Source organism: Streptosporangium pseudovulgare, assembly GCF_014648055.1.
Taxonomy (GTDB): Bacteria; Actinomycetota; Actinomycetes; order Streptosporangiales; family Streptosporangiaceae; genus Streptosporangium; species Streptosporangium pseudovulgare.
On sequence record NZ_BMQJ01000001.1, the window covers coordinates 457,553 to 571,019 of the forward strand.

The window sequence follows — 113,467 nt, forward strand, 5'->3', positions numbered from 1 at the left end:
CGGCGCGGAGGTCGCGCTCCACGACGCCGAGCTCCCGCTCCAGCTCCGTCCACAGGCCCGGGTCGAGGACGAAGCTCGGCCCGAAGCCGAGGTCGCCGAGCAGCCGCCGCCCCAGCCGGGCCACGTCGTCCGGCGTGAGGTGGGCGATCGGGCGTTCGACGACCTCGCGGGTGGCCTGACCGGTCCGGCCGCGCTCCTCCATCAGGAAGGCCAGCTCGACGACGAGTTCCACGTCGAGGTCGCCGTCGCGCAGTCCCGCGTGGATCAGCCCGCCCAGCTCCTCGATCCGCCCGCTCTGCTCGCCGGCCCACCCGCCGCCGTGAGAGATCATGCGCGCAGTCTGGCCGTCCGGCGCCGGCCCCGCAAGGGCGGCCTTCGGGGGGACGCGATCGGCCGCGTCCGCCGGCGCGCGTCGTCGACCGTGACGGCGTGACCGCCGCACCCGCGGTGAGCCGGCCGTATCGTCATGATCGATGTAACCCCCCGGGCGGGCCGGCGGGCGGGGGACGGCCGGGTCAGCGTTTCATCGCGCCGTCGGCGATGGCGTCGGCGGCGTTGCCGATGGCGACGCCGACGATCTCCAGGCGGCGGACCAGCTCGCGTTCCTTCATCGCCTCGGCGGTCAGCTTCCCGGAGAAGATGCGCGAGATCTCGTACTGGTACATCCTGCGGATCGCGCCGCCGGCCTTCTTGGCTTCCAGGGCGTCGTCGATCACCGCCGCGGGCCTGGCGGACAGGCCGGTCACCGCGTTCTCCAGCGCCTCGATGCCGACGATCACCTGGTCGAGCAGCGGCGAGAAGCGGATCTGGTCGGGCACGCGGTACAGGTGCGACTCCCGGACGAAGTCGCGCAGCGAGTCGAGCACGTCGTCGATGGCGCGCGACAGCCGGTACAGGTCCTCCCGGTCGATGGGCGTGACGACGGCGTCGGTCAGCTCCGCCACGAGCCGCCGGCGCTCCTCGTCGCCCAGGTGCTCGATGGCGCGCATCCGCTCGTGCGCGCCGGCCCTGCCGACCTCTCCCCCGATCATGGACAGGGCCAGCCAGGCGCCCTTCTTGGTGGCCTCCAGCTGGCCGATCAGCGCGTCGGCGAGCGTGCTGTCCATCCGGCCGGTCAGCAGGTCGCGGATCCGCCGCAGCCGCCGCCTCACAGCCCGGCCCCTCTCTCCGCCAGCCGTACGGCGAGCGCCGCCACCCCGGCCAGCAGCCCGCCGGCGGGCAGGGTCAGCGCCCAGGCGACGACGATCCTGAGCGCGGCGGGCCAGCGGACCCGGCCGCCGCCCCGGGAGACGCCCGCTCCGATCAGGGCGCCGGCGATGGCCTGTGTCATGCTCACCGGCATCCCCGCCGCGGCGCAGCCGACCACCGCGGCGCCGGAGGCCAGCTCGGCGGCGACGCCGTGCAGCGGCCGGGAGACGATGATCTCCCGGCTGAGCGTACGGCCGGCCCGGGGCAGGCCGTACAGCGTCCCGGCGGCGAACAGGACGGCCGCGGCGGACGTGACGGACAGCGGGGCCCGGGAGACGCCCAGCGCGATCATGAAGACGGAGAGCATCTTCTGTCCGTCGTTGGCCGCGTAGGCGACGCACTGCAGGGCGAACCCGGCCAGGTGCCAGCGGCGCAGACCGCGCCGGGTGGCGAGGCCCAGCAGCCGCGCCACGACCCAGGCGGCCAGCGCCCCGACGAACGGCGCGGCCAGGGCGACGGCCAGGACCAGCGCGACCGCCCCGCCGGAGACGGGCAGCCCCCAGCCGATGCCGGCGCCGGCCAGGCCGCCGACGACGGCGAGCGTGAGGCTGGTCGGGCGGCCCGAGCCGCTGAGCACCGCGACGACGACCAGCGCGGCGAGCACGGCGATCGTCATGGCCTGCCGGCCGCCCGGACCGCCGAACCCGCCCAGCCGGGTCACGAACGTCAGCGCCACCCGCTGGGAGGCCAGCGGCACGAGCACGAGCGCCGCCGTCAGGGCGAGGATGCCTGCCGCCGGGCGCACGCTGGGCAGTTTGAGGCCGGTCGCCAGCAGTGCGCCGCCGTCGTTCGCCCCGGACACGACCGCGAACACGCACGCGACCGCGCCCAGCACGACGGCGTCGAGCTGCACACGTCCCCCCATCCGGCCGGCGGCGGCGCCGCGTCGGGTGGCGCGCCGTCTCTTCAAGCTTGCCCGACGGGGCGTTCCCCGACTCCGTTTCCGGACGATTCCCCACCCGCACCCGTGATTGACAGGGGCCGCTTCGCGTCCCATTATGAACGAGCGTTCATGAACATGCGTTCATGACAACGGAGAAGCACGTACGGCCGCCCCGGGGCGGCCCCGAGAGGAGATCCGATGGGATCCGTCGTCAACACCCACCAGGCCGAGGCGTGGAACGGCTACGAGGGCGAGCACTGGGCCGGCAACCAGGACCGCTACGACGCCGTCAACAGCGGGTTCAACGACCACCTGCTCGGCGCGGCGGCCGTCGGCGAGGGCGACCGGGTGCTCGACATCGGGTGCGGCAACGGCCAGGTGACGCGCCTGGCCGCGCGGCGGGCCCCGCTCGGCCACGCCACCGGGGTGGACCTGTCGGCGCCGATGCTGGCGCGGGCACGGGCGAGTGCCGCCGCCGAGGGCCTGGCCAACGTGACCTTCGAGCAGGGGGACGCCCAGGTCCACCCCTTCCCCGGCGCCGGGTCCGACGTGGCCGTCAGCCGGTTCGGGATCATGTTCTTCGCCGACCCCGTGGCCGCGTTCGCCAACATCGGCCGCGCGCTGCGCCCCGGCGGGCGGCTCGCGTTCCTCTCCCTGCGCAGGATGGAGGACAACGAGCTGGGCGAGGTCTTCGCGGCGATGGCCCGGCACCTGCCGCGGCGGCCCGCCGCCGCCGAGCACGACGGGCCGGGGCCGGAGTCGCTGGCCGACCCCGGCCGTGTCCGGGAGGTGCTGTCCGGCGCCGGGTTCGGGAAGGTGGACGTGACGGCCGTGGACGCGCCCCAGCACTGGGGGCGTGACGCCGAGGACGCCGGGGCGTTCCTCGGCGCCTGGGGCCCGGTCCGCTTCCTGCTCGACCAGGTCGATCCGGCCGCCGCCGCCCACGCCCGCGAGGCGCTCGTCGAGGCGCTGCGCCCCTTCGAGCAGGCCGGCGCCGTACGGCTGCGCGGTGCCGCCTGGCTGGTCACCGCCGTCCGTCCCTGATCTCGCGGCCCGCCCGCCCGATCGGCCGGTCCGCCCGATCCGTCTCCGGACGCCGCGCGGCCCGCTCACCCGGCCGGGCCGCCCCCGGTTCCCGCCCCGGTCCCGCGGGGGCGGCCGGGGCGGGGACGCCTGACTACGATGAGACGCGATGTCACCGAGAAAAGCGGCCGTCCTGCGGGACGGCGAGGGCGAGCAGAGCCTGCGCGAGCACCTCGTCGCCGCCGCCGAGCGCCTGATCTCCCGGCGCGGCACGGCCGGGCTCACCGTACGGGAGATCGCCCGCGAGGCGCAGGTCGCCGACGGCGTCCTCTACAACCACTTCGCGGGTAAGGAGGAGCTGATCGCGCTCGCCCTGCACGCCCACGTCCGCAACGTCGAGCGGGCACTGGGCGGGCTGCCGGTCAGGGCGGGTGAGGGCGACGTCGAGGCCAACCTCCGCGCCTGCGTCGGGTACGGCCTGGCCCTGCACGCGGCGTTCCTGCCCGCGTTCGCGGGCCTGTTCTCCCAGCCCGAGGTCATGCGGCTGTTCGACAGCATGCCGAACCCGCTGGGAGACGGCCACGGGCTGAAGGCGGTCCTGGCCGGCTACCTGCGCGCCGAGCAGGACCTCGGCCGCCTGTCCCCGGACGCCTCCGCCGAAGCCACCGCGATGCTGATCGTCGGCGCCTGCCACGAGCAGGTCCTGCCGCGCCTGCTGTTCGGCTCCGGCCCGGCTCCGGCCGAGGCGGAGCCGGACTTCGCCGAGGGCGTCGTCACCACCCTCATGCGCGGCATCGCCCCGCGCCCCGCCTCCCGAGGGACCGGTTCCCCGGGTTCGCGAAGCCGGTGACGGCCGCTCCCGGCCGCCGCGTGCGGGCGGCGCCGGGAGAGCGGGGGCGTTAGCCCGCGCGGGGGACGGCGGATCAGTCGGGAGGCGGACGACCCGGGGCGGGGCCGCGGCCTACCTTCCTGTCGGACGGTCCGGAAAAGAGGGACCGTCGCGGGCGGCCCGGAAGAGGGACCGCCGTGGGCGGCCCGGAAGAGGGACCGTGACCGCGGCGGCTCCGGAAGAAGGGCCGTCGCAGGCGGCCCGGGAAGGGCCGCGAGCCCCGCACAGGCATCAGGGGCGCGGAAACGCCCCGCGGACGCGGGGCGGGAGACGCCCCGCGGACCCGCAAGGAAACCCCATGTTCAAGGACTCCGCCACGTTCCGGCGCGTCGCCTCCGGCACGCTGCTGATCGTCGCCCCCCTCCTGCAGGCGATCGCCGTCGTCATCGACCCCGGCACCTGGGGCGACAGCCGGGAGGCCGTCAGCTACGGCGACGACCCCGCGCTGGCCCAGGTCCAGTCGGTGCTGTACCACTGGGCCTACCTGCTGCTCGGCCTGGCCGCCCTCGCCCTGATGCACGTGATGCGCCGCCGCGCCGCGGTCTTCGGGCACATCATGGGCCCGCTGGTCGCCCTCGGCTTCGTCAACCTCTCGGGCCTGCTGCTCAGCGACCCGGTGGAGTGGTGGCTGGGCCGCCACTACAGCCCCGAGGAGGCCCAGCGCATCATGAACGAGATGATGGACCTCCCCGGCTTCGTCTTCGGCTTCCAGATGCCCTGGATCTTCCTCGCCGTCTTCGGCCTGCCGGTCCTGCTGGCCGGCGTCTGGCGGGCCGGGTTCGCGCACTGGTGGGTCCCGCTCGTCGCGGGGATCGGATACGTCACTTCCATGCTCGTCGAGTACGGTCCCGTCACCGTGGTGCTGTGGGCGGCCCCGGTGGTCGCGCTCGGCTCGCTCGGCGTGAAGATGCTCCGGATGAGCCGCGAGGAGTGGGTCTCGTACTACCCGACCGCGGCGCCGGGCCGTACGACCCCCGACTCGTACGCGAACACCACCGCCTGAGCCCGGTCACGCAGGTGGAGCTTCATCAGCACCCGGGCCACGTGGGTCTTGACCGTGGCCTCTCCGACGAAGAGCTCGCGGGCGATCTCGGCGTTGGTCAGGCCACGGGCCAGCAGGCGCAGGACCTCCAGCTCCCGGGGGGTGAGCTCGGCGAGGTGCGGCGGCGGCGCGGGCTCGTGGCGGCCGGCGAAGGAGGCGATGACGCGGGTGGTGACGGCCGGGTCGAGCAGCGCGTCACCGCCCACGACGACGCGGACGGCCTCCACGAGCTGCTCGGGCGGCGACACCTTGAGCAGGAAGCCGCTGGTGCCCGCGCGCAGTGCCGCGTAGAGGTTCTCGTCGGTATCGAAGGTGGTGAGCATGACGACCTTCGGCGGGTCGGGCCAGCCGAGGATCTGCCCGGCCGCGGCGAGGCCGTCCATGCGCGGCATGGAGATGTCCATCAGCACGACGTCCGGCCGGGTACGGCGGGCCACCGCGACGGCCTCCACGCCGTCGGACGCCTCGCCCACCACCTCCATGCCCGGCTCGCTCTCCACGACGAGCCGCAGCCCCGCGCGCACCATCGCCTGGTCGTCGGCGATCACGATGCGGACGACGCCGGTGTCCGTTCCCTGTCCGCTGTTCATCTCCGCTCCTCATCCGGCCGCGCCGCGGCCCGCAGGGATCGTCTGGTCTTCCCGCCCGGCCCGCGGGCCGGCTCACGCACCAGCCCACCCGGTCCGCCCAGCCCGCCCGGTCCGCCCGGTCCGCCCGGTCTATCGGGCCCGTCCACCGGCGAGCACCTCCTGCCTGGTCGGCAGGGACGCGTGGACCCGGAACCCGCCCCCGGGGCGCGGGCCCGCCTCGAAGCCGCCGCCGAACAGCTCGGCGCGCTCCCGCATGCCGATCAGGCCGTTGCCGGTCGACAGGCCGGCCGACAGCTCCGGCGCGGCGGTGCCGCCGCCGTCCACCACCTCGATCTCCAGGCGGTCGGGGAGGTAGGAGAGCGTGATCCGGATGTCGGACTCGCCGGCGTGCTTGACGGCGTTGGTGAGGGCCTCCTGCGCGATGCGGTAGGCCGACAGGTCCAGGCCCGGAGCGAGCCGTACCGGCTCGCCCGTCACGTCGAGGGCGACGCGCAGGCCCGAGGAGGCGAGCGTGCCGACCATGCCGGCGAGCATGTCCAGGCCCGGCTGCGGGATGGCCTCGTCCAGCGGCATGCGCAGCGCGCCGAGCATGACGCGCAGCTCCTCGACCGCCTCGCGGCCCATCCGCTCGATGCCGAGCAGCGCCTCGCCGTCCCCGGAGCCGGTACGGCGCAGCACCCCGGCCTGCATGACCATCATGCTGACGCTGTGCGCGACCACGTCGTGCAGTTCGCGGGCGATGCGGGTCCGCTCCTCGGCGACCGCCTCGGCGGCCCTGCGTTCCCTGTCACGTTCCACACGCTCGGCGTGCTCGGCCAGGCGGCGGGCCCGCGCGGCGTAGGCGTGCACGGCCAGGCCGGTGAGGTAGGCGGCGCCGAAGACGACCGTCAGGAAGATGACCTCGTCGAAGGGGAGCCAGCGGTGGTCGACCGCGCCGGAGTCGAAGACCAGGATCCCGGCCGCGGCCCAGGCGAGGCTCCGCTTGAGGTTCAGCTCGGCGCCGACCGTGTGGAAGACGATCAGCAGGGAGGCGAGCTGCCAGGTCTGGCACGCCTCGTAGCCCTGCCGGTGCCAGACGTACTGGGCGAGGATCATCAGGATGAAGACGGCGACGGGCACCCTGCGCCGGAACCAGATCAGCAGGCCCGTGACGAGGGCCTGGCCGATCCACCACAGCTCGGGGGTCTCGGCGGCGCCGTAGTCGGCCGCCACGGTGAACGCCTCCAGCGTGCCCAGGGCGATGACCGCGCAGCCGATCAACAGGTCGGGGGTGGGCACCGTGCGGAGGCGCCGGACGAGCGGAGCCGTACGGAGGAGCCGGGGAAGGGGGAGGGGAACCGCCATGCGGGGAGACTAGACCGCCGCGCCCCTTCTTCATATAGGGCGGATCGCCCGGCCAACCCGTTTGCAAGCCGCCTGCAAGTCAGAACGTCTGAAATGAGACACTTCGTACAAATCGGTCGGCGAGTGCGTCGTCGCACGCGGTCGGCGCGCAGAAGTAGATCACGAGGGCCGGTTCGTCCGGTCGCTCCACGGCCCAGCCGGTGAAGTCCAGCCGGCCGCCGCGCTGCGGGTCGGCGATCGACCCCTCCAGCCGCACGCCGGGCTGCCCGCCCACCCGCACCTGGACCACCTCGGAGAACACGTTGACCGTGCCCGGCAGCGACGACTGCAGGGTCTCCTGGAGCTGCTGGGCGTTCCCCCGCGGGTCGAGCGTGTCCAGCGTCTGCGCGTAGACGCCGACGGCGTCCTCCGGCGCGTCCCGGATGATCCGGTTGACGGTCGCCCAGTCGGCGGTGACCGGCGTGCCGAACAACGCCCGGAAGTCCTCCGCCCGGGGCGAGGCCACCACGAACACGTCGGCGTGCGGGCGCGGCTCCCAGCCGCCGGGATGCTCGAAGGCGATCGGCACGGCGGGCGAGCCCGGGTAGGAGGCCCACTCGTCGCCGCCGCGCAGGACCGTCGCCAGCGTCGCCACCAGTGCGATGATCAGCGCTATCGCCGCCGCCGCGCCGACGACGATCCGCCGGCCGCCGGGCCGCGCCGCCCCGCGCCCCGCCGGGCCGCCCTCCGGTGCCCCGCTCCCCCGCCCGGTCCGCTCCCCCGTCCGGTCCGCCCGCGCCTCGGGCCGCCCCGCCGTCCCCGCCGTCCCCGCCGTCCCCGCCGCCGGCACGGTGCCCGCGACGGACCCGTACGGCCGGCCGCTGATCGCGTCGCGCAACTCGGCGACGAACCGGGCGCAGGTGTCATAGCGCTGCTCGGGTGACTTGGCCAGCGCCCGCGCCATGACCCCGTCCACCTCCAGGGGCAGCTCGGGCCGGAGCGCGGTGAGCGGGGTGGGCGTCTCGGCGAGGTGCGCCCACAGCAGCGCGATCTCGTTGTCGCGCTCGAACGGCAGCCGTCCGGACAGCGCCTCGTAGACCACGCAGGCCAGGGCGTACTGGTCGCAGCGGCCGTCGATGCGCTCCTTGTTGATCTGTTCGGGGGCCATGTAGCGGGGCGTGCCGATGAACTGGTCGGTCTCGGTCAGCCCGGACAGCGAGGTGCGGTGCTTGGTGATGCCGAAGTCGGTGAGGTAGGCGTGGTCGCCCTCGGCGTGGCCGGCGATCAAGATGTTGGCGGGCTTGACGTCGCGGTGGATCAGGTCGTGCGCGTGCGCGGTGTCCAGTGCGGCGGCGACCTGGGCGAAGATCCGGTTGACCTGGCTGACCGGCATCGGCCCCCGGTCGTAGAACAGGCGCCGCAGGTCGGGCCCGTCGACGTAGCGCATCGCGATGTAGAGGGTGCCGTCGGCGGCGGCGTCGGCCTCGTAGATCGGGATGATGTTGGGGTGGTCCATGCTCGCGACCGTCCGCGACTCCAGCACGAAGCGCCGCCGGAACCGGTCGTCCTCGCTGAGCAGCGGGTTGAGGATCTTCAGCGCCACCCGGCGGTTGAGCCGGGGGTCCACCGCGAGGTAGACCACGGCCATGCCGCCCTTGCCGATGACGTCCTCGATGCGGTATCCGGCCATCTCCTGGCCGATCAGGCTTCTCTCGTTCACGGCCGTCACGTCTCACAGGGGTGGCCGCAGTAACCGCAGAACCGGTGCGCGGGCCCCAGTCGCATGCCGCAGGCGGTGCAGTACCGCTGCGAGCCCGTCCCGGTGGGCCGGGTCTCCTGCTCGGAGAGGGTGCCGGGGCCTCGGCCCTCCGCCGGTCCGCCGCCGGTCTCCGCGCTCCGGGTGCCCGTCCCGCCGGTCTCCGCGGCCCGGGTGCCCGTCCCGCCCGTGTCCGCGCTCCGGGTGCCCGTCCCGCCCGTGTCCGCTCCAGGGCCGCGGGCGACCAGCACCGAACGGCCGGGAGAGGAGGGCGTCCTGGGCAGCGCGGGGAAGGACCGGTTGACCGCCACCGTGGGGTCGGCCGCCTCCCCGGACGGCCGGAACGGCGGCGGGACGGGCGTCGGCGGCCCCGCCACCTCGGTCTCCTCCCCGGATGTCCCGGACGCCCCGGACGCCCCGGACGTCCCGGACGTCTCCGCCGCGGCGCCGCGGCGCCAGAGCAGCAGCGCGGCGGCCAGCACCGCGGCCACCAGCACGCCGCCTGCCGCGAGGAACATCCACAGGGGCGGCCCGCGACGGTCGTCGGCCGGGGACGACCGCGCCTGGGCGGCGCCCTTGTCCTCGGCGGTGCCGCGCTTGGCCTGGGCCTCCTTCAGGCGGGTCGCGGCCACGGTGTGCCCCGGGTACAGCTCCAGGACCCGCTGGAAGGCCGGTACGGCGTCGCCGTAGTAGCCGGTGTGGAAGCGGGTCAGCGCCTGCTCGAAGGCGGCGTCGATCGGGCCGCGCCGGGGCGTGACCCGGGCCTCGGCCAGCGCCCTGGCCACCTCGCGGACGCCGAGCATCCGGGCGTCGTCACCGCCACCGGTCAGCAGCCCGACGACCTCGCCCTTGTGGTCCTCGATCACCGGCCCGCCGAGCAGGCCCCGGTCGATGAGGGCGCCCAGCTTCTTCGGCTCGTCGGCCTTGCCCTCCGGGTCCTTGAAGCGCCGGCCGCCCTCGCCCGCACCGCCGGCGCGCAGGTGCGCGATGTCCACGGTCTCCGGCAGGTTCGCGGCGGGCCGCCCGGTGAAACCGGCGACCGACACCGGCGAGCCCTCCTTGTCGGGCACCGTGGCCGCCAGCGGGGCCGTGGGCATGCCCGCGCCGCCGTCGGCGCGGCCGGCCGGGGCCAGCACGGCGGGGCCGTCGGGGCTGTCGGCTGTGGTGACGATCTCCGCCTTGAACCCCTCCCGGTCGGGGGGAGAGATGTTCGGGAAGACGCGGATCTCGGTGCTCACGTCGAAGATGCAGGTCGCCGTGGGCCGCTTGGGCGGGTAGCACTCCTGCAGGTGGTGGTCGAGCCGGTCGTCCTTGACGTGGTGCCGCTCGAAGTCGGCGGGGATCTTGGCCTTGTGGTGGTCGGCGAAGATCCTGTTCGCGGCGTAGACCTCGATGTCCTTGGCGCTCTTGACCACCCGGGTGAGGGTGACGACGGCGCCCTCGGGGGTGACGACCGTCCCGGTGCCGGAGCCGATCGGCACCTCGTAGCTCCGCTCGACGTGGACGAGCTCGCCGATGTGGTCGAGCAGGGTGACGTCGACGTGCGCCGTCGCCTCGACCCGCACGACCGCGGGGGTCACCAGATCGGTGATCCCGCTGGGATGCTCGTGCGCCAGCGCGGGCGCCGTCGCGGCGACGGCCACACCGAGGCCGCCGAGGAACACCAGAGCCGAGCCCAACCGCCGCATGGCCACTCCACAGGGGGGATAAGGACAGCCTGGCAACCGTAGAGCAGAAGTCAAGGGCACGGAAGGGGTACGGAGAGAATCCGTCCGCTCACACCCGGGGAACCCGGCCCCACCTGGCCGGGAGGGCCCGGTTCAGCCGCGGGAGCGCAGGAGCACCGCCGGGTCGAAGCTCACCTCGAAGGGGGCCACCGGTCTCGCGGTCTCGCCGGCCTCGTACTTCACCGCGGGCTTGTACTCGTCGTCGGCCAGCTCGTGGACGTGCAGGCACGGCCCCTCGGCGAGTTCGATCCGCCAGTAGATGGGGATCCCGGCGGCGGCGTAGGCCGAACGCTTCATGTGCCGGTCGCGCTTGCGGGTGGTCGGGCTGACCAGCTCCACGGCCAGGAGGATGTCGTCGGGGGCGAACATGAGCTCCGTCTCCTCGACGGCCCCGGTCGGCACCACGACGAGGTCGGGGATGAAGAAGTCGCGGGGACCGATCCCGAGGTTGACCTCCGGCAGCGGCTCGAACTCCGGCGGCGCGGCATCCTCAAGAAGCCTCAGCAGGCGGGCGAGGGCGCGTTGGTGCATGGGGGTGGGAGAGGGGCTCACCAGAAGGCTCCCGTCGAAGAGCTCGTAGCGGTTCCCGTCGTCGGGGAACGTCAGCAGGTCGTCGACGCTGAACGGCGGTTTTCCGCGGAGAACCGTCCGTTCGGGGGCGTGCCCTGTCGTAGGTTCTGTCGTCGCCATAGCGGTCACCTGCCCAAGTATCGGGAGTCCGGCCCTCGCTCACATGGTAGTTCCGGAAATCTCCTCACCCTGAGTAATGTCCTGATCACTTCTCGTCCGGCCGCGGGGGCCTCGCCGTACGGCGGAGTGCCGATCACGTCCCGCCCAGTCGCGGGCGCCTCGCCGTACGGCGGAGTGGACGGCGCGGGCGACGCGGGCGCCCCAGAGCGAGCGCGGGCCGCCGAACGGTTCCTCGGGCCCGTCGTCGCGTACGGCCACGCAGACCGCGTCGGAGGCGGTGCCCGTGCAGGGGAATCCCTCCTCGACGAGCGCCTGGGTCTTGGCCTCGGTCACCGTCATGACCGTGTTGACCAGGGCGGCGTCGCTCATCGCGACCGGCACGGCCACGATGATGTTGATCGTGCCGGGCATGTGCATCGGGGCCAGTTCCGGGTCGGCGGCGCCCTCGGGGGCGGCGGCCCAGGTCGGGACGCGCAGCCCGGTGGTGGCGGCCACCTTCACTCCCCCGTCGGCGGCCCGGGTGAACCTCTCGACGGACGCGGCGGTCAGCATGCCGACGCCGCGGCCCGGCGGGGCCATCTCCAGCAGGTGCGCGACCGGGTCCATCCGCGCGTAGCCGCCCGGGACCTGGGCGTTGAGCACCCACTCCACCGGGCCGATGCCGCCGCCGACCATGGCCGAGGAGATCGCCCGCCAGCCGGGGCCGAACTCCCACAGCAGCGAGGCGAGCCGCACCCCGTCCTCGACACGGTGACTCAGCAGCACGGGCCCTCCTGGAGAACGCGGTGGATCAGCGGCACGGGTCCTCCGTGCGGGCGCCGGACCCGGACGGCGTGTCCGGGCGGCCCTCCCTGGCCGGGCGGCCCTCCCTGGCCGGGCGATCTTCCCGGTCCGGGCGATCTTCCCGGTCCGGGCGGTCCTCCCGGTCCGGGCGGCCTCGCCGTCCGGGGCGGCCGGGCCGTTCCAGGTGGACCTGCGGCCGGCCCGAGGGGTCCGTCTCGACGCGGACGTGGGCGTCGAAGTGCTCGGCGATCAGCTCACCGGTCAGCACCTCCGCCGGGGAGCCCGACGCGGCGACCCGGCCCCCGGCGACCAGCGTCATCATGTCGGCGTACTGGCCGGCGACGCCCAGGTCGTGCAGGGTCGTGACCACGGTCAGCCCGTCGGCGAGCCGGAGCCGGTCGACCAGCTCCAAGACCTGCTGCTGGTGCCCCAGGTCGAGGGCGGTGGTGGGTTCGTCGAGCAGGAGCACCGGGGCCTGCTGGACCAGCGCCCTGGCGAGCACGACGCGCTGGCGCTCGCCGCCGGACAGCCGGCCGAGCGGGCGGCGGGCCAGGGCCGACAGGTCGAGGCGCTCCAGCACCGACGCGGTCACCTCGCGGTCGCGGCGGCCCTCGCGCCCCAGGTAGGGGATGTACGGCGTGCGGCCCAGCAGGGCGTAGTCGAAGACGGTCATGTCGCCCGGCAGGGCGGGCGCCTGGGGGGCGTAGGCCAGCAGCCTCGCCCGCTCCCGGGGTTTGAGCGTGCGGACCGGCGTGCCGTCGATGAGCACCTCCCCCGAGTGGGGCAGCACCCCGGCGACCGCCTTGAGCAGCGTGGACTTGCCCGCGCCGTTGGCGCCGATGACGGCCAGCCAGCCGCCGCGGCGCACCCGCAGGCCGACGCCGGACAGCACGGTCCGCGTCTCCAGCACGACCTCGAGATCGCGCACCTCGACACCGCCCGCCGTGTCCCGGCCGTCCCTGTCGTCCGCGCCGTCCGCGCCGCTCCCATCCGCGGTTCGGCGGATCACCGCTCCCCCGTCCGTGTCCCGGCCGCTCACGCGTCCGCCCTCCTGGTCACGCGGAGCACGGCGACGAAGAACGGCGCGCCGACGAAGGCGGTGACCACGCCGATGGGCAGCTCGGCCGGGGCGAGGACGGTCCTGGCCAGGAGGTCGGCGAGGACCAGGAAGGCGCCGCCGCCGAGCAGCGAGAGCGGGAGGACGACCCGGTAGGACCCGCCGGCGAGGCGGCGGACCGCGTGCGGGACCACGATCCCCACGAAGCCGATCAGGCCGCTGACGGCCACCGCCGAGGCGGTGGCCAGCGAGGCGGCGAGCAGTACGGCGAAGCGGACCCTGGCCACGTTGAGTCCCAGGCTCGCGGCCTCGTCGTCGCCGACGGACAGGACGTCCAGCAGCCTGCCGTGCAGCAGCATGATCACCACCGAGACCGCCGCGTAGGGGGCGACCAGCCCGATCTGGCTCCAGCCTCCGCCGACGTTGCCGAGGATCCAGGAGTAGATGCGCTGCAGCTCCTCGACCCGGAGCTGCTGCAGGAAGGTCTGGATGGCGGTGAGGAAGGAGGACACGGCCACGCCCGCCAGGACGAGCGTGGCGGTGCCCCCGCCGCGGCCGGCGATGTTGCCCAGCGCGTAGGCGAGCAGGACGCCGCCGATCGCCCCGGCGAACGCGGCGGCCGGGATCAGCAGCGACTGGTCGTCGCCCCTGGCGAACACGACCGTCGCCGTGGTCGCCAGGCCCGCGCCCGCCGCGGCGCCCAGCAGGTACGGGTCGGCCAGCGGGTTGCGGAAGACGCCCTGGTAGGCGGCTCCGGCGCAGGCGAGCAGGCCGCCGACGACCGCGGCGAGCAGGACCCTGGGCAGCCGCAGCTCCCACAGCAGGCCCTGCTCGACCGGTGCCAGCCCCGGGTCGGCCGAGACGAACGGCAGCCAGTCGAGCAGCTGGAGCGCCACCTTCCCCGGCGGGATGTCGGCGGCGCCGACCAGCAGCGCGGCGAGGGCGCTCGCCAGGAGCGCCCCGACCGCGGTCAGCGCCGTCACCGGCCGGAGCCGGGCCGCGCGTCCCGGGTTTCCGGCGTGGTCACCGGTTTCCGCGCGGCGGGAGGACCCGGCCGGGCCGGCCGTTCCCCGGTCCGGGTCGTGCGGCGGCGGCCCCTCGGGAACGGCGTCCCCGTCGCGGGCGTCTTCCTCGGTGCGGACGGTGTCCCCGGCGCGGGCGCCGGGGACACCGGAGGAGCGGGCGGAGCGGGTCAACTAGTCGGCCGCGGCCTTCTGCACGGCCTCGCCGACCTTCTCGGCGAGGTCCACGACGCGCGGCCCCCAGCGGGAGGCGATGTCGTCGTCGAGTTCGACGACCCGGTCCTTCTCGACGGCCGAGAGCTTGGACCAGCCGGGGCGCTTGGCCAGGGTGGCCGCGGTCTGGGCGCAGCACTTGGTGTCGGCCAGGAAGACCAGGTCCGGGTCGGCCTGGGCGACGAACTCGGCGGAGAGCTTGGGGTAGCCGCCGGCCGGGTCGGGCGCCTTGTCCGCGATGTTGGTCAGGCCGAACAGCCCGTAGACCTGGCCGAGGAACGTGCTGGACGTCACCGAGTAGGGCGTGGTGTCCAGCTCGTGGTAGTAGGTGAGGTTCTTGTCCTTGGGCGCGGCGGCGGCCAGCTCGTCGATCCGCTTGCGCATCCCGGCCACGACCTCGTCGGCCTTGGGCTTGTTGCCGGTGGCGGCGCCGAGGTCGCCGATCTGGTCGTAGGTCTCGTCGAGCTTGGTGGCCGCGGGCTCCAGCAGGACGGGGACGTTGACCTTGGTCAGCTTGGCGACGATGCCGTCGATGTCGTTGGCGAGCACGACCAGGTCGGGCTTCTGGGCGATGATCGCCTCGGCGTTCGGCTTGAACCCCGACAGGTCGGTCTTGGGGGCCTCGGCCGGGTAGGTGGACTGGTCGTCCACCGCGACGACCTGGGCCCCGGCGCCGACGGCGAACAGGCTCTCGGTGGCGGTGGGCGACAGGGAGACGACGCGCTCGGGTCTCCTGGCGATGGTGACCGAGCCGTTGCCGGCCTGGACCGTGACGGGGAACCCGGCCGCCTGGGCGGCGGGCGCGGAGCTCCCACCCGATGAGGCGGCGGGGGACGAGGGGGACGAAGAGGAGTTCTGGCCGCATCCGGACAGGGCCAGCACGCCGAGGAGGGCGCCGGCGAGAACGGGGCGTACGGGCCTCAACCGAGGTCCTTTCAGTTGCCGGAACCGAGAGACCCGTAGAAGTGACGGATCACCCTTTTCCACGAGGGTTGACGACGTCGGCACAACGGAGGCGACCTGGCTCGGCCCCTTGGGGACCATGACAGTTGCGGGACAGCGCCGGACTCACACCGGACTTCGCTACACGCTGCGCGTCGGGCAAACGTTACCAATTCCCCGGGGAGCCGTGACATGGGGTCCTCGGATCGGCTCCACGCCGCCCGGTCACGGCCCCACGCCCCCGGGCCGCGCCCCGCGCCATCCGGGGACACCTTGCGCCGCCCGGGGACGTCCGGTCTCCGCCCGTGGTGCGGCGCGCGCCGCCGTACGGAGTCCCATGGCGCGGGGCGGCACGGCGCCCGGCGGTCAGGCCCGGGTGAGCTGCTCCTCGGCGGCCGAGATGATCTCCTGCAGGCGCAGGCCGTGGGCGGCGTCGAGGGGGTGGCCGCCCCCGCCGTGCACGGTCTCGGCGAACTCCGCGAGCATCACGGAGAAGACGTCGGGGCCGAGCCGGTCGCCGTCCATGGCCTCCGTGCCCAGCTTGCCGTAGACCTCGACGGCGGCGGGCGGCTTGTCGCCCGGCACGCTCATGCACAGCGACGCCTCGCTGACCGCGCCGCCCTCGTGCTCCAGCAGCAGGCCGACCCAGCCCCGCGTGTTGCCGTGGGCGCGGACCGCGGTGACCCGGCCGAGCGCGGCGTCCAGCATGTCGATCATGTGCGGGCCGACGTCGAGGATCGCGCCGCGCTCCAGCCGCCAGGGGCTGGTGAAGCCGCTGCCGAGCAGTGCGCCGGAGATGTGGGCCGCCCGGCCGCCGAAGGGCTCGATCGCCGAGACCCGGGCCAGGAACGCCCGGGTGGCCGGCGAGTAGCGCCAGGTGAGGACCATCTGGGAGGGCACCCCGGCCTCGGCGATGGCGTCCGCCAACCGCCGGGCGCCCTCCAGGTCGGCCGCGAGCGGCTTCTCCAGCAGCAGCGCCTTGCCCTCCTTGGCGGCGCGCACGCCCAGTTCGGCCTGTACGGCGGGCGGCACCGCGAACGCGACCGCCTCGCAACTGTCGAACAGCTCCTCGATCCGCTCGAAGACCGGGACGCCGAACCCGGCCGCCGCCCCGGGCCGCCGCGCCCACACGCCGGTCAGGCGGGTGTGCGGTCCGGCCGACAGCATCGGCGCGTGCACCTTCTCGGCCCACGGCCCGGCACCCACCAGGCCCACAGATATCGTCACGCCCCCAAGTTTCTCACGGGGCGGGCCGCCGGACGGGGGCGCTCCGCCGGAGCGGAGGGACCGGCCGGCGGCGGGGCCGGACGGCCGCGCGGGGCTCCCGCCGGGGCGGCGAGGACGCCGGACCGGCCATGCGAGGGGCGTTTCGGCCGGGGTGGCGGGAGCGCCGGGCCGGCCGTACCGGCATGATGGGTGGCATATGAGAGAGATGTTCCTGCTACGGCATGGCGAGACGGAGTGGAGCCGCAACGGCCGCCACACCGGGCGCACGGATCTGCCGCTGACCGAGAAGGGGGAGGCCCAGGCGCGGGCGCTCGCCCGGCTGGTCGCGGAGCGATCCTTCGACCTGGTGCTGGTCAGCCCGGCGGCGCGGGCCCGCCGTACGGCCGAGCTCGCCGGCCTCACCGACTACGAGATCGACCCCGACCTGTGGGAGTGGGACTACGGCGGGTACGAGGGGATCACCACCCCGGCGATCCGCGAGGACCGGCCCGGCTGGTATCTGTGGCGTGACGGGGTGGTCCCCGGCGACGCCGACCACCCCGGCGAGGGCGCGGCGGAGGTCGGGGCCCGCGCCGACCGGGTGATCGGCCGGGCCCGCGCCGCCGGCGGCGAGGTGGCGCTGGTGGCCCACGGGCACTTCCTGCGGGTGCTGTGCGCCCGCTGGCTGGACCTCCCTCCCACCGACGGCAGGCTCTTCCGGCTGGACACCGGCACCTACTCCCGGCTGGGGTACGAGCACGCCGAACCGGTCGTGCTCAGCTGGAACGCTCCGCTTTAGACCCCGTTTCCGGCGGCGGCACACCGCACGGGACCGACCGGTTCGTTCGGGTCATGCCGCTCGCCGGCCGGAGGTGGGGAACTCCCCGGCCTCGGGCGGCAGGCTCGTTCCGTGAGAGGGCGGGTGGGCGGGCGGGGCGGAACCGGAGTCTCCGGAAACGTCTCGATCCGCGACGCCGTCGTCGTGACCGTTTCCATCCCCTGAGAGTCCCGCGGCGCCCGTGCCGCCGCGGAGTTCGGAGTTCCGGCAGTGCTTTTCGACGTCACCCGCAGCGAGCTCGCCGGCGTCTTCGGCGAGGACCGGATCGCGACCCTGCCCGCCACCGCCTTCCCGCCCTCCGCCGCGGACACCGAGGGCGCCCGCCTCCTGCGGACCGTCGGCGTCCCCACCGGGACGCTCTGGCTGCGTGAGCCCGACGAGGACACCGGCCGGTTGCCCCTCGTCCAGGACGTCGTCGACGCCGAGGACTTCGAGGACGCCCCGGAGGACGCGGGCGAATGGCCCGTCATCGGCTGGCTGCTCAACGCCCACCTCGCCCTCGACCCCGGTTCCGGCAGGGTGCACGCCTTCGACGCCGACGAGGAGACCGTGCAGGCACTCCACACGGACGTCTCCTCCCTCGTCCAGGTCACCCTCCGGTTCCAGCGCCTGCTCGAGGAGTTCACCTTCAGCGGCGACGACGCCGACGAGGAGGCCGACTTCGAGCGCCTGGATCGCGAGGTGGAGCGTGTCCGTCAGGAGACGAGCGGCGTCGACCCGCTCCCCTTCCAGGACGACGAGACCGTCTGGTCGGTGGTCGGCGACGAGATCGCCGCGGGCCAGCGCTTCAAGGGCGACAGCCCGGGAGCCCGCTCGCTCTACGGGTGATGGACCTTCGATCCGGACGTGCCGCGGTCGACCGGATTCGGCCCCGTCGACGGCCCCCCTTTTCGCGGCCCGGTGGCGGGTGCCGGTTCGCCGGGGCCGGCCGCCGCGCCGGGTTGCGGCCCGCGGCCCGTCAGCCATTCGATGACCCCGAGGTGGCCGCGGCGGGCTTCCTCGAAGTGCCGCCACCGCCAGTAGCGGGGCTGGTCGCGCACCCCGGTGACCCACGTGCAGTAGGACACCGGGGCGGACGTCCCGTCCTCCGCGGCCGGCGAGGCCACACCGTAGGTGCGGATCACGACGCGCCCACCCGGTGCGAACAGCACGTCGTCGGACACGGGATACAAGGTCATCTGGTCGAGCACGGTGGAAACCCCCGATCAACTGTGGGACCCACTCTCGCCCCTCCTGCCGCTCCCCCGGTTACGCCTCCGGCGCGACCGGGTTAACCAGATGAGCCGGGTGTAAAAACACTGTTACACGGTGAGGCTGTCGAACTCCCCGTCCTTCACCCCGAGCACCAGGGCGCGGATCTCGTCGCGTGTGTAGATCAGGGCCGGGCCGTCGGGAAAACGCGAGTTGCGGACGGCGATGCTGCCGTCCGACAGCTCGGCCAGCTCGACGCAGTTGCCCTGCGAGTTGCTGTAGCGGCTCTTGCGCCACCTGGCTCCCGCCAGATCGGTGGCGGGCATGCCGTTGTAGGTCTTCTCCATTTAGATCTCTCCGAGAAGGTCGCCGAGGATCTCGGCGGTGCCCCCGGGCGTGGTGCTTTCCACGCACAGCTGCTCCATGGCCGTGAGGTAGGGGTCGACGTCCTCACGTTTGTCCAGGTAGAGGGCACCCCAGAGCTGCTCGACGTAAACGACGTCCGACAGGTCGGACTCGGGAAACCGTAAGATGCTGAACGCGCCCCCCTCGGCCGCGTGCATACCGAACCTGAAGGGCATCACCTGGAGGGTGATGTTGGGCAGCGCGGCGACCTCCAGCAGGTGCTGGATCTGCTCGCGCATGGTCTCCTTGCCCCCGATGGGCCGGCGCAGGGCCGCCTCGTCGATGACCGCCCACAGGCGCGGGCCGTCCTTGCGGGTGAAGCGCTCCTGCCGTTGCATCCGCATGTGCACACGGCGCTCGATCTCCGCCACCGGCGCGTCCGGGTAGCCGAGCCGGATCACGGTGCGCGCGTAGTCGGACGTCTGGAGCAGGCCGGGCACGAACTGCACCTCGTAGGTGCGGATCACGCTCGCCGCCTCCTCCAGCCCCACGTAGGTGGTGAACCAGTTCGGGAGCAGGTCGCCGTACTTGTGCCACCATCCGGGGGTGTTCGCCTCGCGGACCATCTCCAGCAGGCCGCGCCGTTCCGCGTCGTCGAGCACGCCGTACAGGGTGAGCAGGTCCTCCACGTCGCGGGTCTTGAAACCGACACGGCCGAGTTCCATCCGGCTGATCTTGGACTCCGAGGCGCGGATGTGGAATCCGGCGGCCCCGCGGCTGAGTCCCTTCTCCTCACGCAGGCGGCGCAGGCTTGCGCCGAGCATGATGCGCCGAACGGTGGAACCGGTACCGGGCGGGTCTATGGACACGTGGTGCTCCTCGCTCGCTTTCCTGATCGACAGTTTGTCACTTCGCGGCCCGTGACTTGCTTGGCCGCGGAAAATCCCCTTTCCGCGTTGATCGACCGACTTACCGGTAACCGTAGCGCTTGCACACGCCCAATGCACGTGCATTCGCTCTTGCACCTGCACAGGAGTTTGCACCATGATGATCCATGTGCAGTCCGCTCAAACCGCTCCCCCCAGAACGTCGTGGACGGCGCTCGACTGGTGGCCGCCCGTGGGCTGGTGGCCCGACGCCGCGCGTGACCTCCTGTCCGGGTCCCCGGCTCCGGCCAGCGCCACCTTCGTGCTCCCCCCGAGCGCGGAGTCGGTCCACTCGGCGCGCAGCTTCGCCACCGGCACCCTGACCGGCTGGAACCTCGCCGACCTGAGCGAGAGCATGGAACTGATCGTCTCGGAGCTGGCCACCAACGCGTTCCGGCACGGCCTGCGGCTGGCCGAGAGGCGCGCCAAGGAGCCCATCAGACTCTCCCTGCTGCGCCGGGACGGCCTCGTGGTCTGCGCGCTCAACGACCCCGGCGCCGGCTTCCCCGCGCTCCGCGATCACTCCCCGCTGGACGTCGGCGGCCTCGGACTGCACATCGTCGACTCGCTCAGCCTCCGCTGGGGCTGGGCTCCGCTGGCCCCGTACGGCAAAATCGTCTGGGCCGTCCTCGGTTAGGCTCCGTGCCGTGGATCGTCCCGCCCGCCGCGGAGATCCACGGAACGGAGTCCGACCGGCCGCCGCGGGACGCCCCCGCCGGAGAACGGCCGGCCCCGTCCCGCGAGGCGGACCCGCCCCCTCGACCCGCCGCCGTCCCCCGGTGCCCCCTCCCCGGCCCTCCCGAAGTCCAGCCCCTCCCCGAAGCCCGCACACCCCACAGTCCTTCCCGGAAGGCGCCGCCTCTTCCCCTCATCTGGCGCCGGCCCGGTTCCGGGGCCGCCATCCGACTCCCCCTCGGGCGGCCCCGGGACCCGGCCAGAGAACAGATGGTCACCGGCGGGGAACTCATTGCATTCTGCGCGGTGCATGCCTCCCGGGATGCCCTCTGCATTACCGTGGATGCCTATGGCTCACGGAGAGTCCCCGCGCGAGATTCCTGAGAGAGCTGCGAGATGGACGATGACCTGCTCGGCTGGCTGAAGACCCTCGACGAAGACCGCCTCACCCGGCTGCTGGCCAACCGGCCGGACGCCATCGCCCCGCCGTGGCCCCGCCGCCTTGACACCCTCGCCCAGCGGCTGGGCAGCGGCTTCGCGGTGATCGGGGTCATGCGGGGCCTTCCGCTGCCCGCCATCGAGGTGGCGCAGGCGTCGCTCGCCCTCGGTGGCCGGGTCGGGCTGGAGGAGCTGGCCCGGTTCATGGGCGTCCCCGAGGCCGAGGTGGCCCCCTGGATCGACCGGCTGTTCGACCACGCCCTGGCCTGGCCCGACGCCGAGGGGCGCATCCGCGTCGCCGAGGGGGTCGCGCGGTGGTGGACCGCCCCCTGCGGGCTCGGCGAGCCGCTCACCCACTACCTGGACTCCTGGACGGTCAGCGCCGACGCGCTGCGGACCCTGGCCAGGACGCTCGGCCTGCCGCAGGGCCCCAAGCGCCGCACCGTCACCCGGATCATCGAGGTGCTGTCCGACCCCGGCCGGGTCACGGCCATGATCGGGCGAGCGCCGGAGGGCACCCGGCGGCTGCTGGAGGGGTTCGCCTGGGACGGCCCGGTCCGCGACGTCGACGGCGGGCGCTTCGTCACGCCGGGCACCCCGGAGAAATGGGCCGGCGACCACGGGCTGCTCTTCCGGCCGAGCTGGAACGTCGCCGAGATGCCCCGGGAGGTGGCGCTCGCCGTACGCGGCCCCGGCTACCACCCGCCCTTCACCCCCGTCCCGCCCGACCTCGCGGGCGTCCCGGTCGATCCCGAGACGGTCGACCACCTGATGATGCTCGCCGCCCCGCACGTGGTGGAACGCTGCTCGGCGATGCTGGAGAACACCGCCAAGGTCCCGCTGCCGCTGCTGAAGGCGGGCGGGATCGGCGTGCGCGAGGTCCGGCGGTTGGCCAGGGACACCGGCTGCGACGAGGACGAGACCCGGCTGCTGCTGGAGGTCTGCGCGGTGGCCCGGCTGCTGGCCTGGGACGAGCCGGCCGGCGGCCTGATGCCGACCGAGAAGTTCGACCGCTGGCGCCTGGACGACTCCGCCGCCCGGCTGCGGGTGCTGCTGTCGGCGTGGTGGCGGATGGAGCGCTCGTCGCTGCGCCGGGTGGACGGCAGGTACGGCACCGTGCTCGGCGACGACCTCGCCGGGGCCTCGGTCGCCCGCGCCCGGCGCGCCGTCCTCGGCGTGCTGGCCCGGCTGCCGGCGAGCACCGCGTGCACCGGCATGGACGGGCTCGTCAGGGCGGCCCACTGGCACGCCCCGCTGCTCGACATGCCGCTGCTCGCCGAGTGCGCCCCGGCCGTGCTGGAGGAGGCGCGGATGCTCGGGCTGGTCGCCTGCGACGCCGTCACCGACCTCGGCCGCGCGCTGGCCTCCCTGGACACCGTCGCCGGAGACGAGAACGACGACTGCGCGCCGGCGGTGGAGAACGACCCGGTGCTGGTGGAGTGCTCCGTCCGGGCGCTGGCCAGCGTGCGCCGCAGCGCGCTGTTCGGCGCCGACCTCACCGCCGTGGTGACCGGCCCGCCCTCCGCCGAGCTGGCCGAGCTGCTGGACCGCGCCGCCGACCGCGAGTCGCGCGGCACCGCGTCGGTGTGGCGGTTCACCCCGGCGAGCGTGCGCCGGGCGATGGACGCCGGGCACACCGCCGACGCGCTGCTGGCCGACCTGGCCGAGGTGGGCGCGGTGCCGCAGCCCCTCGACTACTTGGTGCGCGACGTGGCCAGGCGGCACGGCGAGGTCACCGTCACCACGGTCGCCTGCATCGTGCAGGCGTCCGACCCCGCCCTGCTGGCCGAGATCGCCGGGCACCGGCGGCTGTCCCGGCTGGGCCTGCGGCTGCTCGCGCCCACCGTGCTGGCCAGCGCGCAGCCCGCCGACCGGACCCTCGCCGCGCTCCGGGAGAACGGCTACGCGCCGGTCCCGGTCGAGGACACCGGGGAGATCACCGTCCGCCGCGCCCGCGTCGACGAGCCGCAGAACGGGCGGCTGATCCTGCTGCCCGGCGGCCGGGTCGCCGAGCTGGAGCAGCCGCCGCACCCGCTGGTCGAGCCGCCGCCGGACCCCGGCGAGCACGCCCGGCGGCTGCTGTCGGCCGAGAGCCACGTCGCCCAGGCCGGCGGCCGGACCTGGGCGGTCATCGGCCGGATGGCCTCCCGGCTGCCGACGGCCCAGCAGTCGCTGCTCGGCTTCGTGGTGGACCGCGGCGTCCGGGCCGCGATCACGCTCGCCGACGGCCTGACCGCCACGGTCAGCCACGGGGAGCTGCGCAGCGGCGTGCTCGACGCGTGGTGCGAGGAGGCGGGCGACTACCTGGAGTTCCCGCTGGCCGACATCATCGAGGTCCGCGGCGCCTACGCCTGATCCCGCCGGGATCCGCGGCGTCCGCACCCGGCCCCGCCGAAGCGGCCGCGGCCACCGCTGCCACTGTGGCCATCACGGTCATCACGACCATCACGGCCATCACGGCCGGAGGCGGAGAAAGGTGAGGCGGCGGTCGGCGTGCGCGGTTCCGGCCTCACCCCAGGACGATCGCCCGGACCGCCTCCCTGGCCCGTTCCTCGCCGTACTCGGCGACCAGGGCCGTCATGTGCTCGGCGGCCAGCGGGGCGAGCAGGGCGTGCGCCAGGGGGCCGGCGTCGCACCCGGGGCGGGCCTCGGCGAGCAGGATCGCCGCGTGGTGGCACCAGAACCGGTAGGCGCCGATCCGGTAGCGCGCGCCGGGGCTCGCGGTCTCCGACACGCGGACCAGGTCGAGGTGGCCGAGCAGGTGCTCGAGGTAGGCGTCCACGAACGCCGCGAGCCGTTCGGCGGCCGGGGCGCCGGGCCCGAGGGGCGCGGGCCCGGACAGGATCGCCGCCTGCAGTTCGCGCTCGCGCTCGTCGAGGAGCGCCACGGCCAGTCCCGACTTGTCGCCGAACCGCCGGAAGAGCGTGCCCTTGCCCACGCCCGCCTCCGCCGCGATCGCGTCCATCGAGACGCCGTCCACCCCCCTGTCCCGGAACAGCTTCGCCGCCGCCGCCAGCACCTTCGCCCGGTTGCGCGCGGCGTCGGCCCGCTCCCTGGGCCGCGTGGCGGGCGGCGCCGACGGCTCGCTTGACGAAGCGGACCGCGGTCCGTTAAATTCCATGTCGCTCACACAAGCGGACTATAGTCCACTTAAGGCCGGGGAGGCCAGCCATGACCGCACTGATCAGCCGTGACGAGCTCAGGACCGCGATCGAGACGGGCACCGTCGTCGTCGTGGACGCGCTCGGCGGCGACTACTACGCCCGGCAGCACCTGCCCGGCGCACTCGCCCTGGTCGAGAGCGAGGTGGCCGACCGCGCCGCCGAACTGCTCCCCGACAAGGACGCCGCCATCGTCACCTACTGCTCCAACCCCGCCTGCGGCAACAGCGAGGCGGTGGCCCGGCGGCTGACCGGCCTCGGCTACACCAACGTCCGCAAGTACCGCGAGGGCATCCAGGACTGGACCGAGGCGGGGCTGCCCGTCGAGTCGGGCGCCGCCGCCCGCTGACGGCGGTCAGCCGCGCACCCCGCAGCGGCGCACCGCCAGCAGGGCCAGCACCCGGGTGACGTCGCGCAGCTCGCGCAGGCCGACCCGCTCGCGGGGAGCGTGGGCGAGGCGGACGTCACCCGGGCCGTAGTGCAGAGTCGGCACCCCGCCCGCGGCGTAGAGACGCAGGTCGCTGCCGTACGGCGCCGCCGTCTCGGCCGGCCGGGCCCCGGTGACGTCGGCCACCGCCGCCGCGACCTGGGCCGGCAGCTCGTGCCCGGCGGGCACCCGGCCGCTCGCGAACCGCCCGCCGGGCCAGGTCACGACGGGCGGGTGCGCGCGCAGCCACGGGTCGTCGATCCCGGCGACCGCCTCCTCCAGGGCAAGACGGGCCTCGGCCGGGTCCTCGTCCAGCCGCACGCCCAGCCTGCCCTCGGCGACCAGCAGGTCGGGCACGCTGCTGGCCCAGTCACCCGCGCGGACCGTGCCGACCTCGATCGGGTAGGGGAGCGGATTGCCCGCGAAGATCGGATCGGGGTCGCGGTTGCGGTCGGCCTCCAGCCGCCGCAGCGCCGTGAGGACCGGCCAGAACGCCTCCAGCGCGTTGACGCCCTCGTAGCGGGTCGCGCCGTGGGCGGCTCGGCCGGCGACCTCGACGCGGAACGTCAGCGCGCCGGCCGTGGCGGTGATGACCGTCCCGCCGGTCGGCTCGGTGATCACCGCCGCCTCGCCGCGGTGGCCGCGCGCCAGGGTGGCGAACGCGCCCAGGCCGCCGTCCTCCTCGCTCACGACGCAGTGCACGGCCAGCGGCCGGGCCAGCCGTACGCCCGAGCGGTGGACGGCGGCGGCGACCGCGAGGTTGGCCGCCAGCCCGGCCTTCATGTCGCAGGCGCCCCGGCCGTGCAGGACGTCACCGGTGATCCGGGCGCCGAAGGGGTCGCCGCCCTCCCATTTGGCCAGGTCACCGGTGGGCACCACGTCCACGTGCCCCTGCAGGACCAGGGCGGGCTCGCCCTCGCCCCCGGTGACGGCGGCCACACCGTAGCCCTCGGTGCGCGGGGCCTCGGTGCCGGGGAACCCGGGGTCGGCGCGCAGGGCGTCCAGGTCGAGCTTCCAGACGTCGACGTCCATGCCCGCCTCGGCGAGCAGCCGCCCGCAGCGGTGCTGCAGCTCCGACTCGGCGTCGGTGCCGGTCACGCTGGGCGTCCGCACCAGCTCGGCCAGCAGCCGGACCGTCTCCGCCTCGTCGATCGCCGCCAGCACCCTCGCCTCGCCGGGGGACACCCCGCCCGCCACGCCCTCGCGCACGCCGTCAGCCTTCCATGGCGATCCGGCGGGCCAGCCCGAGGGGCAGACCGCCGGAGCCGGCCAGCGCGTCGTGGAAGGAACGCAGGTCGCCACGGCCCGCGGCGAGGTAGTCGGCGCGGATGCGGTCGATCTCCAGGGCGCCGGTGAGATACGACGGGGCCTGGGTGGGCCAGGCGCAGTAGCGGTTGACCTCACCCTTGGCCGTGCCCGGGGTCAGCGAGGTCCTCTCCGTCATGAAGGTCTCGGCCTCCTCGACGGTCATCTCGCCGCAGTGCAGGGAGACGTCCACGACGATGCGGGCCGCCCGGAAGAGGCGGAACTCCAGGTGGGCGAGCTCCTGGGCGGGGGTGGTGAAGTATCCCTCCTCCCGCATGACCTTCTCCACGTACAGGGCCCAGCCCTCGGTGAAGTACGGCGTGCGGAACAGCCTGCGGGCCCGGCGCGGGTTGCCCGCCATCCAGGACAGGTGCCAGTGGTGGCCGGGGTATGCCTCGTGGACGGCGATGGAGGGCATCTGCGCCCTGGCGTTGGTGCGCAGCCGCTGGCGCACCTGCTCGTCGGTGAACGAGTCGGGGGTGAACGGCACGAAGAAGTGCCCGAGCCGGGAGGTGGACAGCGGCGGGGGCATCATGTAGGAGGCGACGGCGAGGATGGGCCGCTGGAACTCCGGTGACGGCACCACCCGGCACTCCTCGCCGTCGGCGAAGGTCACCAGGCCGCGCTCGCGCACGAACCTCCTGGCCCGCTCGGTCTCGGCCTCGTACTCCGCCCGCATGTCCTCAAGGGTCGGCGGGTGGTCGTCCTGGAGAGCCGTGATGGCCGCGTGCCAGTCTCCGGAGCCGCCGGGCAGCAGCCGGGCGATCTCCCGCATCTCGGCGTCCAGCTCCTCGTACGCCTTCTGCCCCCGGCGCAGCAGCTCGTCGGCGCCGTAGCCGAGCATCTCCCGGTCGCGCAGCAGCGTGGAGTACAGTTCCTCGCCCATCCGCCAGGTCCCGGTGGCCCGGAAACCCTCCAGGAAGACGGCCAGCTCGTCGAAGGCCGCCGCCGCGGGCTCGGCCGCCGCCGCCAGCCTGGCCCGCAGGGCCTCGTCGGCGACCTGGCCGGGGATCGTCTCGGTGAGCAGGCGCCGGGCGGTCCGCGCCTGGCCCAGGCCCCGCTCGACCAGCAGGGGACTCGCCAGTTCGGGGTCGAGGTTGGCCCGGCAGGCCGAGAGGACGCCCGGCACCTCGGCGAGCCGGGCGACGGCGGCCTCGACCAGCTCGGCCTCGGGGGCCAGCCGGTGCATGAACGGGGTGAACATCGAGTTGAAGATCGGCCCCGTGTAGACCGACGGATCGCGCCGCCAGGCGGGCCAGGACCCCTGGGCCAGCTCGCCGCGCAGCCCGGACATCACCAGCTCGCGGTCGATCCGCTCCTCGAAGTCCCCGCCGGGGACCGCCTGGAGGCGCTCCAGCCAGCGGCGGGACTCGCGCTCGCGGGCGAGGATGCCCCCCTCCGTGAAGTCGCCGAGGGTCCTGTCACGGCCCTCGGCGCCCATGAGGGCGGCGAAGATGGGGTTGGCGTCGAGATACCAGTCGATGTAGTCGCCGACCGGGTCCGGGGAGAGCTCCGTCATGCTCCGTGAGCCTACTGCCGCGGGCCGGCTCCGGGCTTCGACGGGTGCCGCCCCGCCCGTCCCATAAGCTTCGTGGTGTGGGTGACCCGAAGTTCGAGATCCAGATGCTCCACGACCGCGTCATGGTGAAGGTGGAGCCGGAGTCAGAGGAACGGCGCAGCACGGCGGGGATCGTCATCCCGGCGACGGTGAAGATGGCCAACCGGCTCGTCTGGGGCCAGGTCTGCGGCGCGGGCGCGAACGTCCGCGCGGTCAAGGTCGGGGACAAGGTCCTGTTCAACCCCGAGGACCAGTACGAGGTCGAGGTGCACGGCCAGATCTACCTCGTCCTGCGCGAGCGCGACCTGCACGCCATCGCCACCCAGCAGACCGACAACGGCACCGGCCTGTACCTCTGACGCGCCCCGCCGGCGCCGGCCCGATCCCGCCGGCGCCGCTGAGCGCCCTCGCCCCTTTCCTCCCGGCGCGTGCGCGAATCGGCAAGGAACCGTGCGCGGGACGTCAATGACGGCCGCCGTCCGCCTCATTGCCGTGATTTCCGGCCGCCGGAAATCCGACCGGGGCCGGACCGGTCCGCCTCAGCCCTCACCGGCCCCGCGGTCCGCCCGCCGAACCGGAGAAGGGGAGGACACCCGTGCGCATCCGCCGCGACATCATCTGGCAGTGACCCGCCCGTGGCCGCCTCCCGCCGCGAGAGGCATGAGAACCCCGCACCCGCTCCGAGAAGGGAGGGGGCCATGCGCGTCCGCCACGACCTCATCTGGACCTGACCCGCGCGTGCCTTCCGAGGCCCGGCGCGTCCCCCCGATCCGGAAGGAGAGGTGCTCCGTGCGCATCCGCCGCGACATCGTCTGGACCTGACCCACGGCCCCGCCCCTTCCGCCCGGCACGAGAGAAAGGCCGACGCCCATGCGCATTCGCCGTGACGTCATCTGGAACTGATCCGCGCGTGATCGTCCACGCGTCGTGATCACGGGCGGACCACGCCGCCGTCGGTGACGTGGTCCGCCGTACGAGGGGCCGGCGACACACCCTCCTGTCACCGGCCCCTTCACGAACCGACGAGGAGAACGATGAGCGAGGCCGCCCGCCCGGCGACGTACCGGGCGGTCTTCGGCGTGGCGGAGTTCCGCGCGTTGTGGCTGACCGCGGTGCTGTCACGCGCCGGAACCCAGATCGCCCGGGTCGCCCTGGCGGTGCTCGCCTACCAGCGGACCGGATCGCCGGCCGTCACCGCGCTGGTCTACGCGCTGACCCTGCTGCCGGCCGTCATCGGCGGGTCCGTCCTGGGCGGGCTGGCCGACCGCTACCCGCGCCGCACGCTGCTGGCCGTCTGCGCCCTCTCCCGGGCGGCGCTCGTCGCGCTGATCGCCGTCCCCGGGATACCGCTGACGGTCCTGTGCGCCCTGGTGTTCCTCGTCCAGCTGATCGACTCGCCCGCGCGGACCGCGCAGATGGCGATGACCCCCGACATCCTGACCGGTGAGGCCTACTCCCTCGGCGTGGCGGCCCTCACCCTCACCAACCAGCTCATCGCCCTCGTCGCGTTCGCCGCCGGGGGCGTCCTGGTGGCGGCCCTCGGGCCGGGCGGCTCCCTGCTCGTCAACGCCGCCGCCTTCGCGCTGATGGCGCCGGTCGCCCGGTGGGGGCTGCGCCACCGGCCGGCGGCCCGGCCCGCCCGGCCCGGTGGGAGGCGGCGGTCTCGTGACCCGGAGGGCGGGGCCCGGGCGATCCTCGCCAGTCCCCCGCTGCGGAGCCTGCTCGCGCTGGCGCTGCTCGCCGGCTTCCACGTCGTGCCCGAGTCCCTGGCCGCGCCGTACGCCGCCGAGCTGGGGCTGGGCAGCCGGGAGGTGGGGCTGCTGATGGCCTCGATCCCGCTGGGCACCGTCGCGGGGGTCTTCCTGTTCACCCGGTTCGTCCCCCTGCCCGCGCGGCTCGCGTCGCTGGGGCCGCTCGCCGTGGCCGCCGGCCTCCCGCTGGTCCTGTCCGCGCTGCTCCCCGGCCTGGTGCCGGCGCTGGCGCTGTGGGCGCTCAGCGGGCTGCTCAGCGCCTACCAGGTGACGGCCAACACCGAGTTCACCAGGCTCGCCCCGCCCGAGCGGCGCGGCCGGCTGCTCGGGCTGGCCGGCTCGGCCCTCATCGGCGCGCAGGGGGTGGGCATGATCCTCGGCGGGGTCCTCGCCGGCCACCTCGGCGTCTCCCGGACGCTCGCGGTCGCGGGCGCGGGGGGCTGCCTCGCCGGTCTGCTCGCCGCGGCGGGCTGGCGGCGGGCCCGCCGTGCCCCGGAGGTTCACGCCGCGGCTCCGAGCGGGGCCGCGGCCTCCGGATGAGACCGCCGTACGGCCGGCGGCGCGGGGACGGCCCGCGACGCGGAGACGGCCCGCCGGGCGGCGAGGCGCGCTCGGCGGTCCGGAGGGGGCCGGGACGGTGGGTCAGGGGCGGGTGTAGCTGAGGTAGACCTTGGCCTTCCAGTCGGCGGCGGGGATGTCGGCCAGCACCCGTGTGCTCTTCCCGGTGAGGTCGGCGACGACGGCCCGGTAGGCGGCGCCGGACGGGACGACGGCGATGATGTGCTTGTCGTCCCACCAGCCCAGCAGGGCCTGGGCGCGGATGCTCACCTTGGCCGACAGTGCGCCCGTGGTGCGGTTCCAGACGCAGACGGGCTCGGTGTGGGTCAGCGGGCACCAGGTCAGGAAGGCGCTCCCGGAGGGCGAGAAGGCGTCCTCGCCCCCGGCGGGCGCGCCCGTCTTGGCGAAGGTGCGCCGGACGCGGCCGTCGAGGCCGTAGAAGCGGGTGCCGCCCTGGTACTCGGTCACCACCTCCGTGCCGCCGGGTCCCCAGCGGAACCTGGCGGCCCTGTCCGCCCCCGGCACGGTCACCGCCCGCGTGGTCCTCGTGGCGGCGTCGACGACCGCGAACCCGATGGTGTCCCAGCTCGTGCCGTTCTTCCGCTGGACGGTCAGCACCGCCTTGGCGCCGTCGCGCGACCAGTGGGCGAACTTGGCGATGAGCGGCCTGGCGACGGTCTGGACCTTCGAGCCGGTGTTCGCGGTCAGGTCGGCGAGGAGCACCGAGTCGTGGTCGTTGACGTAGGTGGTGGGCACCGCGACGGCTCTGCGTCCCTTCGGCGCGACCGTGATCTCCTGGTAGCCGGTCTGCTTGGCGAACCGGCCGTCGCGGCGGAGGTAGGCGACGTTGCCGAGGGTGTAGGAGGTCACCTTGACCGGGTCGGCCGTCTTCTCGTGGACGGTCACGCCCGTCCCGGTCAGCTTGACGTCGACCACCACCGCCGCGGCCGGCGCCGCGTGCGCGGCGGGCGCGAGGGCGGCGACCGGCGCCGCGGCGGCGGCCACGGCGGCGGCGCGGCGGACCGTCCGGCGGGCCGTTCGGCGGATCGTTCGGCGGAGACCAGCGATCATGGGCACGGCCGCAGCCTAAGCCGGATACACCTCATACTTCGTGATCTATAACGGATCGGTTGGCGTGACAAGGGTCCCGGGCGCGGCCCGCCCTCAGGGCAGGATCGCGTCGACGTAGCCGCCGTCCACCCTGAGGGCGCCGCCGGTGGTCGCGGACGCCTGGGGGGAGCTGAGGTAGACGACCATGTTGGCGATCTCCTCGGGCTCGATGAGCCGCCGCAGGAGCGACTGCGGGCGGTGCAGGCGCATGAACTCGCGCTGCGCCTCCTCCCAGGGCAGGCTCCGGTCCACCAGTTCGTAGACGAAGTCCTCCACTCCCCCGGTGTGGGTCGGCCCGACGATCACGGAGTTCACGGTGACGCCGGTTCCGGCGGCGGCCTTGGCGAACCCGCGGGACACGGCCAGCAGGGAGGTCTTCGACATGCCGTACTGGATCATCTCCGCCGGGATGACGACGGCGGAGTCGCTGGCGATGTTCTGCACCCTCCCCCAGCCCCGCTCCATCATCCCGGGCAGGTAGTGGCGGGTCAGCCGTACGGCGCTGAGGACGTTCACGTCGAAGTAGGCGCGCCACTCGGCGTCGGTGATCTCCAGGGGCGGGCGGGAGCCGTAGATGCCGAGGTTGTTGACGAGGATGTCGGCGTGGGGGACCTCGTCGGCCAGCGTGGCCGCGCCGTCCTCGGTGGCGAGGTCCCCGACGACCGTGACGATCTCGGCGTCCGGCGCCGTACCGCGCAGCCGCCCGGCCGCGTCCTCCAGGGAGGAGGCGCCGCGTCCGGTGAGGACGACCCGCGCGCCGGCCTGGGCCAGGCCGGTGGCGATGGCGTGACCGATGCCCTGGGAGGAGCCGGTGACGACCGCGGTCCTGTCGGTGAGGTCGATGCGCAACTGTGCCGCCTTCCCTTCACTCTCGTACGGCGAGGCGGGGACGGCCGTGCCGGCCCGTCCCCGCCTCGTTCGGGTGTCGTTCCCACGCCGTCCGGAAGACCGGTGCCCGGCGGCCGGGCGGACCGGTCGCCGGGCACCGCCCCGGACGGCAGAGGCCGCCCGGTCAGAAGTAACCGATGCCCTTGATGACCGCCGGGGTCTCGCCGAGGTTCTTGACCTTGAAGCGCAGGCAGGACTGGGCGAGGTGGGCCCGGGGGGTCGCCTGGGCGTCCCGGGCGGCCGTCCGGGAGGCGCCCTGGGTGTCCGTCTGGGTGGCGCCGCGGGTGTCCGTCTGGGCGGGGCCGCTCTGGGCGGCGTCGTCCTGGTCCGTACGGCCCAGGTTCCGGACGGCGCGCCGGGAGAGGGTCGCGGCGACCCGGGGCGCGTGGTCGTTGGGGGCGATCTCCACCTTTCCGATGGAACGGCCCCGGCAGTTGGCGACCCGCACCTCGGTGGGCACGTTGTTGTTCTCCAGCTTGACCAGCACGTTGCCGCGGTAGGCGGCCGTGGGCACGAGCTCGGGTGTGAGCATCACCTCCTGGCCGGGCATGACCCTGGCGCGCAGGTTGACCGAGTCGGCGTGGGCCGCGGTACCGGTCACCGCGACGATTCCGGCCGCCGCCAGGGCGATCATCGAAGACAGGGCACGCATCGAGTGTCACTCTCCTTTGTGTCCTTGGGGATCAGACTCAGAGAGACTACGGAGTGTGACGTATCGGAATCTCTATGTGACCGTCGGCTCGGGGTAAAGGCTGCTCGGGGATTCACCGGCGGGCCGTGCCCCGCGCCGGGTCCCGTCCGCCGCGGGCCGTACCCGGGCGGCGGGTTCAGCGGTCGAGGAGACGGCGGGCCTCCTCGACCAGGTCGATGTCCAGGGTCAGCTTGAGGCCGTAGTAGACGATGGCGGCGGCGGCGACGGCTGCGGCCAGGACGACGAGGATCCTGACCGTCCAGCCCCGGCGGCCGAGCCAGGCGGTCCACGCGGCGAGGGTCCGCCTGCCGAACTCCAGCAGCCGGCGGGCCCAGTGGAACTCGGTGGCCAGGACGGCGAGGCCGGCGAAGACCACCAGCCAGCCGGGGCCGGGGAACGGGACCATGATGAGGCCGCCGATGACCAGCACGGCGCCGATGACGCCGATGACGAACTTCAGGGTGAGGTGACCGGTGCGGGTGGACCGGATGCCGTCGAGCCACCCCTGGAGGCCGCGGCGGCGGACCGTCGCGTCCCCGCCGGGGCCGGGGTCCTCGCCCCCGGCCCCGGACGGGCCGCCGGTCTCGTCGCGGAGGTCCGCGGCCCTCGTCTGGCGGGCGGTCTCGCCCCGGGCGTCGGGCGTTCCACCGGAGATCGTCACGTACTCCCCCGTACGGTCGGTTTCGCTCCAGGATAGAGGGAGCGCCTCCGGCCGGTTCCCGCCGTTTTCCGGCCGGAGGCGCGCGGGATCAGTCCGCCGTGCAGGCGACGGTGGCCGGGACGCCGTTGGCTCCGGTCAAGGAGGCGCCGAACCCGAAGGTGGTGGACGCGCCGCCCGTCAGGTTCGCGTTCCAGCCGGCGTCCTTGACGGTCACGTCCGCGCCGGTCTGGGTGTGGGCGCCGTTCCAGAGCTGGGTGATCCTCTGGCCGTCGGGGAAGGTCCACCTGACCGTCCAGCCGTTGGTCGCCGAGGTGCCGGTGTTCTTCACCGTGACCTCGCCCTGGAACCCGCCGGGCCAGGAGTTGACGACCTTGTAGGCGGCGGTGCAGCCGCCCGGCTGGCCGCCGCCGGGCGCAGTGGTGAACGTGACCGGGTCGGAGGCGGCGGAGACGTTGCCCGCCGCGTCCCGGGCGACCACGTAGTAGGTGTGAGAGGTCGCCGGGGACAGGCCGGTGAGGGTGAACGTCGGCGAGGCGGGCGAGCCGGCCTTCACGTCGGTCGTCCCGGCCTCCCGGTAGACGTCGTAGCCGGTGACGCCGGTGTCGTCGGTGGAGGCCGTCCAGGTGAGCGTGGCGCCGGAGGAGGTGATCGACGAGGCGGACGGCCTGCCGGGCTTGGAAGGCGGGGCGGTGTCGTCGGGCGGCGGGACGGTCCCGGACGGGTCGGCGTACAGGACGCCCCGGCCGTTGGTGCCGAGGTAGACGCGCCCGTGGATCCGCGGGTCGCCGGTGATGGCGTCGCCCATGTTGCCGTACTGGTGCCGGTCGTCGTTGATCCGCACCCAGGTCGCGCCGGTGTCGTCGGAGCGGAAGACTCCGGCGGTGCCGTCCACCGTGGCGGCGATGTAGAGCGCCGGGTACGTCCTGCCCGGCGCGGCCTTGCCGAAGCCGACGCTGACGGCGTTCGTGACGGCCGGGAGCCTGGTGAAGGACGCGCCGCCGTTGACGGAGTGCCACAGGCCGCCCTCGCCGCCCGCGAGCCAGATGTCGCCCTTGACGCCGGGCAGGGCCTTGAACCTGACGTCGCCGGTGGCCGGCAGGCCGGTGGCGGCGGTGGCGGCGAAGGACGCGCCGCCGTTGACGCTGACGTGGAACCTCCCGGCGGCGAACCCGTAGAAGGTGTTCGGGTCCACCCGGTCGGACTCCACCACCGCGCCGGCGGGGATGCCGGTGGAGGCGGTCCAGGAGTTGCCGAAGCCCACCGAGTGGTGGACGGCCACGCCCTTGGGGGCCCAGACGAAGCGGGAGCCGTCGGCGGACGCCGCGACCGTGCCGCCCTGGTTGATCCCGCCCGGCTCGGTGCCCTGGAACCAGTTGGCTCCGCCGTCGGTGGAGAACGCGACGTGGCTGTCGTTCGGCCGGTCGGCGTCGGTGAAGTCGCCCGCCCGGACCATGATCGCCGGCTTGGTCTCGGCGTAGTCGAGGCTGGTCGTGGAGGTGAAGACGGGCGAGGTGAACATCATCGGCGGCACGGCGTCCAGGTCGGTGTGGCGGAAGCCGCCGATGTCGCCGAGGCCGCTGACCAGCGGCGCGCCGGTGGGTGGGCTGACCAGGTCGAGCACGGCGGTCTCCTCCAGGCCCCTGACCATGGGCTTGATGGTGAACTGGCCGCCGGTGTCCCACTTGAGGAGGTCCTCGGTGCCGTAGATCGTGGCGCCGGTGCCGTACATCATGCGGTTGGAGTCGAACGGGTCGATCTCCATGGACTCCGTCATCCAGCCGAGCTTGGGCGCGGTCTCCGGCGGCGACGGGTTGCCGCCGAAGGTGAGCCAGGGGGATGAGGAGACGTCCATCTTGTAGCGGAGGGTGCGCTCGGGGTAGCTCGCCCAGTCCCAGATCCGGGTCCAGGTCGCGCCGCCGTCGACGGAGCGGAAGAAGATCACGTCGGGCCACCAGGAGACCTGGGTGGCGACCATCAGGGTGCCGGGGTGCCGGCGGTCGACGGTGAGCCCGCTGTAGCCGAAGTAGTCGTCGGCCGAGGTGGAGGGGATCGGGCTGATCCGGGTCCACGCGCCGGTCGCGGTGTCCAGTTTCCAGACGTCGCCCTTGGCGCCGTCGTACGGCCCGCCGGTGTCGCTGGTGGCGATGTAGAGCGTGTGGCTCCCGGCGTCCAGGACGCCCTTGTGCGCGATGTATCCGGTGGGCTGCCCGGCGACCCGGGTCCAGGTGGCGCCGGCGTCGGCGGAGCTGTAGACCGTGTTGGCCTTGTCGGCGACACCGGCGTAGATCTTCTTGGTCGGGCTGCCCTTGGTCCCCGAGGAGGGGTCGAAGGTCACCCAGACCACGCCGGGCCGGTGGCTGAGGTAGCCGTTCGGGTCGCTCGGGTCCTGGGCGTAGTCGCCGGGGTTGGTGAAGGAGGCGACCTTGGCCCAGGTCGCGCCCTTGTCGGTGCTGCGCCACAGGCCGTTGCCGTCGGGCGCCCCGAGGTAGAGGACCCGGTTGTCGTTGGGGTCGACGGCCAGGCGCTCGCCCATGCCCCGGCCGGGCATGTTGCCGCCGAGCTTGAACGGCAGCGGGCTGGTCTGCCAGGTTCTGCCCCGGTCGGCCGAGCGCAGGATCGCGCCGTTGTTGGGGTCCCAGCCGTTGGTGTACATCCCGGCGGCGACGTAGACGCGGTCGGGTTCGACGGGGTCGGTGGCGAGGCTGACCACGCCGTTGTGACCCCACCGGTCGCGGCCCACCCAGTCGAGGAGCGGGGTCCAGCTCTTGGTCGCCTGCTCCCAGCGGTAGGCGCCGCCGATGTCGGTGCGGGCGTAGATCAGGTTCTTCTCGGCCTGGTTGAAGATGATCCCCGGCACGAACCCGCCGCCGTCGATCCGGACGTTCTTCCAGTCGTACGGCTGGGCCGCGGCCGCCGCCGTCCTCGCCGGGGCCCCGGCGGACGCGGGGAGCGTGCGGGCGGACGCCGTGGCGGCTCCCGCGGTTCCCCCGGTCCCTCCGGTTCCCCCGGCGACGGCCGCGCACGCCACCGAGGCGGCGGCGAGCACGCTGAACAGACTTCTTCGCATGTACGGCTTCCCTTCGCGGAGCAATGGTCAGACCGCCATGCACGGTCAGGGGGCGGGACCCTGACCTTCGACCGCCCGTGATGCACGTGCATGAACGCCCAGAGGGTCACATACCAGCGCACACTCCGTCAATAGTTTGCTAATCCAACTAAAGCCGGAAAGGTAAAGTCCTGTGGCCTTCTTCGATTTTCACCCCAAATATGGGCTAATGTCCGTTCATGCATGAGGCAAATCTCGTGATGACCGTCAACGGCCCGTGCCCCCCGCCGGCCATCGAGGGGGCGGTCCTCCCCCGCGAGCACCTCCGCAGCGACCTGCGCTGCGCGGCGGGCGCGGCCTCCGACCCCAACCGCTGGCTGGACGAGGAGGAGGCCGTCGTCGAGGAGCTACGCGACCTGCGCCGGTACGACGCCCTCGGCCTGGTCGTCGAGCTGAGCTGCATCGGCGCCGGGCGCGACGCCGCCGCCCTGGCCAAGGTCGCGGCGCGCAGCCGGGTCGGCGTGGTGGCCGGGACCGGCTTCTTCGCCGGCCCGTTCACGCCCGCCTGGGCGCTCGACGCCGACGTGGACACGCTCACCGCCCACCTGCTGGCCGAGATCCGCGACGGCCTGGACGGCACCGGCGTCCGGCCCGGCGTGATCGGCGAGATCGGCGCCTGGGACGGCGAGCCGTCCCCCGCCGAGGAGCGCTGCGCGGTCGCCGCCGCCCGGGCGTCCCTGGCATCGGGCCTGCCGGTCGCGGTCCACCACCGCGGCGCCGTGGCGCTGCTGGAGATCCTGCTCGGCGAGGGGCTGCCCGCCTGTCGCGTCAGCGTCGCCGACGCCGGGACCGACCGCGCGGTCCCCCGCAAGGTCGCCGAGGCCGGCGGCTACGTCTGCCTCTCCTCCCTCGGGCCGGACCGGCTCCGGCACGCCCTCGCCCTCGTCGAGGAGGGACACGCCCACCGGCTGCTGCTCAGCAGCGGCCTGTCGATGGTCTCGGAGATCGAGCGGTACGGCGGGGCCGGCTACGGCCACCTGTTCCGCACCTTCCTGCCCAGGATGCGCGAAGCTGGGATCACCGAGGACACCATCCGCCTGATCACCCGTGACAACCCCCTCCGCTGGCTGGCCCACCTGGAGCGGCGACACCTGGAGCAGTGATGTCGATCAAGGTCGCGAACGCCCCCGTCAACTTCGGGATCTACCGGGCCGACGACGCGCCGATAGGCCCGGCGACCATGCTCGGCGCGCTGGCCGGAGCCGGATACGACGGGATCGACTCAGGGCCGATCGGCTACCTGGGCATCGGCGAGAAGCTGCGGGAGCGGCTGGAGCGGGCCGGGATGGGCCTGGCCGGCGGCTGGGTGGACCTGCGCTACGAGGACGCCGGGGCGTTCTCGGCCGGCCTGCCGGGACTGGAGGCCGCCCTGGCGGTGTTCGCCGGCGCGGCGCCCGCCGACGGCCGGTTCGCGCCGCGGCCCACGCTCGCCTGTCCCGACCACCCGCCGCGGGTCGCCCGCGACGGCGCCCCGGGCCTGCCCGCCGCCGGGTGGGCGGGCTTCGCCGCCCGGGTCCAGGAGGCCGCCGACCGCTGCCGTGACCGGGGCCTGGAACCCGTCTTCCACCACCACCTCGGCACCCTGGTGGAGACCGCCGACGAGGTCGAGCGGCTGCTGGAGCTCACCGACGTCTCCCTCTGCCTGGACACCGGGCACCTGTGGCTGGCGGGCGGCGACCCGGTGGCGGCGCTGCGCGACTGGGGCGGCCGGATCCGGCAGGTCCACCTCAAGGACGCCAGCCGCGCGGCGCGCGACCGGGTACGGGCGGCCGGGGGCGACCTGGCCGCGGTGGTCGCGGGCGGCGGCTTCCCCGCCCTCGGGGCCGGGGAGGTCGACCTGGCCGGGGTCCTCGCCGGGCTGGACGGCTACGAGGGCTGGCTGGTCGTCGAGCAGGACGTGCCCGGCTCCGGCCAGGACATCCGCCGCATCCTGGACGACCAGCGCGCCAACCGCGACTGGCTGCGCGCCCGCGGTCTCTGACCCCTCCGGCGGAGAGGCCCCGGCCGTACGGCGGGCGCCCCGGGCGTACCGGGCGTACCGGGCGTACCGGGCCTCCCGCCGTGCGGCTCCGGCGGGCCGTACGGCCGGAACGCGCCCTTGCCGCGCGGCCGTACGGCGGGGCGCTCAGCCCGCGGGCTCGCACACCTCGCCGGCGCACGGGCGGGGACGCGGGCGGCCGACCATCAGCCGCGAGCCCGGCCCCCGGGCGGCCTCCACGTCGTCGGGGTTGGCCAGCGCGCAGCGGTCCAGGGACAGGCAGCCGCAGCCGATGCACTCGGTCAGGCCGTCGCGGAGCCGCTGGAGCTGCTTGATCCGGTCGTCCAGCTCCGACCGCCACGTCGCCGACAGCCTCGCCCAGTCATCGCGGGTGGGGGTGCGCTCCTCCGGCAGCGCCGACAGCGCGGCCTGGATCGTCTTCAGCGGGATGCCCACCCGCTGCGAGACCCGGATGAAGGCGATCCTGCGCAGCGTGTCGCGGGTGAAGCGGCGCTGGTTGCCGGCCGTGCGGCGGCTGTGGATCAACCCCTTGGCCTCGTAGAAGTGCAGCGCCGAGACGGCGACGCCGCTGCGGGTCGCGAGCTGGCCGACGGTGAGTTCGGAGTTGGGCACGGGCGCATCGTACCGCGACCTCCACCAATCTTGAGGTTCCACGGCGGCGGCACGGCGTTCACGCCGACGGGACACCGGAGACCTCGCCGGGCCGCGCGGGAACCGCGGTGCCCTCACCTCCCGAGGGTGCTCTCCCGGGGCACGAGGCGGTAGCCGGCCCGCGCCTCCCGGGGAGGCTGGCCCGGCCGGCCGTCGATGCGCTGCCGGAGCAGGTCGACCGCGATGCGGGCCAGCTCCGCCTTGTCGGGGGCGACGGTGGTGAGGGTCGGCGTGCTGTAGCGGCCGTCCTCGATGTCGTCGAGCCCGGCCAGTGCGACGTCCTCGGGCACCCGCAGCCCCGCGGCGAGGATCGTGCGCATCGCGCCCAGCGCCAGCAGGTCGTTGAAGCAGAACACCGCGTCGGGCCGCGGGTCCAGGGCCAGCAGGCCGGCCATCGCCGCCGCGCCCTCGGCCCGGTGGTAGCGCTCCACCTTCGCGACCGTCTCGGGCAGGCCGTGCTCGGCCAGGGCCTGGCGGTACCCGGCCAGGCGGAGCGGCGCCGTGCCGCTGGCGGAGTTGTCCTGCGCGCCGAGGGCGGCGATGCGGGTGCGGCCGAGGCCGATCAGGTGCTCGGTGACGTCGCGGGCCGCCCGGACGTTGTCGATGGCGACGTGGTCGGCCGGGCCGTCGTGGATCCGCTCGCCGAGCAGGACGAGGGCGGTGTCGTCGGTGCGGGCCGCCAGTTCCTCGGCTCCGATCGCGAAGGGGGTCAGGATGACCCCGTCCACCCGGTGGTCGCGGACCCCGTCGAGGACCCGCCGCTCCCGGTCCAGGTCGCCGTCGGTCTGCTCGATGACGACCAGCCACCGGTGCTCGGCCGCGGCGTCGATGACGAACCGGGACAGCTCCGCGAAGTAGGGCGCGTCGAGCTCCGGCAGGGCCAGGGCGATCACGCCGGTGCGCCCGCGCCGCAGGTTCCGCGCCGACAGGTTGGGGCGGTAGTCGAGCTCGGCGAGCACCTTCTCCACCTTCGCCCGGGTCTCGGGCGAGACGTGGGCGTACCCGTTGACGACGTTGGAGACGGTCTTCACCGACACCCCCGCCAGGCGCGCGATGTCGCGCAGGCTCACTCCCACGTCCTCGTCCCGTCCTCCCCGGTCGCGCTGCCTTCCCGGCCCGCGCGAGATGCGAACCCGTTGATCGTAACGCCCGGATATCGACTGCGGCAGCGACTGTTTACAACGTTGAAACAACGTTGTACAAACTTCCCTATTCACGCAAGCCCCCGCAAGAAGAGGTCTGCCGTGCCCCCCTCCGCCCGCCTCACCCTGGACCCCGCCTTCCGGATCGGCCCGGTGGAGCCCCGGCTCTTCGGCTCGTTCGTCGAGCACATGGGCCGCTGCGTCCACACCGGCGTCTTCGAGCCCGGCCACCCCCTGGCCGACGCCGACGGCTTCCGCACCGACGTGCTGGAGCTGACCCGCGAGCTCGGGGTCACCGTGGTCCGCTACCCCGGCGGCAACTTCGTCTCCAACTACCGCTGGGAGGACGGGGTCGGCCCCGTCCGGGAGCGGCCCACCCGCCTGGACCTGGCGTGGCGGAGCCTGGAGGGCAACCGCTTCGGCCTGAACGAGTTCATGGCGTGGGCCGCCAAGGCCGGGGCGGAGCCGATGATGGCGCTCAACCTGGGCACCCGCGGCGTAGCCGAGGCGCTGGAGCTGGTGGAGTACGCCAACTACCCCGGCGGCACCGCCCTGTCGGAGCTGCGCCGCTCGCACGGCGTGGACAAGCCGCACGACGTGCGGCTGTGGTGCCTGGGCAACGAGCTGGACGGCCCCTGGCAGATGGGGCACAAGACCGCCGCCGAGTACGGCCGGCTCGCCGCCGAGACCGCGCGGGCGCTCAAGCGCTTCGACCCCGGCCTGTCCCTGGTGGCCTGCGGCAGCTCCAACAGCGGCATGCCGACGTTCGGCTCGTGGGAGGCCGAGGTGCTGGAGGCCACCTACGAGATGGTCGACTACATCTCGCTGCACGCCTACTACGACCCCACGGACGGCGACGCCGACTCCTTCCTGGCCAGCGGCGCCGACATGGACCACATGATCCGCTCCATCGCCGCCACCGCCGACCACGTCGGCGCGAAGCTGCGCAGCAGGAAGAAGATCATGCTCTCCTTCGACGAGTGGAACGTCTGGTACCAGAGCCGGTTCGGCGGCGAGTCCTCGCTGGGGTGGGCCGAGCACCCCCGGCTGATCGAGGACACCTACGACGTCACCGACGCGGTCGTCGTCGGCAGCCTGCTGATCACGCTGCTGCGCAACGCCGACCGGGTCGGCGTCGCCTGCCAGGCCCAGCTCGCCAACGTCATCGCCCCGATCAGGACCGAGCCCGGCGGCCCGGCCTGGCGGCAGACCATCTTCCACCCGTTCGCGCTGACCGCCCGGCACGCCCGCGGCCAGGTGCTGCGGGTGGAGCCCGAGTGCGCGGTGATCCCCACCGCCAGGTACGGCGACGTCCCGGCGATCTGGGCCACCGCCACGCACGACGAGGCGACCGGCGAGACGACGCTCTTCGCCGTCAACCGCGACCGGAACGCCCCGTGCGACCTGGAGGTCGCCCTTCCCGGGGGAATGCGGGCGGTGGAGCACCTGGAGCTCGCCGACGACGACCCCTCGGCCGTCAACTCCGCCGAGGCGCCCGGCCGCGTCGCCCCCCGCCCCGGCTCCGGCGCCCGCGTCGAGGGCCGCCGCGCCTCGCTCCGGCTCTCCCCCTCCTCGTGGAACATCGTCCGCTTCGCCCTCGCGTCCCCCCAGGAGTGACAATGACCAGTCCGCTTTCCCGCCGCTCTTTCCTCGGCCTCTCGGGGGCCGTGGGACTCACCGCCGCGCTGACCGCCTGCGGAGGCGGCACCAAGATCGGGGCGGGCTCCTCCGCGCCCGCCTCCCCCGCGCCGGCGTTCTCCGGCGGGGAGTACACCGGCCCCAAGGTGACGCTCGACTACTGGAACGGCTTCACCGGCGGCGACGGCCCGCACATGCGGAAGATGCTGGACGAGTTCAACAAGCAGTTCGCCGGCCGCATCGAGGTCCGCAACGTCACCCGGCGCTGGGAGGACCTCTATCCGGCGATGCCGACGGCCATCGCCGCGGGCAAGGGCCCGGACGTGGCGGTCGTCCACATCGACTGGGTCGGCACCTTCGCCGCCCGCAGGACGCTGCTGCCGCTGGACGACGTGGTGAGCTCGCTCGGGCTGACCGAGTCCGACTACATCCCCGCCATCTGGAAGGCCGGCGTCTACCAGGACCAGCGCTACAGTGTGCCGCTGGACGTGCACTGCCTGGCCGACTACTGGAACACCGAGCACCTGGACAAGATCGGGCTGAAGGAGGCTCCCACCGACCGGGAGGGCTACGAGAAGGCGCTGACGGAGCTGAAGAAGGCCGGCGTCGCCAACCCGTTCTGGATGCCGAACAAGTGGCCGGCGCACCTGATGTTCATGAGCCTGCTGTGGCAGTTCGGCGGCGACCTCTACAGCGAGGACGGCGCCAGGGCGCTGTGGGGCGGGCCGGAGGGCGAGAAGGCCCTGGCCTGGATGGTCGAGCAGATCGACAGGGGCCACAGCCCCGCCGAGGTCGCCCAGGACAGCCAGTACGCCGCCTTCAAGAACGGCAAGGTCAGCCTCACCTGGGACGGCATCTGGCAGATCAACGACCTGAAGACCAACGCCCCGTCGCTGAAGTGGGGCATGTCCCCGATCCCGAACATCGGCGGCACCGCCGCCATGTGGAGCTCCTCGCACAACTTCGTGATGACCTCCCAGGCCGGCAAAGACCCCAACAAGGTCCAGGCCGCCAAGTTCTTCATCGACCACATGGGCCGCCTGTCGGCCGAGTGGGCCAGGGCCGGCATGATCCCGGCCCGCAACTCCGCCCGCCAGGACCCGCAGATCGCCGATCTGCCGCAGATCAAGCTGGCCGCCGACCCGGACGTGTTCCACTTCATCCCCGCCATCCCGGGCGTCGGCGACGTGCAGAGCAAGGCTCTCGAACTGGCCGTCGCCAAGGCCGTGCTGAAGCAGTCGTCCCCCGCCGAAGCGCTGAAGGAGGGCGTGGCCTCAGCGGACAAGCTGCTGGCCGACAACAAGCGGAAGTACGGTCGGTGAGCGGCCCGCCTGCCAGGGTGGAGGACCCGTCCGGGGCGGCGTCCCCGGGCGGGTCCCCCCGGACCGCGGGCAGGATGCGGTCCTGGACGCCGTACGCGTTCTGCGCCCCCTACCTCGTGCTGTTCGCCGTCTTCATGGTCCTGCCGATCGGCTTCGGGTTCTGGACGAGCCTGCACGAGTGGGACATCAACCTGCCGGCCAAGCCGTTCGTCGGGCTGGAGAACTACACCGACCTGTTCGACCCGGGGAGCGTCGACGGGTCGCGGTTCTGGTCGGCGATGCGGGCCACCGGGATCTTCACCGTCTTTTCCGTCCCGCTGCTGATCCTGCTGCCGCTGCTGGTGGCGCTGCTGATGAACGGCCGGTTCAGGGGGCGCAACCTCTACCGGGCCGTCTACTTCACCCCCTATGTGCTGGGCGTCGTGGTCGTCGGCGTCGTCTGGCAGTTCCTGCTGGACGGCAACATCGGCCTGGTCAACCACTACCTGGGCCTGGACGTGCAGTGGACCACCGACGTGCCGGCCGCCTGGGTCGCCCTCGTCGGGGTGACGGTGTGGTGGACGCTCGGCCTGAACGCGGTGATCTTCCTCGCCGGGCTGCAGGACATCCCCCGGGAGCTGCACGAGGCGGCGATGGTGGACGGCGCCTCGGCCTGGGACCGGTTCCGCGCGGTGACCCTGCCCGGCCTGCGGCCGGTCATGCTGTTCGTGGTCAACACCACGATCCTGGCCTCGGCCAACATGTTCGGCCAGTCCTACCTCATCACCCGGGGCGCCCCCGCGGACCAGACCAAGACGGCGATCTACCTGATCGCCGAGACCGGCCTGCGCCAGTTCGACATGGGCACCGCCTCGGCGATGAGCTTCATCCTCGCCGCCTTCCTGATGGTGGCCAGCGGGCTGGTCTTCGGCGCGTTCCGGGACAGGAGGAAGGCATGACCGGGGCCCTCGGGAAGGAAGGCGGGAAAGCCGTGACCGTGACCCCCACGATCTCCGCGGAGGGGGTGAAGCCGTGACCGGGGACGTCCGCCGGCTGCGCCGTACCCTGCTGCACCTGGTCCTCGCGGTGATCGCGGCGCTCTACCTGAGCCCGCTCGTCTACATGGTCGTCACCTCTTTCAAGACCCGCGAGGCCGCCGGCTCGACGGAGCCGCGGTGGGTGCCCGACCCGGTGACGCTCGACGCCTACCGGGAGATCCTCGGCAGCGCCGACAGCCCGGCGTTGCGCTGGTTCCTCAACAGCCTGGCCGCCGCCACCGGGCACGCGGTGCTCGTCCTGGTCACCGCCACGCCCGCCGCCTACGCGCTGGCCCGGCTCCGCTTCCGCGGCCGGAACCTGCTCTTCGGGACGATCGTGGCCACGCTGTTCGTGCCGCCGGTGGTGCTGCTGATCCCCAACTTCCTGATCGTCAACGAGCTGGCGTGGGTGGACAGCCTGCCCGCGGTGATCGTCCCGGCCGCGGCCGGCGCGTTCGGGGTGTTCTTCCTGCGGCAGTTCTTCATCACGCTGCCCGGGGAGCTGGAGGAGGCCGCGGAGCTGGACGGCGGCAACCGGTGGCAGATCTTCACCGCCATCGCGCTGCCGCTGGCCCGCCCCGCGCTGGTGACGCTGTTCCTGCTGTCGTTCCTGACGAACTGGAACGACTTCCTGTGGCCGCTGTACGTGCTGCTCAGCCCCGAGTCGCTGACCCTGCCCGCGGGCCTGGGCAACTTCCAGAGCGCCAACAGCGTCCGCTACGACCTGCTGATGGCCGGCGCGGTGATCGCCAGCGCCCCGGTGATCGTCCTCTATCTCGTCGCCCAGCGCTGGGTGATCGAGGGCATCTCCCGCTCGGGCCTGAAGGGGTGAGGGGCGCCCTAGCGGGCCGGGGCCGGGGCGGAATGGGCTCCCGGCCCCGGGGTACGGACGGAGTCCGGCCGGAGGGCCCGGGCGGATGACGGTGAGAATGGGCGCATGACGAGAGCACTGGTGCTGGGCGGCGGAGGAATCGCGGGCATCGCCTGGGAGGCGGGGATCGTGGCGGGTCTGCGGGAGGCGGGCCTGGACCTGGGAGAGGCCGGCCTGGTGGTCGGCACCTCGGCCGGGTCGGTGGTGGGGGCGCTCGTCGCCACCGGGGCCGACCTGGAGAGCGCGGTCGCCGCCGAGGCGGACGGGACGACCGGAGCCGGCGGGACGGGCGCCGGGACGGCGGCGCGGCCTGCCGTGGACATGGAGCCGGTGATGGCCGCCTTCGGCCTGCTGTACGACCCGTCGCTGGAGCCGCGGGAGGCCCGGCGGCGGATCGGCGAGCTGGCCCTGGCCGCCGAGGGCGCCGCCCGGATCGAGTCGGTCGGCGAGCGGCTGCCGGTGCAGGAGTGGCCGGACCGCCGGCTGCTGATCACCGCGGTCGACGCCGGGACCGGCGAGTTCACGGTCTGGGACCGCGGCTCCGGCGCGCCGCTGGCCGCGGCGGTCGCCTCCAGCTGCGCGGTCCCCTGCGTCTTCGCGCCGGTGGAGATCGGCGGGCGCCGCTACATGGACGGCGGGGTGCGCTCGGCCACCAACGCCGACCTGGCGGCGGGCAGCTCGGCCGTGGTCGTCCTGGAGCCGCTGGCGCACTTCACGCCCAGGACGCGCTACCGGGACGAGGTCGCCGAGCTGGGCGGCGTCCCGGTGGCCCACGTGGCGCCCGACGAGGCGGCCGTCGCCGTGTTCGGCGCCGACGTCCTCGACCCGGGTTTGTGGAAGCCCGCCTTCGAGGCCGGCCTCGCCCAGGCGGCCGCGGTCGCGGGCGAGGTGGCCCGGGTCTGGCGGGCCTGACCGCCGCCGCGCGGCCGGGGCCGGTCGTGCGGCCAGGACCGGTGGCGCGGCGGGCGGCGGGCCCGGCGCGGCAGGGCCGTACGGCGCGCTTCCCCGGTCTCGCGGGCGGCGGGCCGTACGGCGGCGCGGTGTCAGGGCAGGCAGCCGCGCACGCCGTACTTCGCGCCCCGGTTGAAGGAGGAGGTGCGCTGGGCGGCGGTGCCGTGGTCGGTCACGTCGGTCCAGGACGTCTCGTCGCCCAGCCTCCGGTGGATCTCGGCGATCTCCTCCAGGTCGCCCCGCTCGAACCGCAGCACGCCGTCGGCCGCGGCGCCGTACAGCACGGCGCCGGCCAGGCAGTCGGCCTGGAGCTCGTAGGTGGACATCACCAGCGAGTCGCGCAGCCGCGCCTGCACGGCGTGGCCCCACTCGTGGGCGACGACGAGGTACACCCACGCGTCGCCGATGCGGTACCCCTCTGCCATGAGGTCGAGGTCCCAGGCGATGTAGTCGTCCTCGATGCAGTACCAGGCGTTGTCGTAGCCGAGGCGCCGGCCTCCGCACAGCGGCGGCTTCGTCACGCCCCTGCGGTAGCCGCCGTACACGGCCGGGGGGTCGTACTTGCCGGTGAAGAACCGCGACCAGTGGGTCCGCCAGTAGCCGTCCACGACGTAGACCGCCGTGGAGACGTCCTGACCCATGTCGTCCGCGCTCCGCGCAGCCGCCGTGGCCGGGCCCGCCGGACCGGCCACCGCGGCCAGGGATGACAGGGCGACCACGAGGCAGAGCGCCTTCCACCGCCGCACGCGCACAGAAGCCTCCCGCCGGCCGGATCCTGCCTCGAAAGTAGGCGCGGATCGGGCGCGGCGGAAGACCGCGGAGCCGTATGGACGAAAGTTCTGCGAAGGGGCCGGAGGCCGGGCACATCACCGGCCCCCGCCGCGGCGCGCGGTCGCGACGGGGGCCGGCCGTACGGTCACCGCTGCCGGGCGCCCTCGCGCAGCCGTTCCGGATCGACGTCGCGCTCGGGGTGGCGGCGCAGGTACTCCTGCTCCAGCTCCCCGGTGCGCGTGGTGTGGTTCGCCAGCGCGTCGTCCGATCCGTGCATGAGCGTCTCCGTCCGCGTCTCGTGCATGTGCCGCAGCTCGCGGAGCAGGTCTTCCTCGGAGAGGTCCTTCGGGTCGATTCCCATCGTCATAGGGACTCGCCTACCCCGTCACCGCCCTCCCTCACCTTCCTCTCTCCCCTCCCGTCCCGCGCTGACGATCCCACCCACACCCGATTTCACTAAATTCCGTCAGATTTCATGACTCAGCCACATTGCGGGTATACCGCCGTCGCTTTACCGTCCCGGTATGGACCTCGAGCTTCGACACCTCAGGATCGTGCGGGCGGTCGCCGAGGCCGGGAGCGTCACCAAGGCCGCGACCCACCTCGGGCTGGCCCAGCCGGCGCTGACCGCCCAGATCAAGCGGATAGAGCGAGGCCTCGGGGGAGCCCTGTTCCGGCGCGACCACACCGGCGCGCGACCCACACCACTCGGCGAGCTGGTGCTGGCCAGGGCGAAGGTCCTGCTGCCCGCCGCCCGCGAACTCCAGGAGGAGGCGGTGCGGTTCGCCAACGCCGGCGGCACCGCGCCCAGCTACCGCCTGGGCTCCACCAACGGGCCGATCCTGGGCGGCCTGGTCGACCGGCTGGCCACCGAGTGGCCCTCGACACCGGTCAGCACCTGCACCTCGTGGTCGGCCAGGGAGCTCGCCACGATGGTCACGCTCGGCCGCCTCGACTTCGCGGTCGTCGGCACCTGCGGCGAGAGCCCGCCACCCCTGGAGGGCCCGGTGATGTGGCGGACGATCGGGCTGGACCCCGTATTCGTGCTGCTCGGCGAGAACCACCCGCTGGCCGGGCGCGAGGAGGTGGAGCTCTCCGAGCTGGCCGACGAGCGGTGGGCCGTCACCCCCGGCGACGGCTGTTTCGGCGACTGCTTCGCCGCCGCCTGCGCCCGCGCCGGCTTCACGCCCCTGACCATCTACGAGACCGACGTGGCCACGTGTCTGCACCTGGCCTCCGTCGGCCGCGCCGCCGTGCTGTGCCAGGCGACCTTCCAGCCGACCCCGGGGCTGACCGCGGTGCCGCTCGCCGGCGCGCCGCTGCGCTGGCGGCAGATCCTCGGCTGGCACCCGGAGGCGGCCCCCGCGCGGGTCGCGGACTCGGTCGCCGAGCACGCCAAGGCGGCCCACGCCGACGCGGTACGGCGCAACGCCTGCTACGCCTCCTGGCTGAGCCGCAACCCGCGCTTCGGCACCAGTCCCTGACCGGGCGTGTCACGGCGTCCACCCCGGTCGACCACAATGGTCGGATGAGCGAGGTTCTGACGCTGTGCGAGGGCGCGGTGCTGACGCACCTGGCCACCCGGGCCGAACTGGCGGCCGGTCGGCTGGCCGCCGCCGACGACCTGCGGCTGTGGGCGCGGCTGGCCGACGGCGAGGGGCTGCCGCTCGCCGGCGGCGGCCGGGTGCGCACCGTGGTCGAGGAGGGCGGGCCGTTCCTGGCCGGGCCGGCGGGCTGGCTGGCGGACGTGGCGGCCGAGGACGTCGTCGCGCTGCGCCTGCGCGGCGGCCGGCTGGAGCCGTCCACCGTGAAGCTCGACTCCTTTCCCGCCGACCGGGCGATGCTCGTCGCCCAGGAGTTCGGCGAGCGGGCGCTCGACGCGCTGCGCTCCTTCGCCGAGGGGATCGAGCCCTCCCCCGGCGTCCCGATCGACGCGGTGGTGCTGGAGCTGCTGGCCAGGGCCCCGGAGACCTTCGCCGACCCTCTCCCGCCGCTGGCGCCGCTGCTGCGGGGGGCCTCGCTGGAGGTACGGGGCGGCCGGGTGGGCGTCGTGGGCACCCCCTGGGACACCGGGTCGGTCGCCGGCCTCTCGCCGCTGGACATCATGCGGCTGACCCTGTCGCGCAGCGCGCTGCGCACCTACGACGAGGGGGCGGACCTGTCGAAGGCCGTCACGTACCTGTCGCGCTCACCGGAGGTGCTGGAGCGGATCGCCGACGAGGTCGAGCGCGAGCCCCTCTCCCCCCGGGTGCTGGAGGCGCTCCCCCGCACCGAGCCGGCCGCGCTGCTGCTGGCCGCCCGGTCCGCCGAGGGCGAGGGACGGTCGTTCGAGGCGGCCGGGCTCGTCGGGGAGGCGCTGTCCCTGGCGCCCGGCCTCGCGCCGGCCGAGCGGGACGCGGCCGAGTACGCCGCCTGCCGCACCGACCCCGGTGACCCGCTGCCCGCGCGGGCGGAGCACCTGTTCCGGCGGCTCGTCGCGTACGGTGACCGCCCGGCCCGCCGCCGCCTGGTGGACGACCTGGTGGCGCTGAGCGTCCGGGTGGCCGAGCCCGCCCTGGCCGACCTCGCGCTGTTCGAGAACGACGTGGTGGGAGAGTTCCTGGACGCGCGGGGCGTATGGCTGCGCGACGACGAGGTGGAGCTGCTGGAGTCCTGGCGGCGCACACCGCTGCGCCTGTGGGAGGTCCTGGGCGTCGAGGGGGAGGAGGTCACCCTGCGCGACGCCGGACCCGGGGGGAACGGGCCGGTGACGGTGACCGACGAGCTGCTGTCGCGCCAGGCCGTGCCCGGCGACCTGATGCTGACCCGGCTGCTGGGCGACGGCCGGGGACCGCGGGTCTTCGGCCACCCGTTCAAGGTGGCGCCGGAGCGGCGGGAGGAGATGCTGGAGCTGCTGACCGACCCGGTCGACCCCTACGCGGTGGCGGCCTTCTTCCGCCGGGCCCCGCGCCCGCCCGGCGCCCCCTGACGCGGGGCCGCGCGGCCGGCCGGACCGGCCGCGCGGCGGCGAGGAGCGCGTCGTCAGCCCTCGTAACCGCTCTCGCCTTCGTAACCCTTCTCGCCTTCGTAGGGCATCTCGCCCTCGTAGCCCTTCTGGCCCTCGTAGCTCTTCTCGCCTTCGTAACCCTTCTCGCCCTCGTAAGGCATCTCGCCTTCGTAACCCTTCTCGCTCTCGTAGCCCTTCTTGCTTTCGTTCTCATGGCCCATGTTCTCGTGGCCCATGTTCTCGTGGCCCATGTTCTCGTGGTGGCTCTTGTCCCAGTGGTGACTCTCGTCCCAATGTTGGCCCTTGTCCCAGCGGTGGCCCTCGTAGCCGTTGTCGCCCTTGCCGTCGCGGTCGCCGTACCCGCCGCCGTCACCGTCACCGGCTATGTACCTCTGGAAGGGCTCGCCGACGGCCACGCGGGCGGTGGCCGTGCCCGCCGCCGCGGGCTGGGCCGCCAGGGCGGCGGGGAAGACGAGGCCGGAGCCCGCCACGATGCCGGCGGCGAGAGCGTAGCTGATCCTGATCATGTGACCCCCCATGTCCGTTGGTCACGCCCGGGCGGCGCCCGGGCCGACGGGGCGCCGGGCCGGCCGCCGGGGTTCTCCCGGCGGCGCGGAGACGGCGTACAACTGGGATTCCACCCGGGCCGGAGCGGAAATCGGCGTCCTTCTCAGGAAAGGGGAAACCCTTGATCCGGCCGACTTACCATCCGGTAGCGGAGAATGACGGCGGGGACGGTTTTCGTCACGCTCGGTCAGCGACTCCGGAGCGAGGCTCGCCCTTCCGCGCCTTCCGTCGTCCGGCCGAACAGAACGGACCGGTAGATCGCCGCCGCCCCATGAGGCCGCCGTGCACCCCTCTTATGGCGAGGGCCGTACAAAAGTAACGATCATTTAGGCATAATGACGGGGAGAGTGGGCGTAAGTCGCCGTGGCCACGCGTGAACGAGGAGTGTTGACTGTGCGCATGCCGAGCGAGGCGAACGGTCCCGACGCGGGCGCGGGGGCGCTGCTGAAGATCCTGCGCGACGGTCAGGCCCGCACCCGGGCGGAGCTGGTGCAGCTCACCGGCCTGGCGAGATCGACGCTCGGGCAGCGTCTCGACGCGCTGGTGAGCCAGCGGTGGGTCGTCCCGGCCGAGGAGGCCATCTCCTCGGGGGGCCGCCCGGCCGTCGCCTTCACCTTCAACCGCTCGGCCCGCGTCGTCCTCGCCGCCGACCTCGGCGCGACCCACGCCCGGGTCGCGGTCACCGACCTCGGCACCGAGGTCCTCACCGAGCGCGCGGCGGAGGTGCCGATAGACCGCGGACCCGAGGAGACGCTTCGCTGGCTCCAGCGGACCTTCGAGGAGATGCTCGCCGAGAGCGGCCACACCGCCGGGGAGGTCTGCGGCATCGGGGTCGGCCTGCCCGGTCCGGTGGAGCACAGCTCCGGACGGCCGGTCAATCCGCCGATAATGCCGGGCTGGGACGGATTCCCCGTCCCGGAGTGGCTCGGGGAGCGGCTGGGCGCGCCCGTCCTGGTGGACAACGACGTCAACATCATGGCCCTGGGCGAGCACTGGGCCGCCCGCCCCGAGGCCGACCACCTCATCTTCGTCAAGGTCGGCACCGGGATCGGCTGCGGCATCATCAGCGACCGCCGCCTGCACCGGGGCGCCCAGGGCGCGGCCGGCGACATCGGCCACATCCAGGTCTCCCCCACCCTCGACGTCGTCTGCCGCTGCGGCAACCGCGGCTGCCTGGAGGCCGTGGCGAGCGGCGCGGCCGTGGCGGCCCGGCTGCGCGAGGCCGGCGTGGAGGCGACCGGGGGCCGCGACATCGTCCGGCTCGTCCGGAGCGGCAACACCCAGGCCGTCCAGCTCATCCGCCAGGCCGGCCGGGAGATCGGCGAGGTCCTCGCCTCGATCGTGAACTTCTTCAACCCCTCGGTGATCGTGGTCGGCGGCGACGTGGCCGAGGCCGGGGAGCAGATCCTCGCCGGTCTGCGCGAGGTCATCTACAGCAGGTCCCTGCCCCTGGCCACCCAGCACCTGACGATCACCGCCAGCGACCTGGGCGACCGCGCCGGAGTGATCGGCGCCGCCGTCATGGTCATCGAGCACGTCCTGGCCCCCGGCGCCGCCGACCACGCGCCCGGCCGCCCCTGACCGGCCGCGCCGGGCGGTGTTCCGATCGACCGGCGGCCACGGATCGTGGGACACTCGCCGCCCATGAACGCCGAAGTGATCCCGACCGCGCGCCTCACCCTCCTCCCGCTGGCGGTCGAGCACGCCGCCGAGATGGCCGAGGCGCTGGACGACCCCGCCCTGCACGAGTTCACCGGCGGCTCCCCCGCGACCGCCGGGGAACTGCGCGACCGCTACGCCCGCATGGTCGCCGGACCGCCCGGCGACGACGGCGCCTGGCTCAACTGGGTGATCCGCGTGACGGAGACCGGCCGCCTGGCCGGCTACGTCCAGGCCACCGTGACCCCCGGCCGGGCCTGGGTGGCCTGGGTCGTCGGCACCCCCTGGCAGGGCCGGGGCGTGGCGGCCGAGGCCGCGACCGCCATGGTCGCCTGGCTGCGGGAACACGGCGTGCGCTCCTTCGCCGCCGCCATCCACCCCGGCCACGCCGCCTCCGCGGCCGTGGCCCGCCACGCCGGCCTCACCCCGACCCCCGCCACCGTGGACGGCGAGATCATCTGGGAGTCCGCCTGACCATCTCTCATGGGCGGTAGGCGTCCCGACGGTGTTTGATCGCCTGGATCGTCACGGTCCTTTTGTCTTCATCGATGAGATAGACCACCCGGTAGGTGCCCCGGCGGGCGACATGCGGCCCCTCGTACGGCTCCTGGAGCGGTTTACCCACCCGCCACGGCTCGTCGGCGATCGCGCCGGTGATCAGCTCCCACGCCGCACCGGCCACCGACTCGGGCAGACCCGTCGCCAGGGCACGCCGGGCCGGTGGCGCGAGAAGGACGGTGTACCGATCGCTCACGCGCTCGCCCTGCCGAGGCGCGCCGCCATGACGGCGGTCATCTCCTCCTCGGACGTCAGGTCGCCCCTCGCCCCGGCGGTCTCCGCCTCCATCAGGTCAGCCCGCATCTCCGGGTCGGCGAGGATCTCCAGCGTTTCCTGCAGGGACTCCCACTCGGCCACGGACATGATCACCGCGTGAGGCCGTCCGTTACGCGTGATCGTGAAGTGGTCGTGTTCCCGGGCGGCCCGGTCGGCCAGTTCGGTCAGCCGGTCCTTCGCCTCGCTGATCGGAATCATCTCCATGATGAAACGATATCTTCTAGCCCGGAGATCAGCCAGAATTCCAGCCATTGGTGTCTGAGCCGTTCACCGGACCGGCTGGACGGCACCCTCAGCCGACCAGTTCCTCGGTGCGGCGGAGTTCGGCCTCGAACCAGGCGATGGTACGGCGCAGGCCCTCGGTGACGCCGACTTCGGCCCGCCAGCCCAGGCGGGTGGCGGCCAGGGTGGTGTCGGGGCAGCGCACGGCCGGGTCGTCGGCCGGGCGGTCGATGAAGCGGATCGGTGAGGCCGACCCGGTCAGCTCGATGACGGTGCGGGCCAGGTCGAGCATGGTGATCTCGGTGGGGTTGCCGATGTTGACCGGGCCGGGGAAGTCGCTGCCGGCCAGGGCGAGGATGCCCTCGATGGTGTCGTCGACGTAGCAGATGGAGCGGGTCTGGGAGCCGTCGCCGGTGACGGTGAGGGGTTCACCGCACAGGGCCTGGCGGATGAAGGTGGGGATGGCGCGGCCGTCGTGGGGCCGCATGCGGGGCCCGTAGGTATTGAAGATCCGCACGATGCCGGTGTCGGTGCCGTGGGTGTTGCGGTAGGCGGTGGTGAGGGACTCGGCGAAGCGTTTGGCCTCGTCGTAGACGCTGCGGGGGCCGACGGGGTTGACGTTGCCCCAGTAGGTCTCCGTCTGCGGGTGCTGCTGGGGGTCGCCGTAGACCTCGCTGGTGGAGGCCAGGACGAAGCGGGCGTTCTTCTCCCGGGCCAGGCCCAGGGCGTGCAGGGTGCCCAGGCTGCCGACCTTGAGGGTTTCGATGGGGTGGCGCAGGTAGTCGGCCGGGGAGGCGGCCGAGGCCAGGTGCAGGACGAGGTCGACGTCGCCGGGGACGTGGACGAACCCGGTCAGGTCGCATTCCAGCAGCCGGAAGGCGGGGCGGCCCAGGAGGTGGTCGACGTTGCGCGGCGATCCGGTCAGGAAGTTGTCCATGCAGATCACGGTGGCGCCACGGGCCAGCAGGCGTTCGCACAGGTAGGAGCCGAGGAAGCCGGCGCCTCCGGTGACCACTGCGCGTCGGGTGTTCATCGGACGGTCACCTCCAGTAGGTCGGTCGCGGCGTCGAGGACCTCCCCGACGCCGATGGTCAGCAGGACGGGGTCGGGACGGCCGGCGTGCGGGTCGCCGGGCGGGTGGCCGGGATCGCCGTGCCACAGGACCGTGTGGGGCCCTTCGGGCGGTCCCCACAGCGCGGGCGGCGTGGGTCCGAACAGCACGACCGAGGGCGTGCCGAACGCGCCGGCCAGGTGCGCAACGCCCGTGTCGCCGCAGACGACGAGCCGGGCGGAGGCGACCAGCGCGGCCAGCCCGGTGACGTCCGTACGGCCCGCCGCCACCGCCTCATCCGGCAGGCCGGCCGCGGCGGCCACCCGCCGGGCGAGGCCGCGTTCGGCGGCGGTCCCGGTGACCAGCACGTCGTGTCCGGCGTGGTGCAGCGCGGCGGCGACCGCGGCGAAGCGGTCCGGCGGCCAGCGCCGGGCGGGGTGGGCGGCCCCGGGGTGGACGATGACGGGACCCGGACCGGAGCGGGCCGGACCGGAAGGGGCCGGCCGTTCCGCCGTGGCGGACCGGTCCGGGGCGTGCTCGGCCGCGGACGGCGGCCTCAGGGTCAGGTCCGTGGGGTCGGCGGGGATGCCGTGCCAGGTCAGCAGGTCGCACCAGCGGACGCGTTCGTGCGCCTGGGCGGGCCAGGACGGGCCGGGCAGGAGGGGCAGGCCGGGGTGGGCGTGGCTGATCAGCCGCCTGGGGCGGGTGTCCAGCAGGGCGACGGTGCTCTGCGGACCGCTGCCGTGGAGGTTGACGGCCAGGTCGGGACGCTGGAGGGGGACGGGACCGGGTCCGGTGACGTCGAGCAGGTCGTCGCAGGCGCCGATGAGCGGCAGTAGGCCCGCCAGCGGGGCGGGGGCGGCGAGGGTGATGCGGTGGGCGGGGAAGGCGCGGCGCAGGGCGCGCAGGGCGGGAACCGCGGTGAGCAGGTCGCCCAGGCCCAGACCGCGCAGCACGACCATGACCGGCCGCCCGTCCCCGGCGGTGCCGCCGGGGGCGTCTCCGGGAACGGGCGCGGCACGGTCCGCGGGCGTGCCCGCTCCGGCGCCGGTCACGGCCATGAGGTCTCCGTGGCGGGGCAGACGACGAGTTCGCGGATCTCACAGCCGGCGGGCTGGGACAGGGCGAAGACCACGGCGGCCGCGACGTCCTCGGGGGCGTTGAGCCCGGCGTCGGGGCCGGGCCTGTACCGGTCGGGACGGTCGTCGAAGAAGCGGGTGCGCATGCCGCCGGGGACGAGCAGGGTGACGCCGACCCGTCCGGCGAGCTCGGCGGCCAGGGCGCGGGTGAGGCCGACCACGCCGAACTTGGAGGCGCAGTAGGCGGTGGCGTCGCTGAGGGCGCGCAGGCCCAGCGTGGAGGCGCAGGTGACGATCCGGCCGCCGGAGGCGGTCAGGTGGGGCAGGGCCGCGCGGATCGTCGCGGCGGTGCCGAGCAGGTTGACCGCGACGACCTTCTCCCAGGCGTCGGCGGGCACGTCCTCCAGACGGCCGCAGGCGTCGATGCCGGCGGCGGTGACGACCCCGTCGAGACCTCCGGCCGTCCCGGCCAGCTCGGCCACCGCCCGCTCCACCCGGTCACGGTCCGCCACGTCGGCCAGGACGTGGTCCACGCCGTTCCCGGGCGGGCGGACGTCGACGACCAGCGGCCGGCCGCCCTCCTTGGCCACGGCCTCGGCCACGGCCCGGCCCAGCCCGGACGATCCACCGGTGATCAGGATGTTCCCCAGCATGGACGTTCCCCCTCGGTCATCTGGCCGCCCTCGCGGCCGCGATCAGATTCGTCGTGGACCGGCCGGACACCAGCGGCAGGATCACGCTCTCTCCCCCGGTCCGGCGGACGGTCTCGGCCTCGGGCAGGTCCAGCGCCGTGTAGTCGCCGCCTTTGACCCACACGTCGGGGCGGAGCCGCTCGATCATCGCCACCGGGGTGTCCTCGTCGAACACGGCCACGGCGTCGACGCACTGCAGCGCGCGCAGCACCTCCACCCGGTCCCGCTGGCCGACCACGGGCCGCCCCGGGCCCTTCAGCCGCCGCACCGAGGCGTCGGAGTTGACGCATACGATCAGCGCGTCCCCCAGCGCCCGTGCCCGTCGCAGCAGGCTGACGTGCCCGGCGTGCAGCAGGTCGAAGCAGCCGCCGGTCGCGATCAGCCGCCCGCCGGTGGCCCGGACCACCTCGGCCACCTCCGGGGCCGTGCGCGGCCGGTCCCCGGGCGCGGGCGCGGGCGTCCGCACCGTCGCCGCCCCGCCGTTCTCCACGAACCGGGCGGCCTCGGCGACGCCGATCCCGACGGCCTCCTCCACCGGCGCGCCGGAGGCCAGCGCGAGCGCGGCGGCCCCGGAGAACCGGTCGCCCGCGCCGCAGGCGTCCGGGCCCGCCGAGCACACCGGCGGCGGCATCCGCGTGGACCGGCCGCCCCGCCGGGCCAGCACGGCGCCCTCCCCTCCCAGCGTGACGGCCACCGCCTCGGCGCGCAGCGTCCGGACGAGGTGGCGGGCCATCCGGTCGGGCGACAGGCGCGGCTGGGCGCTCAGCGTCCGGGCCTCGGACTCACTCGGGGTGACCAGCGTGCAGCCGGGAAGGGGCAGCGGTCCCCGCGGGTGCGGGTCCCACACCAGCGGCACGCCCGCCCCGCGCAGGAAGGGGCCCAGGACCTCGGAGACGCCGCGGCCGTAGTCGGACACCAGGACCGCGCCCGCGCCGCGGAGCAGCGACTCGACCTGCCCGGCCCGGCGGGCGTCGAGGGCCGGGTCCGCCCGGCCGTCACCGGTGTCGATGCGCAGCATGGTCTGCCCCCGGGCCCGCACCCGGGTCTTGGTGATCGTGGTGCCCTGCAGCGGCAGCCGGACCACCTCGACCCGGCCGGACAGCAGGCCCAGCAGGCAGCGGCCGGGGTGGTCGTCGCCGAAGGCGGCGACCAGGACCACCTCGGCGCCGCCCTCGGCGGCCAGCACCGCGGCGAGCCCCGCCCCGCCGGGGCGGCGGTGCTCGTGGCTGCCCGCCACGACCGGCACGGGGGCGTCGGGGCACAGCCGTTCGGCGTCGCCCTCGACGTCCACGTCGAGCAGCGTGTCCCCGATGACGACGATCGGCCGCGTGATCATCCGGTCGCCTCCTCCATCGCGTCCTCCACCGCGTCACAGAGCATGTGGATCACCGCGAGGTGCACCTCCTGCACGGTCGCGGTGTCCCCGGCGGGCACCGCCAGGACCTCGTCGCACAGCGCGGCCAGCGGGTTGGGCGCCGGGCCGGTCAGCGCCCAGGCCACGATGCCCGTCCGGCGGGCGGCGCGCGCCGCGGCCAGCACGTTCGGGCTGCGCCCGCTGGTGGACAGGCACATCAGCACGTCGCCGGGACGGCCGTGCGCCCGCACCTGGCGGGCGTAGACCTCCTCGGCGCCGAAGTCGTTGCCGATCGCGGTCACCGCCGAGGTGTCGGCGTGCAGCGGTATCGCCGCGTACGGTTCCCGGTCGGCGCGGTACCGGCCGACCAGCTCGGCGGTCAGGTGCTGGGCCTCGGCCGCCGAGCCGCCGTTGCCGCAGGCCAGCAGCCTGCCGCCGCCGCCCAGCACGGCCGCGAGCTTGCGGCCCCACACGGAGATCGTCGCCGCGTCGGCGTCCATCGCGCGGAGCGCGGTGCGCAGGCGCGACAGGTGCGGGTGCACGGTCATCCCCCCGCCACGGCGACCCGGGCCCCGCGGCCCGCGAGGACGTCCAGGTAGACCGACTCGGTGCGGGCCGCCACCCGCGGCCAGCCGTACCGGGTGACGGCGCGCCGCCGGCCGGCCTCGGCGAGCGACGCCCGCAGCTCGGGGCGGCCCAGCACGTCGAGCAGGGCCCGCGACAGGGCCCGCGGGTCGCGGGGCGGCACCAGCACGCCGCAGCCGGCGACGGTGTCGAGGTGTCCGCCGACCGAGGAGGCGACCACGGGCACCCCGCAGGCCATCGCCTCGACCGGGACCATCCCGAACGGCTCGTACCACGGAACGGTCACCAGCGCGTCGGCCGAGCGCATCAGCGCCGGCACCTCGGCGCGGCCGACGCTGCCCAGCAGGTGGACCCGGCCGGTCAGCCCGCAGGCCGTGGCCAGGCCGGCCAGCCGCACCGCCTCGTCGTCGCGCGGCGTGCCGCCGACGATGAGCAGCTCGGCGTCGGGCAGCCGGCACAGCGCCCGCACGACGGTGTCCAGCCCCTTGCGGGGGACCATCCGGCCGACGCAGAGCACCCGCGGCGCCGGGCCGCGCGGAGCGATCGGCCCGTCGGGGCGGAACAGCTCCAGGTCCACCCCGCAGGGCACCACGGCGATCCGTTCGTGGCCGACGCCCATGCGCAGCAGCTCGCTCACCTCGTCGCGGCAGGTCGCCACGATCGCGTGCGCCCGGCGCGCGATGTCGGTCTCGGCGGCGACGCGTCCGGGCGGGCTGGTGTCGGCCGGTCCCTGCCAGCGCCGCTTGACCACGCCCAGGGCGTGGAAGGTCTGCACGACCGGCACGCCGAGGTCCCGCGCCGCGGCGAGGGCGGCCAGCCCGCTCATCCAGAAGTGGGCGTGGACCACGTCGGGTGGCCGTTCGGCCCACCGCCGCGCCAGATGGGCGCCGAAGGCGGGCATGTACGGCAGCAGCTCGTCCTTGGGCAGGTCCTCGGCGGGCCCGGCGGGGACGTGCTCGACGGTCAGCCCGGGTCCGGCGGAGACGTGTTCCGGCTGGTCGGGCGCGGTGCGGCGGGTGTGCACGGTGACCTCGTGGCCCCGCTCGGCGAGGGCGGCGGCCAGGGCGGCGACGTGGACGTTCTGCCCGCCCGCGTCCACGCCGCCGACGGCCGCGAGGGGGTTGGCGTGCTCCGACACCAAAGCGATCCTCATGACACGACCTCCTTCACGCCTCACGGCACGGTCTCCCGCGCGGGCACCTTCGCCTCGGCCTCCTCCGCCGGCACCCTCACGGCCCTCTCCTCTGCCACGGCCCCCTTCACGGACGCCGTCACGGCACGGTCCTCTCCGCCGGCGCCCTCACCGCACGGTCCTCTCCGTCGGCGCCGTCACGGCACGGCCTCCCTCACGGGCGCCAGGCGGCCGACGGCCTCGACGACCCGCGCGGGCGACACCGACGACAGGCACGGGTGGCCGGACACCGGGCAGATCCGGGCGCGGCTTCCCGCGCACGGGGCGCCCTGGTCGCCGAGCAGCACGGACGGCACGCCGTACGGGGCCCAGCGAGCGGCCGGGACCACCGGGGCGAACAGGATGACCACCGGTGTGCCGACGGCCGCCGCCAGGTGGGCGGGGCCGGTGTTGGCCACCACGACCGCGCTCGCCCCGGCGAGCACGGCGGCCAGTTCGGCGAGGGACGTCCGTCCGCCGAGGTCCCGGACGGCCTCCGCGGTGTCCGGGACGACCCCTCCGGCGTCGGAGCCGCCCGTCCCGGCGTGCCCGGCGCCGCCTGCCACCCGCCGGGTCAGTTCGCACTCGCCCGGCCCCCCGGTGACGACGACCCGCCGGCCCGCGCGGACCAGCTCCCGGACCGCCTCGGCGCAGTGGCCCTCCGGCCAGGCCCGGGCCGGCGCGGAGGCGCCGGGGTGGACCACGACGTAGCCGGGCGGCCCGGTGAGGTGCGCGACCGACGGCAGCGGACGCCGTACGGCGAGCCGGCCGTCGTCGCCGGGCGGCAGGCCGAAGCCGGCGGCGCGGGCCACCGCGAGCATCCGCTCGGGTTCGGGTACGTCCACGGTCTCGTCCACGATGTGGCGGACGTCCAGCAGCGAGCCGGGGTAGTCCTCGCTGATCGCGGCGATCCGGGGCACCCCGGCCAGCCTGAGCAGCAGCGCCGGCGGCAGCGACGACTGGTGGAAGGAGGTGAGGATCAGCGCCTGGTCGGGGGCGATCTCCCGGATGAGCCGGATCAACCGGATGACGTGCGGGCCGGTCACCGGCTGCGGGTCGGGGTCGATCCACGGGGCCCGCCACTCCAGCACGCGGTCCACGCCGGGCAGCAGCCCGGCCGCGGCCCGGCCGTTGGGCCCGGCCAGCAGCACCACCCGGCGGGCCGACGCCGCGACGGCGCGGACGGCCGGACCGGCGAGCAGCACGTCCCCGGCGTTGTCGAGGCGGACGACCAGGACGGTGCCGGCCGGGGCGCGGGTCGCGGCGGTCGCGGCGGTCACAGTGGTCATGGTGGTCACAGCGGTCACGGTGGTCGCGGGGCGGGTCACGGCGGGCGTGGAGCGGGCCGCGTCGCCGTTCGCCGGGCCGCTCGCCGGGCCGTTCGCCGTGCCGTTCACGGGGCCCGTCACAGCCGGATCCGCAACTCGCCGTGCAGCCGGTGCGCGCAGGCCGCCGGCGGGATGAGCACGCTGGTGAGCAGCATCCGGCCGATCTCCGCGGGGGTGCGCGGCCCCGGGGCGATCCTGGCCCAGGCGAACTCGGCGGTCAGCGCCAGCCAGCCCGCTCCGGCCGCCGCCGCGGCTCCTCTGGCCAGCGCGCACGCCGGGCCCCGGCCCCGTTCCGGGAGGGCCGGACACCGGACCCGCCGGTCAGGTGCCCGTCCGGCCGCCCGGCCGCGGGCCGGTGCGCCGGGGCCGGTGATCCCGGCGATCATGGGCAGCGCGCCCGCGAGGAGCGCCAGCCCTCCGAGGCAGGTGGTCAGCGCGTGGCGGCGCAGCCGTCCGGAGCCGCTTCCGATGGCCGCCCGCCAGGCCGGGCCGTGCAGGTGGCGCATCAGCGCGTCGTCGGCGTTGCCGCGCTGGCGGCGCACGCTCGCCCACGGCCCGTCCTCGCGGACCGGATGGCTGGTGACGCGCTCGCCCTTGACCAGGCGGTAGCCGGCGGCCGTCACCCGCAGCGCGAGATCGGCGTCCTCCCGGTAGGCGCGCGGGAAGCGCTCGTCGAACCCGCCGACCCGCTCCAGCGCCTCGCGCCGGTAGGCCATGTCGGCGGTGATCCAGTGGGAGCCCGCGAGCCCGGCGGTGTTGCGCTCGTCGTCGGTCGGCCGCCGGCCCTCGGGCGGCGGCACGTGGATGCGGCCCTGGCTGCCCGCCACATCGGCGGGCAGGCCGTCCAGATCGGCGCGGAGCGCCTTCGCCCAGCCGGGAGCGGGCAGCACGTCGTCGTCCAGGAACACGATCCACGGGGTGTCCGCGGCCCGCCAGCCGGCGTTGCGGGCGGCGGCCGGCCCCCTGCCGCCCGAACGCACCGTCCGCACCCCGTCCGGCACCGGAAGGGGTTCGGCGCGGATGCCCTCCGGACGGTCGTCGGCGACGATGACGTCCAGGCCCGCGTCCAGCGCGGCGAGCGTCGCGGCGAGGCTCGGCCGGCCCACGGTCGGAACCACCACGGTGATCATGTGGCGAACACCCCCGTCCGGCGCACCAGGAACGGCCCCAGCGCCAGAACGTCCACCGGCGCCGACCCGAAACACTCCAGCGCGTCCCGCGGATCGTCGGCCATCGGCCGGCCCGCGGTGTTGAGGCTGGTGTTGACCAGCACGGGCAGCCCGGTGCGGGCCTCGAACTCCTCCAGCAACCGCGCCAGCAACGGCTCGCTCCCCGGCTCGACGGTCTGGACGCGGGCGGTGCCGTCCACGTGCACCACCGCCGGGATCCGGCTCCGCCACTCCGGCGCCACATCGTGGACGAACAGCATGTACGGGCTCGGCACCGGCCCCCGGCTGAAGATCCGTCCCGCGCGGTCGGCGAGCACCATGGGGGCGATGGGGCGGAACTGCTCGCGGCCCTTGACGTCGTTGAGCCGCTCGGTGTTGACCGCGTGCCCCGGATGCGCCAGCAACGACCGGTGCCCCAGCGCGCGGGGACCGTACTCGCTGCGGCCCTGGAACCACGCCACGATCCGGTCGGCGGCCAGTTCGTCGGCCACCGCCGCGGCCAGGTCCGCCGGCCGCTCGCAGGAGACGTTCGCGGTCCGCAGCCAGGCCGCCAGCTCCGCCTCGCTCCAGGACCGGCCGAGATCCGCGCCCGGCATCGGCGCGGCCGGCTCCCCCGCCGCCGCCGCCAGGTGCAGCGCGCCGCCCAGCGCGGTGCCGGCGTCCCCCGCGGCGGGCTGCACCCACACGTGCTCGAACGGGGTGGCCTCGGCGATGCGGGTGTTGGCCACGCAGTTCAGCGCCACCCCGCCGGCCATCGTCAGCACGCGCTGGCCGGTACGGCCGTGCAGCCACCGCGCCAGGTCCACCAGCACCTCCTCCAGCCTGGCCTGCACGCTGGCGGCGAGGTCGGCGTGCTCGCCCGTCCACTCCCGGTGCGGGCGCAGGGGTTTGGCGAAGGCGCTCCAGTCCACCGGTTCGGTGCGGAACCCGCCGTCCCCGGTGGGGTAGACGAGAGCGCGCAGCTCGGGCAGGAAGCGGGGGCGGCCGTAGGAGGCCAGCGCCATCACCTTGTACTCGTCGCTGGAGTGCAGGAATCCCAGGTGGGTGGTCAGGCTTTCGTACAGCAGGCCCAGCGAGTGCGGCAGTTCCTGGGCGGTGATGATCTCCAGGGAGCCGCCGCGATACGCGCCGGCCAGGTGGGAGACCGCCTCGCCGCGGCCGTCGCACACCAGGACGGCCGAGTCGGTGAACGGCGCGGCCAGGCCCGCGGAGGCGGCGTGCGCGATGTGGTGGGGTACGAAGCGCACCTGTGCCGCGTCCAGCCCCGGCAGCGCACCGGCGAGGAAGGACGGGGCGCGGCGGGCGTAGGTGGTGCGCAGCTCCTCCCAGCCCGGATCCTGGCCCGGCCCGCCGGGCACCACCAGGTCGGGGTCGTAGGAGTAGGCCACCGCGTCCAGGTCCTCCGGGCGCAGCCCGGCCCGGGCCAGGCACCAGGCCGCGGCCCGCTCGGGCAGTTCCCACGCCGAGAACGGCACCGGGCGCTTGCCGTGCTTGCGGCGGCTGAAGCGTTCCTCCTCGGCCGCCGCGACCACTTCCCCGTCGACGACCAACGCGGCGGCCGGATCATGAAAGATCGCATTTATCCCGAGAAATCTCATTGAGTCGCCTCTCGTGATGTAGTTACTTAACTACCGAGAGCAGCGCTTCTCAAAACGAACATTCCGGGAAAAGTGCCTCTAAGAGAAGCAAACATCACTAAACATCACTCTGTGGAGTTTTTCTCGTGGCCGACGGGCGCGGTGGGCCGCGCACGAGCCCGCCGGGCCGTCGCCGTCCGCCGGACGATGCGACCCCCGAGCGGGTCCACCGCCCGAGCGGGTCCACCGCCCGGGGGTCGCATCGTCCGAGCGGGTCCGCTCGGACGATGCGACCCCCGGACGGCGTCCCCGGGTCAACGTCCCTCGGTCCTGTCCAGGTCCCACGCCTCGGATCCGGCGACGCCCTTGCGGTCGTCGATCATCTGCGGCTCGGGGCCTTCCGTGTCGACGCCCTCCGGGGCCTCGGCTCCGGCCGTGTCCACCCGGTCGTCGGGCACCTGCGCCGGCGGGTTGTCGCGCTCCGGATCGGTCTCGGTCATGGGTGCTCTCCTGCCTCCTCGGAAGATCCCCCGGACCCGGACGCGGCGCGCCCGGCTTCCGGGAGGGCGTGGCCTTTCGCACGCGGAGGCTTCCCTATCCATCGGGCGGGCCCTTATAGCGGGCGGAGGTAAATATTGCGGAACCGGGCCGCCGCCCGAGCGGGAGGAAACCCGGCCGGCCCCCGTGCCGCCTACCGAAGACCGTCACACGAACGCCGAAGACCGTCACACGAGCGGGGAGAAGCCCGTCAGTCCCGCCGCGTCCCGGCCGCCGGAGGGGGTCGCCGCACGGGCAGGGAGAAACCCACGATCGCGATCTTGCGGATCACGGCCGTGAGCGCCGCGGTGGCGATCGCCGCCCAGGTCTGCGCCTGCGACAGGCGCAGCAGCCCCGCGGCGAGGAGGAAGTCCAGCAGCACCGCGACCGCGGTACGAGGCCCGGCGGCGGGCAGAGCCGCCAGCGCGGCGACCACCCCGGCGGCGACGATCAGGTTGACGACCGCCTGGACGATCTCTCCCATTCCCTGCACCACTGTCCTCTCCGACCTCTCCGTCCTCCCCGGCTCACCTGGCGGGCCCGGCGGCACCGTACCCGGTCCGCCGGACCCGGCGGGCTCCGGAGGGCGCCGGGCGCGGGGGCCGGGCGGCGCCGTACCTCATCGGCCGGGCCCTCCGGCGGATCCGGGCGCCGGGGGCCGGGCGGCGTCCACCGCGCGGCCCTCCCTTTCGATCTCCTTGCCGAGGAAGAAGTTCAGCGCCGTCCGGATGGTCGCGATCGCGGCGAGCTGGCCTATCTGGCCGAAGCTCGGCGCCACGGCCGTGCGCAGCACGTCCCCGGCGAGCTGGAACTCCAGCCCGAGGACGAGGAACCGCCCCAGGAACAGGCGTACGCTCACGAACCCCTGCTCCTCCCGCCGCACCGCGACCAGTAGGAACCGCACGAACGCCACGGCCGCGCCGGCGAAGATCACCAGCGCGCCCGCCGCCTCGACGAGGCGGACGAACAGGCTGACGACCTCCCGAAGCGTCTCCTCAGGCAGGAGTTCCGGCATGTGGTGCTGTTACCCGCCGCCGGGCACGCGGACCCCTCTGCGCCGGTACGGTCCGGTCGGTCCCGGAGCGTGAGTTCGCCGTCGCGCCGGGAGGCGTGAGATCGTTGCGCCCCATGAGCGGTTCGTTGACGATGCCCCGTGTCCTCCTGCTGGCCGTGCTCGCCGCCGGGCTCTCCGCCTGTTCGGCGGACGGCGGTGCGGCCGCTCCCCCGCCGTCCCCGGCGGTCTCCTCTCCCGCCACGGCGGAGAGCACCCCCGCCGGGGAGCCCTCGGCCTCCGCCTCCGCCGGGCCCACCTCCCCGGACGAGCCCTCGGACGGCCCCGCGGACGGTTCCGCGAAGCCGACGGCGGACTCCGACGTCGCCGCCCGGGATGACGAGGCCGGCGACGCGGAGCCGGCCATCTACCTGCTCGGCAGCCTCGGCATGAACCCGGCGCAGCCGGACACGCTGGACGTGCTGACCGGCGCCGGCGACACCCAGTCCGTCCCCCTCAGCCCGCAGGCCGTGGTGCTCGACCAGCAGGGCAGGATCTGCGACAAGGGGAAGGTGCCGCACCGCTGCACCGTGGGCCAGCTCAGGAAGGCGCTGGGCGCCCACAAAGCGGTCCGCGCCAAGGTGACGCTCAGGAAGGGGACCGCCGTGCTGGTCGAGGAGGTCACCGAGGGCTGACCGGTTCGAAAGGCCGGTTCCAAAGGCCGGTTCGAGAGGCCGGAGGACCGGGGGCGGACGATCGGCCCCGTCCGGGACCTTCCCGTCCGGGGCCTTCCCGCCCGAAGTCCTCAGGCCAGGCAGCGCAGGGCGTCCCGCAACTCCGGGTCGAGACGTCCCTCGGGCAGCCGGCCGACCGTGGCGTCGACGAACTCCGCCACGGGCAGTCGCTCGCTCCGGCCGTCCAACCGCACCGCGACCCGGTCGCCGTCCGGTTCGGCCCGGGCCGGGGAGTCCCGCTCGGTGAGGACGAACGCGCCCACCGCCGCCCGCCACCGGGCGCGCCCGCCGGCCTCGTCGTCCCCCACGGGCGCCCCGACGTCGTCGGCGTGGGTGGCGTACTCGGAGTCGTAGTGGAACGCCTGCAGGCCCACCGGGTACGGCCCGGCCATGGTCGGCAGCTCGGCATCGCGTCCCAGCTCGCGCATGCGCCGGCGCGTCTCCCCGTTGGCCCGGCGCCACTCGTCGAGCACCTCCTCGACGGGGACGTCGCGGCGGCGCCGTACGCACCATTCGTTGAAGCCGTTGTAGCCGCCGCCGACGCCCTCGCGTTCGAGCGTCGCGCGGAAGCCCTCCAGGTCGTCGTCCAGGCAGGCGTGGTTGTACATCTCCTCCCCGGCCAGGTGGGCGAGGACGTCCCGCACCGACCAGCCCCCGCACCGCGAGGGGCGGGCCCACCCCGCGGCGTCGAGCCCGGAGAAGAAGCGGTCCAGGCGGGCCGCCTCGGCGTCGAAGATGTCGAAGGGGTCGAGGGAGGCCAGGCGCGCCTCGGCGTTCTCCCGGCCGCCGCGCCCCGAAGTGTTCTCTGTGCTCATGCGGGTCCGGTACCCGTACGGCCCGCCCCCGAACGGCCCCGCCCGTCCGCCGTACGGCCCGCCCCCGAACGGCCACCCGTCCGCCGTACGGCTCGCCCTTTTGCCCGCGCGGAGGCTTGCCCGTGTCCAAAACGGGCACCCGGCTAGGACAGCAGTTCCGCGACGTGGAAGGACCCACCGGACATGGCCGACAGGCAGAGAGTCGTCATCGTGGGGGGCGGTTTCGCGGGGTTCACCGCCGCACGCACCCTCGCCCGCATGGCCCGGGGAGCCATCGAGATCGTCCTCGTCAACCCCACCGACTACTTCCTCTACCTCCCGTTGCTGCCCGAGGTGGCCGCGGGCATCCTCGACCCGCGCAAGGTCGCGATCCCGCTGGCGGGCAACTGCCCGGGGGTACGGCACCTGCTCGCCTCGGCCGAGTCCGTGGACGTCGAGGGCAGGCGGGTGACGTGCGTCGACGCCGAGGGCAACCGCCGCGACCTGTCCTACGACCGCCTGGTGCTGGCCGTCGGCAGCGTCAACAAGCTGCTGCCCGTCCCCGGGGTCGCCGAGCACGCGCACGGCTTCCGCAGCGTCGCCGAGGCCCTCTACCTGCGGGACCACCTGATCCGCCAGATCGAGCTGGCCGACGCCTCCGACGACCCCGAGGAGCGCCGGGCGCGCTGCACATTCGTCGTGGTGGGCGCCGGGTACACCGGGACCGAGGTGGCCGCCCAGGGGCAGCTGCTCACCCGCGACGCGGTCCGGCGGCGGCCGGGCCTGCGCGACCAGCCGATCCGCTGGATCCTCGCCGACCTGGCCCCGCGCATCCTGCCGGAGCTGGACCGGCGGCTGTCGGACACCGCGCAGCGCACCCTGTCCGAGCGCGGCGTGGAGATCCGCACCGGCACCAGCGTGGCCGAGGCGTACGCCGACGGGGTCAAGCTCTCCGACGGCGAGTTCGTGCCGACCCGTTCGCTGATCTGGTGCGTGGGCGTGCGGCCCGACCCGTTCGTGGAGTCGATGGGGCTGCCCACCGAGAAGGGCCGGCTGCTGGTGGACGAGTACATGAACGTCCCCGGCCACCCGGAGATCTTCGCCTGCGGCGACGCGGCGGCGGTGCCGGACCTGACCGATCCCGGCAAGTTCACCGCGATGACCGCCCAGCACGCCAGCCGCCAGGGCAAGCAGGTGGCCCGCAACGTCGCCGCCACCTACGGCCGCGCCGAGCGGAAGCCGTACCGGCACAACGACCTGGGGTTCGTCGTGGACCTGGGCGGGCTCAAGGCCGCGGCGAACCCGCTGGGCGTGCCGCTGTCGGGCCTGCCGGCCAAGGCGGTGACCCGGGGCTACCACCTGCTGGCCCTGCCGGGCGGCCGGGCCCGCATCGCGGGGAACTGGCTGCTGGACGCGCTGCTGCCGCGCCAGATGGTCCAGCTCGACCTCGTCCGGGGCGGTTCGGTCCCGCTGACCAGCGCCTCCCCTGAGCGGCCCGACGGCCTCAGCGGCCGCTGACCCGCTCTGGCCGCTGACCCGCTCTGACCGCTGACCCGCTCTGGCCGCTGACCCGCTCCGGCGGCGTGGCGGGCTCCACGCGCGGGCCACGGAGCCGTCCCCGCGTGTGACGGGCGACGACGGGGGCAGGGGCGGCGACCATGACGACGCAGTCTTACTGGATGGAATCGGCCCCCGGCCGGCCGCACGCGACCCTGGTGCAGGACCTGGAGGTCGACGTCGTGGTCGTCGGCGCGGGGATCACCGGGCTCAGCGCCGCCTGGGAGCTCCAGCGGGCGGGCCGTACGGTGGCGGTGGTGGAGGCGGGTCAGGTCGCGGGAGGCGTCACCGGCAACACGACCGCCAAGCTCACCGCCCAGCACACGCGGATCTACGCCCATCTGGAGAAGTCGGCGGGCGCGGAGGCCGCCCGGCTGTACGCCGCCTCCCAGCAGGCGGCGATCGAGCACCTGGTCGGCACGGCGCACGAGCTGGGGATCGACGCCGAGGTGGAGCGGATGCCCGCGTTCACCTACGCCGAGGCGGCCGACGGCGCCGAGGAGCTGTGCGCCGAGGCCGAGGCGGCGGCGCGGGCGGGGCTGCCCGCGTCGTTCGTCACCGAGACGCCGCTGCCGTTCCCGGTGGCCGGGGCGGTGCGGGTGGACGGCCAGGCGCAGTTCCACCCGCGCCGCTACCTCCTGGGCCTGGTCGACGCGCTGGTGGCCGGCGGCGCGCTGGTCTTCGAGCACAGCCGGGTGACGGAGCTGTCCGAGAGCGACCCGTGCCGCGTCACCACCGCCGACGGCGTCACCGTCACCGCCCGCGACGTGGTGGTGGCCACGCACTACCCGGTCTTCGACCGGGCGCTGCTGTTCTCCCGGATGGAGCCGAGCCGCGAGCTGGTCGTGGCGGCGGCCGTGCCCGCGGACCGGGCGCCCGAGGGCATGTTCGTCACCACCGAGGACAACACCCGCTCGGTCCGCACCGCCCCGTACGGCGAGGGCCGCCGGCTGCTGATCGTCACCGGCGAGGCGTTCAAGCCCGGCGCCGGGAGGGTCGGCGACCGCTTCGCCCGGCTCGCCTCCTGGATGGCCGACCGGTTCGGCGCCGAGCAGGTCTCCCACCGGTGGGCGGCCCAGGACGACCACACCACCGACCGGCTGCCGTTCGTCGGCCTCCTGCACCCGGGGGCCCGGCACGCCTACGTCGCCACCGGGTTCGGCGGGTGGGGCATGAGCAACGGGGTCATGGCGGGGCGGCTGCTGGCCGAGCTGATCACCGGGGGCGACTCCCCCTGGGCCGGGCTGTACGACCCCCGCCGGCTGCATCCGGTGCGCGAGGCGGGCGCGGCGCTGCGCATGCAGGCCACGGTGGCGCGGCACTTCGTCGCCGACCGCTTCGGCGCGGGACCTGCCGGGGACGCCGAGGCCCTCCGGCCGGGCGAGAGCGCGGTGCTCAAGATCGGCGGGGAGCGGTGCGCCGTCCACCGGGACGACGCCGGCCGCCTGCACGCCGTGTCCGCGGTGTGCACCCACATGGGATGCGTGGTGGGGTTCAACGACGCCGAGCGCGCCTGGGAGTGCCCCTGCCACGGCTCGCGCTTCGGCGTGGACGGCGAGGTCCTGCAGGGACCGGCCACCGAACCGCTGGCCCCGGTCGAGGGCCTCGCGACCGGCCCCGAAGCCGGTCCGCCGTACGGCTCCGCGGGTGCGGGCGGGTCTCAGCCCTCGGCGCCGAGCCACAGGTCGGGGCCGAAGACCTCGTAGTGGACGTCCCGCGCCGCCACGCCCGCGCCGATCAGCGCCGAGCGCGTCACCCGCATGAAGGGCAGCGGGCCGCACAGGTAGACGGTCGCCCCCTCGGGGATCTCCACCCCGGCGAGGTCCATCCACCCGGAGCGCTCCCCGTCGGCCGCGCCGTCCTCGTACCAGAGGATCCGCGTCGCGTCCGGCAGCGCGGCGACCAGCCGCTCGGTGTCCTCGCGCAGCGCGTGGTCGGCCGGGGAGCGGTCGGCGTGCAGTACCAGCACGCGCCGCGTGGAGCCGGTGCCGACCAGGTGCTCCAGCATCGCGACCATGGGGGTGCAGCCGATGCCGGCCGAGGCGAGCACGAGCGGGGCGTCGCCGTCCTCCAGGGCCACGTCGCCGAAGGGCGTCGTCAGGGTGAGCTCGTCCCCCTCGCGGACGGTGGCGTGCAGGAGGTTCGAGACCTCGCCGTCCGGGCCACCCTCACCGCGCACCCGCTTGACGGTGATGCGCCGGATGCCGTCGGAGTCCGTGCCGGACAGGCTGTACTGGCGGAGCTGGCGCACGCCGTCGGGCATGCGCGCCTCGACGCTGACGTACTGGCCGGGACGGGCGGGCGGGATCGGCCCGCCGTCGGCCGGGCGCAGCAGGAAGGAGACCACGTCGGGCGTCTCCTCGCGGCGCCCGACGACGCGCCACTGACGCCGGCTGTCGCCGTCGGCGATGCCCGCCTCGCCGTAGAGGCGGGCCTCCATGGCGATCAGCGAGCCGGCCATCAGCCAGTACACCTCGTCCCAGGCCGCGGCGACGTCCGGGGTGACGGCGTCGCCCAGCACCTCGGCGATCGCGCCGAAGAGGTACTTGTGGACGATCACGTACTGGTCGTCGGTGACCCCGAGCGAGGTGTGCTTGTGGGCGATGCGGGCCAGCAGCGCGTCGGGGCGCTCACCGGGGTTGTCCAGCAGCATCGTGGCGAACGCGGCGATGGAGCCGGCCAGGGCGCGGCGCTGCGCTCCGCTGGCCTGGTTGCCGCGGTTGAACAGGCCGTCGAGCAGTTCCGGCCGGTCGGCGAACATCGAGTCATAGAACCGGGCGGTGATGTCGTCGAGCGATGCTCCGATGACCGGCAGCGTGCTGCGGACGATCGCTGCGGACTCCGCGGACAGCATGTGACCTCCTACGACAGGTACGGGGGAGACGCGGCCAACTTAATTTGCATCTCACATACATATTAAAGACCGCGTTGCCGCCCCTCCCCCGGTGCCGGAAGTCACCCGTCATAGGGCCTAAAGTCACATCATCCGAAAACCCGCTGTTCAGCGGGGTTCCGCAAGGGCGATGTCCCCACCGGGACGTCAGACTGTGGCGGAAGACACGCCCGGCGTCACCCCGGAGGACCCCTCGAACGGCGTCCCGGGCACCACACCGGCCTCCGTTCCGGACGCGACCTCGCGCGGCACCCCTTCGGACGCGACCTCGCGCGTCGCCCCTTCGGACGCGACCTCGCGCGGCGCCCCGGACGGCTCGCCGGACGACACCCTCGGCGGCAGCAGGTCGATCAGCACCGGGCCGGTCGGCTCCGCCACCAGGTCGTCGATCGTGATCGGGTCGAGCGCGGCGTAGAACGCCTCCCTGGCCCGCGCCAGCGCCCCCCGCAGCCGGCACGCGGCCCGCAGCGGGCAGGGCACCGCGTCCTCGCAGCCCGCCACGTCGCCGTCCCCCTCCAGCGCGCGGACGATGGCGCCGACCGACGCCCGGTGACCCGCCCCGGTCAGCCGCAGCCCTCCCCCGCGCCCGCGCCGGGTGTCCACCAGCCCCATCTCGCTCAGCCGCGCCACCGCCTTGGCCGCGTGGGTGTACGGCACGGCCAGCACCTCGGCGACCGACCGGGTGGTGGGCTGCTCCTCGCCGTCCGCCACGGCCAGCCGCATCACGATGCGGAGCGAGATGTCGGTGAAGGCGGTCAGACGCATGCAATCACGGTATTCCGTCCCACCGGCTCCGACGACCGGCCGGGACGGCGGGACTCCGGGCCCGCCGCGGGGCGAACCGCGAGGCGGCATGAACACCGCGGGTGGACCGGCCGGACGCCCCTCACGGGTGGTGGACGCGACCGGCGCCGGCGGCATGGCGCTCCCCGCCGGCATGGCTTCCGCCGACATGCGGTGAGTACGGCTACGCGGCCCTGCCCATGTTCCTGATCCGGGCCGCCAGGGAGGCGGGATCGCTCCCGACCTGGACCACGATGCGGTCGAGCGGGCCTTCGCTCAGCTCCAGCCGGAGCGCCGCCCCGTCGCGCCCGGTCAGCCAGTACGACACTCCATCCGGTCCGGAGAAGGTGCCCGCCGTCAGGCCGGGGAACGACGTGGCGACGAAACGCATGCCGGGTGGATTCAGGCCGCCGATGTCCAGCACGGAGGCCCAGGCGATCGCGTCCGCGGGGACACGGATGCTCCAGCGGAACGAAAGGACCTTGAAAATGCCCCGCGGCCTGATCAGGATCTCCCTCCCCGACACCGTCACATCGGCCAGATCACCGTCCCTGGCGTGCAGCACGCCGTACAGGATCAGTGCGAGCAGGACCACGATGGGGAACAGCGCGGTGAGCAGGTCTGCGGCCACCCGTCCATCCTCATACCGCGCCGATCACCGGTCCAGTGGCCCGACGGCGCCCTCCGTCCACCGGTGACCCGGTCGGCGAACCGGATCCCCGTTCCCATGTCGGGGAAACTCATGTGCTCGACAACGCCGTGACCACCCGGCCCCGGTTGAAGCCCCGTCTCATCCGTTACCGGCCCCGCCTGACCGCCCCGGCCGGCCATCTCTTCCCGGAGGAGTGGCCCTGATCAGCACGACGCCGGTCGCGAACCCCAGCGCCACGCACAGCGGCGTGTACAGCAGCAGGTTGAGCCAGTAGAACGGGGTGCCGGTGTCCGTGCCCAGCCCGGAGGCCCACGCGAGGCCGAGCTCCGCACGTACGAGCAGCCCCCCGCCCAGCGCGAGCGTGACCACCTTGGCGGGCCGGCCGCCCTGCCCGCGAGAGACGGCGATCACCGACAGGGCGGCGACGGTGAGCACGGCGATCAGGGGCACGAGCGTCCGCGCCGTGAAGGGCGTCTCGAAGTCGAGCACCGCCAGGGAGAGCGCCCGCGGGTCCGCGGCCGGCCGGACCAGCCAGTACAGGTGAAGGAACGCGTCGGCCAGCAGGCCTGCGGCGACGAAGGCCGCCGGGAGTGAGATTCTCATATCCAGCAGGAGGCGCGGAAATCGCCGGTGGTTCCATGGAACCTCCGCCGCGATCGACGCCTCTGGATGGTTATGACGTGGCCTGTTGCTGATATGGACCCGGTACGAAGACTGCGAGTGCTCGCCTCCGCCATCTCCGGCGCGTGTGTGGTCGAGCGCGTCATCCCCGCCCCGTTCGAGGACATCTGGTCCGTGGTGAGCGCCCTGGAAGAGGAGTTCGGCACCTTCGAACCGGACATGCGCCACCTGACCGTCGTATCCGGTCACGGGAGCGAGCGCCTGGTGGTCAAGGCACGGAGCAGGTACGGCATGCGCGCCAGGTTCGACGTCGAGTTGTGTCCCGGCTGGTGCTGGATGCAGAGCAGGTTCCTGATCGTCGGCGTGGCGGCGGTACCGGTACCGGGAGGGACCCTGGTCGCGCAGACCGGAGGGGTCCGCGTTCCCGGCCGGGCGGCGCTGGTGCCCGTGGGCGTGCGGACCGCGGGCGAGAAGGCGTTGGCCAGACTCGAGGCCAAGGTCACGCGGCGATGAGCGCCGACCTGGTGCGGGCCGCGCAGGGCGGCGACACGATGGCCATGAACGACCTGCTGAGCGAGCTGACACCCTACCTCGGCAGGATCTGCGGGCCCATCGCGCTCGACAACGGGCCCGACGCCGTCCAGGAGGCACTGATCGCGATCTTCCGGAACCTGGGAAGCCTGCGTGATCCGCGGGCCCTGCACGGCTGGGCCCGGGCGATAGCCGTACGGGAAGCAGTCAGGATCGCCAGACGGCGGCACCAGGCGGTGGAGCTCACCGAGCTGCCGTCGAGGCAGGACGTCGAGAGCGCGGTGAACATCCGTGACGTGCTCAAGCGGCTGTCAGCCGAGCATCGGGCGGTGCTGGTCCTGCGTGACCTGGAAGGACTGCCGGAGGATGAAGCGGCGCGGCTGCTGCGCGTGCCGGAGGGGACGGTCAAGTCCCGTCTGCACCGCGCCCGCCGGAGCTTTCGCAACGCGTGGCGGTCGTAAGGAACCTCCCGACGCCCGCCCGCCTCCTTCTGGTGGAATCCCACAGAACGGAGAGCATCCATGAGACCTCGCACGCTCGTGGTCCTGAGCCTGATCATCACCCTGGCAGTCGGCGCCGCCCTTTACGGCGCGCACGGTTACCGCCCCGCGGTCGCGAGCTACCGGCCGCCCGCGAACGCGCGGTTCCTCGACACCCCGCTCGCTCGCTTCCACTACGTCAAGGAGGGCTCCGGAGCGCCGGTCGTCCTGCTCTCACCCGGGGCCTCCTGGACCTACGGCTGGCGCCGTCAGGTCCCGGAACTGGCCCGCGAGCACACGGTCTACGTGGTGGACCTGCCGGGCCAGGGCTTCACCCGGCTGAAGGACCGGAGCTTCACCTGGGACCTGAAGGGGATGACCAAGGCGATCGACGTGTTCCTGGACGCGGCGGGCATCCAGCGTGCCGCGCTCGGCGGGCTGTCGTGGAGCGGAGGCTGGGCGCTGGCCTACGCCCAGCGCCACCCCGGACGCGTCAGCCGCCTGCTCCTGCTGGCCCCGTCCGGCGCGAGCACCCGAGACACCTGGGTGTACGAACTCATGAAGTACCCGGTCATCGGGGAGCTGTGGAACAACTGGTACTACGCCGACAGGTCCAGCTCACGCTCCGCGCTCAACCGGATCCACATCAACCGGGGCCGCATCACCGAGGAGGACGTGGACGCGTTCTGGGCGCCCGGCACCTTCCCCGACAACTTGGAGAGCCAGATTCTGCTCGAACGCGGCCTGGACTGGCGGGAGACCCTCGCCGCCATGCCGGCCACCACCACGCCCGCCCTGGTGATCTGGGGACGCCGGGACACCGTCAACCCCGTGGGGCAGGCCCGGGAGTTCGCGCGCCGGATGCCCGCCGTGCAGGTGCGCGAACTCGACGGCTGCGGCCACGCGCTGACCACCGACTGTCCGGAGCAGGTCACCCGGCTGCTGGCGGGCTACCTGCGGCGATGACGCCGGGGGCGTTGCCTGCCATGTTCGCGGATGGTCCAGGCCCCCGGTGATCGGCCGCCTTACAGATGGGCCGGCAGCATGTCCAGCGGCCGCGGATCACGGTCTCCGGCCGCCGTGGCCGTCCTCCCCACCGGGCCGGAGGTGTGCTATCAATTAAATGACCGAACAGCGTGTTTTGGTCAAAATTCTCGGAACGGCTGGTTCGCACGGACATGACGGCACAGAACAGAACCCGCGACGGCTCGTCGACCGGCGCGGAAGACGGCCCGAGGGCCGCCACGGGAGACGGACCGGGAGGCGGCGCGGAAGACGGGCCGGAAGACGGCGCGAAAGGCGGGCCGGAAGACGCGGCGCGGCCCAGGCGGCCCGGCCGGCCACCGCGTGACGCCGCCCGCCACCTGGAGCGGGCGCACCGCATCCTCGACACCGCCGGCGAACTCGTCCTCGACCGGGGCTACGACGCCACCACCATCGGGGACATCGCCCGGCGCGCCGGGGTCGCCAAGGGCACGATCTACCTGCACTGGCGGACCCGCGAGGAGCTGTTCGCCGCGCTGCTGCGCCGGGAACGGGCCGAGATGGCGGCCGAGGTGCGGCAGCGCGCGGAGGACACCCCCGGCCGGCTCCGCGACCTGCTCGGCCTACTCGCCGCCGGGCTGCTCCGCAGACCTCTGCTGCGGGCGAGCCTCCTCGGCGACTCGGCGGTGCTGGGCGGGCTCACCCGGGCCAAGCGCGACGACCGGGCGGACGCCGAGCTGCGCGCCGGACTCGGCCCCTACCTCGCCGCGCTGACCCGGCACGGCGCGCTGCGGGCCGACCTGACGCCCGCCGAGCACGTGACGGCCCTCTCCTCCATCCTCTACGGGTTCCTGACCATCCCCCGCCTGCTGCCCGGGCCGTACGTCCCGGACGACGAGCGGCTGGCGGAGCTCGTCGCGGACGCCTGCGGCCGGACGATGGAGTCCGGCACGGCGCCCACCGATGACGACGCCCGCGAGATCCGGCGGGCGACCCTGCGGCACATCGACTTCGTCCTGGAAGGCGCGCGGCGGAAGCTGAGCCTGTCCCTGGGCACCGAGGAGACCCCCCGATGAACGTCATCCCGTTGTCCGACGCCGCCGACCTCGCGACCGCGGGCGGCAAGGGCGCCTCCCTCGCCCGGCTGGCCCGCGCGGGCCTGCCGGTCCCCGGCGGCTTCTGCGTCACCACCGGCGCCTACCGCGACTTCGTCTCCCGCGACGGCCTGCACGAGGAGATCATGCGCGCCGTCGCCGAGCTGCCCGCCGACCGGGCCGCCCGGCGGATCGCGGAGCTGTTCGCCGCCCGGGAGGTCCCCGCGGGGACCGCCGCGGAGATCCTCGCCGCCCACGCCGGGCTCGGCGACGACGTCCCGGTCGCGGTCCGGTCGTCGGCCACCGCCGAGGACCTGCCCGGGATGTCCTTCGCCGGGCAGCAGGACACCTACCTCAACATCCGCGCCGACGGCCTGGTCGCGGCGGTCGCGCGCTGCTGGGCGTCGCTGTGGACCGAGCGGGCCATCGCCTACCGGACCGGCCAGGGCGTCCCGCACGACGACGTGGCGCTGGCCGTGGTCGTCCAGGAGCTGGTGCCCGCCGACGCGGCCGGCGTCATGTTCACCGCCGACCCGGTCACCGGCGACCGCGACCGGATCGTGGTCAACGCCTCCTGGGGCCTGGGCGAGGCCGTCGTCGGCGGGCAGGTGACGCCCGACACCGTCGTGGTCGACCGGTCCACCGGCGAGGTCGCCGAGGAACACGTCGCCGACAAGACCGTCATGACGGTCCGCACGGCCGGCGGCACCCGCGAGGAGCCGGTCCCGGACGACCTGCGCCGCCGCCCCGTGCTCGACCGGGCGCGGGCCGTACGGCTGGCCCGGCTCGGCGGGGAGATCGAGGAGCTGTACGGCACGCCCATGGACGTCGAGTGGGCCCTGCACGACGGCACGCTGCACATCCTGCAGGCCCGCCCGGTCACCGGCCTGCGCCGGCCCGTCGAGGAGTGGAACGACACCCTCAAGGGCGACTACCTGTGGACCTCCGCCAACCTCGGCGAGGCCATCCCCGACGTGATGACGCCCTGCACCTGGTCGGTCGTGCGGCTCTTCATCGTCGAGGCCATGTCGGCCTCCGCGCTGCCCGGCTTCGACCTGGTCGGCAACATCGGCGGCCGGTTCTACATGAACCTGAGCGTGATGCACTCGTTCGCCGCGGCGCTGGGCATGAAGGGGCGGCTCGGCGCGACCGAGCAGGTCTTCGGCAGGCTCCCGCCCGGCCTGGACGTGCCGTCGCTGCCCGCCTCCCGCTGGGAGATCATCGGGGCCGTGCTGCCCATGGCCTTCACGCTGCGCCGGCGGGTGCGGGTCAACCTCGCGCGGATGCCCGCCTTCCTCGCCACGGCGCGGGAGCGCAACGCGCGGCTGCGCGGGCGGATCGCCGCGACGACCTCCCCCGGCGAGCTGGCCGCCCTGTGGGAGGGGGAGCTGCTGCCGTACCTGGTGGAGGCGTGCCGCGTCCTGGAGGCCGCCGGGCGGCAGGGCGGCGCGACCCTGGTCATGACCCGCGACCGGCTGCGCAGGCTGGTGGGCGAGATCGACGCCGAGGCGATGCTCACCGGGGCCGGGGCCGACGGGGAGCTGGCCAGTCTCGGCCCGATCGTCGGCCTGGGCAGGCTGGCCAGGGGCGAGATCGACCGGGAGACGTTCGCCCGCGAGTACGGGCACCGGGGTCCGCACGAGTTCGAGCTGTCGGCCCCCCGGCCCGGCGAGGACCCGCGGTGGATCGACGCGCAGCTCGCCGCCATGTCCGGGACCAAGCACCGGGAGGAGGAGCTGTTCGCCCGCCGGAGGGAGGCGGGTGAGGCGGCCTGGCGGCGGTTCGGGGAACGCTTCCCGCGCCGGGTCGCCGCCACGCGGCGGCGGGTGGCGCGGTGGAACGCGGTCGTCCGCGACCGCGAGGCGGCCCGCTCGGAGGTGATCCGGGCCTTCTGGGCGGTCCGTGACCTCGTGCTGCGGGCCGGGGAGCTCACCGGCCGCGGCGAGGACCTGTTCTTCCTGTCGATCCAGGAGGTCGTCGCCCTGCTGCGCGGCGACGAGCGCCCCCTGGACCAGGTCGAGGTACGGCGGGCGACCTACGAGCGCTACGCCGCGCTGCCCGCCTACCCCACGCTGATCGTCGGCCGCTTCGACCCCGAACGCTGGGCCGCCGACCCCGACCGGCGGCGCGACCTCTTCGACGCCCGGGGCGGCGGCGTGCCGGTGAGCGAGACGGTCACCGGGTTCCCCGGGGCGCCCGGGATCGTCGAGGGCACGGCCCGCGTCATCGACTCCCCCGAGGACGGCGACCGGCTCGCCCCGGGCGAGATCCTCGTGACGACGCTGACCAACATCGGCTGGACCCCGATGTTCCCCCGCGCCGCCGCCGTCGTCACCGACATGGGCGCGCCCCTGTCGCACGCCTCGATCGTCGCGCGCGAGCTGGGCATCCCGGCGGTGGTCGGCACCGGCAACGCGACCATGCGCCTGCGCGACGGCGACCGGATCAGGGTGGACGGCGAGCGCGGCACCGTGGAGGTGCTGGCCTCCTGACCACGACCCCTGGCAGGCGCTCCTGCCCTGGCACCGGCCGGTCGCCTGCCGGAGCCGTTCCTCCCGGAGAGCTACGGCGTCACAGGGTTTTGTGTGTGGGCCGGCCTGGTGGCCGGGGCTTGTGCCGACGCGTCTCGGTCCGTCGTGCCGGAGGTCCTAAGCTGTGCGGTCATGCGATGCCTCCCCCCGATCGGCGCCGGTCCGCGGCGCCCGGCCGCCGCCGCCCGCCGGACCGTCCTCGCGGTGGTCGCGTGCCTGACCGCGTGCGCGGCCGCGGCGCCGTACGGGACGACCGCGCGGGCCGCCTCGGCCACGACCCCGCACGCCGCCACACGGGTCGCCCCGGCCACCGCGCCGTACGGGACGGTCGGCCGGACCGTATCCGCCGGGAGCCCGTCGCTGGGGAGGGGAGGGCCGGCGGTCACGTCGTGCCCGGAGCCGCCGCTCGTCGACGGCGGGATCCCCCGGGGGCGCGAGTACCTCACCGCGGTCGTGAAGTGCCTGAACAGGTCGTGGTCCGGCCACTTCGCGCGTGCCGGGCTGCGTTTCCGCGCGCCCGCGGTCCGCTTCTACGAGGAGCCCGCCGAGCGCGTGTGCGGCGTGCCCTGGCCCACCGGCGCGGCGGCCTTCTACTGCACGGAGAAGGCCACGGTGGTGTTCCCGCTCACCGGCGACTGGATCGAGGGCCGGACCGACCTGTACCCGCTGAAGGTCGCGGCGCACGAGTACGGCCACCACCTGCAGAGCCTCACCGGCTTCCGGGCCCGCTACGAGGCCCGCGCCCGCGCGGACCGCGCCCGCCGGGCCGAGCTCAACCGCCGCTACGAGCTGCAGGCGGACTGCCTGTCGGGGGTGTTCCTGGGCAGCGTCCGGGACTCCCTGTCCCGCACCGCGCCGGACTGGGCGGCCCTGTCGCAGGCGATCCGGGCCGCCGGCGACGACGGTGACGACGGCCCGCGCACCCATGGCACCGGCGCCCACCGGGTCCACTGGTTCGACCGCGGTCTCCGCACGGTCTCCCCGGCCGCCTGCGACACCTGGGCGGCCCCGCCGTCCGCGGTGTCGTGACGGCGGGGCCGCCGCGACGCGCGGCGGCACGGCCGGTGACCGCACGGCGGGCGGCTACGGTGTGACGGGTACGGGCGGCACGCGGACGCCGGCCGGATGACGGGTCCGGGCGACGCGACGGGCGGCGGTGCGGTGAACGGGAACGGCGCGGGTGTCCCGGCGGGCGGGGGTGATGACAGGTGCTCAGACTGGACCGGCTGGTGAACGTCCTCGGCGGGTACGGCGCCCGCCTGTGCTGCGCCCCGGCGTCGCGGGCGGTGGAGCTGCGCAGCGTGGCGGTGCACGACCCGACCGACCCTCACCCCGCGACCGGCGACGTGTTCCTGTCGGTCGGCGTGGACTCGGCGGCCGACGCCGTACGGCTGGCCCGGGCGGCGCGGGCCGCCGCGGTGCTGGTGCGCGGGCGGCCGCCGCTGGACGAGGAGGCCCTGGCCGGTGCCCGGGACGCCGGGATCGCCGTGCTGCTGGTGGAGCCGGAGGTGTCGTGGAGCCAGCTGGCCGGCGTGGTGTACGGGCTGGTGGTCGAGGGCCGCCAGACCGACGCCGGGCGGGGGCCCACCGACCTGTTCGCCCTGGCCGACGCGCTGGCGGCCGAGGTCGGCTCCGCGGTGACGATCGAGGACCAGATGTCGCGGGTGCTGGCCTACTCCGGTTCGCAGCAGGCCGCCGACCCGGCACGGCTGGAGACGATCCTGGGCCGGCGGGTGCCGGAGGCGATGCGCCGGCTGTTCGAGCGCGGCGGCGTCTTCGCGCACCTGACGACCTCCGACGAGCCTCTGTTCGTCGAGCCCTCACCCGAACACGGCCTGCGGGGACGCATGGTGGTCGCGGTGCGCGCCGGACGCGAGCTGCTCGGCTCGATCTGGGTGGAGTGCGAGCGCCCGCTGCCCGAGGAGCGCCGGGTCGTCCTCGTGGACGGGGCGCGGGCCGTCGCGCTGCACCTGCTGCGGTCCCGGGTCGGCGCCGATCTGGAGCGCCAGGTGGAGTCGGACCTGGTCATCCGGCTGCTGGAGGGCACGGCCGAGGCGCCTTCCCTGGTCAGCAGGCTCGGCCTGCCCGGGGGCCGGTTCCGGGTGATCGCGTTGCAGGCCCACGTCGCCGAGGAGCGGCACGCGGCGATCCTGCTGGCCTTCGAACGCGCGACCACGGGGTTCGGCTGGTCCCGGCCGGGACGCAGCGCGCTGTTCGGCAACACCCTGTACACCGTGCTGCCCTGCGGCGGCGACCCCGGGCCCGCCCGCGACTGGCTCGCCTCGATCGTGAACGTCCTGCCGCGGCGGGTCACCGTGTTCGCCGGCGTCGGCGGGACCGCGGACCTGGGCCAGTTGCCCGCGAGCCGGCAAGAGGCCGACGAGAGCCTCGCCCTGCGGGCCGCCCGGCCCCGCGGCGACCTGGCGGTCGTCTACGACGAGTCGTGGGACGGGATCCTGTTGCAGCGCCTGCGGGCGGCCGCCTCCGCCGGGCGCGTCCCGGCCCGCGGACCCGTCGCCGAGCTGACCAGGCACGACGCCGAGCGCGGCACCCGGTACATCGCGACGCTGCGCGCCTGGCTGGAGGAGCAGGGGGACCCGGTCGCCGCCGGGAACCGCCTGGGCGTCCACCCCAACACCGTCCGCTACCGGCTGCGCCGGATGGGGGAGATCACGAATCTGCAGCTGGAGCTGCCGGAGAAGCGGCTGGCGATGATCATCGCGCTGGCCGCAGGGCAGGACGAGCGGCCCTGACCCCGGGCGGCGGTCCCGGCCTTCCGGCGTCCGCGACGACGGCTCCCGGGAACGTCCCGGCGGCTCCCCGGAGGTGAGGCGAGATCCCCGGCAACCTCCGGCGGCTCCCGAGGGTGCCGACGGCGGCCCGGGTGTTTGTCACGGCCGGACAAGCCCGGCGTCACCGGTTGTCCGGCGCCGACAGACCGCTCCCGCGCCGGGCACGTCATGCTCGTGCCACGCGGGCGAGACACGCGTCGGGCGTACGACGAGCGTACGTCCGCCGGACGCCGTACGTACGGCGAGCGGACGAGTCGGAGCGGAGAGGTTGTCATGGGCATCGAGGGACCGCGCACGGCGGTGGTGATCGGCGCCGGCGTGGTGGGACTGTCCACCGCCTGGTTCCTGCAGGAGCGCGGTGTGGAGGTCACCGTGGTGGACCGCGACGGCGTCGCCGCGGGCGCGTCGTGGGGCAACGCGGGCTGGCTCTCCCCGGGGCTGGCCATCCCGCTGAACGAGCCCGGGGTGCTGCGCTACGGCATGCGCTCCCTGCTGGACCCGAGCGCCCCGCTGCACGTTCCGGCCACACTGGACACGGGGCTGTGGTCCTTCCTCACGCGGTTCACCGTCAACTGCACCTGGCGGTCGTGGGGCCGCGCCGTGAAGGCCAACCTCCCGTTCAACGAGGAGTGCCTGGAGGCGTTCGACGTGCTCACCGCCAACGGCGTCGAGGCCCCCACGGTGGAGGCGCCGATCCTGGCCGGGTTCGAGACCTCGCGCCAGGCCGTGGGTCTCCTGCACGAGCTGCGCCGGATCAACCGGTCCGGGCTGCACATCGACTACGAGGTGCTCGACCGCGACCGCCTCGCCGGGTACGCGCCGCAGCTCTCCTCCGGGGTGCGGGTCGGGATCCGGCTGGACGGCCAGCGCTATGTCGATCCCGGGGAGTTCACCCGCTCGCTGGCCCGTTCCGTCGTCGCCCGCGGCGGCGTCATCCGGTCCGGTTTCCGGGTGACCGGGGTGGATGACGACGCGGGCCGGCTCACCGTCCGGTCCGGCGCGGGGGACGACGTCACCGCCGACGCCGTCGTCCTGGCCACCGGCGCCTGGCTGAACGTGCTCGGCCGGGAGTGGGGGGTGCGGACGCCGGTGCGCGCCGGACGCGGCTACTCCTTCACCGTGCCGACCGCCGAGCCGGTGCCCGGGCCGATCTACCTGCCCGCCGTACGCGTGGCCTGCACGCCGTACCAGGGCGGGCTGCGCGTCGCCGGGACGATGGAGTTCCGCGACGCGGACGCCCCCCTGGACCCGCGGCGCGTCCAGGCCATCATCGAGTCCGCCCGGCCGCTGCTGGCCGGCGTCTCCTGGGAGGAGCGCACCGACACCTGGGTCGGCCCGCGCCCCGTCACGCCCGACGGGCGGCCGCTCGTCGGCGCGACCAACGCGCCGGGACGGTTCGTCGCGGGCGGTCACGGCATGTGGGGGTTCACCCACGGGCCGGTGACCGGGCGCATGCTCGCCGAGCAGATCACCACCGGCAAGCAGCCCGAGGCCCTGCGCGACTTCGACCCCACCCGCTGAGGACCCCACCCGCAGAGGACCTCGTCCGCTGAGGACCTCATCGGCTGAGAACCCCACCCACTGAGCGAACCGCCGCCGTCCGCGCCGCCCGGCGCGGGCGGCGGCGGCGGCGTGAGAACCTTTGCCGTCTCCTGGCCGGTATGTGTCATTGGGCGGAGGCGATGGGACCAAAGACCCTGATGTCCGGGTGTGCCCTCCGGGGAAGGTGATCTCCGAGCGCTCGCCGCAAGGGATCGGAGGGTTTCGCCGCGATGAGGACCACCCCGCAGACCGCCCCGCGGGCGACCGGAGCCGGAGGGGGCGCGACGGTCGCGCTGATACTGGCGACGGTCGCGTTCGCGGTGAACTTCTGGGCCTGGGCCCTGCTCAGCCCGCTCGGCCCGGCCTACCAGGAGCTTCTCCGGCTGAGCCCCGGCGAGGTGTCGATCCTGGTCGCCGTCCCGGTCATCGTCGGGTCGCTGGGCCGGATCGTGCTGGGCGGGCTGACCGACCGCTACGGCGGGCGCGCGGTCTTCGCGGTGACGAGCCTGCTGGGCGTGGCCCCCGTGGTGTTCCTGGCCTTCGCCGAGAACTACCCGGCGCTGCTGACCGGCGGGTTCCTGCTCGGCATGACGGGGGCGACCTTCGCGATCGGCGTGCCGTACGTCAACGCGTGGTATCCGCCGGAGCGCCGCGGGCTGGCGCTGGGGATCTTCGGCATGGGCAACATCGGCACCGCGATCTCCGGCTTCGCCACCCCGTGGCTGGCGGACGCCTACGGACGCAGGGTGCCGTTCTTCGTGGTCGCCGCCGCGCTCGTCGTGGTCGGCGTGGTCTTCTGGGTGGTGGGCCGGAACGCCCCGGGCACCCGGCCGGCCGCCGAGCCGTTCACCACCCGGTTCCTCGCCGCGGCGCGGCTGCGCGTCACCCGTGAGCTGGCGGCGATGTACGCGCTGACCTTCGGCGGGTTCGTCGCCTTCGGCGTCTACCTGCCGCTGTACCTCAAAGCCGGTTACGGCCTGACCGCCCCTGACGCCGCGGCCAGGGCCGCCGGGTTCGTGGTTCTGGCCACCCTCGCCCGGCCCGCGGGCGGCTGGCTGGCCGACCGGCTGGGCGGCCGCCCGGTGCTGGCCGTGGCGCTGGCGGTCGTGACGGCGTGCGCGGTCGTGGTGGCCTTCACCCCGGCGTTGCCGCTGGCCACGGCCGCCTTCCTGGCCATGGCCGCGGCGCTCGGCGTGGGCAACGGCGCGGTGTTCGCCCTGCTGGGGCGGATGGTTCCGGGCCCGATGGTCGGCAGCGCGACCGGCGTGGTCGGCGCGGCCGGCGGGCTCGGCGGGTTCCTGCCGCCGATCGTGATGGGGCTGATCTACCAGGCGACCGGCTCCTACGCCATCGGGCTGATGCTGCTGGCGACGGTCGCCGCCGCCGCGTTCGTCTACTGCCGCTTCGCGCTCGGCGCGAAGGAGCCGAAGGAGGGCATCGCATGACCGCCATGGACGGACCCGTCAGCGACGCCCTGCTCCGGCTGGGCCGCCACCTGCGCCCCGGGGAGGTGTCCGCCGACCTGCGGACGCTGCACCGGATCGGCGGCCGTCAGGGCGACGCCTTCTACCGCGACCGGTGGAGCCACGACAAGGTGGTGCGCTCGACGCACGGGGTGAACTGCACCGGCTCCTGCTCGTGGAAGGTCTACGTCAAGGACGGGATCATCACCTGGGAGGCGCAGCAGACCGACTACCCCGGCGTCGGGCCGGACCGGCCGGCGTACGAGCCGCGCGGCTGCCCGCGGGGCGCCGCGTTCTCCTGGTACACCTACTCCCCCACCCGGGTCCGCTTCCCCTACGCCCGCGGCGTGCTGGTGGAGATGTACCGGGAGGCGAAGGCGCGGCTCGGCGACCCGGTGGCCGCCTGGGCCGACGTCGTCTCCGACCCGGTACGGCGCCGCCGCTACCAGTCGGCCAGGGGCAGGGGCGGCCTGGTCCGCGTCACCTGGGACGAGGCGACGGAGATGATCGCCGCAGCGCACGTGCACACGATCAGGGCGTACGGTCCCGACCGGGTCGCCGGGTTCTCCCCCATCCCCGCGATGTCCATGGTCTCCCACGCCGCGGGATCACGGTTCGTCTCGCTGATCGGCGGCGCCATGCTGTCGTTCTACGACTGGTACGCCGACCTGCCGGTCGCCTCCCCGCAGGTCTTCGGCGACCAGACCGACGTGCCGGAGTCGGCCGACTGGTGGGACGCCGCCTACTTGATGCTGTGGGGCTCCAACGTGCCGGTCACCCGTACCCCCGACGCGCACTACATGGCCGAGGCCCGCTACCGCGGCCAGAAGGTCGTGGTCGTCTCCCCCGACTACAGCGACGCGACCAAGTTCGCCGACGAGTGGCTGGCCCCGCACCCGGGCACCGACGGCGCGCTGGCCATGGCCATGGGGCACGTGATCCTGAAGGAGTTCTTCGTCGACCGGCGGACGCCGTACTTCGACGACTACGTCCGGCGCCACACCGACCTGCCGTTCCTGGTCGCGCTGGAGGAGCGCGACGGCTCCCTGGTGCCCGGGAAGTTCCTGACCGCCGCCGACCTCGGCGAGGAGGGGGCGGAGGCGGCGTTCAAGACGGTGCTCCTGGACCGGGCGACCGGCGGGCCGGCCGTGCCCAACGGCTCGCTCGGCTTCCGTTACTCCGCCGGGGGCGAGGGCCGCTGGAACCTCGACCTGGGGGACATCGACCCGGCGGCGTCCCTGCACGGCCTGCCCGGGGCCGAGGCCGTACCGGTCGCGCTGCCCCGGTTCGACGAGCCGGACGGCGACGGGGTGCTGCGCCGCGGGGTGCCCGCGCTGCGGGTCGCGGACCGCCTCGTCACCACGGTCTTCGACCTCCTGCTCGCCCAGTACGGCGTGGCCCGCCCCGGCCTGCCGGGCGGCTGGCCGGCCTCCTACGAGGACGCGGCCGAGCCGTACACCCCGGCCTGGCAGGAGGCGGTGACCGGGGTGCCGGCGGCGCGGGCGGCGCGGATCGCCCGCGAGTTCGCCCGCACGGCCGAGGAGTCCGGCGGCCGCTCGATGATCATCATGGGGGCGGGCGCCAACCACTGGTTCCACTCCGACACGATCTACCGGTCGTTCCTGGCGCTGACCACGCTGACCGGCTGCCAGGGCGTCAACGGCGGCGGCTGGGCGCACTACGTGGGTCAGGAGAAGTGCCGGCCCGTCACCGGCTGGGCGCAGCTCGCGGGCGGGCTCGACTGGGCGCGCCCGCCCCGGCAGATGATCGGCACCGCCTACTGGTACCTGCACACCGACCAGTGGCGCTACGACACCTACACCGCCGACACCGTCTCCTCACCGCTCGGCGACGGCTCGTTCGCCGGGAAGGCCACCGCGGACCTGCTGTCGCAGTCGGCCCGGCTGGGCTGGATGCCGTCGTACCCGACGTTCGACCGCAACCCCCTGGACCTGGCCGACGAGGCCGCCGCGGCCGGGCTGGAGCCGGGGCCGTACATCGCCGAGCGGGTCGCCTCGGGCGCCCTCGGCTTCGCCTGCGAGGACCCCGACGCGCCGGGCAACTGGCCGCGGGTGCTGACGGTGTGGCGGGCCAACCTGCTGGGCTCCTCGGCCAAGGGCAACGAGTACTTCCTGCGCCACCTGCTGGGCGCCGACTCCTCGGTGCGGGCGGAGGAGGCCGCGCCCGGCCGGCGGCCCGGCGACGTGCGCTGGCGCGAGGAGACGCCGCAGGGCAAGCTCGACCTGCTGCTGTCGCTGGACTTCCGCATGACGTCCACGACGCTGTTCTCCGACATCGTGCTGCCCGCCGCGACGTGGTACGAGAAGCACGACCTGTCGTCGACCGACATGCACCCGTTCGTCCACGCCTTCTCCCCCGCGATCGACCCGCCCTGGCAGACCCGCACCGACTTCGCCGCGTTCACCGCCATCGCGGAGGCGTTCAGCGCCCTGGCCCGCACCCATCTCGGGACGCGGCGGGACGTGGTGGCGGTGCCGCTGCTGCACGACACCCCCGACGAGCTGGCCACCCCGCACGGCCGGGTGCGCGACTGGCGGCTGACCGGGGAGACGCCCGTACCCGGCCGGGACTTCCCGAAGATCGTGACGGTCGAGCGCGACTACGGCGCCGTCGCGGAGAAGATGGCCGCGCTCGGCCCCCTGGCGGACCGGCTCGGCGCCACGACCAAGGGCGTCACCTACGACGTGGCCGAGGAGGTGGACCGGCTGCGGAGCGTCAACGGCGCCGTCCGCGGCGGCGCGGCCGACGGCCGGCCGTCCCTGGCCCGCGACGTCGACATGTGCGAGGCGATCCTCGCCCTGTCGGGCACCACCAACGGGCGGCTGGCCGCGCAGGGGTTCGCCACGCTGGCCCGCCGTACCGGGACCTCCTTCGACGGCCTCGCCGACGAGCACAAACGGATCACCTTCGCCGACACCCAGGCCCGCCCGGTGCCGGTGACCACCTCCCCGGAGTGGTCGGGCAGCGAGACCGGCGGGCGCCGCTACTCGGCGTTCACCGTCAACGTCGAGCACCGCAAACCCTGGCACACCCTCACCGGCCGCCAGCACTTCTTCCTGGACCACGACTGGATGCACGAGGCCGGGGAGGCGCTTCCGGTCTACCGGCCGCCGCTGAACATGACCGCGCTGTTCGGCGAGCCGGGTCTCGGGGAGGGCGGCGCCGAGGGCGTCGTCGTGCGCTACCTCACCCCGCACTCCAAGTGGTCGATCCACTCCGAGTACCAGGACAACCTGCTGATGCTGTCGCTGTCGCGGGGCGGGCCGACCATCTGGATGAGCCCGGCCGACGCCGCCCGCGCGGGCATCGCCGACAACGACTGGGTGGAGGCGGTCAACCGCAACGGCGTGGTGGTGGCGCGGGCGGTCGTCTCGCACCGCATGCCGGCCGGGACGGTGTACATGTACCACGCCCAGGAGCGGGTGGTGGACGTGCCGAAGAGCGAGACCTCCGGCAGGCGCGGCGGCATCCACAACTCCCTGACCCGCCTGCTGGTCAAGCCGACCCACCTCATCGGCGGCTACGCCCAGCTCACGTTCGCCTTCAACTACCTGGGCCCGACCGGCAACCAGCGCGACGAGATCACGGTGGTCCGCCGCCGCTCGCAGGAGGTCGACTACTGATGCCCGCCACGGAACCGCGCCGCCCCTTCGAACCCTTCGCGCCTTTCGTGTCCTTCGTGTCCTTCGTGCCCTTCGTTCCCTTCGTGCCCTTCGTGCCCTTCGTGCCCTTCGTGCCCTTCGTGCCCTTCGAGCGGGAGGAGGTGGGTGGGCGATGACCAGGGTCATGGCGCAGCTCGCCATGGTGATGAACCTCGACAAGTGCATCGGCTGCCACACCTGCTCGGTCACCTGCAAGCAGGCGTGGACCAACCGGGCCGGCGTCGAGTACGTCTGGTTCAACAACGTCGAGACCCGCCCCGGCCAGGGCTACCCGCGCACCTACCAGGACCAGGAGAAGTGGAGGGGCGGCTGGGAGCTGAACCGGCGCGGCCGGCTGCGCCTGCGGGCCGGCGGGCGGCTGCGCAAGCTGCTGTCCATCTTCGCCAACCCGCTGATGCCGTCGATCCAGGACTACTACGAGCCCTGGACCTACGACTACGACCGGCTGTTCTCCGCCCCCGCGCAGGAGGACACCCCGGTCGCGCGGCCCAGGTCGCTCATCACCGGCGAGGACACCAAGATCACCTGGAGCGCCAACTGGGACGACGACCTGGCCGGCGGGCCGGAGCTGGCGCCCGCCGACCCGGTGCTGCGCAAGATCTCGGAGGAGGTGAAACTGGACTTCGAGCGGGCGTTCATGTTCTACCTGCCGCGCATCTGCGAGCACTGCCTCAACCCCTCGTGCGTGGCCTCCTGCCCCTCCGGCGCGATGTACAAGCGTTCCGAGGACGGCATCGTCCTGGTGGACCAGGACCGCTGCCGCGGCTGGCGGATGTGCGTGACCGGCTGCCCGTACAAGAAGGTGTACTTCAACCACCGCACCGGCAAGGCCGAGAAGTGCACCTTCTGCTACCCGCGGGTCGAGGTGGGCATCCCCACCGTCTGCTCCGAGACGTGCGTCGGGCGGCTGCGCTACATCGGCCTGCTGCTGTACGACGCCGACCGGGTCGCCGAGGCCGCCGCCGTACCGGACGAGAAGGACCTGTACGAGGCGCAGCGGAGCGTGCTGCTCGACCCGCACGACCCCGAGGTGATCGCGGCGGCCGGGGCGCAGGGCATCCCGGAGGACTGGCTGGAGGCCGCCCGCCGCTCCCCCGTGCACAAGCTGATCTTCAAGTACGGCGTCGCGCTGCCGCTGCATCCGGAGTACCGGACGATGCCGATGGTCTGGTACATCCCGCCGCTGTCGCCGGTCGTCGACGCGCTGGCCGGCACCGGCCACGACGGCGAGGACGCCGGCAACCTGTTCGGCGCCATCGACGCGCTGCGCATCCCGATCGGCTACCTGGCCGGGCTGTTCACCGCCGGCGACCCCGAACCGGTGCGCGCGGTGCTGCGCAGGCTGGCGGCGATGCGCTCCCACATGCGGCGCGACAACCTCGGGCAGGAGCCGGACCCCTCGATCGCCGAGTCCGTCGGCATGACCGGCGAGCGGATCGAGGAGATGTACCGGCTGCTGGCCATCGCCGCCTACGACGAGCGCTACGTCATCCCCCGGGCACACGCCGAGCAGGGCGCTCGGCTGGAGGAGACGGCCACCGGCTGCAGTCTCGACGTCGAGGGCGGCCCCGGCATGGGCGGCCCGTTCGGCGAGGCGTCCGGCCGACCCGCTCCGGTCTCCGTGGAGACCTTCCACGCGCTCAAGGAACGGCAGACCACCGAAGGCCTGGCCGAGGCGGACCGGCTCCGCGGCCGGGTCAACCTCCTCAACTGGGACGGCAAGGGCGTCCCCGAGGGCCTCTTCCCCCGCCACGACGCCGGCCCCGGTCACGACGACGGTTCCCATCATGACGGTCCCCGTCACGACGACGGCCCCCGCCACGATCACGAGAGGAAGTCATGAGCGCTCTCGACGACGCCGGGCTGCGCACCGTCCACATGGTGGCCTCGGTGCTGCTCGGCTACCCCGACGAACGGCTGTACGAGGCACGTCCGCTCCTTTCGAAGTCGGTGGAGACGCTCCCCTTCGGGGAGGTCCGCGCCCGGCTGGCCGCCTTCCTCCGCCACGTCGAATCCACCCCGCGGCGGGAGCTGGAGGCGCACTACGTGGCGACGTTCGACCTGAAACGGCGCTGCTGCCCGTACCTGACGTACTACACCTACGGCGACACCCGCAGGCGCGGCGCGGCGCTGCTGCGGTTCAGGCACGCGGTCCGCGCGGCGGGGTTCGACCTCTCCGGCGAGGAGCTGCCCGACCACCTGGCGGTGGTGTGCGAACTGTCGGCGCGCGGCGCCGCCGGGCCCGCCATGCGGCTGCTGCGCGAGCACCGCGCGGGCCTGGAGGTGCTCACCCGGGCTCTGCGGGAGGAGGGGTCGCCGTACGCCGACGTCGTGGCCGCGGTGCAGGCGACCCTTCCACCGGCCCGCCCGTGGGAGCGGGAGACGGCGCTGCGCCTGGCGGCCGAGGGACCGCCCGCCGAGGAGGTCGGGCTGGAGCCCTACTCGATCGCGGGAGGCGACCGGTGAACGCCCTGGACACGGCGCTGTGGGTGGTGGCCCCCTATGTGGCGCTGACCGTGTTCGCGCTCGGTCACGTGTGGCGCTACCGCTACGACAGGTTCGGCTGGACCACGCGCTCGTCGCAGATGTACGAGTCCCGGCTGCTGCGGGCCGGCAGCCCGCTGTTCCACTTCGGCCTGCTCCTGGTGATCCTCGGCCACGTCGGCGGGCTGGTGGTCCCCAAGGGCTGGACCGAGGCCGCCGGGGTGAGCGAGACGGCCTACCACGTCACGGCCGTCGTGCTCGGCACGCTGGCGGGCGTGGCGACCGTGGGCGGCCTGGCGATCCTGGTCTACCGGCGCCGTACCGTCGGCCCGGTGTTCACCGCCACGACCCGCAACGACAAGCTCATGTACGCGGTCCTCGCCCTGACCCTCGCGCTCGGCCTGGCCGCGACGGTCGTGGCCAACGTCCTCGGCGGCGGCTACGACTACCGCACGACGATCTCCCCGTGGTTCCGGTCGATCTTCTTCTTCCGTCCCGAGGGGGAGCTGATGGCGGGCGCCCCGCCGCTGTTCCGGCTGCACGCGCTCAGCGCGCTGGTGCTGTTCGCGATCTGGCCGTTCACCCGGCTGGTCCACGCGCTCACCGCGCCGGTCGGCTATCTCACCCGCCCCTACATCGTCTACCGCAGCCGGGACGACCGGCGCGGCCTGGCGGAGCCCCGGCGCGGGTGGGAACCGACCCGCTGACGGACCCGCTGACGGACCCGCGGGCCGCACGGCGGGCGGGCGTCCGCCGTACGGCCCGCCGCGCCGCCACCCGTCGCGCCGCCCCTCGTCGCCCCGCCTCTCGCCGTCTTGCTTCTCGCCGCGCCGCCTCTCGTCGCGCCGTCGACCGTGCCACCGGATATTTCCTGCTTTATGTGAACTTAAGGACTTTGGTCCCAGGCAGCCCGACCAAAGACTCTGCCGCGCCGACCGGCCGTCCGGGAAAGCTGATCCCCGCATGTACGACGCCACAGGGTCCGGAAGGGATTCCCACGATGATGACCGCCCGACAGGTCGCCCGGGAGAGAACCGGACGAGGACCGTCGGCCGCGCCGGCACCGGCGCCGGCACGAGCCGCGACGGGCGCCGCGTCGTCATGAGCGTTCTCGACGGCGGGGTGCGCACCGCCCACATGGTCGCCTCGGTACTGCTCGGACGGCCCGACGAGGGAATGCGGGAGGCGTGGCCGCTCCTGGCGAGGTCGGTCGCCACGCTCCCCTTCGGCGAGGTCCGCAACCGGCTGACCGCCTTCCTCGTCCACGTGGCGGCCACGTCCCAGACCGCCCTGGAGGCGCATCACGCCGCGGTGCTCGGCCCGGGGCGCAGCCGCCGGTTCCGCCTGGCCTCCCATTCCCCCGGCGACGCGGCCGGACGCCAGGAGGCTCTGCACCGGTTCGAGGACGCTTTCCGCACCGCGGGATTCGGCCTGTCCGGCGAGGAGCCGGCCGACCACCTGGCGGCGGTGTGCGAGCTGTCGGCCCGCGGCGCCGTGGAGCCGGCCGTGCAGCTGCTGCGCGAGCACCGCGCGGGCCTGGCGGAACTGCGCGGGGAACTGGAGGAGGAGGGGTCGCCGTACGCCCACATCGTGGCCGCGGTGCAGGCGACCATTCCCCCGGCCGGCCCGCGCGCGACGCCCGGTGCCCTGCGTCGCGCGGAGCCGGTTCACCGCCTGGTGACGCCGTACGGTGAACCGGCCCGGTTCACCACCCGGTGACGCCGGGAAGCCGGTCGAGGGGGACGGGTACGGGTCAGGCGGGCGCGAGGCGCTCGGCGGCCATGTCGCGCAGCCGGTCGGCGAACGCGAGCGCCTGCTCGGGCGTCATGCGCGGCTCGGGACCGACGTAGAAGACCACGATGTCGCCGTTGGGGGACGTCGTGGCCGCGAACGGGAGCGAAGGTGAGATGACCATGATGCGATCATTCTTGCCTGCCCCACCGACATTTCGCAGTTCGTTTAACCCGCCGCGACCGCTTCCGCTCGTCAGGACACCGTGCAGGGCGTGCCGTTCAGGGTGAACGCGGCCGGGGCCGGGTTGCCGGCGCCGTAGGAGCCGTTGAACCCGATGCCGGTCGAGGCGCCGGGGGCGAGGGAGGCGTTCCACGACAGGCTCGTCGCGGTGACGGCGGCTCCCGACTGCGACCAGGTCGCCGACCAGCCCTGGGTGACGCGCTGGTCGCCGGGGAAGGTGAACCGCAGCGTCCAGCCGTTGATCGCGGAGGTTCCGGTGTTGGCGACGGTGACGGTGGCCCCGAAGCCCCCGCCGCCCCAGTCGCCGGCGGCGTAGGTGACCCGGCAGCCGCTTCCGCCGTTCCCGCCGCTCGTGGTGACGTTCACCGTGCCGGACCGGGGCGAGCGGTTGCCCGCCGCGTCGCGCGCGTAGACCGCGAACGTGTACGCGGTGCCCGCGGACAGGCCGGTGACCGTCGCCGAGGGGGTCGCCGGTGTCGCCACCGTGGTCTCGGTCGTGCCCTGCACCCGTACGACGTCATAGGCCGTCACGCCGACGTCATCGCTCGACGCCGCCCAGGACAGTGTGACCTGGGAGGACGTCACCCCCGACGCGGCCGGCGCGCCGGGCGCGGACGGCGGGGCGGTGTCGGCGGGCGAGTCCCGGTAGGTCAGCCCGTGGCCGTAGGGGAAGAGCGGTGTCTTGCCGTCCCCGTCGTTGATCGGCTGCTGGCTCACGTCGCCCATCCAGGTCATCGGCAGCTTCCCGGTGGGCTTGACCGCTCCGAACAGGACGTCGGCGACGCCCCGCCCCTCGGTGCCCGGCAGCCACGAGGCCACCAGGGCGTCCCAGCCGGGCAGCTGGGCGGCGATGTCCAGCGGGCGGCCCGAGACCAGCACCACGACCAGCGGCACCCCGGCCTGGCGCAGCGTGTCGAGGGTGCGCAGGTCCGTGGCGTCCAGGCCCATGGATCCGGTGCGGTCGCCCTGGCCCTCGGCGTACGGGGTCTCGCCCACCACGGCGATCGCGGCCCGGTAGGAGCCGTCGACGCCGCTGCCGTCGCGGCTGTAGGTCACCGTCGCCGCCGAGCCGACGGTGTCGCGGATGCCCTGCAGGATGGTGGTGCCGGGGGTGATGTTCCCCGGGGAGCCCTGCCAGGAGACGGTCCAGCCGCCGCTCTGAATGCCGATGTCGTCGGCGCTCCTCCCCGCGACGAAGATCTTTCCGCCGGAGGCGGCCAGCGGCAGGACGTTCCCGCTGTTCTTCAGCAGCACCTGCGACTTCGCCACCGCCTGGCGGGCCAGGGCGCGGTGCGCCGCGCCGCCCACGGTGGAGGTGTAGGACCGGTCGGTCAGCGGCTTCTCGAAGAGGCCCAGCTCGAACTTCTTCGTGAGGACGCGCCGGACGGCATCGTCCACCCGTGAGGTCGCCACCCGCCCGGCCTGCACCTCGGCCCGCAGCAGGGTGATGAACTGCTTCCACGCCTGGGGCTCCATCACCATGTCGACGCCGGCGTTGACCGCGGTGCGCACGTCGGTGGCCGACAGCCCCTGGGCGCCGTCGATCTGGTCCACGCCGTTCCAGTCGGAGACGACGATCCCGGTGAAGCCCAGCTCGCCCTTGAGCACGGAGGTGATCAGGTACCGGTCGCCGTGCGTCTTCACGCCGTTCCAGCTGCTGAACGAGACCATCACCGAGCCCACCCCGCGTTCCACCGCGGCCTTGAACGGCGGCAGATGGATCGCCCGCAGCTCGGCCTCGGTCAGCCGGGTGTCACCCTGGTCGTCCCCGCCGATCGTGCCGCCGTCGCCGACGTAGTGCTTGGCGGTGGCCATCACCGAGGCCGGGCCGCCCAGCTCCGGCCCCTGCAGGCCGGTGACGATCGTCGTCATCGACGAGGGGAGCTCGGGCAGCTCGCCGAACGACTCGTAGGTGCGTCCCCACCGGTCGTCGCGTGCCACGCACACGCAGGGGGCGAAGTTCCAGTCGACGCCCGTGCCGGAAACCTCCTCTGCGACCGCCCGGCCGATCTGCCGCACCAGCTCGGGGTCCCGGGTGGCGCCGAGCCCGATGTTGTGGGGGAAGATCGTGGCGCCGACCACGTTGTTGTGGCCGTGCACCGCGTCCACGCCGTAGACGAGGGGGACGCCCAGCGGCGTGGCGAGAGCGGCCCGCTGGAAGCCGTCGTACATGTCGGCCCAGGAGGCGGCGTTGTTCGGGGAGGGCGCCGAGCCGCCGCCGGACAGCAGGGAGCCCAGCCGGTAGGCGGTGATGTCGGCGGCCGTGACGGAGCCGCGTTCCGCCTGGGTCATCTGGCCGATCTTCTCGTCCAGTGTCATCCGCGAGAGCAGGTCGGCGACCCGGGTCGCCACCGGCAGGGACGGGTCGCGGTAGGGCTCCCCCGCCGCGGCCCGGAGCGCGGCACCCGTTCCCGTCCCGGAGCCCGAACCGGACGCGGCTCCGGCCGCGGCCGTGGTGGTCGCCGCGGGGATCGACATCCCTGCGGCCAGCAGCGCGGCGGCGAGCACGGCGCGGAGCCGGGCCCGACGGCCGGACGGGAGGGAGATGCGCACTTCGGTCCCTTCGATGGGTCGTCGGCGGGGTGGGCGGCGTGCCGGTCGGCGGAACGGCCCGGGGGGGGTACGGCGAGCGCGCGTGCCGCACCCCCGGGCCGGGTCAGGACGCGGCGCAGGTGTAGCCGGAGGGCACCTGGACGCCGCCGCCGGGACGGGTGACCTGGAAGCCGAAGCTCGCCTTGGCGCCGGGCGCGAGGGAGCCGTTGTGGCTCGCGTTGCGAGCGGTGACGGTCTGCCCGCTGGTGGTCACGGTGGCGTTCCAGGAGCCGGAGAGCGTGTGCCCGGCCGGGAGGGTGAAGGTGACGGTCCAGCCGCTGGTCGGAGCGGAGCCGGTGTTGGTGACGGTGACCGGATCGACGACGTAGCCGTTGTACCACTGGGCCGGGGCGGTCCCGGCGGCCGAGCAGCCGCCCCCGCCGTTCCCGGGGTCGCCGCCGTCGCTCCCGCCGACGCTGTAGGAGAAGTTGTTCACCGCCAGGCCGGTCTGGCCCACCCACGGCTCGAAGCCCACCTGGACGCTGGTGAGGTACCACGACCGCTGGGCGTAGCCGCGGTTGATCGCGTCGTCGGCGAAGGTGCGCACGGCGAAGCCGATCGAGTTCGTCGCCGAGGTGCGGACGTAGGAGATCACGTTCCAGCCGATGTTGCCGTACCAGACCTCCCAGGTGGCCCCGGCGAGGCTGACCGTGCCCACCCGCGAGCCGACCGGCTGGATCGGCCCCGCGCGGTTGAGCCACACCATGATCTCGGCGCCGGTGTTCTGGCCGTCGGTCCGCGGGGTCGGATCGAACCAGATGTCGTAGGCGGCGTCGTACACCCCGCTGCCGGGGTAGGTCATGCTGACGCTGGTCTGGACGCCGTTGAACCGGCTGTCGCTGGCCCGCATCGGCAGGCCGCTGCCGGAGGTGCAGTTGGCGTAGTGGCAGCCGGCGTAGATCGACGGGTACGAGCCCGGCGCGCCGTTCGTCGGTTTGTTGTGGCTCGCCTGGGTGACGGTGAAGCCGGTACTCGTGACGTTGATGCACTGGGTCGTGTCGTCGCCCCAGTTGTTGTTCTGGACGATGTACCTGCCGTTCTGGATGGTGGTCGAGCCGTACTTCTCGCAGATGGTCGTGTCGGCGCGTGCCGGGGCGGTGACCGCTCCCGCCGCGAGGACCAGGCCGAGCGCGGCGAGGATCACCGCGACGGCCCGGCTCATGCCGCGTCGTTCTCTCGTGTCCGTCATGGTGCGCTGCTCCGGGGGTCGCGAACGTCTGTGGGGTCCCTCCTGCACGACGCACCATAAAGTCCGGTCTCTTCGCTGCAAACGGTCGCCCGGTCGTACCGCGCCGCGTCCGGCCGGTCACCAGGTGCGATCCTCACCGGCGGGTCGCGGGTCCCGTGAAAATTTCAGCCTCCACCCGGCCGAAAGCCGCCGGAAGCCCGCCGGAGGCCCGGGGCCGCCGCCCCGGGGCTCAGTGCTCCGGGCTCACCGCCCCGGGGCTCAGCGCTCCAGACTCACCGCCCCGGGGCTCAGCGCTCCGGGCCGTCCCAGCCGTGGAGCGCGAAGCCCCGCCCCTCCGCGATCGCCCGCAGGGCCGCCGCGGGGTAGTCGACCATGTCCGCGGGCAGCCCGTCCATCGGATACCAGGCCAGGCCGTCGCACTTGCCGGGTTCGGCGTTGTACGGCTCGCCGGTCCAGCGCTCGGCCCGGAAGAACAGCCCGACCCGGTCGGGGGCGCGGTGCATGACATGGACGAAGGTCAGGTCGGCCGGGTCGACGGTGACGCCGACCTCCTCCGCCGCCTCGCGGGCCGCGGCCCGGAGCACCGGCTCCCCGGCCTCCAGGTGCCCGCTGGGCAGGTGCCACAGGCCGTCGCCGTACCCGGTGTTCGCCCGCCGCCCGAGCAGCAGCGCGCCGTCGCGGACGAACATCACGTGCACGTCGACGATCGCGGTGAACCGGGTCGGGCGCACCCGGTGCGGCGCGGTCGCGACGCGCCGGTCGAGGGCCTGCGCCCACTTGACGGCGACGGCGGCGACCTGGATCAGCTCGCCGCGCAGCAGGTCGGGGTCGTCCTCGGCGAACGCCTCCAGGACCTCCTCGCGCAGGATGTGCCGCCAGGTGACCCCGCCGGCGCGCTTGGCCTCGTCGAGGTCGCGCTTGGCGCGGTCGGCGGCGGCCGTGCCCTCGGGACCGGTGCCGTCGGGATGCTCCTGCACCCCCCACATGGCGTCCTGCGCGGCCCGCTCGGCGGCGACGTCGGCGAGCACCCTCCTCAGGGATCCCGGCACGCCGGAGTCTCCGTCGGCCCTCACGCCCCACACCCTCTCCTCGCGCGTGCCCACCGCCCGGCCCCCGGCACGCCCGCCGTACGGTCGCGCCGGCGGAGCGGCGTTCGGCGGTGACGCCTCCGCGGACGGTCCGCCGCGGAGGCGTCACCGCCGACGACTAGTGACCGATCCGGGCGTCGCCGATGTCGACCGGGAGGGCGGGCCTGCCGTCCACCGGCGGTGTCGGGCCTCCCTCGACGGGCTGGATGCCACCGGCCGCGATGCGGTCCAGGGCGGCGAGACCGGCGGCGTCGACCGTCCCGAAGACCGTGTAGTTGGCCGCCAGCCCGGAGTCGCCGTAGACCAGGAAGAACTGGCTGCCGTTGGTGTCCGGCCCGGCGTTGGCCATGGCCAGCACTCCGCGCGCGTACGTCCTGCGCTGCCCGGTGGAGTCGCCCGGCCACGGCGGCAGATCGGTGGGCAGTTCGTCCTTGTACCGGTAGCCCGGTCCGCCCTCGCCGGTGAAGCCGGGGTCACCGCACTGCAGCACCTTCAACCGGTCATAGGCGGTCAGCCGGTGGCACGAGGTGGCGTCGTAGAACCTGTGCCGGATCAGGTGCACGAAGCTCTGCACCGTACAGGGAGCCTTGGCCGGGTCGAGGGTGAGCCCGATGTCGCCGTGGTTGGTCTTGAGGACCGCGGAGACGGGGCGGGTGGGGGTGCGACGCGGGTCCGGCGGCAGCGGCACCTTGCGCGCGGCCGGCTCGTCCGGGGTCGGGGTGTACTGGCACGGACCCTTCGTCGGCTTCGGCGGCCCGCCCCCGGACTCGGCCGCCGAAGCGGGCATCACTCCCGACGTGACCAGCGAGCCCGCCGCCGCAATGACCATCGCGGCGCGTACCGCGCGTCGCGGCAACGCTCTGTCGAACACGGTGACCTCCCGGGAGTTGATCGATGACCTCCTGAGGTCTAATCGATCTGACCGAGGACGTCAAGGATTCGGCTCGGCGCACCGGCGGGATGTGAGGAGGGCGGCCGCCGTGGAAGATTACGGGCCTGGCCTCCTCCCCGCGGCCGAAGCCCGGGGTCTCCGCGCTCAAGGAGTTTCGATGAGAATCACGCTGGTCACCGGGGACATCACCACCCAGAACGTCGACGCCGTCGTCAACGCCGCCAACTCCTCGCTCCTCGGGGGCGGCGGGGTCGACGGGGCGATCCACCGGCGCGGCGGCCCGGCGATCCTCGCCGAGTGCCGTGAGCTGCGCGCCTCCCGCTACATCCACGGGCTGCCGACCGGCATGGCGGTGGCCACCACCGCGGGCGAGCTGCCGGCCCGCTGGGTCATCCACACCGTCGGTCCCGTCTTCTCCGCCGGCGAGGACCGCTCGGAGCTGCTCGCCTCCTGCTACCGCGAGTCGCTGCGGGTCGCCGACGAGCTCGGCGCGGCCGGCGTCGCGTTCCCCGCGGTGTCGGCGGGGGTCTACGGCTGGCCGATGGACGACGCCGCCCGCATCGCGGTCGGCACCGTGAGCGTCACGGCCACTCGGGTGTCGGAAGTGCGGTTCGTCCTGTTCACCGCGGACGCCCACGCCGCCTTCGACCGGGCGCTCAGCCTGCTGGACCGGCCGTAGCCCCGCGCCCGACCGGCCGGACCCGCCGTGGTTCCGTGTCCGCCGGGCCGTACGGCGCGCCGGGGCGCTGAGGTGTCGGGGCGTACGGCGCGCCGGGGCGCTGAGGTGTCGGGGCGTCGCGCCCGTCAATCCGGTGGCCCGGCCTCGGCCGTACGTGGCATGGTGAGCCGGTGTCCGGAATGAGCAGACTTCCCCGTTCGGTCGCCGAGGCCGTGACCGCCGAGCGGAACGGCGCGGTGCTCCGTCACCTGTTCTTCTGGGGGCACCGGCCGCCACGCGGCGGGGGTGTCGGCCCGGGGTGTCTCAGCCAGTGGTGGGAGGCCCCCTTCACAGTGGACGGGCACGTCTTCCGCTCCGCGGAGCACTACATGATGGCCCACAAGGCGTGGTTGTTCGGCGACGACGAGACCGCCGGACGGATTCTCGGCGCCCGGCATCCCGGTGAGGTCAAGCGGCTCGGCCGCGAGGTCCGGGGCTTCGACGAGGCCGTCTGGCGCGAGCATCGCTACGGGATCGTGGTGCGCGGCGGTGTCGCGAAGTTCGGCGCGCACCCGGAGCTGAGGGAGTTCCTGCTGGGCACCCGCGGCCGGGTCCTGGTCGAGGCCAGCCCGGTGGACCGGATCTGGGGCATCGGGCTGGCGGCGGACGACGCGCGCGCCGCCTCCCCGGCCACCTGGCGGGGCCTCAACCTCCTCGGCTTCGCCCTCATGGACGCCCGCGACATCCTGGCGAACGGTGACCCGGCGGAACCGGGGACGGCCCTCCCCGCGGCGGGGTGATCCGGGGCCGGAGTCATCGAGGGGACGAGAAGGTGTATTCCAGACTAAAGGGATGATAACCCTAAAAGTCAAAATAGGGAACAATTCAAAAATAAGGCCAGCTTGGTGATGCAAGTCGACACCGATTAACAAAAAGGAGCCCAAGGAGAAGTCGCCAGATTTCTCCTTTTCGGCATCTAATTGGTGGAAAGTCGTAAGGCGCGTCTGATCGGCTGTACGGGATCTTCGACCCGTACGACCCCAAGGAACACGCGTGCGACTTCTCCCCCGAAGGCTCCCCATCGTGGCGGGCCTGGCCCTGACCGCGCTCGTCACGACCCAGCCGGGCATCGCCCAGGCCCGGCCGCCGCACGAGCGGCCCGTGGACGTGCAGCTGCTGTCCATCACCGACCTGCACGGCTACCTGCGCCCGCACGACGACGCGGCCAACGGCACCGTCAAGGACGCCGAGGGCAGGACGATCGTGGTCGGCGGCGCCCCCTACATCGCCACCCACCTGAAGCGGCTCCGGGCCGGCCACAAGAACTCGATCACCTTCTCCACCGGCGACAACTTCAGCGGCTGGCCGACCGAGGTCGCCTACCACGCCGACGAGCCGACCATCGAGTTCCTCAACCGCGTCGGCGTGGAGTTCAGCGCCGTCGGCAACCACGAGCTCGACCTGTCGCCGTCGTTCCTGCGCGACCACATGGGCAAGGGCCGCTGCTTCGGCGAGATCGACGTGGACAGCTGCTTCACCGACTCGACCGGCCGGCGCTTCCACGGCGCGGACTTCCCGTTCTCCGCGGCGAACGTCACCGCCAAGGGATCGGACAAGCCGCTGCTCGCGCCGTACGTCATCCGGTGGGTGAAGCCGGAGCGCGGGCCGAAGATCCCGGTGGGCTTCATCAACCTGACGACCCCCACCACGGTGAACGGCTCGACCTCCTACCAGCCGGGCCTGGACAACCTCCCGCTGGTGGAGACCGCCAACCGCTACGCCGCCGAGCTGAAGCGCCGGGGCGTGGAGGCGATCGTGGCCAACGTGCACGAGGGAGGCACGGCGGGCGACGTCTACGACCGGTGCAACGCCAACCCCACGGGCCCGGTGTTCGACTTCGCCCGGCAGGTCACCCCGGACATCGACGCGATCGTCACCGGCCACTGGCACGCCCTGTTCAACTGCTCGGTGCCGGACCCGGCGGGCGACCCGCGCCCGGTGGTCGAGGCGGCCAACCACGGCAGGCTGATCAACGAGATCAACCTGCGGATCGACCCGGCCACCCGGGACGTGATCCGCTCGGCGACCACCTCGGTCAACCACCCGGTCACCCGTGACGTGCCCGCCGACCCCGAGATGGTCACGCTCGTCGACCACTGGGTGAACCGCGGCGCGCAGACCTACGCCCGGCCGGTCGGCACGATCACCGGGGACCTCACGCGGACGCGCGACGCCGACGGCGAGAGCACGCTCGGCAACTTCGCCGCCGACGCCGAGTACGCCGACTCCCGGCGCACCCCGGGCGGGAACGCCGACCTCGCGATGGTCGCCGTCGCCCCGGTCAAGGGCTCGGTGGCGCTCCGCGGCGACCTGCGGTACGCCAAGGGGACCAACCCGGCCGACGCCGACGGCACGGTGCTGTTCGGCGAGGCGTGGTCGGCCTTCGGCTACGCCAACCCGGTGGTCACCGTCTCGGTCACCGGCGCGGCGATCGAGCAGGCGCTGGAGCAGCAGTGGCAGACCCAGGCGAACGGCTCGGTGCGTTTCGCCCCGCTGGCCGTCTCCGGCAACGTCCGATACTCCTACGACGCCACCCGGCCGGTCGGCGACCGGGTGAACCCCGCCGACGTCCTGATCGACGGCAGGCCCCTGGAGACCGGGCGCACCTACCGGCTCGCCGCCCTGGCCTACACCCTGATCGGCGATGACGGCTACACCGCGTTCGCCGGGTTCACCGACGCCGTGCGCGGCAGCCGCGACTACGAGGCGTTCCGCGCCCACTTCGCCCAGGGCCCCGTGACGCCCCCGGCCCTCGACCGGGCCACCGCGCTGCGCTGACCCCCGGCCGGCCGTACGGCCCGCGCGGCGGTCGTCACCGCGCGGGCCGTACGCCGAAAGGCCACGCGGGCCGTACGCCGAAAGGCCACGTGAGCCGTACCGTCCCCGTGGCCCGCGGAGACCGCCCACCGTGAGCGGCTCCCGGCGGGATGCGAGCCGTACTGTACTGATCATTCCAAAAGTGTTACGGTGACCGCATGGCACGGCCGAGGACGTTCGACGAGGACCGGGCCCTGGACGCGGCGATGCACGCCTTCTGGGAGAAGGGCTACGAGGCCACCTCGACCCAGGACCTGTGCGACGCCACCGGGCTGGGCCGCAGCAGCATCTACAACGCCTTCGCCAGCAAGCACGACCTGTTCAAGCGCGCGCTGGCCCGCTACATCGAGACCATGAACGCCGCCCAGTTCGCCGTCCTGGAGGACGAGAGCCGGCCCGGCGCGGAGCGGATCCGCACCCTGTTCGCCATGGTGATCGGCGACGACCCGGACGACCGTCGCGGCTGCCTGTCCGTCAACAGCGTCGTGGAGCTCGCCGGCCGCGACCCGGAGGCGGCCGGGATGCTGGAACGCGACACCGCGCGCCGACTGGCCGTCATGCGCGCGGCGCTGGAGGCCGGGCAGCGCGAGGGCGGCATCACCTCCTCCCGCGACGCCGGCTCCCTGGCCCGCTTCGTCAACGCGGTGATCGCGGGGCTGCGGGTCTCGGGCCAGGGAGGCGCCGGCCGCGCCACGCTGGAGGCCATTGTGGCGACGGCGATGGACGCGCTCACCGCCGAACCCGGCCCGGCCGATCCCGCCTCCCGCGAGCCCGCGCCTTCCGGCCCCGAGCCGGCCGGGCCGTCCGCCCCGGACAGGCCGTCCGCCCCGGACCGCTGACCACCGGCCCACCGGCCCACCCACCCCGAACCGCCGACCCGCCGGTCCACCGGCCCACCGGTCCATGACCGCTGAGCGCCGGCCCGGAACCCACCCCCGAAGCGCCGGCGCTCCACGCCGCCCTCCCATGTCCATGTTTTGAACCGATCAATACAAAACCGATGTCTCAAGGAGAACCGTGAGTCGCGCCGTGCACATGATGGCCCTCGGCATCTTCGCCATGGTGACCAGCGAGTTCGCCGTCGCCGGTCTGATGCCGCAGATCGCGGAGGGGCTGGGCGTCACCGTCCCGCAGGTCGGCTACCTCGTCACCGCCTTCGCGGCGGCCATGGCCGCAGGCGGCCCGTTCCTGACCGTGGCGCTGCTCCGGGTGAACCCGAAGACGGCGCTGACGGCGCTGTTCGCCGTCTTCCTGGCGGGCAACGTGCTGGCCGCCGTCGCCCCCGGCTACGGGGTCATGACGGTGGCGCGGGTGATCACCGGAGCCGCCTCCCAGGCGTTCTTCGGGATCTCGATCTCACTGTGCCTGCGGCTGGCGCGTCCCGAGGCACGGGGCCGGGCCGTCGCGACGGCCATGAACGGCCTGATGCTCGGCACGCTGCTCGGCATGCCGCTGTCCACCCTGATCGGTGAGCGGCTGGGCTGGCGCGCCGCCTTCTGGGCCGTCGGCGTCCTGACGGTGATCGCCGCCCTGGCCACGCTCGCCGCGGTGCCGCGCCTGGAGCGCGACGGCGACGGCGGGAACCTCCGGAGCGAACTGGCGGTCTTCCGCGCCCCGCGCCTGTGGCTGACGCTGTCCACCAGCACGTTCGTCATCGGCGCGACGTTCGCGGCCTTCACCTACTTCACCCCGGTCCTCACCGGGGTCACCGGCTTCGCCGCCGGTACCGTCCCGCTGCTGCTCGTCGCCTACGGCGCCGCCACCGTGGCCGGGAACGCCGTCGTCGGACGTCTCGCCGACCGGCACACCCTCGCCGTGCTGCTCTGCGGCCTGGTCCTGAACCTCGCCTTCCTCACCGGGTTCGCGCTGCTGGCCCATCTCCCGGTCCCCGCCGTGACGTTCATGATGGGGATCGGCCTGGCGGGGGTCACCCTCAACGCGGCGATGACCGCCCGCGTCCAGCGGGCCGGGAACGCCGGGCCGCTGGTCAACACCGTCCACACCTCCTTCATCACCCTCGGCGTCATCATCGGGTCCTGGGCCGGCGGGCTGGGCGTCGACCTCTTCGGCCTGCGCGCCCCGCTGTGGCTCGGCGCCGTCCTGGCCGCGATCGGGATCGCCACCCTCGTTCCCGACCTTCTCCGCCGCCGCCCGGCGCTCCCGGACGCGCCACGCGACGGCGCCCGGACCGACGGCGATCTACTTTCCGAGGCCGTGAGTTGAGGACGGCTTCGGGAACGCCTGGCCGTACGAACCGGACGCCGGGGGTAGAGGACCGGCAGGCCGCACGCCGCGGCGCCCGCGCCGTCCCACCGGCCGCCGCGGGCGTCCCGTCGGCCCGCCGGAGGACCCCGCACGGAAGGTGAGGACCAGCAGTGGCCCACGCATGCAGGAACGGCCTGATCGCCGGCGCCGCCGGAACCGTGACCCTCAACGCCCTGACCTATCTCGACATGGCCGTCCGCGGCCGGGGGCCGAGTTCCACGCCCGAGCAGGCCGCGGGGATCCTCGCCGGCAGGACCGGCCTCCACCTGGGCGAGGAGGAGACCGCCGAGCACCGCAAGGAGGGCATCGGCCCGCTGCTCGGCATGGCGGCCGGCCTCGGGGTGGGGGTGGCCTACGGGTTGTTCCGGCGGGCCGTGCCCTGTCTCCCCCGGCCGCTGGCCGTGCTCGCCGTGGGCGCGGCGGTCATGGTCGCGGGCAACGCGCCGATGGTGACGCTGGGGCTCACCGACCCTCGCGAGTGGGGGACGGAGGGCTGGCTGTCGGACCTGGTCCCGCACCTGGGCTACAGCATCGCCACCGTGGCGGCCTACGAGGCGATCAGCCGCTGACCGGCGCCCGGCCGGCCTGGTCCGGCCCCGCTCGGACCGGAACGCCGGAATCACCCCGGCCGGGCCGGAGCGCCGGGATCACCCCGGCCGGGCCGGAGCGCCGGGCCAGGGTGTCCAGGCCGCCGCGTTCAGGTCACCGCGTTCGGGCCGGCGTGTTCAGGCCGGGGCCATGAAGGTGCCCGGGCTGCCGTCGGTGGCCCGCCACTCCGGGCCGCGCTCCCGGCTCGCCCCGGCCAGTGCCTCGCGGACCCCTTCGGCGTCCTTGTCCGTGGCGTAGACGGGGGTGCCGGGCTGCTGGCGCCAGGAGTCGTCCAGGCCGCCGGCGTCCACCGGGTCGAAGCCGAGCTCGTCGATCAGGTCCATGACGACCCTTTTCGCGGCCTCGTCGTCGCCCGCGACCGGCAGGGCCACGCGCCCCGGGGCCCCGGCGGGACGGCCGTGCTCGGCGAGGTGCCGGGCATAGATGTTGTTGAACGCCTTGATCACCGGACGGCCGAGGCGCTTTTCCACCCAGCGGCTCTCCGGCAGGCCGGACTCGATCTCCTCGATGCGGCCGTCACGCTGCCGGGGGTAGTAGTTGCCGGTGTCGACGACGACCACGTCGTCCGGCACCCCGTCGAAGAGGCCGGGAGGCAGCTCGGGCACCCGGCACTCCGGGATCGTGACCACGACGAGGTCGGCCCCGCGCGACGCCTCCTCGACGGTCACCGCCTTCGCCCCGGTCTCCGAGGCCAGGTCGGCGAGGGTCTGCGGGCCGCGCGAGTTGGCCACCGTCACCTCGTGGCCGAGGTCCGTCAGCCGTCGGGTGAGGGCGCCGCCGATGTTTCCGGCGCCGATGATGCCGATCCTCATGGTCGCTCCAGGGATTCTCCGGGAATGCGGCGTGGCCGTCCGCTCCGGGCCCCGGGACGAGCGGGCCGGCGCGGCCCCGGACGGGCCGTGGAGGCGGGCGCCACCGGAAAACCGATCGTACGCGAAATGGCCGCCGTCGCGCGTTCCCGCCACGCAAAGGAATTCCCCTCCGGATTCCTGAGCGATTCACCGGAATTCGGGACGCGGCGGCGCGGACCGGAATTCCGGAACGCGTGCGGCGGGCGGGTGACCCGCCGCACACTGGACGCGGATCAGCAGCAGGGACGCCTGCCGCCGTCGGCCTTCGCGCCGGTCCAGACGCCGTCGCCTCCGCATCCGGCCACGCAGCTGCCCCTGGCGGGCGTCGCGTGCGCGGTCGCCTTACGGCCGAGAAGGGAGATGATCCGGTCGGTGACGCCGTTGACGAGCTTCATCTCAGAGACCTTTCTCCGGAACGGTTATTAATTTACCCATAGTCTTACTTCGATCAATTAAGTACGTCAATGCGCTCATTGTGAATTATTCCCGGCAGTCTCTCCGAGTCGCCTCACCACGACGCCCTGTATCCGGGCGGCGTCGAAGAATCCCTCCTGGCGGGAGTCCACGCTGTACCCCGGATTGTCCCCGAGCAGCACGAACCGGTCGCTCGGCACCGGTGTGCCCGCGGCCCCGGCCAGCGCCGGCCCGAGGCCGTCCGGCACCGGGTCGCCCGGCACGGCCGCCACCCGCTTGATCAGCAGCCGGCGGGCCGGCCGCCGCGGCCGGACGCCCTCGTACTCGGGCAGCACCACGACCACCTGCCCCGGCCGGACCCGCCCCGGCCGCACCGGCCTGGCCAGCACGCGGTCCCCGTCCGCGAAGGCCGGTTCCATGCTGGGCCCGCTGACCGTCGCCACCACGAGCCGCCGCGCCCACCGGACCGCCGCCGCGGCGGCCACGGCCAGGGCCGCGGGGATCAGCCACCACACGTCACACCACCGCCCTCGTCCCGTCCCGCCGGTCCCACACCGCATCGCCGTCCCCATGCCGGAACCGCCGACTCCATGTCACACCGCCGTCCTGGACCGGTATCCCGACGCCTGCAGGGTGAACAGCCGCGCGTACTCACCGCCGGCGGCGACCAGCTCGTCATGGCTTCCCTCCTCCACGACCACGCCTCCGGACAGCACCACGATGCGGTCGGCGTCCCGGACCGCGCCCAGGCGGTGCGAGATCAGCAGGCTCGTGAGGCCGTTCCGGTACTCCTTGAGGCTCGTGTGCACCTCGTGCTCGGCGGCGGCGTCCAGCCCGGCGCTCGGCTCGTCGAGGATGACGAGGTCCCGGTCGGCGCGCATGAAGGCGCGGGCCAGCGCGACGCGCTGCCGCTGCCCGCCGGACAGGCCGACCCCGACCGCCTCCCTGTCCACGTCGCTGGTGAACCGGCGGCTCAGCAGGGTCCGGTAGCCGTCCGGCAGCGCGGCGAGCGTCTCGTGCACCCCCGCGCGCCGGGCCGCCGCCTCGATGCGGTCCTGGTCGTTCAGCGCGTCCAGGTCGCCGACGCCGACGTTCTCGGCCGCGGTCAGCTCGTAGTCCATGTAGTCCTGGAACACGGCGCTGATCCGCCCGCGCAGCGCGTCCGGATCGGCCTCGCGGATGTCGACGCCGTCCCACAGCACCGCGCCCCGGGTCGGGTCGTAGAAGCGGCACAGCAGCTTGACCAGCGTGGACTTTCCCGCGCCATTGAGCCCCACCAGGGCGACGGCCCGGCCGTACGGGATCACCAGGTTCACCCCGCGCAGCACCCAGGGGTGGCCCTCGGAGTAGCGGAACCACACGTCCCGCAGCTCGATGCCCCGCCGCAGCGGCGGCAGGGCGGCCGGCCGTACGGCCACCGGCAGGTCCGGGACGCCCCGCAGCACCGTGAGGTAGTGCCGGAAGAGCAGCAGCGACTCGTGCGCCCTGGCGATGTCCTGCGCCACGCCGCCGAGCGCCGCCTGCACGCCCATGACGGCGGTGATGAACATCGCGACGTCACCGACACTCAGCCGGCCGGCGCGCGCCGCCGCGACCGCCCACATCAGGCCCGGCACCAGCACCGCGACGCCGACCAGGCCCAGGCCCGCCCGGACGGCGAACTCCCGGCGGTCCACCCGGCGCTGCGTCGCCTCGTGCGCCCGCCGTTCCGCCAGCATCCGGCCGCGCACGAACCCGCCCAGGCCGAGGAGGCGCACCTCCTTGGCGGCCCGTTCCGTCGCGAGCAGGTCCCGGTAGAAGATCTCCCGCCGCTCCGCCGGAGTGATCTCCCAGAACGCGGCCGCGCGGTGTTTGCCGAGCAGGAGCTCGGCGGCGAGCACCGGGACGCCGGACAGCAGCACGATCACCGCCATCAGCGGGCTCAGCGCGCTCACCAGGCCGAGCAGCCCGGAGATCGTGAGGGCGCTGCGCGAGACGCCGAGGAGGCCCTCGATCACCCGGTTCGGCCCGCGCCCGCCGGACTCGTCGGCGAGCTGCAGCCGGTCGAGGAAGGCCGGGTCCTCGAACGGGGCGAGACCGCGGATCCGCGCCACCGCGGTGAACAGCCGTTCCTTGGCGAGCGCGCCGATCTCCCGTTCCACCTCGGCGCGCAGGAACGTCCCGGCGGCGGTCAGCGCCATCGACCCGAGCACCGTGGCGCCCAGGGCCCCGGCGAGCAGCGCGGGTTCGCCGAGACTGGAGTCCCCGGTCAGGCCGTTGACGATCGCCCGGGTGAGCCACGCGGTGCCGACCGGCAGCGCCGCCGACACCAGGGTCACGACGACGTACAGCGCCAGCCGCCCGGGAGCCGCCCGTACGGCGAGCCGCGCCGCCTCGGCGATCCGGGCCGCCGTGCCGTCACCGGTTCGCGGCGGGGTCGCGGGCCCGCCGCCGGCCGGCGCCGTCACGGGCTCGTCGCCGACCGGCGACGGAACGGTGAAACCGGCGGGACCGGCGGGAGCGGCCCCGGGCTCCTCCCCGGTCCCCGACGGGCCGGTCACGGCCTCGCCGCCGCCAGGCCCGGCTCGTACCCGCTGGCCCGGATGGTGTGGTCGGGGTTGAGGACGCAGAACGCCGGGGTCGCGTAGAGATGGAAGGCGACCTGCACCGGGCCGCGTTTCTCCTCCACCACGACCCGCGCCACCGGGCCGAGCCGTGACGTCATCTCCACCGCCAGCTCCGGCGTGCCGCGCACCACCGCGAGCACCTGCCTCGGGTCGGACCTCCGCTCCGCCTCGGCGATGAACTGCGGCAGGCGGTCGTGGCAGACCTCGCAGTTCCAGTTGAAGAAGCCGACGTACACCTCGCCAGTGAGGTCCGCCCGCGTCAGCGGCTCGCCGTCGAGCGTGACCGTGGTGAAGTCACCGATCTCCACGCCGTCCGGCAGCATCGGCGGCACGCCCGCCTCCACCTCCGCCAGCCGGTCGGCCTGCTCCCTGACCTTGCGCAGCAGGCCGACGGTGAGCAGCAGGTTGAGCAGCGAGACCACGGTGAGTACGGCGACGAGAGCTGTCATGGGTTCTCCTATCGCTTGTGTTCCGCGCCGGCCGGAACAGCGCGACGAGGTCGTCGATCACGGTCACCAGGACGCCCGCGACGAGGCCGGCCAGCCCGGCGACCGCTGCCTCGCCGAACTCCGGGCCCCGTCCGGCGGGAGAGGCGGCGGAGGCCGCCAGGCCCAGCAGCGCCACCGCGACGAGCACCAGGTTGCGGGCCACGTGGCCGGCGCCCAGCGGCGTCTCGGACCGGCCGAAGCACGAGCACGGTTCCCGGTTGCCCCGGGCGAGTGACATCGCGATGCCGGCGGTGAACGCGGCCAGCAGCGCGGCGGCCACGCCGAACCCCGCCGTCCCCGCCGCCCGCGCCGGTACGGCCAGCAGCAGCACGATCACCACCTCGGCCGCCGTGAACACCAGCGCCGCGGGCCGTACCAGGCCCGGGGGCAGCACCTCCATCCGGCGCAGCGACCGCACGAAGGCGCCGAACCGGCCCGGACCGCCCAGCTTCCCGGCGGCGGCGATGAGGAAGATGACACCGATCATGAATCGGCACCCGATGACCAGATGAACCACGGCTCCGCCTTCCGGAATGGGGGGAGGAAGACCGGCGGACGTATCGGCGGACATGTCAGCAGGGAAACGATGATCTTAACCGGACCATGACACGGTATGTCGATACACCGCATTCCGCCAGCCCCTCCCGCACCGGCGTTCGTGTCCCGGGTGGAACCCGGAGAGCCGCGCGCCCGCCCTGTCCTGGTCGTCGGGACAGGGCCCGCCCGGACAGCCGGGCGGGCGTCGGTGGCTATGCTCGGAAACGCCACTGTCCGGCGTGCTGGAGGCGGGCGATGACGGAACGCAAGCCACTCGGTGTCAACTTCGAGACGTGGGTCGACCGGCAGATTCGCGAGGCCGCGGAGCGCGGCGCGTTCGACGGCCTGCCCGGCGCGGGCAAACCGCTGCCCGGCGAGGGCGAGCCGTACGAGGAGATGTGGTGGATCAAACAGAAGCTCCACTCGGAGGGTCTGTCGTTCCCGCTGCCCGGCACGCTCGCCCTGCGTAAGAAGGCCGAGGAGGCGCGGGGCGCGGCCGCCGAGGCGCGCTCGGAGGACGAGGTCCGCCGGATCATCGGGGAGATCAACGAGGAGATCGTCGAGGGGCACCGCAAGGCCCTGTCCGGTCCCCCGCTGAACCTGATGCCCTTCGACGTCGAGGAGGCCGTCCGCGACTGGCGCGACCGTCACCCGGTCCGGGAGGAGACCCCCGAGCCCGCTCCCCCGCGGAGGAGACGGGGGTTGTTCGGCCGGTTCCGCCGGAGAGGATGACGCCGCCGGGCTGTTCGCCGGGGACGACGGCCGGGTGGCCGGGCGACGACGGCGGGCCCCCGCCCGCCGGGCAGGCGGACGGGGGCCCGGGAGCCGGGTGGTGGAACCGCGTCAGTTGATCGTGACGATCGTCCCGGAGCCGTTGGGGTACTCGACGTAGCCGGTGTTCGTCCGCGGCGTCGCCTTCGTCCAGGAGGCCGTCACCGGGATCGGCGTGCCGACGGTCACCTTCGGCTTGTTCGGCGTCAGGGTGAGCGTGCCGCGCGCGTTGTCGGCGGTCACGAGGTTGACCTGGGTGAGGAAGTCCGTGGACGTGGTCCCGGGCAGGTCACCGAGGGTGAGCACGACCAGGGTGTGCCTGCCGGGGCGCGGGTGGGGCAGCACGGCGCGGGAGTCGCCGTCCAGGTCGAACACCCACGACTCGAACTCGCGCGTGCCGTTCTCCTCGTAGAAGAGGAGTCCGCCGACCTGGGCCTCGGGGTTCGCCGCCCTGAGCTTGAACGAGACGGCCTTGGCGTTTTCGGGGATCGTGACCGGGATGTCGCGGCCCCACACCTCGCTCTCGTTGACGGTGCCGGGCACCTCGTCCGCCGACACGAGACCGTACGGGGTGATCGAGAACTTCTTCGTCCCGGGCGTCACCTCGAAGTTCACCGAGCCGTCGGTGCCGGCGCCCTTCACCTCGGCGGGCGCCCGCGCGCTCAGCGGGGTGGCGACGATCGCGCTGCGCACGGTCGTGCCCGCGCCGGTCCACGTGAGCCGCCCGACGACGGTGTCCGTGGGGGTCGACGGGAGCATCTCCATGGTGACGGTGAACTCCTTGGTCTCGCCCGCCTTCTTGAAGACCAGCGTGGACGGCTTGACCTTGGTCTTGAGACCGGGCAGTTCGATCGCCGAGTGGTAGACGCCCGGGGTGACGGCGGTGACCCTGCGGGTGACCGTCCGCGAGCCGAAGAGGCTGCCGACGGAGATCGTCGGGTAGTTCACGTCGGTCCCGGCCAGCGGCTTGGCGCCGGTGCCGGTGCTGACGCCCAGGCCCTCCAGGTAGCCGTACCAGTCCTCGGCGCCCGCGTCGTAGACCAGGCCCGGCGTGAGCATGCGGGCCGGGTCGACGTGACCGGCGCCCTGGGCGAACACGTCCGGGGTCTTGGTGTCGTAGGCGGTGGTCATCATGGCCGACTTGATCGCCATCGGTGACAGGAGGGGATTCTTGCCGAGGTAGAGGGCGGCCAGGCCGGCGATGTGCGGGGTGGCCATCGAGGTGCCGGAGTAGAAGTCGAAGTCCTTGCCGCCGTTGCCGGGAGGCGCCACGGCGGCCAGGATCGCCACGCCCGGCGCGGTGACGTCCGGCTTGATCAGGTCACCGTTGTTGCTGAGCGAGGGGCCGCGCGAGGAGAAACTCGCGACCTCCGGGTACGACGCGCCGCCGGAGGCGGCCGGGGCGAACGTGGCCGTCGCGCCCGCGGTGGCCGCGTAGCCGGCGACCTTGTCCGCGTCGGGGGCGTTGACGTGCACGGTCGGCACGGCGTGCAGGTCGGCGTCGGCGCTCTGGTCGGTCGGGTTGCCCAGCACCATGCCGACGCCTCCGGCCCGCTTGACCTCGGCCGACTTGTCCACGCGGGCCGTGGTCCCGCGCAGGCAGTAGACGATCTTCCCGGCGGTCTTGGCGGGGTCGAGCGAGCCGGCCGCGCAGATCTGCGCGTCGGACTCGGTGGCCGTGTCCGTCTTCACCGACAGGGCCGTGACCAGCGGCTTGGGCCCGAACGGGGCGACGACCGTGGTGCTCACGCCGCGGACGACCGTGCCGTCGCCGAGCCGGACCTCGGCCTGCCAGGGCGCGATCGTGCCGGCCGCGACCGTCGTCGTCCACGGCATCGTGTTGTCCAGCGTGGACGGGTCCGGGCCGGAGTTGCCACCCGCCGTCGCGACGAAGACGCCGGCCTCGGCGGCGGCCAGGAAGGCGCGCTGGACCGGGTCGTCGGCCGACGACTCGAACATGCCGCCGACCGAGTAGTTGATCACATCGACGCCGTCGGCGACCGCCTGGTCGACGGCCGCCATGAGGTCGGAGGAGTAGCCGCCCGTGGTGCCGCCGTCCTTGCCCTGCCAGAGGGCCTTGTAGACGGCGATGGCCGCACCGGGTGCGACGCCGGAGATCGCACCGTAGTCGACGCCGTTGGCCGTGGCCTGGACGGCGTGGTCGCCCGCCGCGGTGCCGGCGGTGTGCGAGCCGTGGCCCTGCGCGTCCCGCGGGGAGACGTAGTCGGCGCGCTTGTCCGGCGGGTTGCCCTTCAGCCACTGCTCGCCGAAGTACCGGGCGCTGATGACCTTCTGGTTGCACAGGTTCGCGGCGAACTCCTCGCCGGTCTGGCACAGGCCGATGAAGGTGGACCCGTCGGCCTTCTTCATGACCGTGACCCCGTCCTTCAGGTAGGGCCGGTACGGGTCGGCTTTCGTGGGCGGCTCCGTGCCGAGGGCCGGGGCGGCGAAGGAGGGGTTCTCCGGCCAGATGCCGGTGTCGATGACGCCGACGACGACGCCCTTGCCCGCCTTGCCGGTGCCGCCGAGCTTCGCCCACAGGCCGGCGTCGCCCGACAGGCCGAGGAAGTCGGTGGAGTTGCGGTCGTCCAGGGCCTTGCGCAGGGTGTCGGGGACGACGGACACCACGCCCTGGGTCGCGTGCAGCCGCAGCGCCTGGGCCGGGGTGAGCTGGGCGGTGAAGCTGTTGGAGGCGACCGCGTGGTGGCCGGTGGCGGCGGCGCCGACGCTGCGGGCCACCTGGTTCTGCCGGTCGGTCAGGCGGTCGCGGTAGCGCCTGGCGTGGGAACTGGTGGTGTCGACCTTCTTGCCCTTGCGGCCCCTGGTGGGGGCGATGCCCTCCGTGCCGCCGTCGTAGGTGGCCAGCGGCGGTTCGGCGAGGGTGACGATGTACGGGGCGGGAGCTGCCGCGGGGTCGGGGGGCGCCGCCGCGGCGGCGGGCTGGGCGACGGCCGGGGCGATGGCGGTGACCGCCAGCGCGGCGGCCAGCGCCGACACACGATGGACGCGGGGGTTGCGGAACATTGCGCCTCTGGGGGGATGAGCCTGGTCACCCGTCCGGGGAGGATCACCGGAGGGCCGCTACGGAGTCAAGCGTCCGGCGTTGATCCCTGTCGAGATATAGTGCTGGCATTTTCGGCCACATGACCAAAAACGACATTTCGGCAGGTGCTCCGTGGGCGATCGGTCCGTGCTCGGCGCCGTGGGCGTCACGGACTTCGACGAACGGGTGTACCGGCTGCTGCTGCGCCGGCCCGGCCGGCGGACCGGGGAGATGGCCGCCGAGCTCGGCGTCGGCCCGGCCCGGGTGCGTTCCGCGCTGGCCCGCCTGGCCGATGCCGGGCTGCTGCGCCGCGGCGGACCCGGCCGGTACGAGGCGGTGCCCCCGGAGGCGGCGATCGAGTGGCTGGTGGACCGGCGGCGGCTGGAGGCCGAGGCGCGGCTGGCCGCGGTCAGGACGGTCGTCTCGGACTTCACCCAGCTCTACCACTCGGGCCGGATGGAGGCCGGCCCGGCCGGGGTCGTGGAGGTCCTGGCGGGAGAGGAGGCCGTCAAGCGGGTCGTCACCGAGCTGCAGCGGACGGTCGGCACCGAGCTGCTCGGCTTCGACCGCCCGCCCTACGTGGGCCGCCCTGACGACTCGACGGACACCAACGAGTCGGAGCTGGAGACCACCCGGAGCCTGCTGACGCGTGGCGTGGACATCCGCGTGGTCTACTGCGCCGACTCCCTGTACCGTCCGGGCCGCCTGGAGACCCTGGTACGGCTGGCCGAGGAGGGCGAACGCTCCCGCTTCGTCGAGCACCTGCCGTTCAAGCTGCGCATCGCCGACCGCAGGGTCGGCCTGTTCCCG

The 113,467-nt window shown here is 74.0% G+C and carries 105 protein-coding genes and 2 pseudogenes (2 of these 107 cut by a window edge); 47 read left to right on the plus strand and 60 right to left on the minus strand.

Annotation, left to right across the window (positions count from 1 at the left end):
* The 3 genes from IEZ10_RS01885 to IEZ10_RS01895 all read right to left on the minus strand — a co-directional run.
* On the minus strand, positions 1-331 hold the start of the coding sequence (locus tag IEZ10_RS01885; protein ID WP_189244672.1) for a hypothetical protein. The gene continues 377 nt to the left of window position 1, outside the view; only the first 331 of its 708 coding nucleotides appear in the window; the start codon lies at positions 329-331; its stop codon lies beyond the left edge, outside the window.
* 184 nt (positions 332-515) lie between these two features.
* A complete protein-coding gene (locus tag IEZ10_RS01890) occupies positions 516-1,151 on the minus strand; it encodes a DUF47 domain-containing protein (protein ID WP_229810843.1) in 636 nt (211 codons plus the stop codon).
* Positions 1,148-2,101, minus strand: coding sequence for an inorganic phosphate transporter (locus IEZ10_RS01895; protein ID WP_229810844.1), 954 nt, complete (start codon positions 2,099-2,101; stop codon positions 1,148-1,150). The genes IEZ10_RS01890 and IEZ10_RS01895 overlap by 4 nt, the downstream gene beginning before the upstream one ends.
* Before the next feature lie 228 nt (positions 2,102-2,329).
* Between IEZ10_RS01895 and IEZ10_RS01900 the strand changes: the two genes are divergently transcribed.
* The 3 genes from IEZ10_RS01900 (at position 2,330) to IEZ10_RS01910 (ending at position 5,046) form a co-directional block, all read left to right on the plus strand.
* Positions 2,330-3,175 (plus strand): class I SAM-dependent methyltransferase, encoded by an 846-nt coding sequence (locus IEZ10_RS01900; protein WP_189244674.1) that lies wholly within the window; start codon positions 2,330-2,332, stop codon positions 3,173-3,175.
* A gap of 148 nt (positions 3,176-3,323) precedes the next feature.
* Positions 3,324-4,004 carry a TetR/AcrR family transcriptional regulator gene (locus IEZ10_RS01905; protein WP_189244675.1) on the plus strand — a complete coding sequence of 227 codons (681 nt, stop codon included), beginning with the start codon at positions 3,324-3,326 and terminating at the stop codon, positions 4,002-4,004.
* A 337-nt stretch (positions 4,005-4,341) separates the two neighbouring features.
* Positions 4,342-5,046, plus strand: a complete 705-nt coding sequence (locus IEZ10_RS01910; protein WP_189244676.1) for a hypothetical protein — start codon at positions 4,342-4,344, stop codon at positions 5,044-5,046.
* Here IEZ10_RS01910 and IEZ10_RS01915 read toward each other — a convergent pair.
* The 10 genes from IEZ10_RS01915 to IEZ10_RS01960 all read right to left on the minus strand — a co-directional run bounded on the left by IEZ10_RS01915 (position 4,986) and on the right by IEZ10_RS01960 (position 16,415).
* A complete protein-coding gene (locus IEZ10_RS01915) occupies positions 4,986-5,675 on the minus strand; it encodes a response regulator (protein WP_179818659.1) in 690 nt (229 codons plus the stop codon). The genes IEZ10_RS01910 and IEZ10_RS01915 overlap by 61 nt on opposite strands.
* A 129-nt stretch (positions 5,676-5,804) precedes the next feature.
* Complete coding sequence (locus tag IEZ10_RS01920; RefSeq protein ID WP_189244677.1) at positions 5,805-7,019, minus strand: sensor histidine kinase; 1,215 nt, start codon at positions 7,017-7,019, stop codon at positions 5,805-5,807.
* 79 nt (positions 7,020-7,098) lie between these two features.
* A complete protein-coding gene (locus IEZ10_RS01925; protein WP_229810845.1) occupies positions 7,099-8,718 on the minus strand; it encodes a serine/threonine-protein kinase in 1,620 nt (539 codons plus the stop codon).
* Positions 8,719-8,723: 5 nt separating this feature from the next.
* Positions 8,724-10,442: a zinc ribbon domain-containing protein gene (locus IEZ10_RS01930; RefSeq protein ID WP_189244678.1), complete on the minus strand. Its 1,719-nt coding sequence runs from the start codon at positions 10,440-10,442 to the stop codon at positions 8,724-8,726.
* A gap of 132 nt (positions 10,443-10,574) precedes the next feature.
* A complete protein-coding gene (locus IEZ10_RS01935; protein WP_189244679.1) occupies positions 10,575-11,171 on the minus strand; it encodes a Uma2 family endonuclease in 597 nt (198 codons plus the stop codon).
* A 39-nt stretch (positions 11,172-11,210) separates the two neighbouring features.
* Entirely contained in the window at positions 11,211-11,936 is a 726-nt protein-coding gene (locus IEZ10_RS01940) for an adenosylcobinamide amidohydrolase (RefSeq protein ID WP_189244680.1), read from the minus strand.
* Positions 11,937-11,961: 25 nt separating this feature from the next.
* On the minus strand, positions 11,962-12,882 hold the full coding sequence (locus IEZ10_RS01945) for an ABC transporter ATP-binding protein (protein ID WP_189244681.1): 921 nt from the start codon (positions 12,880-12,882) through the stop codon (positions 11,962-11,964).
* A 107-nt stretch (positions 12,883-12,989) separates the two neighbouring features.
* Complete coding sequence (locus IEZ10_RS01950) at positions 12,990-13,994, minus strand: FecCD family ABC transporter permease (protein ID WP_189245058.1); 1,005 nt, start codon at positions 13,992-13,994, stop codon at positions 12,990-12,992.
* 213 nt (positions 13,995-14,207) lie between these two features.
* A complete protein-coding gene (locus tag IEZ10_RS01955) occupies positions 14,208-15,170 on the minus strand; it encodes a helical backbone metal receptor (RefSeq protein WP_189244682.1) in 963 nt (320 codons plus the stop codon).
* Positions 15,171-15,554: 384 nt separating this feature from the next.
* The gene (locus IEZ10_RS01960) at positions 15,555-16,415 is read right to left on the minus strand and encodes a Gfo/Idh/MocA family protein (protein WP_189244683.1); all 861 of its coding nucleotides are present in this window, start codon (positions 16,413-16,415) and stop codon (positions 15,555-15,557) included.
* A 196-nt stretch (positions 16,416-16,611) separates the two neighbouring features.
* On the opposite strand from IEZ10_RS01960, the gene IEZ10_RS01965 reads away from it, so the two are divergent.
* Positions 16,612-17,193 (plus strand): histidine phosphatase family protein, encoded by a 582-nt coding sequence (locus IEZ10_RS01965; protein ID WP_189244684.1) that lies wholly within the window; start codon positions 16,612-16,614, stop codon positions 17,191-17,193.
* 249 nt (positions 17,194-17,442) lie between these two features.
* A complete protein-coding gene (locus IEZ10_RS01970; RefSeq protein WP_189244685.1) occupies positions 17,443-18,060 on the plus strand; it encodes an SUKH-4 family immunity protein in 618 nt (205 codons plus the stop codon).
* Here the strand turns inward: IEZ10_RS01970 and IEZ10_RS01975 are convergent.
* The 3 genes from IEZ10_RS01975 to IEZ10_RS01985 form a co-directional block, all read right to left on the minus strand.
* Entirely contained in the window at positions 18,051-18,410 is a 360-nt protein-coding gene (locus IEZ10_RS01975; RefSeq protein WP_229810846.1) for a hypothetical protein, read from the minus strand. The genes IEZ10_RS01970 and IEZ10_RS01975 overlap by 10 nt on opposite strands.
* Before the next feature lie 123 nt (positions 18,411-18,533).
* Positions 18,534-18,770: a DUF397 domain-containing protein gene (locus tag IEZ10_RS01980; protein ID WP_179818668.1), complete on the minus strand. Its 237-nt coding sequence runs from the start codon at positions 18,768-18,770 to the stop codon at positions 18,534-18,536.
* On the minus strand, positions 18,771-19,637 hold the full coding sequence (locus IEZ10_RS01985) for a Sco1979 family transcriptional regulator (RefSeq protein WP_189244686.1): 867 nt from the start codon (positions 19,635-19,637) through the stop codon (positions 18,771-18,773).
* Between the two features lie 178 nt (positions 19,638-19,815).
* On the opposite strand from IEZ10_RS01985, the gene IEZ10_RS01990 reads away from it, so the two are divergent.
* Together IEZ10_RS01990 and IEZ10_RS01995 are read left to right on the plus strand one after the other, a co-directional pair.
* Positions 19,816-20,331: an ATP-binding protein gene (locus IEZ10_RS01990; protein WP_189245059.1), complete on the plus strand. Its 516-nt coding sequence runs from the start codon at positions 19,816-19,818 to the stop codon at positions 20,329-20,331.
* A 434-nt stretch (positions 20,332-20,765) separates the two neighbouring features.
* Entirely contained in the window at positions 20,766-23,162 is a 2,397-nt protein-coding gene (locus tag IEZ10_RS01995) for a helicase-associated domain-containing protein (protein WP_189244687.1), read from the plus strand.
* Between the two features lie 154 nt (positions 23,163-23,316).
* Here the strand turns inward: IEZ10_RS01995 and IEZ10_RS02000 are convergent, their stop codons facing one another.
* A complete protein-coding gene (locus IEZ10_RS02000) occupies positions 23,317-23,928 on the minus strand; it encodes a TetR/AcrR family transcriptional regulator (protein WP_189244688.1) in 612 nt (203 codons plus the stop codon).
* Positions 23,929-23,978: 50 nt separating this feature from the next.
* Between IEZ10_RS02000 and IEZ10_RS02005 the strand changes: the two genes are divergently transcribed.
* Positions 23,979-24,317 (plus strand): rhodanese-like domain-containing protein, encoded by a 339-nt coding sequence (locus IEZ10_RS02005; RefSeq protein ID WP_189244689.1) that lies wholly within the window; start codon positions 23,979-23,981, stop codon positions 24,315-24,317.
* 6 nt (positions 24,318-24,323) lie between these two features.
* Here IEZ10_RS02005 and IEZ10_RS02010 read toward each other — a convergent pair whose 3' ends face one another.
* Together IEZ10_RS02010 and IEZ10_RS02015 are read right to left on the minus strand one after the other, a co-directional pair.
* Positions 24,324-25,604 carry an ArgE/DapE family deacylase gene (locus IEZ10_RS02010; RefSeq protein WP_229810848.1) on the minus strand — a complete coding sequence of 427 codons (1,281 nt, stop codon included), beginning with the start codon at positions 25,602-25,604 and terminating at the stop codon, positions 24,324-24,326.
* 4 nt (positions 25,605-25,608) lie between these two features.
* Positions 25,609-27,219, minus strand: a complete 1,611-nt coding sequence (locus tag IEZ10_RS02015) for a DUF885 domain-containing protein (RefSeq protein ID WP_189244690.1) — start codon at positions 27,217-27,219, stop codon at positions 25,609-25,611.
* 77 nt (positions 27,220-27,296) lie between these two features.
* Here IEZ10_RS02015 and IEZ10_RS02020 point away from each other — a divergent pair, with 77 nt between their 5' ends.
* Positions 27,297-27,617 carry a GroES family chaperonin gene (locus IEZ10_RS02020; RefSeq protein ID WP_179818675.1) on the plus strand — a complete coding sequence of 107 codons (321 nt, stop codon included), beginning with the start codon at positions 27,297-27,299 and terminating at the stop codon, positions 27,615-27,617.
* Positions 27,618-28,292: 675 nt separating this feature from the next.
* Positions 28,293-29,549, plus strand: coding sequence for an MFS transporter (locus tag IEZ10_RS02025; protein ID WP_189244691.1), 1,257 nt, complete (start codon positions 28,293-28,295; stop codon positions 29,547-29,549).
* 102 nt (positions 29,550-29,651) lie between these two features.
* Here the strand turns inward: IEZ10_RS02025 and IEZ10_RS02030 are convergent, their stop codons facing one another.
* From IEZ10_RS02030 to IEZ10_RS02050, 5 genes are all read right to left on the minus strand, one after another.
* Positions 29,652-30,644 (minus strand): hypothetical protein, encoded by a 993-nt coding sequence (locus tag IEZ10_RS02030; protein WP_189244692.1) that lies wholly within the window; start codon positions 30,642-30,644, stop codon positions 29,652-29,654.
* Positions 30,645-30,731: 87 nt separating this feature from the next.
* Positions 30,732-31,526 carry an SDR family NAD(P)-dependent oxidoreductase gene (locus IEZ10_RS02035; protein ID WP_189244693.1) on the minus strand — a complete coding sequence of 265 codons (795 nt, stop codon included), beginning with the start codon at positions 31,524-31,526 and terminating at the stop codon, positions 30,732-30,734.
* Positions 31,527-31,689: 163 nt separating this feature from the next.
* A complete protein-coding gene (locus tag IEZ10_RS02040; RefSeq protein ID WP_189244694.1) occupies positions 31,690-32,217 on the minus strand; it encodes a hypothetical protein in 528 nt (175 codons plus the stop codon).
* Positions 32,218-32,392: 175 nt separating this feature from the next.
* On the minus strand, positions 32,393-32,917 hold the full coding sequence (locus IEZ10_RS02045; protein ID WP_229810849.1) for a TIGR02611 family protein: 525 nt from the start codon (positions 32,915-32,917) through the stop codon (positions 32,393-32,395).
* A gap of 88 nt (positions 32,918-33,005) precedes the next feature.
* Positions 33,006-35,984 carry a cellulose binding domain-containing protein gene (locus IEZ10_RS02050; RefSeq protein WP_189244695.1) on the minus strand — a complete coding sequence of 993 codons (2,979 nt, stop codon included), beginning with the start codon at positions 35,982-35,984 and terminating at the stop codon, positions 33,006-33,008.
* A gap of 218 nt (positions 35,985-36,202) precedes the next feature.
* On the opposite strand from IEZ10_RS02050, the gene IEZ10_RS02055 reads away from it, so the two are divergent.
* Positions 36,203-37,126: a phosphotriesterase family protein gene (locus tag IEZ10_RS02055; protein WP_189244696.1), complete on the plus strand. Its 924-nt coding sequence runs from the start codon at positions 36,203-36,205 to the stop codon at positions 37,124-37,126.
* Complete coding sequence (locus IEZ10_RS02060) at positions 37,126-38,004, plus strand: sugar phosphate isomerase/epimerase family protein (RefSeq protein WP_189244697.1); 879 nt, start codon at positions 37,126-37,128, stop codon at positions 38,002-38,004. Before IEZ10_RS02055 ends, IEZ10_RS02060 begins: the two co-directional genes overlap by 1 nt.
* A 144-nt stretch (positions 38,005-38,148) precedes the next feature.
* On the opposite strand, the gene soxR is transcribed toward IEZ10_RS02060, so the two are convergent.
* Together soxR and IEZ10_RS02070 are read right to left on the minus strand one after the other, a co-directional pair.
* A complete protein-coding gene (gene soxR, locus IEZ10_RS02065) occupies positions 38,149-38,634 on the minus strand; it encodes a redox-sensitive transcriptional activator SoxR (protein ID WP_189244698.1) in 486 nt (161 codons plus the stop codon).
* 113 nt (positions 38,635-38,747) lie between these two features.
* Positions 38,748-39,743: a LacI family DNA-binding transcriptional regulator gene (locus IEZ10_RS02070; protein ID WP_229810850.1), complete on the minus strand. Its 996-nt coding sequence runs from the start codon at positions 39,741-39,743 to the stop codon at positions 38,748-38,750.
* 174 nt (positions 39,744-39,917) lie between these two features.
* Here IEZ10_RS02070 and arfA point away from each other — a divergent pair, with 174 nt between their 5' ends.
* The 5 genes from arfA to IEZ10_RS02095 all read left to right on the plus strand — a co-directional run bounded on the left by arfA (position 39,918) and on the right by IEZ10_RS02095 (position 45,574).
* A complete protein-coding gene (arfA, locus tag IEZ10_RS02075) occupies positions 39,918-41,432 on the plus strand; it encodes an arabinosylfuranosidase ArfA (protein WP_189244700.1) in 1,515 nt (504 codons plus the stop codon).
* A gap of 2 nt (positions 41,433-41,434) precedes the next feature.
* Positions 41,435-42,775: an ABC transporter substrate-binding protein gene (locus IEZ10_RS02080; protein WP_189244701.1), complete on the plus strand. Its 1,341-nt coding sequence runs from the start codon at positions 41,435-41,437 to the stop codon at positions 42,773-42,775.
* Entirely contained in the window at positions 42,772-43,713 is a 942-nt protein-coding gene (locus IEZ10_RS02085) for a carbohydrate ABC transporter permease (protein ID WP_229810851.1), read from the plus strand. The genes IEZ10_RS02080 and IEZ10_RS02085 overlap by 4 nt, the downstream gene beginning before the upstream one ends.
* Positions 43,714-43,786: 73 nt before the next feature.
* The gene (locus IEZ10_RS02090; RefSeq protein WP_229810852.1) at positions 43,787-44,623 is read left to right on the plus strand and encodes a carbohydrate ABC transporter permease; all 837 of its coding nucleotides are present in this window, start codon (positions 43,787-43,789) and stop codon (positions 44,621-44,623) included.
* Between the two features lie 105 nt (positions 44,624-44,728).
* Complete coding sequence (locus IEZ10_RS02095; protein ID WP_189244702.1) at positions 44,729-45,574, plus strand: patatin-like phospholipase family protein; 846 nt, start codon at positions 44,729-44,731, stop codon at positions 45,572-45,574.
* Positions 45,575-45,705: 131 nt separating this feature from the next.
* On the opposite strand, the gene IEZ10_RS02100 is transcribed toward IEZ10_RS02095, so the two are convergent.
* Positions 45,706-46,365, minus strand: coding sequence for a neutral zinc metallopeptidase (locus IEZ10_RS02100; RefSeq protein ID WP_229810853.1), 660 nt, complete (start codon positions 46,363-46,365; stop codon positions 45,706-45,708).
* Between the two features lie 164 nt (positions 46,366-46,529).
* Entirely contained in the window at positions 46,530-46,751 is a 222-nt protein-coding gene (locus IEZ10_RS02105) for a DUF6158 family protein (RefSeq protein ID WP_189244703.1), read from the minus strand.
* Positions 46,752-46,908: 157 nt separating this feature from the next.
* On the opposite strand from IEZ10_RS02105, the gene IEZ10_RS02110 reads away from it, so the two are divergent.
* Both IEZ10_RS02110 and IEZ10_RS02115 read left to right on the plus strand, forming a co-directional pair.
* Positions 46,909-47,868: a LysR family transcriptional regulator gene (locus IEZ10_RS02110; RefSeq protein WP_189244704.1), complete on the plus strand. Its 960-nt coding sequence runs from the start codon at positions 46,909-46,911 to the stop codon at positions 47,866-47,868.
* A gap of 44 nt (positions 47,869-47,912) precedes the next feature.
* A complete protein-coding gene (locus IEZ10_RS02115; RefSeq protein ID WP_189244705.1) occupies positions 47,913-49,352 on the plus strand; it encodes a hypothetical protein in 1,440 nt (479 codons plus the stop codon).
* A gap of 53 nt (positions 49,353-49,405) precedes the next feature.
* Here IEZ10_RS02115 and IEZ10_RS02120 read toward each other — a convergent pair whose 3' ends face one another.
* Positions 49,406-49,897: a hypothetical protein gene (locus tag IEZ10_RS02120; RefSeq protein WP_189244706.1), complete on the minus strand. Its 492-nt coding sequence runs from the start codon at positions 49,895-49,897 to the stop codon at positions 49,406-49,408.
* A gap of 439 nt (positions 49,898-50,336) precedes the next feature.
* Here IEZ10_RS02120 and IEZ10_RS02125 point away from each other — a divergent pair, with 439 nt between their 5' ends.
* Together IEZ10_RS02125 and IEZ10_RS02130 are read left to right on the plus strand one after the other, a co-directional pair.
* On the plus strand, positions 50,337-51,518 hold the full coding sequence (locus IEZ10_RS02125; protein WP_189245065.1) for an ROK family protein: 1,182 nt from the start codon (positions 50,337-50,339) through the stop codon (positions 51,516-51,518).
* Between the two features lie 63 nt (positions 51,519-51,581).
* Positions 51,582-52,070: a GNAT family N-acetyltransferase gene (locus IEZ10_RS02130; RefSeq protein ID WP_189244707.1), complete on the plus strand. Its 489-nt coding sequence runs from the start codon at positions 51,582-51,584 to the stop codon at positions 52,068-52,070.
* A gap of 7 nt (positions 52,071-52,077) precedes the next feature.
* Here the strand turns inward: IEZ10_RS02130 and IEZ10_RS02135 are convergent, their stop codons facing one another.
* From IEZ10_RS02135 to IEZ10_RS02200, 14 genes are all read right to left on the minus strand, one after another.
* Complete coding sequence (locus IEZ10_RS02135) at positions 52,078-52,350, minus strand: type II toxin-antitoxin system RelE family toxin (RefSeq protein WP_189244708.1); 273 nt, start codon at positions 52,348-52,350, stop codon at positions 52,078-52,080.
* Positions 52,347-52,634 (minus strand): type II toxin-antitoxin system Phd/YefM family antitoxin, encoded by a 288-nt coding sequence (locus IEZ10_RS02140; protein ID WP_189244709.1) that lies wholly within the window; start codon positions 52,632-52,634, stop codon positions 52,347-52,349. The genes IEZ10_RS02135 and IEZ10_RS02140 overlap by 4 nt, the downstream gene beginning before the upstream one ends.
* Before the next feature lie 88 nt (positions 52,635-52,722).
* On the minus strand, positions 52,723-53,685 hold the full coding sequence (locus IEZ10_RS02145; RefSeq protein ID WP_189244710.1) for a UDP-glucuronic acid decarboxylase family protein: 963 nt from the start codon (positions 53,683-53,685) through the stop codon (positions 52,723-52,725).
* Complete coding sequence (locus IEZ10_RS02150; protein ID WP_229810854.1) at positions 53,682-54,764, minus strand: glycosyltransferase family 9 protein; 1,083 nt, start codon at positions 54,762-54,764, stop codon at positions 53,682-53,684. Before IEZ10_RS02150 ends, IEZ10_RS02145 begins: the two co-directional genes overlap by 4 nt.
* A complete protein-coding gene (locus IEZ10_RS02155; RefSeq protein ID WP_189244711.1) occupies positions 54,755-55,435 on the minus strand; it encodes an SDR family oxidoreductase in 681 nt (226 codons plus the stop codon). The genes IEZ10_RS02150 and IEZ10_RS02155 overlap by 10 nt, the downstream gene beginning before the upstream one ends.
* Positions 55,436-55,451: 16 nt before the next feature.
* Positions 55,452-56,810: a D-glycero-beta-D-manno-heptose 1-phosphate adenylyltransferase gene (rfaE2, locus tag IEZ10_RS02160; RefSeq protein ID WP_189244712.1), complete on the minus strand. Its 1,359-nt coding sequence runs from the start codon at positions 56,808-56,810 to the stop codon at positions 55,452-55,454.
* A complete protein-coding gene (locus IEZ10_RS02165) occupies positions 56,807-57,370 on the minus strand; it encodes a D-sedoheptulose-7-phosphate isomerase (RefSeq protein ID WP_229810924.1) in 564 nt (187 codons plus the stop codon). The genes rfaE2 and IEZ10_RS02165 overlap by 4 nt, the downstream gene beginning before the upstream one ends.
* 2 nt (positions 57,371-57,372) lie before the next feature.
* On the minus strand, positions 57,373-58,566 hold the full coding sequence (locus IEZ10_RS02170) for a glycosyltransferase (RefSeq protein ID WP_189244714.1): 1,194 nt from the start codon (positions 58,564-58,566) through the stop codon (positions 57,373-57,375).
* A gap of 176 nt (positions 58,567-58,742) precedes the next feature.
* Positions 58,743-59,873 carry a glycosyltransferase family 9 protein gene (locus IEZ10_RS02175; RefSeq protein WP_189245067.1) on the minus strand — a complete coding sequence of 377 codons (1,131 nt, stop codon included), beginning with the start codon at positions 59,871-59,873 and terminating at the stop codon, positions 58,743-58,745.
* A 116-nt stretch (positions 59,874-59,989) separates the two neighbouring features.
* On the minus strand, positions 59,990-61,042 hold the full coding sequence (locus IEZ10_RS02180) for a glycosyltransferase family 2 protein (protein WP_189244715.1): 1,053 nt from the start codon (positions 61,040-61,042) through the stop codon (positions 59,990-59,992).
* Positions 61,039-62,679 carry a carbamoyltransferase family protein gene (locus IEZ10_RS02185; RefSeq protein ID WP_189244716.1) on the minus strand — a complete coding sequence of 547 codons (1,641 nt, stop codon included), beginning with the start codon at positions 62,677-62,679 and terminating at the stop codon, positions 61,039-61,041. The genes IEZ10_RS02180 and IEZ10_RS02185 overlap by 4 nt, the downstream gene beginning before the upstream one ends.
* Before the next feature lie 293 nt (positions 62,680-62,972).
* Positions 62,973-63,158 (minus strand): hypothetical protein, encoded by a 186-nt coding sequence (locus IEZ10_RS02190; RefSeq protein WP_189244717.1) that lies wholly within the window; start codon positions 63,156-63,158, stop codon positions 62,973-62,975.
* 248 nt (positions 63,159-63,406) lie between these two features.
* Positions 63,407-63,679, minus strand: a complete 273-nt coding sequence (locus tag IEZ10_RS02195; RefSeq protein WP_189244718.1) for a hypothetical protein — start codon at positions 63,677-63,679, stop codon at positions 63,407-63,409.
* A gap of 135 nt (positions 63,680-63,814) precedes the next feature.
* The gene (locus IEZ10_RS02200; RefSeq protein ID WP_189244719.1) at positions 63,815-64,210 is read right to left on the minus strand and encodes a DUF1622 domain-containing protein; all 396 of its coding nucleotides are present in this window, start codon (positions 64,208-64,210) and stop codon (positions 63,815-63,817) included.
* 113 nt (positions 64,211-64,323) lie between these two features.
* On the opposite strand from IEZ10_RS02200, the gene IEZ10_RS02205 reads away from it, so the two are divergent.
* Positions 64,324-64,881 (plus strand): hypothetical protein, encoded by a 558-nt coding sequence (locus IEZ10_RS02205; RefSeq protein ID WP_189244720.1) that lies wholly within the window; start codon positions 64,324-64,326, stop codon positions 64,879-64,881.
* Between the two features lie 110 nt (positions 64,882-64,991).
* Here IEZ10_RS02205 and IEZ10_RS02210 read toward each other — a convergent pair whose 3' ends face one another.
* On the minus strand, positions 64,992-65,735 hold the full coding sequence (locus tag IEZ10_RS02210) for a maleylpyruvate isomerase family mycothiol-dependent enzyme (protein ID WP_189244721.1): 744 nt from the start codon (positions 65,733-65,735) through the stop codon (positions 64,992-64,994).
* 183 nt (positions 65,736-65,918) lie between these two features.
* On the opposite strand from IEZ10_RS02210, the gene IEZ10_RS02215 reads away from it, so the two are divergent.
* Together IEZ10_RS02215 and IEZ10_RS02220 are read left to right on the plus strand one after the other, a co-directional pair.
* Entirely contained in the window at positions 65,919-67,232 is a 1,314-nt protein-coding gene (locus IEZ10_RS02215; protein WP_189244722.1) for an NAD(P)/FAD-dependent oxidoreductase, read from the plus strand.
* Between the two features lie 140 nt (positions 67,233-67,372).
* On the plus strand, positions 67,373-68,977 hold the full coding sequence (locus tag IEZ10_RS02220; RefSeq protein WP_189244723.1) for an FAD-dependent oxidoreductase: 1,605 nt from the start codon (positions 67,373-67,375) through the stop codon (positions 68,975-68,977).
* Here the strand turns inward: IEZ10_RS02220 and IEZ10_RS02225 are convergent.
* The 4 genes and pseudogenes from IEZ10_RS02225 to IEZ10_RS02240 all read right to left on the minus strand — a co-directional run bounded on the left by IEZ10_RS02225 (position 68,932) and on the right by IEZ10_RS02240 (position 72,202).
* A complete protein-coding gene (locus IEZ10_RS02225) occupies positions 68,932-70,125 on the minus strand; it encodes a globin domain-containing protein (protein WP_189244724.1) in 1,194 nt (397 codons plus the stop codon). The genes IEZ10_RS02220 and IEZ10_RS02225 overlap by 46 nt on opposite strands.
* Positions 70,126-70,497: 372 nt before the next feature.
* Positions 70,498-70,929 (minus strand): annotated as a pseudogene (locus IEZ10_RS02230) (RrF2 family transcriptional regulator); the annotation flags it as partial.
* A 202-nt stretch (positions 70,930-71,131) separates the two neighbouring features.
* Entirely contained in the window at positions 71,132-71,578 is a 447-nt protein-coding gene (locus IEZ10_RS02235) for a hypothetical protein (protein WP_189244726.1), read from the minus strand.
* A 159-nt stretch (positions 71,579-71,737) separates the two neighbouring features.
* Entirely contained in the window at positions 71,738-72,202 is a 465-nt protein-coding gene (locus IEZ10_RS02240; protein ID WP_189244727.1) for a DUF3995 domain-containing protein, read from the minus strand.
* 117 nt (positions 72,203-72,319) lie between these two features.
* Between IEZ10_RS02240 and IEZ10_RS02245 the strand changes: the two genes are divergently transcribed.
* The 15 genes from IEZ10_RS02245 to IEZ10_RS02315 all read left to right on the plus strand — a co-directional run bounded on the left by IEZ10_RS02245 (position 72,320) and on the right by IEZ10_RS02315 (position 91,522).
* A complete protein-coding gene (locus IEZ10_RS02245; protein WP_229810855.1) occupies positions 72,320-72,733 on the plus strand; it encodes a hypothetical protein in 414 nt (137 codons plus the stop codon).
* On the plus strand, positions 72,730-73,212 hold the full coding sequence (locus IEZ10_RS02250) for an RNA polymerase sigma factor (protein WP_189244729.1): 483 nt from the start codon (positions 72,730-72,732) through the stop codon (positions 73,210-73,212). The genes IEZ10_RS02245 and IEZ10_RS02250 overlap by 4 nt, the downstream gene beginning before the upstream one ends.
* 60 nt (positions 73,213-73,272) lie before the next feature.
* The gene (locus IEZ10_RS02255) at positions 73,273-74,196 is read left to right on the plus strand and encodes an alpha/beta fold hydrolase (RefSeq protein WP_189244730.1); all 924 of its coding nucleotides are present in this window, start codon (positions 73,273-73,275) and stop codon (positions 74,194-74,196) included.
* A gap of 212 nt (positions 74,197-74,408) precedes the next feature.
* Positions 74,409-75,290 carry a TetR/AcrR family transcriptional regulator gene (locus IEZ10_RS02260; protein WP_229810856.1) on the plus strand — a complete coding sequence of 294 codons (882 nt, stop codon included), beginning with the start codon at positions 74,409-74,411 and terminating at the stop codon, positions 75,288-75,290.
* The gene (locus tag IEZ10_RS02265) at positions 75,287-77,800 is read left to right on the plus strand and encodes a PEP/pyruvate-binding domain-containing protein (protein WP_189244731.1); all 2,514 of its coding nucleotides are present in this window, start codon (positions 75,287-75,289) and stop codon (positions 77,798-77,800) included. The genes IEZ10_RS02260 and IEZ10_RS02265 overlap by 4 nt, the downstream gene beginning before the upstream one ends.
* 171 nt (positions 77,801-77,971) lie before the next feature.
* On the plus strand, positions 77,972-78,868 hold the full coding sequence (locus IEZ10_RS02270; protein WP_189244732.1) for a neutral zinc metallopeptidase: 897 nt from the start codon (positions 77,972-77,974) through the stop codon (positions 78,866-78,868).
* Between the two features lie 179 nt (positions 78,869-79,047).
* On the plus strand, positions 79,048-80,592 hold the full coding sequence (locus IEZ10_RS02275) for a PucR family transcriptional regulator (protein ID WP_189244733.1): 1,545 nt from the start codon (positions 79,048-79,050) through the stop codon (positions 80,590-80,592).
* Positions 80,593-80,904: 312 nt separating this feature from the next.
* Positions 80,905-82,152 (plus strand): NAD(P)/FAD-dependent oxidoreductase, encoded by a 1,248-nt coding sequence (locus IEZ10_RS02280; protein ID WP_189244734.1) that lies wholly within the window; start codon positions 80,905-80,907, stop codon positions 82,150-82,152.
* A gap of 251 nt (positions 82,153-82,403) precedes the next feature.
* A complete protein-coding gene (locus IEZ10_RS02285; RefSeq protein WP_189244735.1) occupies positions 82,404-83,618 on the plus strand; it encodes an MFS transporter in 1,215 nt (404 codons plus the stop codon).
* Positions 83,615-87,280 carry a nitrate reductase subunit alpha gene (locus IEZ10_RS02290; RefSeq protein ID WP_189244736.1) on the plus strand — a complete coding sequence of 1,222 codons (3,666 nt, stop codon included), beginning with the start codon at positions 83,615-83,617 and terminating at the stop codon, positions 87,278-87,280. Before IEZ10_RS02285 ends, IEZ10_RS02290 begins: the two co-directional genes overlap by 4 nt.
* Positions 87,280-87,435 (plus strand): hypothetical protein, encoded by a 156-nt coding sequence (locus IEZ10_RS02295; protein ID WP_189244737.1) that lies wholly within the window; start codon positions 87,280-87,282, stop codon positions 87,433-87,435. The genes IEZ10_RS02290 and IEZ10_RS02295 overlap by 1 nt, the downstream gene beginning before the upstream one ends.
* Positions 87,432-89,162, plus strand: a complete 1,731-nt coding sequence (gene narH, locus IEZ10_RS02300; protein ID WP_189244738.1) for a nitrate reductase subunit beta — start codon at positions 87,432-87,434, stop codon at positions 89,160-89,162. The genes IEZ10_RS02295 and narH overlap by 4 nt, the downstream gene beginning before the upstream one ends.
* Positions 89,159-89,785 carry a nitrate reductase molybdenum cofactor assembly chaperone gene (narJ, locus tag IEZ10_RS02305; RefSeq protein WP_189244739.1) on the plus strand — a complete coding sequence of 209 codons (627 nt, stop codon included), beginning with the start codon at positions 89,159-89,161 and terminating at the stop codon, positions 89,783-89,785. Before narH ends, narJ begins: the two co-directional genes overlap by 4 nt.
* Positions 89,782-90,510 carry a respiratory nitrate reductase subunit gamma gene (gene narI / locus IEZ10_RS02310; protein ID WP_229810857.1) on the plus strand — a complete coding sequence of 243 codons (729 nt, stop codon included), beginning with the start codon at positions 89,782-89,784 and terminating at the stop codon, positions 90,508-90,510. The genes narJ and narI overlap by 4 nt, the downstream gene beginning before the upstream one ends.
* Before the next feature lie 394 nt (positions 90,511-90,904).
* Positions 90,905-91,522, plus strand: coding sequence for a nitrate reductase molybdenum cofactor assembly chaperone (locus IEZ10_RS02315; RefSeq protein ID WP_189244740.1), 618 nt, complete (start codon positions 90,905-90,907; stop codon positions 91,520-91,522).
* Between the two features lie 34 nt (positions 91,523-91,556).
* On the opposite strand, the gene IEZ10_RS02320 is transcribed toward IEZ10_RS02315, so the two are convergent.
* The 5 genes from IEZ10_RS02320 to IEZ10_RS02340 form a co-directional block, all read right to left on the minus strand.
* Positions 91,557-91,718, minus strand: coding sequence for a hypothetical protein (locus tag IEZ10_RS02320; protein WP_179818717.1), 162 nt, complete (start codon positions 91,716-91,718; stop codon positions 91,557-91,559).
* Between the two features lie 71 nt (positions 91,719-91,789).
* Positions 91,790-94,330: a glycoside hydrolase family 3 N-terminal domain-containing protein gene (locus tag IEZ10_RS02325; protein WP_229810858.1), complete on the minus strand. Its 2,541-nt coding sequence runs from the start codon at positions 94,328-94,330 to the stop codon at positions 91,790-91,792.
* Positions 94,331-94,433: 103 nt separating this feature from the next.
* Positions 94,434-95,558: a glycoside hydrolase family 12 protein gene (locus IEZ10_RS02330; RefSeq protein WP_229810859.1), complete on the minus strand. Its 1,125-nt coding sequence runs from the start codon at positions 95,556-95,558 to the stop codon at positions 94,434-94,436.
* Positions 95,559-95,845: 287 nt separating this feature from the next.
* A complete protein-coding gene (locus IEZ10_RS38620; RefSeq protein WP_229810860.1) occupies positions 95,846-96,631 on the minus strand; it encodes an NUDIX hydrolase in 786 nt (261 codons plus the stop codon).
* 133 nt (positions 96,632-96,764) lie between these two features.
* The gene (locus IEZ10_RS02340) at positions 96,765-97,517 is read right to left on the minus strand and encodes a peptidylprolyl isomerase (protein ID WP_229810861.1); all 753 of its coding nucleotides are present in this window, start codon (positions 97,515-97,517) and stop codon (positions 96,765-96,767) included.
* Positions 97,518-97,695: 178 nt separating this feature from the next.
* Between IEZ10_RS02340 and IEZ10_RS02345 the strand changes: the two genes are divergently transcribed.
* The 6 genes from IEZ10_RS02345 to IEZ10_RS02370 all read left to right on the plus strand — a co-directional run bounded on the left by IEZ10_RS02345 (position 97,696) and on the right by IEZ10_RS02370 (position 103,907).
* Positions 97,696-98,217: an O-acetyl-ADP-ribose deacetylase gene (locus tag IEZ10_RS02345; RefSeq protein ID WP_189244741.1), complete on the plus strand. Its 522-nt coding sequence runs from the start codon at positions 97,696-97,698 to the stop codon at positions 98,215-98,217.
* Between the two features lie 179 nt (positions 98,218-98,396).
* Positions 98,397-98,996, plus strand: a complete 600-nt coding sequence (gene ybiA / locus IEZ10_RS02350) for a riboflavin biosynthesis intermediates N-glycosidase (protein ID WP_189244742.1) — start codon at positions 98,397-98,399, stop codon at positions 98,994-98,996.
* Between the two features lie 253 nt (positions 98,997-99,249).
* Positions 99,250-101,034: a bifunctional metallophosphatase/5'-nucleotidase gene (locus tag IEZ10_RS02355; protein WP_229810862.1), complete on the plus strand. Its 1,785-nt coding sequence runs from the start codon at positions 99,250-99,252 to the stop codon at positions 101,032-101,034.
* A gap of 197 nt (positions 101,035-101,231) precedes the next feature.
* The gene (locus IEZ10_RS02360; RefSeq protein ID WP_189244743.1) at positions 101,232-101,912 is read left to right on the plus strand and encodes a TetR/AcrR family transcriptional regulator; all 681 of its coding nucleotides are present in this window, start codon (positions 101,232-101,234) and stop codon (positions 101,910-101,912) included.
* A gap of 178 nt (positions 101,913-102,090) precedes the next feature.
* Positions 102,091-103,296: an MFS transporter gene (locus tag IEZ10_RS02365; RefSeq protein WP_189244744.1), complete on the plus strand. Its 1,206-nt coding sequence runs from the start codon at positions 102,091-102,093 to the stop codon at positions 103,294-103,296.
* Positions 103,297-103,448: 152 nt separating this feature from the next.
* The gene (locus IEZ10_RS02370; protein WP_189244745.1) at positions 103,449-103,907 is read left to right on the plus strand and encodes a hypothetical protein; all 459 of its coding nucleotides are present in this window, start codon (positions 103,449-103,451) and stop codon (positions 103,905-103,907) included.
* Positions 103,908-104,063: 156 nt separating this feature from the next.
* Here the strand turns inward: IEZ10_RS02370 and IEZ10_RS02375 are convergent, their stop codons facing one another.
* The 6 genes and pseudogenes from IEZ10_RS02375 to IEZ10_RS40380 form a co-directional block, all read right to left on the minus strand.
* Entirely contained in the window at positions 104,064-104,912 is an 849-nt protein-coding gene (locus IEZ10_RS02375; protein ID WP_444545397.1) for an NADPH-dependent F420 reductase, read from the minus strand.
* Positions 104,913-105,031: 119 nt separating this feature from the next.
* Positions 105,032-105,193, minus strand: coding sequence for a hypothetical protein (locus tag IEZ10_RS02380; RefSeq protein WP_189244747.1), 162 nt, complete (start codon positions 105,191-105,193; stop codon positions 105,032-105,034).
* Between the two features lie 75 nt (positions 105,194-105,268).
* Positions 105,269-105,727, minus strand: coding sequence for a S26 family signal peptidase (locus IEZ10_RS02385; protein WP_229810863.1), 459 nt, complete (start codon positions 105,725-105,727; stop codon positions 105,269-105,271).
* A gap of 78 nt (positions 105,728-105,805) precedes the next feature.
* Positions 105,806-107,659, minus strand: coding sequence for an ABC transporter ATP-binding protein (locus IEZ10_RS02390; RefSeq protein WP_189244749.1), 1,854 nt, complete (start codon positions 107,657-107,659; stop codon positions 105,806-105,808).
* Positions 107,660-107,748: 89 nt separating this feature from the next.
* Complete coding sequence (locus tag IEZ10_RS40375) at positions 107,749-108,267, minus strand: thioredoxin domain-containing protein (protein WP_373287365.1); 519 nt, start codon at positions 108,265-108,267, stop codon at positions 107,749-107,751.
* A gap of 166 nt (positions 108,268-108,433) precedes the next feature.
* Positions 108,434-108,877 (minus strand): annotated as a pseudogene (locus IEZ10_RS40380) (MauE/DoxX family redox-associated membrane protein); the annotation flags it as partial.
* Between the two features lie 221 nt (positions 108,878-109,098).
* Here IEZ10_RS40380 and IEZ10_RS02400 point away from each other — a divergent pair.
* Positions 109,099-109,575: a DnaJ family domain-containing protein gene (locus tag IEZ10_RS02400; protein WP_189244751.1), complete on the plus strand. Its 477-nt coding sequence runs from the start codon at positions 109,099-109,101 to the stop codon at positions 109,573-109,575.
* Positions 109,576-109,686: 111 nt separating this feature from the next.
* Here IEZ10_RS02400 and IEZ10_RS02405 read toward each other — a convergent pair whose 3' ends face one another.
* A complete protein-coding gene (locus IEZ10_RS02405; protein WP_189244752.1) occupies positions 109,687-112,638 on the minus strand; it encodes a S8 family serine peptidase in 2,952 nt (983 codons plus the stop codon).
* A gap of 151 nt (positions 112,639-112,789) precedes the next feature.
* Here IEZ10_RS02405 and IEZ10_RS02410 point away from each other — a divergent pair, with 151 nt between their 5' ends.
* Positions 112,790-113,467: the 5' portion of a helix-turn-helix domain-containing protein gene (locus tag IEZ10_RS02410; protein ID WP_229810864.1), read on the plus strand. 321 nt of this gene lie beyond the right edge of the window; only the first 678 of its 999 coding nucleotides appear in the window; it begins with the start codon at positions 112,790-112,792; the stop codon falls past the right edge of the window.

Bases quoted from the DNA above. Each gene is read 5' to 3' on its own strand.
- IEZ10_RS01900 (WP_189244674.1), top strand. From the start codon at position 2,330: ATGGGATCCGTCGTCAACACCCACCAGGCCGAGGCGTGGAACGGCTAC.
- IEZ10_RS01905 (WP_189244675.1), top strand. From the start codon at position 3,324: ATGTCACCGAGAAAAGCGGCCGTCCTGCGGGACGGCGAGGGCGAGCAG.
- IEZ10_RS01910 (WP_189244676.1), top strand. From the start codon at position 4,342: ATGTTCAAGGACTCCGCCACGTTCCGGCGCGTCGCCTCCGGCACGCTG.
- IEZ10_RS01915 (WP_179818659.1), bottom strand. From the start codon at position 5,675: ATGAACAGCGGACAGGGAACGGACACCGGCGTCGTCCGCATCGTGATC.
- IEZ10_RS01920 (WP_189244677.1), bottom strand. From the start codon at position 7,019: ATGGCGGTTCCCCTCCCCCTTCCCCGGCTCCTCCGTACGGCTCCGCTC.
- IEZ10_RS01930 (WP_189244678.1), bottom strand. From the start codon at position 10,442: ATGCGGCGGTTGGGCTCGGCTCTGGTGTTCCTCGGCGGCCTCGGTGTG.
- IEZ10_RS01935 (WP_189244679.1), bottom strand. From the start codon at position 11,171: ATGGCGACGACAGAACCTACGACAGGGCACGCCCCCGAACGGACGGTT.
- IEZ10_RS01965 (WP_189244684.1), top strand. From the start codon at position 16,612: ATGAGAGAGATGTTCCTGCTACGGCATGGCGAGACGGAGTGGAGCCGC.
- IEZ10_RS01975 (WP_229810846.1), bottom strand. From the start codon at position 18,410: ATGACCTTGTATCCCGTGTCCGACGACGTGCTGTTCGCACCGGGTGGG.
- IEZ10_RS01980 (WP_179818668.1), bottom strand. From the start codon at position 18,770: ATGGAGAAGACCTACAACGGCATGCCCGCCACCGATCTGGCGGGAGCC.
- IEZ10_RS01990 (WP_189245059.1), top strand. From the start codon at position 19,816: ATGATCCATGTGCAGTCCGCTCAAACCGCTCCCCCCAGAACGTCGTGG.
- IEZ10_RS01995 (WP_189244687.1), top strand. From the start codon at position 20,766: ATGGACGATGACCTGCTCGGCTGGCTGAAGACCCTCGACGAAGACCGC.
- IEZ10_RS02000 (WP_189244688.1), bottom strand. From the start codon at position 23,928: ATGGAATTTAACGGACCGCGGTCCGCTTCGTCAAGCGAGCCGTCGGCG.
- IEZ10_RS02005 (WP_189244689.1), top strand. From the start codon at position 23,979: ATGACCGCACTGATCAGCCGTGACGAGCTCAGGACCGCGATCGAGACG.
- IEZ10_RS02015 (WP_189244690.1), bottom strand. From the start codon at position 27,219: ATGACGGAGCTCTCCCCGGACCCGGTCGGCGACTACATCGACTGGTAT.
- IEZ10_RS02025 (WP_189244691.1), top strand. From the start codon at position 28,293: ATGAGCGAGGCCGCCCGCCCGGCGACGTACCGGGCGGTCTTCGGCGTG.
- IEZ10_RS02040 (WP_189244694.1), bottom strand. From the start codon at position 32,217: ATGCGTGCCCTGTCTTCGATGATCGCCCTGGCGGCGGCCGGAATCGTC.
- IEZ10_RS02050 (WP_189244695.1), bottom strand. From the start codon at position 35,984: ATGCGAAGAAGTCTGTTCAGCGTGCTCGCCGCCGCCTCGGTGGCGTGC.
- IEZ10_RS02055 (WP_189244696.1), top strand. From the start codon at position 36,203: ATGCATGAGGCAAATCTCGTGATGACCGTCAACGGCCCGTGCCCCCCG.
- IEZ10_RS02060 (WP_189244697.1), top strand. From the start codon at position 37,126: ATGTCGATCAAGGTCGCGAACGCCCCCGTCAACTTCGGGATCTACCGG.
- IEZ10_RS02080 (WP_189244701.1), top strand. From the start codon at position 41,435: ATGACCAGTCCGCTTTCCCGCCGCTCTTTCCTCGGCCTCTCGGGGGCC.
- IEZ10_RS02095 (WP_189244702.1), top strand. From the start codon at position 44,729: ATGACGAGAGCACTGGTGCTGGGCGGCGGAGGAATCGCGGGCATCGCC.
- IEZ10_RS02105 (WP_189244703.1), bottom strand. From the start codon at position 46,751: ATGACGATGGGAATCGACCCGAAGGACCTCTCCGAGGAAGACCTGCTC.
- IEZ10_RS02110 (WP_189244704.1), top strand. From the start codon at position 46,909: ATGGACCTCGAGCTTCGACACCTCAGGATCGTGCGGGCGGTCGCCGAG.
- IEZ10_RS02115 (WP_189244705.1), top strand. From the start codon at position 47,913: ATGAGCGAGGTTCTGACGCTGTGCGAGGGCGCGGTGCTGACGCACCTG.
- IEZ10_RS02120 (WP_189244706.1), bottom strand. From the start codon at position 49,897: ATGATCAGGATCAGCTACGCTCTCGCCGCCGGCATCGTGGCGGGCTCC.
- IEZ10_RS02125 (WP_189245065.1), top strand. From the start codon at position 50,337: ATGCCGAGCGAGGCGAACGGTCCCGACGCGGGCGCGGGGGCGCTGCTG.
- IEZ10_RS02130 (WP_189244707.1), top strand. From the start codon at position 51,582: ATGAACGCCGAAGTGATCCCGACCGCGCGCCTCACCCTCCTCCCGCTG.
- IEZ10_RS02140 (WP_189244709.1), bottom strand. From the start codon at position 52,634: ATGGAGATGATTCCGATCAGCGAGGCGAAGGACCGGCTGACCGAACTG.
- IEZ10_RS02145 (WP_189244710.1), bottom strand. From the start codon at position 53,685: ATGAACACCCGACGCGCAGTGGTCACCGGAGGCGCCGGCTTCCTCGGC.
- IEZ10_RS02150 (WP_229810854.1), bottom strand. From the start codon at position 54,764: ATGGCCGTGACCGGCGCCGGAGCGGGCACGCCCGCGGACCGTGCCGCG.
- IEZ10_RS02155 (WP_189244711.1), bottom strand. From the start codon at position 55,435: ATGCTGGGGAACATCCTGATCACCGGTGGATCGTCCGGGCTGGGCCGG.
- rfaE2 (WP_189244712.1), bottom strand. From the start codon at position 56,810: ATGATCACGCGGCCGATCGTCGTCATCGGGGACACGCTGCTCGACGTG.
- IEZ10_RS02170 (WP_189244714.1), bottom strand. From the start codon at position 58,566: ATGAGGATCGCTTTGGTGTCGGAGCACGCCAACCCCCTCGCGGCCGTC.
- IEZ10_RS02175 (WP_189245067.1), bottom strand. From the start codon at position 59,873: ATGACCACTGTGACCGCCGCGACCGCCGCGACCCGCGCCCCGGCCGGC.
- IEZ10_RS02180 (WP_189244715.1), bottom strand. From the start codon at position 61,042: ATGATCACCGTGGTGGTTCCGACCGTGGGCCGGCCGAGCCTCGCCGCG.
- IEZ10_RS02185 (WP_189244716.1), bottom strand. From the start codon at position 62,679: ATGAGATTTCTCGGGATAAATGCGATCTTTCATGATCCGGCCGCCGCG.
- IEZ10_RS02190 (WP_189244717.1), bottom strand. From the start codon at position 63,158: ATGACCGAGACCGATCCGGAGCGCGACAACCCGCCGGCGCAGGTGCCC.
- IEZ10_RS02195 (WP_189244718.1), bottom strand. From the start codon at position 63,679: ATGGGAGAGATCGTCCAGGCGGTCGTCAACCTGATCGTCGCCGCCGGG.
- IEZ10_RS02200 (WP_189244719.1), bottom strand. From the start codon at position 64,210: ATGCCGGAACTCCTGCCTGAGGAGACGCTTCGGGAGGTCGTCAGCCTG.
- IEZ10_RS02205 (WP_189244720.1), top strand. From the start codon at position 64,324: ATGAGCGGTTCGTTGACGATGCCCCGTGTCCTCCTGCTGGCCGTGCTC.
- IEZ10_RS02210 (WP_189244721.1), bottom strand. From the start codon at position 65,735: ATGAGCACAGAGAACACTTCGGGGCGCGGCGGCCGGGAGAACGCCGAG.
- IEZ10_RS02215 (WP_189244722.1), top strand. From the start codon at position 65,919: ATGGCCGACAGGCAGAGAGTCGTCATCGTGGGGGGCGGTTTCGCGGGG.
- IEZ10_RS02220 (WP_189244723.1), top strand. From the start codon at position 67,373: ATGACGACGCAGTCTTACTGGATGGAATCGGCCCCCGGCCGGCCGCAC.
- IEZ10_RS02225 (WP_189244724.1), bottom strand. From the start codon at position 70,125: ATGCTGTCCGCGGAGTCCGCAGCGATCGTCCGCAGCACGCTGCCGGTC.
- IEZ10_RS02240 (WP_189244727.1), bottom strand. From the start codon at position 72,202: ATGAGAATCTCACTCCCGGCGGCCTTCGTCGCCGCAGGCCTGCTGGCC.
- IEZ10_RS02250 (WP_189244729.1), top strand. From the start codon at position 72,730: ATGAGCGCCGACCTGGTGCGGGCCGCGCAGGGCGGCGACACGATGGCC.
- IEZ10_RS02255 (WP_189244730.1), top strand. From the start codon at position 73,273: ATGAGACCTCGCACGCTCGTGGTCCTGAGCCTGATCATCACCCTGGCA.
- IEZ10_RS02260 (WP_229810856.1), top strand. From the start codon at position 74,409: ATGACGGCACAGAACAGAACCCGCGACGGCTCGTCGACCGGCGCGGAA.
- IEZ10_RS02265 (WP_189244731.1), top strand. From the start codon at position 75,287: ATGAACGTCATCCCGTTGTCCGACGCCGCCGACCTCGCGACCGCGGGC.
- IEZ10_RS02270 (WP_189244732.1), top strand. From the start codon at position 77,972: ATGCGATGCCTCCCCCCGATCGGCGCCGGTCCGCGGCGCCCGGCCGCC.
- IEZ10_RS02280 (WP_189244734.1), top strand. From the start codon at position 80,905: ATGGGCATCGAGGGACCGCGCACGGCGGTGGTGATCGGCGCCGGCGTG.
- IEZ10_RS02285 (WP_189244735.1), top strand. From the start codon at position 82,404: ATGAGGACCACCCCGCAGACCGCCCCGCGGGCGACCGGAGCCGGAGGG.
- IEZ10_RS02290 (WP_189244736.1), top strand. From the start codon at position 83,615: ATGACCGCCATGGACGGACCCGTCAGCGACGCCCTGCTCCGGCTGGGC.
- IEZ10_RS02295 (WP_189244737.1), top strand. From the start codon at position 87,280: ATGCCCGCCACGGAACCGCGCCGCCCCTTCGAACCCTTCGCGCCTTTC.
- narH (WP_189244738.1), top strand. From the start codon at position 87,432: ATGACCAGGGTCATGGCGCAGCTCGCCATGGTGATGAACCTCGACAAG.
- narJ (WP_189244739.1), top strand. From the start codon at position 89,159: ATGAGCGCTCTCGACGACGCCGGGCTGCGCACCGTCCACATGGTGGCC.
- IEZ10_RS02315 (WP_189244740.1), top strand. From the start codon at position 90,905: ATGAGCGTTCTCGACGGCGGGGTGCGCACCGCCCACATGGTCGCCTCG.
- IEZ10_RS02320 (WP_179818717.1), bottom strand. From the start codon at position 91,718: ATGGTCATCTCACCTTCGCTCCCGTTCGCGGCCACGACGTCCCCCAAC.
- IEZ10_RS02330 (WP_229810859.1), bottom strand. From the start codon at position 95,558: ATGACGGACACGAGAGAACGACGCGGCATGAGCCGGGCCGTCGCGGTG.
- IEZ10_RS02345 (WP_189244741.1), top strand. From the start codon at position 97,696: ATGAGAATCACGCTGGTCACCGGGGACATCACCACCCAGAACGTCGAC.
- ybiA (WP_189244742.1), top strand. From the start codon at position 98,397: ATGAGCAGACTTCCCCGTTCGGTCGCCGAGGCCGTGACCGCCGAGCGG.
- IEZ10_RS02360 (WP_189244743.1), top strand. From the start codon at position 101,232: ATGGCACGGCCGAGGACGTTCGACGAGGACCGGGCCCTGGACGCGGCG.
- IEZ10_RS02380 (WP_189244747.1), bottom strand. From the start codon at position 105,193: ATGAAGCTCGTCAACGGCGTCACCGACCGGATCATCTCCCTTCTCGGC.
- IEZ10_RS40375 (WP_373287365.1), bottom strand. From the start codon at position 108,267: ATGACAGCTCTCGTCGCCGTACTCACCGTGGTCTCGCTGCTCAACCTG.
- IEZ10_RS02400 (WP_189244751.1), top strand. From the start codon at position 109,099: ATGACGGAACGCAAGCCACTCGGTGTCAACTTCGAGACGTGGGTCGAC.
- IEZ10_RS02405 (WP_189244752.1), bottom strand. From the start codon at position 112,638: ATGTTCCGCAACCCCCGCGTCCATCGTGTGTCGGCGCTGGCCGCCGCG.